Origin of the sequence: Paenisporosarcina sp. TG-14 (assembly GCF_000297555.1) — a bacterium.
GTDB classification, from domain to species: Bacteria; Bacillota; Bacilli; order Bacillales_A; family Planococcaceae; genus Paenisporosarcina; species Paenisporosarcina antarctica.
Genome location: NZ_AMGD01000002.1, coordinates 57672 through 168295, shown reverse-complemented (window position 1 = coordinate 168295; position 110624 = coordinate 57672). Strand labels below are relative to the sequence as shown.

Below are 110624 nucleotides of genomic sequence, written 5' to 3'. Positions count from 1 at the left end.
TGACATTGGGCCTCAGCCTCCTCAACGAGCAAGCTCGCCTGCGGGGTCTTCAACTCATGCTATTCCCGCTGGAAAGATATTGGACGAACTGTAATTCGTCCAATATCTTTGCGACGAGTAACCGCAGGAGCACATGTTTTCTCGCCGCCTTTCACTACAATAACCTACTAAACTAAAAAACTAATTTTCAGGTATTAGCTTTTATTATTAAAGAACTTAATTTAGGTGTTGTCTCGGTATTGTCCAATCAAGGATCTATAAACCTTAGTCTATTTATGGCTAGTTATTTGGCCATTCAATCAGCTCGGACTAATAAGAAAAATGTAGGTAAAACCAAGAGGCAAACTTATTACTTTGACGTTGATAAATGTAAAACTTGTCCGTATCGAGAAGGTTGTTACACCGAAGATGCGAAAGTAAGACCTATTTTGTGACCACAAAGTCGATAGAACATTAAAGGTCAAGAAGCCTTTCAAAATAGCGAGGAATTTAAAAGGAAAGCAAAATCTCGTTATAAAATTGAAGCGAAAAACGGTGAGCTAAAACATAGACATGGATATGATGTGGCTTTATATCCATGTCTATTTGGTATGCAAATGCAAGGAACCATAGCTATATTTGCGGTGAAGCTCAAACGAATTATGACCTTAATGAAGGAATCAAAATAAAAAAACACAAGGTAAAGGCGAGATTTCGTTTAGAATTGAACGAAATCTCGCCTTTTTTTCAAACTCACCTAAGAATGGATTTTTTAACGCGAGTTTTTCAGTGTTCTGTTTATATTAGGGAAGCTTACGGTTGCAACTGTTCTGTCATCCTGCCTTTTTCGATTCGAATACAACGTTTTGCGAGTTTTTGCGCATCGTCTATTCGGTGTGTCACGAAAATGATTGGAATGCTCCACAGTTCGTGTATCCGCAACAGTTCAGATTGACAGCGACTTCTTGTCTCATCATCAAGTGCTGAAAAGGGTTCATCCAAAAGTAGCATATCCGGTTTGGCAGCAAGTGCTCGTGCAAGTGCCACTCGTTGTTTTTCACCACCCGAAATCTGTTGAGGATATTTTGATAAGAGCAAGGAAATGTCGAGAATTTTTGTCAGTTCACTTATATGCGCTATATCATTGTTTCGTGTTGTACCATATAGAATGTTTTGTTCAACAGAAAGATGAGGAAACAGTGCATAATCTTGAAACAAATAACCGACTTTTCGCTTTTGAATTTTTAAGGGTTTTTTACTTTCTTTATAAAAATCCTTGCCATGCAGGGATATCCCTCCTGTATCTGGTTGCATAATCCCAGCGATGCAATTGAGTAAGGTTGTTTTTCCTGATCCTGATGATCCAACAACTGCTACTATTTCTTTGCCCATCTGAAACTGCATGTGCAATTCAAACTGCTCCAATTGTTTGCGGAAATCCACATTCAACATCCGCGTCACTCCCTTCCAATACGGTAAGCATTTTTTTTGCGCCAGTAATTCACCCATGTTATGGCCGTGACACCTACTGCTGAAATTACAATGACCCAAAAAACGGCTTTCTCCATCTCGCCCGCTTCATATGCAAAGTAAATGGCGAGTGGAATCGTCTCCGTTACTCCAGGAATATAACCCGCAATCATAAGAGTTGCTCCAAATTCACCAATGCCTCGCGCAAAGGAAAGGATCAAGCCCGCCAGTATACCCGACCAGGCGAGCGGAAACGTGATGGTCCGAAAAATGCGCCACTCTGAAACTCCCATTGTCCGAGCGACGTTTTCCCAACGAGGATCTACTTTTTCAAAAGCAGCCATCACACTCTGATACATAAGTGGAAGTGACACAACAAATGAAGCGATTGCAGCACCGATCCATGAAAATACGATTCGAATACCAAATAAGTCCTCAAGCAGTTTACCGAAGGGACCATTCATGCCAAATAACACAATAAGTCCGAAACCAATAACAGTCGGCGGCAACACAAGTGGCAAGAGAATTAATGCGTCGATGGCACTTTTTCCGAAAAACTCGTGTCGGCTCATGAAGCGAGCGAGAATGAGGCTTGTGAAAAATACAAGAATTGTTGAAATCGTTGCTACTTTCAGCGACAAGAAAAGGGGCGATAAATCGTACGCAATCATGGATTATCCCCCTTTAACCTTAATAAACCCGTATTGTTCAAGAATTTTCTGGCCTTCTTTTCCTGTTAAAAATGTTAAAAATGCTTCCGCCACTTCCCTGTTTTGAGATTCTTCAGTTATGCCTGCTGGATAAATAATTGGATGCTTACTTTCAGGTAGTTCGCTGATAATTTTGATGTTTTGCGATACCTTGGTATCAGAGAAATAGATAATACCAAGCGCTGCATTGCCACTCTCTATATATGTAAGCACTTGGCGTGCATCTTTGGCATAAATCATTTTCCCTTTTAATGCTTCCCATAACTCAAGACTGTCGAGTGCTTGTTTTGTATATTCACCAAGTGGAACGCTTTCCGGTTCACCGATTGCGATGGTTTCATGAGTAGACATCAACAACTGAGAAAAGTCATTACTTTCTGAGTGATTTAATGAAGCGAGCACGAGCCGATTTTCTGCAAAAGGCATGACAGTTTCTTTTATAATCAACCCTTCATCAGCCAGTATATCCATATCTTCAAGGCTCGCTGACAGAAACACATCTGCAGGTGCCCCTTGATGAATTTGGCTTCTTAATTTTCCCGAGGAACCAAAGTTGAACATCAATTTAGTGTTCGGTTGTACTTTGCCGAATTCAACTTCTATAGCTAACATGGCTTCTTTAAGACTGGACGCTGTTGAAATGACAAGTTCACTGTCATTATCAGGAGACGGTTTCCCACAGGCTCCGAGTACGACTAACATCAATAAGAGAATCATATTTTTCATACAGTATCTCCTTGTTCATCAAATGTAGGAGTCGCAATTCAGTCAATGCACTTGACTTGAAAAGCGACTCCTATTTTATATAGCCTGTTTAACACGATCGAAAAGAACGTTATTTTCAAGGTGTATGTGATGGAATGTATCTGCTTCAAGGTCCGCTAGTCTTTTTAATACTAGTCTGTGCGTGCCGCATGCCTCTTCCGGAGGTTGGAAGCTATTTGTAATTTCATTTAGTTCCTTTAATAAGTTCCCGGCATTTTCATGCTCGTCTTCAAGCTCTGTCAAATGAGGTTTTAATAAGTTTGCAGTTTCGGTAGATGGATTTAGGAAAAATTCTTTAATTAACGGAAAAACGTTATTGTCTTCATCATCTGTATGTTCAAGTAATTCTCGTTTCAAATGTTTAAAGATTTCGTTGACCCTGATGATATGGGGGTAACGTTCACCATGAACTTTTACTAGCTTCGTTACGTATGGAGTGAGTGCCGGAAGTTCTTCACGCAATTTCACATGATATTTTTCTTGAATATGGGCAATCAGTTCCACAGGCTCGAGTGAAGATGGCAGTTTTCTATCATGTTGTGCTTGTTTTTTTTCTACTTCAAGGACTTGTGCCAAAACTTCTTCCACGTCGAGTCCGCGTTCTTTTACTGCTTGATGCAAGGGGATTTTACCGCCGCAACAGAAATCAATGCGTAATTCACGAAACAAATCGCCGGTTCTTGGAACTTCCTTTACAATATTGGCTACTGTTGTATCTATAGTTAAACTCATCATATATTCCTCCTGTTAGTGATTTTTATTCTCAATTAGAATACTAAATGGTTCGACCATTTCAGCCAATCAGGGACTTCCCTCTTTCACTTACGGGAATGTCCTAAGGGGGAAATTCTGCTAATTTCCTATGATATACTAAAAAAAATTGAATGATAGATAGAAAGGGTGTTAAAAACATGTCTGGACCATCTTTGCGCCAAAAACATGCTCACCACGCGATTCATCAAGGAGGGCTGTCGGGTGCCATTACAAAAACCGATGAAATGGAAGAGTTGTTGGCAGCAAAAGAATTTGAAGTAGCACGTCAAGCTGCAGACCACTTACTTGAATATTGGGAAACACGGATCATTAGTCATGCTGACGCTGAAGAGGAAGACTTTTATAAAGAAGTGGTAGAGGAGAATCCAGATCTCTCAGAGGTTGTAGTAAAACTAACACGTGATCATGACCTATTGCGAATTATTGCAACAGATATAAAACAAATGCTCAATGATGCTGGCCTCACTCTAGAAGTAGTGCAGCAATTCCACGCTCTTCTAGTGATTAATGCTATACACAGTCGCGATGAGGAACGACTTTTACTCGGGGAACCAACGATATGACAAAACTTCATGGAGAAAAATTCGATATTATTGGACGAAATACCCCCTGCTCTTGTCAAAGTGGAAAAAAACACAAAAAATGTTGCGGTACAAACGAAGGCACTGATCGGCTGAACGATGAACTTGATCAAGCCATGCAAAAAGTGTTGCAAGATTTCTTTGAAAATAATCCTCATCCTTCCGAACAAAAGGCATTACTCGCTTGGAAAGACAAAAATGAGGATCTTCTTGTACCGCTTTACGGCAAAGAAAAATCAGGCAGTATTATCGGTGATATCTATTTCTTCCTTGAGCGAGTAGATATTTGGAATTCATTTATCCATAGAAAAATACTTAAAGAAGAACGTCACCAGATTCGAAAAATTCTTGAAGATTGGTTAAATCCCGTTTTTCTAGTGGGGAAAATTCTTTCTGTGACTAATTACCAAGCACAAGTACAAGATTTATTATCTGTAAACGTACTTCAAATAGATGTTAATGAGTCGTTTCCAGTTGAATCTGGAAATATAGCTATCGGCTTTTATTTACCGGATATACGCCACTCGGATCGATTGATGGTACTCAATAGTGTGACTGTGGCTGTAGAAGTAAAAGAAGACACCATTCAGAAATTAAGCGATATGTACGGTTCTTCAGAAATTGATTCGGTACAAGGATTTTACAGAGAAAACATCATGACGTTATATCAACTTTTTAGCAATGGTCTGAGCGCAAGTAACAATGTATCAAGTGAAGTAATCGCAACGGTGAATGCACTCGAACAATTTTTGATTGATGAAGATTTGAAGAGTGACGATTTAATTGAAGGTTTCTTTCATTATCTCGAACTCCAGCCTAACGTGCCAAAAGCGGCAATTGCAGGTGCCGTTCAGTTTGGAATCGACTATCGACTTATTAAATTCGAATGGAGTAAAGAGAAAATCGCTGATTACTTTGCGGTGGATTCAACTGAAATCAATCTGTTTGCAGAAGATCTACGTGCGTTTTATAGTGAAGCATCAACCCATGAAGATGAAAAAGAAGCGACCTATGCTTTTGAAGTGGGCACTGACCCGAAAACAAATGAATATCAGAACTGGCAGCTTCTTATGCATTTGAAAAATTTAACGATTACAAGTGATACTGTGTTGAAACGCCACATGGATTATTATCACGGTGAACCATATATTCCGAAATCTAAAATTGAAGAAGCACAGCTCCTTGCCTATGAAGCGTATGCCATTAAAACGGACATATTGCGAGCTGAAAAAGCACAAGCAGTACTCCAGCTCCATTCCCAAATTGTGGATGAGTTTTTACTAGCTGCTGATGCAGAATCGAACAACAATGAACATGAGATATTATTAAAAGAAGCAATTGCTAGTGGGAGAGTAGATTTTGAACCAGATATGGATGTAGCTTGGCTTTATGTTCCAAACCGCCCCTATTTACGTGCCCTTTTTCTGCTGGGTATTCATTATTGGCAACAAGGCCGTTTTGAAGAAGCTTTTAAAGAATTTTACAGGTTGCTACAATTGAATCCTGGTGATCATCAAGGTGTCCGTTATTTGGCGATGTCCACGTTAATAGCACTTGCAAGATTAGATGAAGCGGATAGCATTATTAATCACTATGAAGACCAACAAACAGATAACGCATTTTATGCGTGGTTTAAATGGCTGATTCAATTGAAGAAGACGAACTTGCTTTCAACAGCAACGCAGGCAACTTTTTTAGAAGCAGTTGATAAAAATCCCTATGTTAAGAAACACGTGGAAAAGCGTCCTAAAGCTAATCCATATCCAAAGTCTATCATTCTCTCTCCACGCTCACCGGAAGAGGCAAAGCTAATTTGGACATTTTTAGAACCAGGTTTTTAAACTTGGAACCTAACATAGAACCTTTCTTCTCTGTCTCATAACTGTCGAAAATATTATGATTAAAATGATAAACTTTAATTGTTGATGAATCATAAAAACAAAGGAGTGAAGTGCCATAGCTATTGAAATATATATGAACTTTAATGGGAATTGTCGAGAAGCGGTAGAATATTACACAGAGGTATTTAAAACAGAAGAACCAAAAATTATGACATTTGGTGAAATGCCGCCGAGTGAAGAGTACCCTCTACCGGAAGAAGCTAAAAATCTAATTATGCACACTCGTTTGAATATGTGTGGAAGTGTTGTTATGTTTTCTGATATATTCCCTGGTATGACTTTTGTTCAGGGTACTAATATTAGTCTAGCAATAGTTAGTGATAACCTTGATGAGATTAAGTCATTATTTAATCAATTAAAAGTAGATGGAACTGTTGGTATGGAGCTTCAAGAAACATTCTGGAGTAAATGTTACGGTAGTGTTAAAGATAAGTTTGGGATTGAATGGCAATTTAACTATGGATCTGGTGAAATGTAAGTACATGTTCAACTCATAAATTCTATCTAATGAATACACATATGAATATAGAAAAAACCCGTTGAAAAGTTAATTTTCAACGGGTTTTTCATATAATTCTTATACTCGATTGTTGTCAGCTTTCCATTTTACAATGGCTTTCTTAATCTCATTTGGCTTAAGATTTTCTTTCACCGCACGTTCACTAAGAGTTGGAAACTCCTTTTCATCAGCAAAACGCAAGGCAATGATTTGCCCATTGCTTAGATTTGGATCTAATAATTTGCCTGTTAAAACAAAATGACGTAAATTCTCTTCCGCTCGGATAGCTCGATCTTGGATTTTCATTGAATATAATCTGACAAGGATTGCAATAATAATGATGCTTGCGACCATCAGTAAAAGTAAGATAGATTGCAAAACATTGTCTCCTGAATTAAGTGAGCGAAACAAATTGATAATAGAAACGATCAATGTCCCGAGTAATAGACTTAATAAAACATAATGATAAAGCGGGTGCATCCGTACATGTGTTTTATAATCTTGTTTTTTCATAAAAGACTCCTTCTTATCCTATTTTAATTATGTCTATTCCCATTTAAATGTGTAACTTGCTATTATGAATGCTCCAACTAGCCAACAGCCTAATATTAGAGCATCTGAACCAAGGGCCATAAAAGGTGTTCCTACATTCATTGTTTCACGCAAAGCATGACTTAAATGAGAAATCGGTAAAACATTCACAATCGGTTGAAGGTAGGCTGGCATATCACGAATCGGGAAAAATACGCCCCCTAAGAACAACATGGGAAAAGATAAAAAAGCAGCGATTGGTGATGCACTTTCAGGTGTTTTGGCAATTCCAGCAATGATAAATCCAATCGCCATAAAAGCAAGTGTTCCTAAAATAACAAACGTAATTAAACTTAACCAGGATCCGTTTACACTAATTCCGAAAATTAGGTTGGCCACTGCTAATACGATAAGTGCCTGCATTCCATTTAACATTAATCTCGCAGTAATTTGTGCGGCGATAAATGTTGAAGCTTTTAACGTCGTCCCTTGCATTCTTCTTAAAATGCCGCGCTCTCTCCAAGCAGCAATCTGCCCTGCAACTCCGTTCATATTGTTACTCATGATCATCATTGCTAGAATACCTGGCACTAGGAAATCAATATATTTCAAATCCAACGCTTCAACTCCGCGTGAATCGGTTACAATGCTGGGTGTGTAATTTGCTTTTTCCTTACTAATTCCATCAACAACACTACTAACTATTGTTAAGCCCACTTGTGAAATAGCAAGGTTAGTTTCATTGTAATAGACTGGAAGCTCAAAAGACTCAGTGTTTTCTTTCTCCTTCATCAATTCTTCGTAACCTTTAGGGATGATAACAACTAGTTGAAGATCTCCTTTTTTCACTTGATCTAGCGCTTTCTCTTCGCTAATGCTTGATTCAAGACGAATGGCTTCATTGTTGGCAAGTACTTTAGAGAATTCTTTCGACTGAGTCGTTTGATCTTGATCCACTACTCCAATAGAGACAGAAATGCCATTTCCATTTCCTAAGAAAGTGCCAAGCATCAGCATTAGAAATATCGGGAATGCAAGTGTCCAAAATAGAACTTGGCGATTTCGAAGGAATATACGTAGCTGGGATAAAGTTAATTGCCAATATGCCTTCATCCTTCTCTCAGACTCCTTCCTGTCATATGAATAAAGACGTCTTCTAACGTGGATGTTCTAGTTTGAAGATCTGTCAATTTTAAGTTTTTTAAAGAAGTCAATTGTATTAAATTAATTAATGTCACCTGAAGATCGTCGGTGTACAGAACATATGTATCCTTACGATTGCCTACTTGTTTCACTCCATTAAGCGATTCAAGCTCATCCTTCAGAAACTCTCCTTCAAATTGAAATTCTACCGCACTATCAGACTCTAAACTTTTCACGAGTCCTGAAGGGGTATCTAAAGCAATGAGATTGCCTTGATCCATTATGGCAATGCGGTCACAAAGAACATGAGCTTCATCCATATAATGCGTGGTTAATACAGTGGTCTTGCCTTTTTCTTTTAATTTCAAGACAATATCCCATAGTGTTCGTCTAGCCTGAGGATCGAGACCAGTCGTAGGTTCATCTAAGAAAAGTATCCAAGGATCATGAACCAGAGCAAGCGCAATCGCCAAACGTTGTTTCTGACCACCCGAAAGAGTCTTGATTCGACTTTTGGTTTTTTCTGTTAAACTCATTTCCTCAATTAGATCAGAAATTGATACATTTTTTTGATAAAAACTTGCATATAAGCGAAGGATTTCTTCAACAGTAAGTAGTTCGAATAACGTTGTAGATTGTAGTTGAATTCCGATTACTTCTTTGACTTTCTTTAAGTCTCGTGAAATATCAAATCCACCGATGATTGCTGTTCCCCCATCAGATTTTCGCAGGCCCACCATCATTTCTAACGTTGTCGACTTCCCCGCCCCATTTGGTCCAAGTAGACCAAATATTTCCCCTTTTTTCACAGAAAAGCCAATCCCATTAACAGCTGTAAAGCTACCGTATTTCTTTACAAGATTTTTTACTTCAATCATTGTTTCTTCCTGATTTTGCATTCTTCACACTCCTGCTATGTATCTATAATAATATTCTATTCTCTAAATAAGAATATATCTATCTTGAATCTTCTTTTTCATCAACTGGAAAACTCATGGTAATTAAAAAGTATATCAGTCTTAAGTGATTGTTAGGGTTTCAAAGCTCTTTACGAGAAGAGAAGTGGAATAAATAGTGTTACTTCTTTCAGTAAACTTAGATTGTAGCGAAACTACTAACTTACTTACCTAATATACATACTTTTATAAGAAATCAGAATATTCCCCTTTATATATTATATCATTATGCTATAATATTCCAAAAGAGGAGGAATGACAGTGGAGAAGGTTGAACAGGTTGAGCAGGTGTTAAGAGCAATTCAAGATGATTATCCAGATGATTTTGCATGGTGCTATGGGTGTGGTCAATTAAATGAAAATGGTCATCATTTTCGGACAGGGTGGCAAGGTGAAAATACATTAACTATTTACAATCCATCACCAGATCATATCGCTCTTCCTGGCTTTGTTTATGGAGGCGTGGTTGCATCACTAATTGATTGTCATGGGACAGGTTCAGCGGCATTAATGTTACATCGCAAAAACGGACATGAAGTAGGCGATGATGCGGAGCCTCCTCGTTTTGTGACAGCTTCTTTAAAAGTCGAGTTTAAAAAGCCGACTCCACATGGCGTGCCGTTAAAAGCAATTGGAACTGTACATGAAATACACCCGAAAAAGTGGAAAGTAGATGTAGAGGTCTTTGCTAATGATATTCTTTGTGCTACTGGAGAAGTTATGGCTGTAGTAATGCCAAGTACTTTCGCAAAAAAAGAGTAGACTAAGTAGTTAAATATAACCAGTATAGACTCTAATACTTCTATACTGGTTAATTCTTATTTAAGTTACAAATAGAAGCTAATATTTATCCAGTATATATGAATTTTTGATTTTATCGATAGCTAATATTTAGAACTGGTCATAATTAAGCTGAATTTCTCGTTTAGTAGTTTATTTAATTTGAAAGTAATTTTCAATATGTTATAATAATACTTAGAAGAGCATAAACTAAAAAAGACCGAATGGTGTAACCAGCACCATTCAGTCATGTAATAGCAGGTTCCCTACAAGGGTGTCAGCGTAAATAGTGAGAAATAACCCATCTTGGCTGCTAACTCAAGGATGGGTTATTTTTTTTGGTTAAAGGACAATATCAAAACGACTAAAGTTGCAAAAGCTATTGCAAACATCAGACTTTCAGCTACTGACACAGGCACCACCCCCTTTCAGGAAGTGAGCCAACCACCCTTGAGTACCTATACTAATACAACTCTATCATACCATTATTAACACAAGATTACTTGGGTATAATGGTTGAAATAAATAGTTGTACTCTTACATTATGAATGTCTATTTAAAGTAGAAAAATTTAAAGTTTACAATTTTTCACCAGTTGATCATGTGGCGATAGTTCTGGATTAACTAGGGATCTATTTTGATTTAAATTCGTATAATTCAGGAATTTTAAGTGAATAATTAGTACAGTACGAATAAAAAGGAGGATTTTTGATGAATGCTCAACGAGCGCAAGAAATTGCTGCATCCCCTATCTTGGCTGAAGTGTTTTGTGATGGAATTCCAATCTATATTCAGCATGTAGATGAAAATAAAGGAAGAGCTAGAATTTATCCTCTCAATGATCCGGAAAATGAACAAGAAGTATCATTAGGGAACTTAATAGAACAATAAAAATCAAAAATATTCTTGATGATAATTAATAACAACCACCATTCTAACTCTGGAGTGGTGGTTGTTATATGTGATTACGGTTTGTATATGACAAGATGCTCTTCATTAAGTATAAAAAACACACTCAATTTTCTTCACATCACCACTTCTTGATTAACATTTGGAATTCCTAACCAATCAGTAAGGTAAGGCAGATTTGCCATGGCATCATTATAGCCTTGATTATATAACATCGTAAGTTTCTCGGGATTGCGTTCAATTCGTCCTATATTAAATGCTTTGCTTGGACGTATTATTATTGCTTTTTTCTCTTCTTCTAATTTTTCTATAAAATCTAAGGTATCATTATACAACTGATACCTGTTCTCTAATGTATTTACTAATCCTTTATAATCTCTATAGAAATAAGAAGTAAATTTTGTAAGTGAGGATTTTGCTTTACGATATCCTTTTTCTTTTGTTAATACAATGATGGGTTTATCGACGCAATCAGCCAACGCCTTATGTATAGGTATTGGATCACTTATTCCCCCATCCATTAATAAGCTCCCTTGATAGTCAATTGCACGTGCCATAAAAGGCAAAGAGCTAGATGCACGAATAATGGTTAAGATATCTTTAGAAGATGTAGATTTATTAAAATATACAGGTTCACCAGTCAAACAGTTAGTCGCTCCAATAACAAACTCCTCGGGTGATTGGGTGAAGCGAGCAAAGTCAAAAGGGACTAAAGTATTTGGAATTTCATTAAAGATAAGATTCATACCAAAAAGCTCCCTTTTAAGAATCAGGTTTTTTATTGATATGTAATCTGGATGGTTGACATAACCTATCGTCACTTGATGATTTCGTCCTAGTTGTCTTGATATATAAGAAGCCGCATTACATGCACCTGCAGAAACACCGATAACATAATCCGGAAATAACCCATTCTCTAGAAAACATTCTAATACGCCTGACGTATATACACCACGCATGCCGCCACCCTCTAAAATAAGACCACTTTTCATACTTATCCCTTCTTTCATTTTAAAAACGTTTTTTGAAAAAGAAGCCCAATACCTCCCTACATAGTAAATGCTACAGACACTATTAAAATGACAATAAATAAACAAAAATCTCATAGATAAATTGGTGATCAATAAAGGGGAAAAATCTTTTCAAACAAAAGGAATTGATGTTCTTCACTGATGCCCATAATTTAATGGCATTTATATGGAAATTGAAGAAGTAATAGCAAAAATAAGTCCTTTTGCTGAAAAAATTCTTCATTCTATTAGCAACATAGGTTTTACATTGGGGAAATTAAATATATATAACTTATTCAAGACATTTTTCGCTGTATCAAAGCTTAACTATGACTAGTGAGATATACTATTATTAGAACAGGAGTTGTTGCTCGATGTTAAAAAAACAGTTAGAAAAACATATAGCGTATGCACTAACTACAGAAGAGAAAAAGTTGAATTTATATCCAGAGGAAAAAGAGTATGTAGTAAAACATCAGTTACTTTCCAGTAATATCATAGTTGTAGATTTAGACTCGGATACTCGCTATTTTAATGCAGTTATTGAACGATGCAATAAAGAAACAGAAGAACTGATATCTAAAGAGAAACTTAGCTTTTTAAATCAACCATTAAATTACCTAAAGGTACACAGAAATGAATTTCTTTATGTTGAATCCACCTCACTTGAGAATATCGGCGTAGACTCAATTGCATTAGAATTTGATGAAGTATTTGAAGCCTATACTGCTATGATGGGATTGAAACTGCAAAAGAAATTCGGTGATGCAATTAAAACGTATTTTGACAATCATTTGCAAGGGGATAAAACTGAATACAGTGTGTTGTTTTCGACAGAAGATGGCATGTGGCATGTGAATTTCCCTATAAATTTTGTTGATCAATTTCACATGGAAATGTCGCTAAAAGAGGCTTATGAATTAATTTACCGATTTTTATTTACATTAGTAGAGGATGTTGAGGACAATCAATAAATAGTATGTAACATTACTTCTACTCAAAACAATGAAAAACGAGAAACTCATCAAATATTTGATGGGTTTCTCGTTTTTCGTTTTTATTCAGTTTTTAACATTTAAATAATTAAAGTAATTCAAAATGTAAATAAATTAAACGGATAATAACGCTTTGTCACTCGTCAACTTTTCACCACGGATACGCTGAAATTCATCCATTAATTTTGGAATGGTTAATCTCTTCTTCTCCACAGCGTCTATTTCTAAAATGATTTGTCCTTTATCCATCATAATAAGCCTGTTCCCTAAGTCTAAAGCTTGTTGCATATTATGAGTAATCATCAGTGTTGTGAGCTGATTTTTTTCAACAAGTTCTTTTGTTAAATTGGTAATCAACTCTGCACGAGAAGGATCAAGTGCAGCAGTATGTTCATCCAGTAGTAAAATATCCGGTTGTGTGAAGGTAGCCATCAACAGTGAAAGAGCTTGTCTTTCTCCTCCTGAAAGCATTCCTACTTTTGCATTCAAACGGTTTTCAAGGTTTAAATGAAGTGTTTCAAGAGATTCACGGAACAATTCCCGACGTTTCTTGTCCACACCTATTCGTAACAGACGTTTTTTGTTCCGTGAATAAGCCATTGCAAGGTTTTCTTCGATTGTCATCGTGGGCGCAGTACCTGCCATTGGATCTTGAAATACTCTTCCAATCATCTGAGAACGCTTATATTCGGGTAATTTTGTCACGTCTTTTTTGGCAATTTCAATTTCACCAAAATCAGGAGTAAGCGCGCCGGAAATCATATTCAACATCGTCGATTTCCCAGCACCATTGCTTCCAATTACCGTCATAAAATCACCTGGATTTAACTTAAGGTTTATTTGATCTAAAGCAATTTTTTCATCAGGTGTTGCTTCATTAAATAATTTATTAATCTGGATGAGGTTTAGCAACTGCAGCTCCCCCCTTCGTTCGCGAATTTTGATACTCTGCTAAGCGCTCGGCATGCCGTTTAGCTTTTCTATTTTTTTCTCGTTTCTTTTCAAAGTACTGAGGTAAAATCAACGCACCAATTACGATAACGGCAGTAATTAATTTCATGTCTCCCGTATCAAGGAAGTCTACTCTAAGTGCTAGACCAAGTACAATTCTATAAATAATTGCCCCAGCAATAACAGCAAATGTAGTTCGAACAATCGTTTTTGTACCAAATATGGCTTCACCGATAATGACAGAAGCCAATCCAATGATGATCATTCCGATTCCCATTCCAATGTCTGCAAACTTAGCATACTGAGCAATCAGTGCTCCTGAAAAGGCAACCAATGCATTTGAAAAACCAAGTCCAACAATAATGAGTGTGTCTGTATTAGCCGATAAGCTGCGAATCATTTTTTTATTATCGCCAGTAGCTCTTATGGCAAGTCCAACTTCAGTTTTCAAGAACCAATCTACAAGAAACTTAATTAGTAAAACGATGATGGTCATAATAAACAAAATACCCCATGTGGACGGTAAATATTGAACCCCCATCATACTGAACATATTGTTAATAGCCGTGTCTATTCCAAAAGAACCCCAAAATGATTGGAATTGATTAAACATTGTTTCGGCATTTAATAAGGGAATATTCGGTCGACCTATGGAATTCTCGGAAGTTAGTCCCATTATTCGTAAATTTATAGAATATAAAGCAATCATCATCAATATTCCAGCAAGTAAGGCATTGATCTTCCCTTTTGTATGTAGAAGGCCGGTTACACAACCAGCCAAAAACCCAATAATAACGGCTACTGCTGTAGCTAACATCGGATGGTATCCTAAGATAATCATCGTGGCAGCAACTCCAGCTCCTGTTACAAAACTACCATCAACCGTTAAATCTGGAAAATCCAACACTCGAAATGAGATATACACTCCGAGTGCCATAATTGCATAGATGATTCCTTGCTCTACAGAGCCAAATACAGCTGAAAACATGTAGAATCACCTCCTGTTTTATTATTAAAAAATATAAGTTTTTTCGAGTAGAAATTATAGAACTGGGAGTAGCTATCTCTAGCTCTAAGAGCCAGCTCACACCTTAAGCTTCAGACCCTCATGCGGAAACAATTTTCCGAATCGTTTCTTCCAGCGCCGCTGATGAGCTATAAGGCGCATTCCGCTTTTCTTATTCGCTAAATTCAGCTTTCCACTCGTCTTTGATATCAAGTCCGATAACTGATGCTGTGTCTTTATTCATAGTGAAAATTAATTTTTGTGGAATTTGAACAGAAAGGTCAGCTGGTTTGCTTTCATCTTTTAGAATTTTTACTGCCATTTCTCCTGCTTCGTATCCGATGTCAAAGTATTCAAATCCGTATGCTGCTAAGGCACCTCGTTTTACAGAGTCAAATTCGGCAGCCACCATCGGTAGTTTATTGTCGTTTGCTACTGAAATGACAGATTCAAGTGCAGAAACAACTGTGTTATCTGTAATGATGTAGAAAGAATCTACTTTGCCAATCAATGATTCTGCGGCTTGTTTAACATCTGCAGACGTAGCAACAGACGCTTCAACAACTTCCATATCCATATCTTTTAGCATTTCTTTAACCGCGTCTACTTGCGCACGAGAGTTTTGCTCTCCTGAGTTAAACACCATACCAACTTTTTTAGCTCCTAATTCTTCTTTAAGGAACTTCATTGTATTTGCGATCGCATCAGGATGACTATCAATCGTACCTGTTATGTTACCGCCCGGCTTTTCCATTGATTCAACTAGCTCTGCTCCAACGGCATCTGTTACTGATGTGAACACAATCGGAATATCTGAAGTGGCGCTGGCCGCAGCCTGGGCACTTGGTGTTGAATTCGCAAATATTAAATCAACATTAGAGCTGACTAGGTTAGTTGCAATTGTCGTACTGGCACTTGCATCACCTTGTGCAATTTGGACGTTATATTCTGCTTCAATTCCTGCATCTTCTAACGCTTTTTGAAAGCCATCATATGCTGCGTCTAAAGAAGGATGTTCGACTATTTGAGTAACCCCAATTTTATATGTCTTTGTGTCATCACTAGATGTATCTTTTTCGGCTTCATCGCCTCCATCTCCACATGCTGCAAGAATTAGAACAGTACTAAAAAAAACAAGCCCAATTTTCTTCCAATTATTCTTCATTAAATTGTCCCCCTATTATTATCTAAGTTCTATTTTGTGAATCTTTGAAACTAAGGAATAGATTACTCAATATACTATATTGAAATATAAATTTAGTCTAAAAATTTTAAGAGTTCTGATAATTTAAGCGTTGAACATGTAGAGTTGCTATAAACTTAAAAGGATTTCAGTGCTATCTTCAATCATACATTTATATATTTAGATAAGAAAGAAATCTTTTCATCTACATTAATAAATATACGAGATTAGTAGCACAGAGCAAAAATAGTTAAAAACTATAGAAAATCTCTAATTTATTCACTGAATTCTGCTTTCCACTCGTCTTTAACTTTTAGCTCAATTGCTTCTACTGTCTCTTTGTTCATAACAAATCTTAATTCTTTAGGAACTTGAACTGGTAAATCGGACGGTTTACTACCTTCTTTTAAAATCTTAACAGCCATTAAGCCCGCTTCATATCCAAGATCAAAGTATTCAAAGCCAAATGCAGCTAAACCGCCTCGTTTTACTGAATCTAACTCACCAACCATCATTGGTATTTTGTTAGTTTTAGCTACTAAAACTACGGATTCAAGCGCTGAAACTACTGTGTTGTCTTTAATAATATATATTGAGTCAACTTTACCTATTAATGAATCTGCCGCTTGTTTCACTTCTGCCGATGTTGCAACAGACGCTTCCACAATATTTAGACCCAGTTCATTTTTCAATTCATTTACTCTATCCACCTGTACACGGGAGTTTTGTTCTCCTGAGTTAAATATAATTCCCACATTTTTTGCATCTAATTCTTCTTTTAGGAACGTCAAAGTATTCAAAATTACATCGGGATGCAAATCTATTGTACCTGTCACATTCCCTCCTGGACTTTCCATTGAATCAACCAACTCAGCACTTACAGCATCTGTAACGGAAGTGAAAACGATTGGAATTTCTTGTGTAGCACTAGCTACAGCTTGTGCACTTGGTGTTGAATTTGCAAAAATCAAATCTACTCCAGAATTAACGAGGTTACTAGCAATTGTAGTGTTCGCACTATTATCATTTTGTGCGTTTTCCACTGTATATTCTACCTCAAGCCCTTCATCTTCTATAGCCTTTTTAAAGCCATCATAAGCAGCATTTAATGATGGGTGTTCTACTATTTGAGTGACACCAATCTTATATTTCTTTGTTTCCCCAGTAGCTTTGTTTTCTCCTCCTTCACCACACCCTGCCAGGATTAGCGCAGTACTGAAAAAAACAATCCCAAATTTACCCCAAATATTCTTCATTAATTTTCCCCCTGCTAGTTTCTAATTCTATGTTGAAAAAACTTGTTCCCATATTATAATTTATCGTAATATTACACGCGCTTAAATAGTTAGTCAAATAGAGTATGAAAATTTTGTATATTTAGTTTATAAAAAAGGGGATTTCAGGTATTTATTTAACTTTAATAGATTAGTTGACAATACACGCTAGTAACTAATCCTATCCTTAATTACGTTTCAGCGGAAACTACTTAAATCGATAACAAATCTATCTTTCTAATTTTAATAGGTACAGCATGAATTGCTTGTCCAATAAGACCTTCCACCGCTTCAAGTAGTCCTTCATTTAATCCTGGATGCGCGTATGCAGGAAATTTTATATCTTCTTCTTTTGCAGCCATTTCTAACAGCTGGACAAAGGAACCCGACATGTCAATTGCACCCTCCCCGATCATTTGAATACCTGCAATTATATCGGTAGTTGAATCGGAAACCACTTTAATAAAGCCATCCTTTTTACTTGTAATTGTCGCATAACCGTTGCCTCCAAGAGGAAATCGGCTGACACGTACTTCCATGCCACAGTCACGTGCTTTTTGTTCAGTAAGACCAACACATACAATGGGAGGAATTGTGTGCGCAACAATTGGTAAAAAGGTGAGATCAACTTCCGGCGTTCCACCTGCAATAGATTCTACAGCCGCTTTTCCTTGCTTAATTGCCTTAACTGCTAGGAGAGGACCTTCCGTTACATCACCAATTGCATATATGGAAGGAATCGATGATTGCATATTTTTGTCCACCTTAATGAATCCTTCATCCGTTTGTTCTATTTTGAAGCGACTGATTCCTAGAGGTTCTATATTCGGTTTCCTATTCCCAGAAAAAAGTAGATATGATCCAATTATTTTCTCTTCAGAATTTTTATCGTTTAAACAAGTTACAGAAATTGCGTCCTCAGTTTCATTCGTAGAAATCAATTCAACTACTTTAATCACGTTAATTTTCCGTTTCTTGAATAATCGATTCAATTCCTTATTGATTGATTCATCAAATGGATAGCCTTCTTTATTATCGAGAAGAATCGTGACTTTTGCACCGAGTGCCGCAAAACTAGACGCTATTTCAAGAGCGATGTAATCACATCCATTTACGATAAGATGTTCTGGTACTTCTTCTAATTCAAATATTTCATGGGACAATAAAATTCGTTTTTCATTCCCCATCAATCCGGAAGGCATTTCCTGTGAACTGCCTGTCGCGATGATAGCCTGTTTAAATTCGTAAATGTCAAACTGATGTCCATTTTCCACACCAATTCTATCTACACCGAGAAATGTAGCTTTACCTAGGATTACTTCGATTTTGTTCTCCTTACAAAGACTCTCTACACCCAATCTAAGCCCATCAATCACAGACTCTTTGTAAGAAAGGAGTTTCTTTAAATTAAAGACTTCATCTCCATTCCCAATCCCTAAATCACGTAAATGAGCTGTATCTGCTAGTTTGGCTGCAGCGTGAGTAAAAACTTTGGAAGGAATACAACCTTTGTTTAAACAAACACCACCCAAATCTGCTTGTTCAATTAATGTTACTGAAAGCCCGAGCTGGGCACCTCGTATGGCAGCAGAGTAGCCACCGGGTCCACCACCGATGATAATTAGATCTCTTTCCTGAATGAGTTCCCCTACAACCATATCAAATCATCTCCATCATCAGTTTGTGTGGGTGTTCAATCAGACTGGCAAAACGGTTTGTAAATGCAACAGCTGTAGCACCGTCAGCAACTCTGTGGTCAAATGCCATGGAAAGTGTCATGATATGACCGATAACGATTTCATCTTGGTCATTGACAATAGGTTGTTTTTTTGTCTTATGAAAAGCAATTATAGCTGTTTCTGGATAGTTGATAATTGGTGTTGCACCGGTACTGCCTAGAGGACCAACATTGCTCATCGTAAATGTGCTGTTTTGCATTTCGATAGGCTGTAATTTCCCAGCTATCGCTTTCTCTGTCAACGTTTTGACTTGTTCATTAATTTCTTTGATTGATTTCTTGTCCGCATCATGGATAACCGGGACAAGTAGCCCATTGTCAGTATTAGTTGCTAGACCAATATGATAATTTTTTTTAAGTAAAATGAGGTCATTTTCTTCATCAAGTTCAGCATTGAAAATCGGGAAATCTTTTAATGAAATAACAAGTGCTTTTATGAGAAATGCAGGAACACTTATTGATTCACCTGACGCTTTTAATTCTTCACGTATTTTAAATAAATTCGACATGTTTACTTCATCAAAATGCGTAACATGTGGAATTGTAAATAGTGATTTCGTCATTTTTTGAGCGATTTTCTTACGTATGCCTCTGAAAGGAATTTCATCAGTAGTTTCTTTCTTGATTGTTATTTGCTGTACTTCCGCAATTGGTTCATTCACTATTTGCTCCCCTTTTAGGAAACGATATACATCTTCTTCAGTTACTCTACCTGACAGATCTGAAGCACGAACATCTTCAATACTTATATTGTTGTCACGTGCAATTTTACGTGTGTAGGGTGTAGCGAGTACCCGGTGAAAAGTATTTAAGGAAGATTTCCCACTTTTTTCACTTGGTAGGATAGCTTTAATGTAAGGATTATGTTTCTCTTCAGTTTGAGTTGGTTGTTTTTCCTCAGAGTTGTTATCTGCCTTGATGTAAATAAGGCTTGTTCCAACTTGGACAGTTTCGCCAGGATTAATAACAATTTTTGTCACTACACCCGAACAAGGTGAAGAAAGTTCTGCAATCATTTTGTCTGTTTGAACTTCCACAAGTGGTTGATCCGTTTTTATTCGATCACCAACCTTTACCAGGTATTGAACAATTTCTCCTTCGGTCATTCCTTCACCGATATCATGCAATTTTACTTCAAGCATTGCATTTCCTCCTTAAAAATGAACAACTTTTTCAATTCCTTTTAGTACACGGGCGGGTGTAGGAAGATAATGTTCTTCTAATGAAAAGAATGGTACCGGTACATCAAACCCTGTTACTCGTTCAATCGGAGCACGTAAATATAGGAAAGATGTATCGTTTATGATTGAAATGATGTCATTGCCAAGTCCACCAGTATTATGTGCCTCGTGAACGATGACCGCTCTTGTGGTTTTCTGCACAGACTGAGAGAGTATATCTCGATCAATTGGATAAAGTGTACGAAGATCTATAATTTCACAACTAATTCCTTGTTGTCCTGCTTGTTCCGCTGCTTTCTCCGCAATTGTAACCATAGCCCCCCAAGCAATAAGTGTTACATCCGTACCTTCACGTACAATTTTTCCTTTACCAATTTCTACGGTGTATTTTCCGACCGGTACTTCTTCTCTCTTTGAACGGTAATTTCTCATCGTTTCTAAGACAAGTACCGGGTCGGGATCTTCCATTGCCGCAATTAATAATCCTTTCGCATCATAGGGACTAGAAGGACAGACTACTTTGATGCCAGGCATGTGTGTGAATAATATTTCCGTACTATCCGAATGGATTTCAGGAGCGCGAATTCCAGCTCCATATGGTGCACGAATGACCATCGGTACGGTGAAATGAGACATCGATCGTGTCCGAATTCGTGAAACATGTGTCATAATTTGTTCGTATGCAGGATAAATAAAACCTAGAAACTGTATTTCTACAACCGGTCTAAAGCCGTTTACGGCTAATCCAATCGATGTACCAATAATACCCGCTTCAGAAAGCGGTGTATCGACTACTCGATCATCACCAAACTTTTCCTGAAGTCCTTCTGTCGCACGGAATACCCCACCGTTTTTACCAATGTCTTCTCCAAGTATGATGGTTCGATCATCCTCTTCAAGCATAATTCTCATTCCATCATTAATTGCTTGAATCATCGTCATCTGTTTAGTCGTTTCGTTTTTTTGATTCGACTCTATCAAGTGGGTCGTCATTTAGCTTTCCCCCTTAAATGTGTAAGATAGGATTCTTTTTGTTCAGCAAGGTGAGCTGGCATTACTGCATATACATGATCGAAAATATCGTCCACTACGGGAGCGGGAAACTGTTCCATTCCTTCTACAGCTGCTTCGATTTCATTATTTATTTTTTTCTTCACTTCTTTTATCCACTCTTCGTCCCAGTAGCCATAATTTTTCATAAACATTTCTAACCGTGAAAGCGGGTCGACAATATTCATTCCTTGTTCATTTGGACGATACTTAGATGGATCATCTGCTGTAGTGTGTGCACCCGTTCTCCAGGTAACCGCTTCTATTAACGTTGGACCATTCCCACTTCTAGCATAATCAAATGCTTTTTTCGTTTCAAAATACACGATAAAACAATCGTTACCGTCAATTCGAATTCCAGGCATGTCATAGGCAACTGATTTTTGTGCAATAGTTGCTGAATTCATCTGTTTTTCAATGGGAAGCGAAATTGCATAGCCATTGTTCTGGTTAAAAAACACGACAGGTACTTTAAACACACTTGCAAAATTCAAGCCTTCATGAAAGTCACCTTCTGACGTGGCGCCGTCCCCAAAGTATGCAATGGTTGCATTTTTTGTTCCTTTTCTCTTTTCAGCCCATGCGGCACCAGTAGCGTGAGGTAGTTGAGTAGCGATAGGAACCGCGGGTGGGAATATATTTTTTCCTTCGGGTGGGACACAACCTTCTACACGTCCATTCCAGTACAAAAGCGCCCTTACCATATCGGCTCCGTAAGTCAACGTTGCTCCATGATCACGGTATGTTGGGAAAATCCAGTCATTTGGTCCAAGAGCAAGCGCACTGCCAACTTGTGAAGCTTCCTGTCCCTCAAAAGGAGCATAAGTTCCGAGACGACCTTGTCTTTGTAAATTAATTGCTTTCCTGTCAAATGTACGAATTCTCATCATATTGAAATAAAATTCTTTAACCAATTTCTCATCAATTTGTTTTTCATATGTCGAATCAATTAAGAATCCTTTATCATCTATAATTTTTTTAATCGGATAGTCAAGTACCATATTCATTGCCTCCTATCATGATTAATTGCGAAATGACCATTTAGGTTTAACTGACGCTGTGTAGAAACCATTCCTTTTCCCTCTGACCTCTATTTTCTTCTCACACATTTTATTTGCTGATTCCATTGTCGACAATCCACTAATTTCAGCCTGTTTGAATACTTCCAATATGGCATCATAAATATGTTTCGTTTTAGCAAGAACACGTTCATGGTTAGTGCCGTACAATTCATCGGCCACCTGGATGAGCCCTCCGGAATTAACAATATAATCTGGTGCGTAAAGTATGCCTTTTTCTTGAAGCATTTTCCCATGGCTTTCATGTAGTAACTGATTGTTAGCAGAACCTGCAATAGCTTTTACTTGAAATTGAGCAATTGTATTATCATTTATAATTCCACCAAAGGCACAAGGTACGAACATATCCGCTTGTTGTGAATAAATATCTTCTTTTGCAACTATTTTTACTGTTCCTGAAGTTTTTGTTGCTATTTCTTCAATCGCTTTCAGACTATCTTCGTTAATGTCAGATACGATTAGATGAGCGCCTTCTTCAAGCAAGCTACTTGCAATTTTAAATCCAACCTTACCAAGACCTTGTATAGCGTATACAAGGCCACCCAAATCGTCTTTTCCATAGAGTACTTGATTGGTTGCTTTTATTCCGTATAAAACACCTGCAGCTGTTGGTATTGATGAATCCCCGCCGCCTCCATATGCTTCCGGTAAACCGTTCACAAAATTTGTCTCTTTCATGGCATGTATAAAATCATCCATATTCGTTCCCATATCAGTTCCGGTAAAAAATCTACCTCCTAATGAATTTACAAATTGACCGAATGCACGGAATAATTCAGGTGTTTTGTCTGTTCTGGGATCCCCAATAATAACTGCTTTTCCTCCACCAAAATCAACATCTGCAGCAGCGCACTTATAAGTCATTCCCTTTGAAAGTCGTAAAACATCTTCCAATGCTTCATCAACACTAGTGTATGGTTGCATACGACATCCTCCGAGTGCAGGTCCAAGAGTCGTATTATGAATAGCTATAATTGCACGCAAACCTGTTGAAGGATCATTACAAAAAACTACTTGCTCATGTTCACTCATTTTGTCGAAAAGTTCAAAATCTCTTGTGATTGACAATTTTTCTGTTATTTTCATTTAAAATGCCCCCTTGAATGTAGCTTTATTAAGAAAGTAGCTTGTTTCAATTTCTCCGCAATCTTTTCTTTAGGTAATATTACTTGCTTCACTTCACCTTTTCCGATTACTCCTAACTGATTTTTCGCCAGTATTTTTGTCAAGACGATATTGTCACGAAGTTCCACTAAAGTTGCTGTTAATGAGACGGTGGAACCAAGTGGAGATGCAGCTACATGTTTAAGTTGTACTGAAGCACCCATACCTTCTTCATGACTCTCCAAAAATGGTAGAATGATTTTACGAGAAACCCACTCCATGTGATATGTCATCGCTACGGTCGAATAGACAGGATGGACAACTTTCCCTTCAAACGCAGCAAACATATCCTCTGTCACAATGATTTCGATTGATTCTTCTCTACCTACTTCCATTCCCGGTTTCATCGTTTCACCTCAATTTAATATGTAGATGCTTCATCATAGACTTTTAACCTAAATATATTTTATAAAGACCTCTTCTATACCAATTAGCAATCCTTTAAACATCAATACAAATAAAATTGAATAAAATATTTGAGATAGGAAAAAAGATTAATTTTCTTTCTAATTGATGACCTTTTTAAAATTCTAGCTTTAAAGTCCCTTGCACTTCTATTTAATTTCGTCACACACTTCATGAAAGCGCTTCCATTTAATATATGACATTACCTTTTCGCATAACACTATTCCAACGTAATATTAACAAACCGTAATATCATAGTCAACAAAATATTCGGAAGAATCATTATTTGAACAAATAGAAGAAATCTATTATGTAATTCTTAATAAAGGGTCCTCCCTTAGTTCACAAAACCTAGGTAAGACCCTTTTTTATTATTTAACTGCTTTTTTAATAAGAGTATCTAATTCATTTCCTGCTTGCTTAATTTGTTTATTTGCTTCGTCCATCATGCTATCAAGTAACTCTTTTACATTGGGAATATGATGAATCAACCCTGCTATTTGACCACTATTAATAAACCCATTATCCATATCTCCTTCGATTGCACCCTTGATGTGTTGTTTTTCAGATGTCATTTCACCAAACTGCTCTAGTGTGATTCCTGACTTTTCTAATTCAATAAGTTTTTTTGAATAAGTTGTCTTTAAAAGCCTTCTCAGCCTTCCAACGGTTCGCCCTACAATTATTGTTTCTGTATCACTAGCATCCACCAGATTTTGCTTGTAAACATCGTGAAATGGCGCTTCCTTCGTTGCAATTAAACGAGTGCCTATTTGTACACCGCTTGCTCCGAGCATAAGAGCAGCTGCGAGTCCTTTACCGTCACCAATTCCCCCTGCTGCAACTACAGGTATTTTAACGCTATTTACTATTTGTGGAATTAGCGTAAATGTCGTAAGTTCAAGGCTAGAGTTGATGCCAGCAGCTTCAAAACCTTCGGCAACGAGAATATCCGCTCCCGCCTCTTGCGCTTTTAGTGCATGTTTGACTGAAGCAACGAGTGCAATGACGGTGATACCATGTTCATGTAGTTTTGCAATATAAGGCACTGGATTCCCTGCTGAAAGGGAAATAATTGGAACGTTATGTTTGATAACCAGATCAATCAGCTCGTTAGTATAGGAAGAAACACTAATTGCTATGTTAACCGCGAAATTCTTATTCGTTTGTTTTTTTGTTTCTCTTATAATATTGTCCACTTCAATTGGAGTCATCGTTCCACATCCAATTGTTCCGAGCCCTCCAGCCTCTGATACAGCAATAGTCAACTGGGCATTACTAATATTCCCCATACCACCTTGAATAATTGGATAGTCAATTCCGAGCATTTCACAAACGTATTTCATCTATTATCCACCTCTACTTAAATATGTTATAGTAAATGCAGTAATAAAACAATTGCAATAATTAGAAAAATGGGGGTAAAACTTTTGATAATCACTTATAAAGGGAAAACACCTGTAGTGGATTCTACAGTTTTCTTAGCTCCGGGATCTAAAATTATCGGGGAAGTTCAAGTAGGGGCAGAATCAACTATTTGGTTTAATACGGTATTACGAGGAGATGAAGGACTAATCTTTATTGGAAAAAGATGTAGCATCCAGGACAATTCAACTATTCACTTATATGAAGATGCTCCTGTTGTAGTAGAAGATGAAGTTACAGTTGGACATAATGTAATTCTACATGGCTGCAAAGTCGGAAAACGCTCGATTATCGGTATGGGTTCAACTATTCTTGATCATGCGGAAATTGGTGAAGAATGCATTATCGGTGCCAACACGTTAATTCCCCCAGGCAAGAAAATTCCACCCAGGTCACTAGTTGTTGGGTCACCGGGAAAAGTTGTAAGGGAATTGAATGACAAAGATCTTGAAATGATACAACTATCCATTGATACATATGTTCAAAAAGGATACGATTATAGGGAAATATTTCCAAATAAAGTAAACGACTAATTAAAAACTGGGTTGCCAATAGGCACCCAGTTTTTAATATAAAGAAATCGATTTTTTCAAAAAAATTCACTCAAGTATAAAGGGATGATTATCTGCATCATACGACTTGTCTTTCCTTCGCATGTCATTGTCTTCTTGGAAAACCATTTCAAAAAACTGACTAGCCGATTGCGCAAGCAACTTATAATATGACTCGAACAAAAGAGCAGCATGATTACCGTTCCATATTTCCGGTAGCAATTCTTTAGGTAGCCCTGGATCAGAAAATAGGAACTTCCGGTATTCATGAACGAGGTTTGTTCTTTCTACGAAACACTCTGCATTCGTCATTTGTCCTTTATTCATCATACTATGATGGACAATGAATTGATTGCTATACGTCGATATGAATTCTTGATATCTTTCAGCAATTTCTTGAAGTGGCCAGCTCTTTTCAACGAGTGCTCTGTCCGCTTGTGGTCCTTTATATTCAGATACGAAGAAATCTACATATGATTGAATACCGTACTTCTCGATGAGAAGGTTCACTTCCTTTTCAAGATTATTAGGTGAAATCCAGCACCCATTTGAAAAGCTACCGAAACCACTCCATAAAAGTTCTTTACGAAGTTCATCGCGAATCTGCCTTTTTTCTTCGGGAATTGTATACATAAGAATACGCCATTTCCCATCCCAATCGTTTGGCATCAATTTGAAAATACGGATTGCAGCTTCTTCAATTCGAGTTTCTCCACGAGGGGTCATGAAATAATAGCTTTTATTCCCCTTTTTCTCCGAATCAAGCCATCCTTGCTTCATCATTCTAGAAACCGCTACACGAACAGATTGTTCATTATGACCAAACTCTTTCAATAAATGAATTAAACTCCCAATCCAAATCTTGTTTCCGTAATGACGAATATAGTCGCCATATATTGTAAAAATCATTGATTGTGTATTCGCCATGTATTCTCACTCTTTCTTCTTTACACTGATTAACGATGTATCATGATACATCCCTTCCCTCATTATATAGTTATATTTCTAAAATGAAAATTAATTACCTGTAAATATCGGATCTCTTTTTTCACTGAATGCATGAAGCGCTTCCATTCGATCTCCTGTTGGGATAGTTAATTCGTAAGCTTTCGATTCAATTGCAAGTCCAGTGTGCAGGTCGGTGTTCATGCCTTGCGTAATCGCATACTTTGCTTGCGTAATTGCAACTGGTCCATTTTTCATGATATTGAATGCAAGCTGTTCACAGGTAACAAGAAGATTTTCTTTCTTCACTACTTTCAAAACGACTCCAAGATCCAAACCTTCTTCTGCTGTGAACTTTCTTGCGGTGAAAATTAGCTCTTTCGCCTTCATCTCTCCAACAAGTCTTGGGAGACGCTGCGTTCCCCCAGCTCCCGGAATGATTGCCCAACTTGTTTCAGTCAGACCCATCTTCACTCCTTCTGCTGCTATTGAGAAATCACATGCAATCATCAATTCAAAGCCGCCACCTAACGCATAGCCGTTGACTGCGGCTATTGTTGGCTGAGGGAGACTTGCAATGCCGTTGAATACGTCTCTGATTTCTTTCACATTTCTTCGAACTTCAGTTTCATTCAAAGTTTTCCGCTCTTTCAAATCAGCTCCAGCACTAAATGATTTATCTCCTGCTCCAGTAAAAATGACCACTTTAACTTCTGGGTCAAGAGAAATCGAGTCCGTCACTTCCTTAAGCTCATGAAGTGTTTGGTAATTAAAGCAATTTAATGATTCTTCTCGGTTAATGGTCACATAGGCAATGTTGTTTTGCTTTCTATATAAAATAGTTGTCATATATTTAGTCTCCTTTTCGAATGGAAAAACTGTCCTACTCCTGCCACAGATCTTCTTAAAAATGTCTGGGCTTTAGGGACAGTCTTTATATAATGATTATTCGTTTACATTCTCAATAATTGCAGCAATTCCTTGACCAACTCCGATACACATCGTTGCTAGACCGTATTTAACATTTTGTTTTTTCATTTCATATAGAAGTGTTGTTAATATACGTGCGCCACTAGCACCAAGAGGATGTCCAAATGCAATTGCTCCACCGTTTACATTTACGATTTTGTCGTCTAATTCTAACTGTTGTATACATTCAAGTGATTGTGAAGCAAAGGCTTCATTCAATTCCACAAGACCAAGATCATTTGTCGTGAGTCCTGCACGTTCCAGTACTTTTCTAGAAGCGAAAATTGGACCAAGACCCATTACATCCGGTTCGAGCCCAGCTGTTGCTCCAGCGACGTATCGAGCTAGTGGTTTGAAATTCAGTTCTTTTGCTTTTTGGGCACTCATAAGGAGTAACGCAGAAGCTCCATCATTTACGCCTGAAGCGTTACCTGCTGTAACGGTGCCACCATCAAATATTGGTTTCAGCTTTGCAAGTTTCTCAAGCGTTGTATCAGGACGAGGATGCTCATCTTGATCTACAGTAATTTTGTTACCTTTCCGGTCTATATAGACCACCGGGACGATTTCTTCAGCGAATCGATTTTCATCCATCGCTTTTTTTGCTAGTTGTTGACTTTTATAAGCAAATAAATCTTGATTTTCTCTAGTTATATTATAACGCTGCGCAACCGTTTCAGCTGTTTGTGGCATAGAATCTGTGCCGTACATTTCTTTTAGCTTATTATTGGTAAATCGCCAGCCGATTGTTGTATCTTGTAGGTCCATATTGCCTCGTCCAAAGGCTTTATCAGGCTTAGCCATAACGAGCGGCGCACGCGTCATACTTTCTGTTCCTCCAGCAATGTAAATATCGCCATCGCCTACTGCGATAGCTCTTGCTGCATACATTACGGCGTCGAGTCCTGAACCGCAAAGACGATTAATAGTGGTCCCTGCCACTTTGACAGGAAGACCAGCGAGCAATGCTGACATACGCGCAACATTACGGTTATCTTCTCCTGCTTGATTTGCATTTCCAAATATAACTTCTTCAATTTCACTTGTCAGAAGGTTTGGATTCCGTTCGACAAGAGCCTTAATAACGACAGCTCCTAGGTCATCGGGACGTACATCTTTTAACGCGCCATTATATCTTCCGATTGGTGTACGAACAGCATCTACTATAACGACCTCTATCATTTCGTAACCAACTCTTCTTCTATTGTATAGTCATATACACCTTTGCCACTTTTTCGTCCTAGGCGTCCAGCTTTTACATATTGTTCTAGAAGTGGCGCAGGACGATATTTTTCTCCAAGTTTTTCATGTAAGTATTTCAAGTTACTTAAACGTGTGTCGAGTCCGACGAGATCCACGAGTTCGAATGGTCCCATTGGATAATTTAAACCTAACTTAATTGCTTTATCTATTTCTTCTGGCGTTCCTAGGCCTTCTTGGAGCATGTAAAAGGCTTCGTTACCAACAAGCGCACTTATTCGGCTTGTGACGAATCCTGGAAATTCATTAATAACGACGGTTTCTTTGCCCATTTTCTCAGCTACTTCTCTAATCCTTTGGGCTGTCTCATCGCTCGTTTCCAAGCCCCGTACAATTTCTACAAGAGGCATTTTATGTACAGGATTAAAAAAATGCATTGCAATTGTTTTATCTGGTCGTTTACCAAAAGAAGCGATTTCAGTCGGGCTCATCGTTGATGTATTTGTTGCAAAATAACATTCAGAAGATGCATGTTCTTCAATTGTTTCAATCACTTGCTTTTTTATAGCCATTTTTTCAGGGACAGCTTCAATAATTAAATCTGCGTACCCAGCTGCTTTGGATAAGTCGCTTTCATAACTTAAATTCTGGCGAGCTTGGTTGACTTGATCTACTGAAATCTTTCCACGCGCAAGACCTTTTTCGAAAATATTATCAATTTCTTGCTTTGCATTTTGCAATGCAGATTCATTAATGTCAACAACTGTCATAGTGTACCCACCAATTGCGCCGACATATGCTATTCCCCTGCCCATCACTCCTGAACCGACGACAACGATATGTTTAATCATTATTTCACTCCTCCTTATTATAATGAAAGAATACGGACAGAGGTTTTAAAAAACCCTGTCCGTAACTTCATTTATTTATTACAGTCCAAAGGGATTCAGAGGACGGCTACCGTAGTATGATAGTATGCTTTTCGTTTCAGAGTAGAGATCTAGTGTTTCAATACACAACTCGCGTCCGAATCCAGATTGCTTATAGCCACCGAATGGCGTTCCAGGAAATGCAGAAAATGGGCAGTTTATCATGACGATTCCTGCTTGTATCTGATTTGCAACACGTGTCGCACGTGCCCCGTCTTTTGACCAAACAGCGGAACCTAAGCCGAACTCTGTATCGTTTGCTAATCGAATTGCTTCTTTTTCATCTTTAAACTTCATAACAACGACTACTGGTCCGAAAATCTCTTCTTTAACAATTGACATGTCATGATTAACGTTTGAGATGATTGTCGGCTCATACCAGAATCCATTTTCGTAGCCTTCAGGTTTTGCAACATTACCGCCGGCAAGGATTTCTGCTCCTTCTTTCTTAGCGGATTGAACATAACCGTCAATTGTATCGAGTTGTCCTTGATCGATAATTGCACCCATATGTGTTGTTTTATCAAATGGGTTGCCTAACTGTAATTTTTTTGTTTTTTCTACAAATTTGCTCATGAATTCATCGTAAATATCTTCATGGACGTATAATCGTGAACGAGCTTCACATGATTGACCTGAGTTGTAGAAAATTCCAAATAAAGAGCCATCAACTGCAGCATCGATATCCGCATCTTCAAATACGAGACTCGGTGATTTACCGCCAAGTTCAAGTGTGACTCGTTTTAACGTTTGAGAAGCTTTGCCCATGATGTCTTTTCCTATAGGCGTTGAACCTGTAAATGCCACTTTATCCACTTTTGGATGCTCAACTAAAAAGTTTCCTACATCAGCGCCAGAGCCTGGAATAACGTTTACTACACCTGCAGGTACACCTGCTTCAAGGCAAATTTCTCCCAGGATAATAGCCGTTAAAGGAGTGAGAGATGCCGGTTTAACGATAACAGAACATCCTACCGCAATAGCAGGTGCCACTTTCCAAGCAGCCATCATGAGCGGATAGTTCCACGGAATGATTTGCGCACAAACGCCTACTGGCTCTTTTTCAGTGTAGTTATGAAATTGACCAGGTACGTTGTTTACTGTTCCACGATGCCCAACGATGGCGCCTGCATAAAACTCGAAATCTTCAATTGCTTGAGTGACTTGACCTTGTGCTGCATGAAGAGATTTACCAGTGTCTAGTATTTCCAATTCAACGATTTCGTTGAAGCGAGTACGCATAATAGAGGAAATTTTATTCAATACTTGTGCACGTCGGCCAATCGGGTACTTCTTCCATTTACCGTTATCAAACGCATCACGAGCCGCTGCTACTGCTTTATTTGCATCTTCTTTTGATGCTTTTGCGACTTCAGCGATTAGTTCACCAGTTGCTGGATTATATGTTTTAATTGTTTCACCTGTACTGCTTTTCACTTTTTCTCCATTAATAATTAAATGATAAAAGTCTCGTTTCGTCGATTCTTGCTCAATTTTATTTTCTCTAATTACTGTCATATTCTTACTCCCCCTATTGACCTGAATAAACAGGTTTTCTTTTTCCCATAAATGCATTGATGCCTTCACGATGATCGTTAGTTAAGCCTGCTATTCGCTGACCTTGTGCTTCTTGCTCAAGGTAATCTTCAAAAGAAAGTTCTGTAACCGCTTTCAATGAACGTTTAATTAACCCGATTGCTTTTGTTGGTAATGCAGCAAGGCGTGTTGCAAATGCAGTAACATCTTCTTCCCATGTTTCCACTGATATTAGTCGATTTGCCAGACCCATATCTACTGCATCAGACGCAGATACTTTTTCTCCCAAAATAGATAGTTCTGCAGCTTTAGCCTGACCGACTAACTGTGTTAAATAATAGAGATTACCAGAATCCGGTATGAGACCAACATGTACGAAAGCGTTTAAAAAACTAGCACGTTCCGATACAAGCCTGAAATCACATGCAAGTGCAAGACTGAATCCTGCCCCAGCTGCAACACCGTTAATTGCTCCGATAATCGGTTTTTCACATTTTCTAATTTGCATAATCATTGGACCGTAATGATCTCTTAACACTTGGCCATGATCCATATTCTCATCGACTTCTGATAAATCCTGTCCTGAACAAAATGCCCGTCCTTCACCTGAAATAACAACACAACGAACTTGGTCATCATTGGAGGCAGCTTTGATCGCTTCTTTAACTTCACGGTTCATTTGTGCAATAAATGCATTCAGTTTGGTAGGTCTATTTAAATAAAGCCATGCAATTCCGTCTTTGACATCATAGCGAATTGTCTCAAACATTCAAGAACCTCCTTACTTCCCTTGATAATCCGGTATTCTTTTTTCAATAAAAGCATTCATGCCTTCTTTTTGATCTTGAGTTGCAAACAATAGGTAGAAGTTTTTACGTTCATATTGCATTCCTTCATATAAAGAAGAGTCCACTGCTTTATTCACCGAGTCCTTTATCAGACGCATGGACAGTGGTGGCTGTTTAGAGAGTCTGCCTGCAAACTTCATCGTTTCTTCCATTAAAAGTTCTGGTGCTACGATTTTATTAATGATTCCGTGTTTTAGAGCTACTTCCACAGAAATACGTTCTCCAGTCCATAGCCATTCTAATGCTTTTGTGCGCCCGACAAGTTTAGTTAGGCGCTGCGTTCCACCTGCACCGGGCATTACGCCAAGACCGACTTCTGGAAATGCAAATTCGGTATTACTTGCTGATATTAGTACATCACAGCAAAGAGCAAGCTCGAATCCACCACCGAAAACAAACCCATGAACCGCGCCAATGATTGGCTTTTTAATAAGTGCTAAACGATCCCATTCAGCAAATTGATTCAATAATTCCAGACTGATTGGATTAGCTTCAGTCATTTCATCGATGTCTGCTCCCGCTGAAAAGGCTCGACCTTTTCCAGTCAGTACGATGACACGGACAGTTTCGTTACGATCAAATGCCTCCATTGCTACAACTATTTCACTTATCATTTTAGTATTCAAAGAATTTAACTGACGGGGACGATTCAGTTCAATTACAGCAGTGCTTCCCTTTGAGTAAGTTTCAATGAAATCAAAATTGCTCATTAAGCATCTTCACCAATCATTAATGTTACTAGATTCCCTGCAAATCCCATCAAATCCTTGCCAGAAGCTTTCCCTTCAGCTGAGCGTAAACCTTGCTGCAATGCCTCCAAGTTATCGTAAGTCATCTCACATGTAAGGTAATATTTCCCTTCTCCACCCATTGGAGATCCTGTAACTTTAGTCACTTTCATTTCACGAAGTCCAGGAATTTTAGCTGTTAGGGGTCCATGTACATTAAAATAGTGATTATCAAATTCCTCTTTGTTTTCAGGGTGTTTATATAGTGCGATTAATTTAGCCATTTTACTATTCTCCTCACTTTACATTAGTGTAGAAACAGGTTTCATTGCTTCAAATACGTTTTTACAACTCTTACAATACAAAATACTTCTGCATGCAGTAGGTCCGAAAATATTATCCATAGTCACGTATGTAGATCCACAATATGCGCAATCTACGTGCCAAGAGCCGTCTTCTTCAAAATGACGAGGTGGTGGAGCAATTCCAAACTTCCGCAAATTCACATGTCCTTTTTCTGTAATACGGTCTGACGTCCATGGAGGGTGGAAGACGAAATCTACTTCAACATTGCCAACTTCCGGCAATTTTTTGAGAGCATTCATTGTATTTAATTTAATAATCTCAAGTGCAGGGCATCCTAAGAAAGTCGGAAGTAAAACTACTTTTACGTTATTTCCTTGTGTGGTGACTTCTTCCACCATTCCAAGGTCAATAATGCTGACAGAGTCAATTTCAGGATCTTTTACATTCATTAATACTTGATATACGAGCTCGGTAGAAACTTCTACAAGTTTAGTCATTACGATACTCCTTTCCATATACTGATTACCAGACTGCAACTGGATCAAGATTGTAAACTTCGGAAAGTGTGATAAGTGCTTCATCCAAGTCTTTCGTATGTTCTCCGTTCCGCCCATTTTTAATGGGGTTATCTGGAATTAATGGAACTTCCATTTGAAGAGCAAGAAACACTGGGGCAATACTTGTTTTCCAATTTTCCTTTAATTCTTCCTCGGTACCTATTAGTCTATTAGTCTCAATCGCTTGCTTTTGGTTGCCATAGGAAAATACATCTCCAAAATCATCCATTACGAGGGTAATAGCATCATGCATTTTCTTTTTCGCTACTTCCGTTGAACTCATTAATTGTTTAAACCATGTTTCCCAGTGTAGTCTGTGATAATAAAGTTCCATTCTCACTTTTACAGCCGCTTCTGCAACTGGTCTGTATGAACTTTCACATAAAGAGTCAATCTTTATCTTTTTCGCCTGTGTGTAAAAATAACTTCTTACAACTGCATATGCCCAGTCATATTGGGGTGTTTCCATATAGTAGCCTTCACCATTAACCCGTTCAGTCAATATGCTGTTTTTTCTTTCGTGTGCCACGCGACAATGAGCAAGTTCATTAGCTTCTCCCACACCTAAATCTTCAAGAAGCTTGTAGTACATTGCTGCATGCCCCATGCTATCTTGACTAATTGAAGAAGAAGCGATATCTGCCTCAATATGGGGAGCGAGTCCTAGCCATTCAGATCCACGGTAGGAGTACATAAAGTCATCATCCGCCAGTTGCAATAACAAGTCTTTAGTCGCTTCAATATATTCGGGGCTCATTAACTTATCATGACTTTTCATTTTCTTTCCCCTCCCCATGACAGTATCTCTTTTTCATCCAACATTCCTTGTTCATACTTGCGCCACTTTTTCTTTAAGTAGCCATATCCTTTGGTCGTGCGGTAATCTTTATTTTCAAGCCTACCGAGAGTCATTTTCTCTTCGCTACTCATTTTTCTAATGTGCTTTCTATTTACAATCCAAATGTCAGCAACCGGTTCGCGACGCATGAAATTTTCCTGTGCCAAAACGAATGCCATATCTTCATTTGGAGCAAGTAAGCTAAATTGGTACTGAAATGCCGAGCTCGACGTTCGCTTGCTAAAAATTTCAAATTCTTGATAAAAATTCTCTTCAGCCATTATTCTCTGTCTCCTTTCTCTATCTGACTGTTGCGCTTAGTGCATCCCGTACCCATGAATTATATTCATAAGAATGACGGCGCAGATTCAGACGTTCTTGTGAACGTGGTCCTTGGTTTTTAATGATTTTCTTAAATTCATTCCAATCTGGCTGTTTGTACGACCACAAATTGCTTTCTGCATCATAGTTGAGAGTTGGGTCAGGAATCGTTAACCCGAGTGATAATATTCGTGGAATGTATTTGTCAAAAAATAGTTGTCTAAATTCTTCATTTGTTTTTGTACGGATCTTATATTTAATCGTCAAGTCTTGTTTAGATGAACCTGTTGTTTCTTTGCTGGCAGGTCCAAAGAACATAAGCAAAGCTTCCCACCAACGATTTAAAGATTCCTGGACCATTGCTCTTTGCTCATCTGTTCCTTCTGCTAACGCCATGATAATTGATTCACCGTGTTGAGCATGAAATACTTCTTCTGCACAAATACGCTGCAGTGCTCTAGCGTATGGTCCGTATGAAGCTTTAAGCATATTTGTTTGTGTAATGATAGCCGCTCCATCAACCAACCAGCCTATAACTCCTGCATCTGCCCATGTTTTTGTTTCCATGTGGAAAACATTATGGAATTTTAAGTCTCCGTTGAATAAGTCTTGCATTAAATCTCCACGATTTTTGCCATATGGCAAAAGTAAATCTTCTGTTACTCGAAGAAGAAGTTGACCATGTCCCATTTCATCCTGAACCTTCGCCATTATGCCTAGCTTTCTATTAAGAGTAGGTGCTTTGGGTACCCATTCCTTCTCAGGTAGTGCCCCCATTATTTCACTCATTCCATGCATGGAAATTAATTTAATCAATGTCTGCCTATACTCTTCAGGCATCCAATCATCTGCTTCAATTTTATCCCCAGCTTCAATTCGCTGCATAAAGAGTCCTAACTGTTCTACCTGTTCTTCTGCCGTATTGAGTAAACTCGTCATTTAAGATCCCCCTTTATTTAAGGTATGTAATCCTGCTGGTGTATATAACGACATTTTAACGGAGTTGTATAATATAGTTATATATAAAGTCAGTATATTACATCAATATATAAAAATCAAATGTTCTGATAAATTTAATTGTTTTCCATTCTATTATATTTAGAATACTTAAATAACTAAGTTAAACTTCCTCAAGAATAATAGGGTGTTCTGATACTTTAATTGAATCCGTTGGGCATCCTTCGAATGCATCTTCTAAATCATCGTATAAATCTTCATCCACTTTGGACTGTCCTTTATTATCATCGAGATTTACGAACGCAAAGCCTTCACTGTCGTAATCAAATATTTCTGGGGCACTCGCTCCACATGCTCCACAGGCGATACATGTTGTCTGATCAACAATAGTATATTTAGCCATACCACTCATCCCTTCACATTTTTTATCGAACTTGATGTCATTCAAAGTATCATTTTTACTTTCTCGGTTACCACTTGCTCCATAAGCGTTGTACTATGAGTTGCTTGTACTCTTGCAGTTGGATCGACGTAAACCTTAGCATTACTAACCGCCGTCGGTGCCTCGCCAAATCCACTTGCAATCAATTTCACTTTTCCTTCATACGTACATATGTCTCCTGCTGCGTAAATACCCTCTATATTTGTTTCCATTTTTGAGTTGACAACAATGCTATTCTTTTCTATTTCAAGGCCCCAATCGTTAATCGATCCAAGTGAAGAAACAAAACCGTAATTTACGATGACTTCATCAACTTCAACTATAATTTCTTGAAGGCTCTTTCCTTTTTCAAAAACAACTTTTTCTATTTTATTCTCACCAATAAATTTTATAGGCACGTAAGGGGTCATGATATTGACAGTTGAGTTCATTAAGTTTTCAACACTAGACTCATGAGCACGAAATTTATCTCTACGATGTACAAGTGTCACTTTTTTGGCAATTGGTTCAAGCATTAGTGCCCAATCAACAGCAGAGTCACCCCCACCAAATATTTGTACATTCTTATTTGCAAACTGATTTAAATCTTTTATGAAGTAATGCAAGTTTTTTCCTTCAAATTTATCCGATGTATTAAGTTTAATTTTTTTTGGTTGAAATGCACCGTTACCCGCTGTAATAATTATGGCTTTAGAATAATGAACTGCACAATTTGTCGTCAGTTTAAAAATTCCATTTTCTTGTTTCTCCACTTGTTGAACATCCTGTTCAAGTGTGATAACCGGCTCGAACTGAGACATTTGATCTGTCAAATTATCAATGAGGTCCTGTCCTCTTATTTTTGGGAATCCAGCAATGTCATAAATATATTTTTCAGGATATAAAGCAGATAACTGGCCACCAAGTTGTGGTAGGCTTTCAATAATATTGACTGACATTTTTCTCATACCTGCGTAAAATGCAGTAAATAGCCCTACAGGCCCCCCACCAATAACAATCAAATCGAAGACTTTTTTATCGTTATTCATTAATAAATTCCTCATTTCCCAGTTTTATTCTTCAATGTTTAAGTGTATATTCCAATTTAACAGTTATTATTTAAATTAAGGATACCTTCAGACTTATTCTCCTGTTCCACATGCCTTTTTAATTAGTAACAGTAATTTACATGTATTGTATTGATTTAAATAAGACACCCCCTCGGTTTAGCGAATCAACTTAGTTATATAACTTAATTTAAACGTTAACTTTAATATGTGTTATACAAATTATTTTAATGGAAAACCAAAACACTGTCAACACTAGTTTCTGAAAATTCATTAAAATCACTTAATTTAATTCACTATTCCAATTATATGTGATATTGTTTTGAGTAGTAATATATCTATTTCTCGTCTGTCGTTTAATTTATGTTTCATGATATTAAAATATTATAGTTAAGGAGGAAGAATATTTAAATGATGAAGGCTTTCCTGGGTGAAACGGAATGCTACCGGAATGCGATAGTTAGTGGCGTCAATTTCACTGCGCTTTTCAAGGTTTTTTCTATTAAGCATTAACTCAAAAAATCAATAATTATAATAATCCTTTTGCAACAATATTACGATCGGGAGTAATTTCATTAAAATATTGAATAATGAAAGGTGTGGCATAATGCAAAAGCGCATTGACGAATCTATTGTACACAAGGAACACTATGATGAAATTCGCAACATTTTAGAAAATGAGCCCTACGCACAGTTTCTCGGCATGAAGCTAACCGAATTCGGACCTGGAACGGCCACAGCAGTATTAGTTCCTACTGACAATATGTTGAACTCACATAACACAGTTCACGGAGCAGTTTTATTCTCACTAGCTGATTACGTTTTTGCGGTTGCGAGTAACTCATTCGGAAAAACTGCTGTTGGAGTTACAACGACAATGAACTTTATGTCTTCAGGTTTTCCTGGTGAAACAATCATGGCTGTTGCTCGCGAAGAAAAACGAAACCACCGTCTTGCTTGGTATAATATCGAGATAAGAAATGAAAAAGAGCTCCTTGCAACGATGCAAGGAATGGTTTATCGAAAAAACGAATACTTCATATCGATTGAGTAACAAGTAAATCTTGATCGTTCATTTAATTCAATTAAGAATTCTTCTTAAAATTAATTTCATCTGAGAATTCTAATAAAGTGGGAAATAAGAACCCTTCTGCATGGCTTAGTTATTAAACTAAACCTCGCGGGAGGGTTCTTAATGGTCGAGCTTTCATTACTTAAAAGATTGATATAAACTCTAGGTCATGAAAAATAAGTTTCCTCCAATAAAATAACCAAGATACCGAAAGTGGTATCTTGGTTATTTTATTGATTATTTAAGTAAAATCCATTCTCCATCTTTTACTACAGCCATTACTAAGCTATCAGCCGTTAAACCATTATGATCTTTATCTGTGTAGTTAAATACACCAGTTGTTCCAACCCAATCGGTAACATCATTTTCTAAATAATCACGAATTGATTCACGATCAGTTGCTCCGCTTTCCAATGCGTCGATAACTAGCATCAAGTTATCATAGCCGTATGAGCCGAAGTTAGTTGGCTCGCTGTCGTACTTATCTGTGTAATCTTTGTAAAAGGAAGAAATAACGTCATACTGGACATCGTCGGCTGAAATCTGACTCGGGAAGAGTAGCTTACCCGTTGGAATAATTACACCTTCAGCAGCATTCTCAGCCAATGTAATAAAGTTTTGATTTGCAATTCCGTGACTACCGATAATTGGTAAGTCGATACCTAATGCACGTGTGTTTTTGGCGATTACTGCTGGACCAGGGTTTGTACCCCAAACAAGAATCGCTTGTGCTTTTGCACTGTTAATTTTTGTGAGTTGCGCACTCATATCCGGATCTTTGGTGTTGTAGCTTTCTTTTGCTACGATTTCAATATTATATTCATCTGCAAGTGCTTCCATCTGTTCGAGTCCACTTGTACCAAATGCGTTAGAGTCAACAATGGTTCCAATCTTGTTGATTCCCTGCTCATTCATGTAAATATAAACACGCTCAACCGCAAGTCTGTCAGATTGAGGTGTTTTGAATACCCATTTTGAATCTTCAACAGGTTCTACGATATGTGTACTTGCTGCCGCCGAAATCATTGGAACTTCCTGTTGCATAGCAATCCCTTTAATCGCAAGGCTCTCACCACTACCAGATGAACCAAGAAGTACAAGAACCTCTTCATCATTGATCAAGCGATTTGCTTCCTGTGTCGCTTTTTCTTGAGTTGATTCATCATCAGCCATAACAATATTCAATGGTATTCCGTTTATGCCGCCATCGCTATTTATTTTCTCTTCTATTAACTTAGTAGCATTCCATTCCGGCTCACCAAGTGGACTATTTGGTCCAGTTTTTGAGTAGATAACTCCGATTTTATATTCACTCACCTCTGAGTCTTCATCACCAGTTTTCTTGTTTGCACTATCACTACATGCTCCTAGAATCATTGTGGCCATTATAGCCATAAGTAATGTTAAAAGTAATTTCTTCATTATATTTATCCCCCATTTTAGTTTACTGTGTGACCAAGGTAAGCTTCTTTTACTTCAGGATCATTTAACAACTGTTTAGAGTTCCCGCTTTTGACAATCATACCGTGGGAAATTACATAGCCACGATCAGCAATTTTTAACGATGCCGTAACATTTTGTTCAATCAACAATACTGTCGTACCGAATTCAGCACGTAAATTCCTGACAAGTTCAAGTACATCTTTCGCAATAAGAGGTGCTAATCCGAGAGTAGGTTCATCAAGTAGAAGTAACTCTGGTTCAGACATTACTCCCCTTGCGATAGCTAGCATCTGCTGTTGCCCACCAGACATCGTTCCTCCTAACTGATCCTTCCTATCTTTTAAAATTGGAAATAAATTAAAAACTTTTTCAATATTATTTTCAATATTTTTCATCTTTGTTTTTTTACGATGATGATAGGCACCTAAATATAAATTGTCTAGTACAGTCATCGTTGAAAATATTTGTCGGTGTTCAGGAACGTGCACAAGATGTTTTTCAACAACTTTTTCTGCTTCCATTCCAGTAATGTTAGTACCCTGATACAATATCTTACCTTCAGTAGGTTTTAAAAGTCCTGAAATCGTTTGCAATAATGTTGTTTTACCAGCTCCGTTTGCTCCAAGCAATGCAACGATTTCTCCTTTATTAACAGATAAAGAAATGTTATTTAACGCTTGAATAGGACCATAACTGACCGATAAACCTATAACATCTATTAATTTACTTTTACTCATACCACCCCCTCCATAACTTCACTATTATCTATATCAGCACCTAAGTAGGCGGTAATCACGGCTTCATTCTCTTGGATTTCTTTCGGTGTTCCTTCGGCTATTTTCGTGCCCTGATCTAAAACGATAATCTTCTCACAAATTCTCATGACAAGATCCATGTCATGCTCTACAACTAAAATTGTCACACCTGAATCACGCACTTTAGTAATTAATTCACTCATTTCCAACGTCTCTTTATGATTCAGTCCAGCAGCTATTTCATCAAGTAATAGCAGTTTCGGTTGTGTGGCAAACGCTCTTGCAAATTCAAGTAGACGTAACTTTCCGAGTGATAAGCTAGCTGCCTTCTGATCAAAAAGATTCTCCATACCAAAAAATTCTAAATAACTCATGGCCTTGTCATATACTAGTTTCTCCTCACTTCTTGATCCTAGAAGAAGTGACACCATTCCCAAAAAATTGGTCTTTGTTTGCATATGTTGACCAACCATTACATTCTCAATTACCGTCATACTTTTAAATACCTGTATGTTTTGGAAAGTACGAGAAATTCCTAACGGCGCAACTTGATAAGCAGGTAGTTTATCAATTCTATTTCCTAAAAATGTAATACTTCCGGTAGTAGGTTGATAAATAGATGAGATCATATTAAACATTGTGCTTTTTCCTGCACCATTTGGTCCTATTAGACCGACGATTTGTCCATCTCCAACCGTAAATGAAACTTCATTGTTTGCAACAATGCCACCAAACTTCTTTGTAATAGAGTCAATCTTTAACATCAAACCGCCTCGCTTTCATAACACTAGGTTTATCTAGTTTTATAGTCGACTTTTTTGACAATATAGAGTTAATCCAATCAGCTGCAGTAGGGAACAATCCCCGAGGTACAAAAATGACAACAAGCATTAAAATTAAGCCGTAAATGACATGTTCAAAGTCACTTGTAATGAAAGTAAACTTACCTCCAAGCATATGGACGACAATACCAATCATCTTAATTAGTAATGTACCTATTAGTGCCCCCCATACACTACCGCTTCCTCCCAGTACAACCATCGCCAAGAAAAGAATTGATGCGTTAAATGTAAACATTGACGGTGAAATACTATAGCTCATATGCGCAAGCAACCAGCCGGCCAGTCCGGCAAACATGGCACTTAGAATGAATACTTGCATTTTATATTTCCCTGTATTCACTCCCATCGAACTAGAAGCTATTTCACTGTCATGAATAGATCGAAGAGCTCTACCAACTCTCGAATGAACAATATTTAATGAAAGAATTAAAACGATGATGACAAAAAACCATACGAGGTAATAATAAGGAACTCCTTGATTAATCGTGTAACCAAATAATTCAAGTTGAGGAATTCCAAAAAATCCTGATGCCCCCTTTGTCACTCCACGAAATTCTACCAATAGTGTATGTACAATTATTCCTAATGCGAGCGTCGCCATTGCTAGATAGTACCCGCTTAATCGAGACATCGTATAGCCCATAATAAAAGCTAGCAATCCTGGAATAATTAGTGCTAATGGTAGGGTTATCCATGGACTCCAACCCATTGTTACTGTCAATATAGAAGTTGTATATGCACCAATGCCATAAAAGGCTGCCTGTCCAAGTGATATTTGTCCTGCATAACCCATCAATAATCCGAGACCAATCGCGATAATAGCATATATGCCTGCGAATGTTGCGTGCGTTAAGTAGAATGACTGTGTGATTATAAGCGGGAATATAAGGACCGCTAAAGTAAAAATAAGTACGCCCATCCACTTTGTTTGTTGAACCCCTTGCAGTTTCATCATAATCCTCCTTTTCCAACGCTTTTTTCACCCAAAATGCCACTTGGACGAATTAACAAGATTAAAAGAATTACAGAAAACGTAATCACATCCTTCATCCCAGAGCTAATATAACCAGCACCTAACGATTCCAATAACCCGATCAATAACCCACCAATTACAGCTCCTGGTGCACTTCCAAGGCCGCCCAATATTGCCGCTGAGAAACCTTTAATACCAAGCATTGTACCCATGTCGTAAGATGGAAACATAATAGGTGCTATAGCTAGTCCAGCCAATGCTCCGAGCGCTGCACTCAATGTAAATGAAAGTGATGCCATTTTTTTCGGGCTGATTCCCATCAATCGTGCTGCTAAAGGATTGATTGAGGAAGCTTGAAATGCTTTACCAACCATTGTTTTATTAATAAGAATATAAAGTAGTGAGACCACAACAAGCATTATTAAAATAACCCAAATTGCTTGCGGTGTAATTGTGGCTCCTACAATATTGACTGGTTTATTTTCCGTAAATGGGTCAACACGTAATTGATCTTTTCCCCACACCATACTTGCTATTCCGCGGATAAATATAGCCGTTCCGATTGTTAATATGATAAGACTAATGGGATTTGCTCCCTTTGCCCTTCTAATTAGAACAAACTCCATTAACCAACCTATTATTGAAACAAAGACAATTGTGACTATAAATCCTAGCCAGTAGGGCATTCCAAAAGACGATAAAGAGTACATCGTCAATCCACCCAACATCACAAATTCTCCTTGAGCTAGATTTATAACCTTTGTAACACTATAAATAGTAACGAAGCCGAGGGCGACAATTGCGTAAATACTGCCAATTGTCAGTCCTGTTAAAGTAAACTGAAAAAAGTCCCCCATTATACACACTCCTTTTCCGATTTGCTAGATTATACCCCCAATGGGCTTTGTTTCCTTTTATCGACAAGTCGGATTGCCTTTCCTTCCGAACGTGGAATAGTTTTAGGCGGGTTCACAACAATATCAATCGTAATTAAGCAAGTCGATTTCATTTGGTGTTGAATAGTTCTTTTTAACAGAGTGATTGTATCGTGTTTTAAATCTTTGCCAACTTCATCGAAAAGAATCGTTTCACACTCTACATGTAGCTCTATACCATCCATTGCCCCTTTCCGTATTAAATGGATTTGATAAACTGGTACGAGTCCCCTTACTTGGAGAAGTACTCTTTCCATTTCAGATGGAAAAACATTCACACCTCGAATAATAATCATGTCATCAGTCCTGCCTTTGATACGTGACATTCGGGTAGTCGTTCTTCCACATTTACATTGCTCCCGGTTGATAGACGCTATATCTCCAGTACGATAGCGGATAATTGGTAGCGCTTCCTTTTGAAGACTAGTAAAGACAAGTTCTCCACTTTCTCCATCCTCAACAGGCTGAAGTGTATCCTTATCAATTACTTCTACATAGAAATGATCTTCTGCTATATGAAGTCCGTTCTGTTCTTCATGACACTCAACTGCTACACCAGGTCCCATAATTTCACTTAACCCATAAATATCAACTGCTTTAATATTCAGTTTTTTTTCAAGAGTAGAACGCATTTCTTCTGACCATACTTCCGCTCCGAAAATACCGTAATCAAGATTAGTCTCCCGTGGGTCAATTCCCATATCTTCCATCTTTTCAACAATGCTTAGAATGTAAGAAGGTGTTCCACAAATACCTCGGGGCTTCAAGTCGTTAATTAATGTAATTTGTCGATCTGTATTTCCACCAGAAATTGGAACTGTAATAACACCAAGTTCTTCTGCTCCTTGATGAAGTCCTAGACCACCAGTAAATAATCCGTAACCGTATGCGTTATGAAAGACATCTGACTTTTTGCCACCCGCTGCAACAATTGCTCTTGCAACTATAATTCCCCAATTCTTTAAATCGTTTTTGGTGTAACCAACTATTGTCGGTTTTCCGCTTGTTCCTGATGAACCGTGAATTCGATTAATATTTTCCAATGGTTCTGCAAATAGTCCGTAAGGATACGTATCACGAAAATCTTTCTTTATCGTAAATGGAAGTTTAGTAATGTCGTCAATAGTTTGAATATCCTCGGGTTTAATTCCAAGCTCATCAAACTTTTTTTTATAAAAATCTACATTTTCATATACCTTTTTTACTGTTGACTTTAGTCCATTCAACTGCCATTCTTGCATTTGAGTACGTGATGCTGATTCAATTTCCGGATTATACATATCATTTCCCCCTTATTCAAAGTTATATTTTTATAATATTTTAATCACTCATTACTTTTCTTGTTTTTTATTCATGAAAACAAGAATTAATATTAGCTTTACTTGTTTATTAATCAAACCTTCTATTAATACGATGGGTTACATTCGGCATATTTAAATTCATCATTCCTAATCCCCCTTAATTAAATGTATGTAATTATCGCATAACGAAAAGTGAACGCAATTACAAATATAGTTATACGTGATTGCATTAATAAATATTAAATTAGCATTACTTTTAGAGTATAACGTTTTAGAAACGATATATTTATATTTGGTAATATGATTACAGATTAATGGTGATTAACAAAGAAGTCAATAGTAATCTCTGAAAATTCTAATAAATCATTTTATAAGAACATTCAGGATTTAATTTATTTGTGAGCAAACACTATGAAAACACAAAAAACTCGAAGTGCTAGGATTGTTATCCTAGCACTTCGAGTTCATCATATTTAACTTTGTAGATTATTATTAATAATTCATCTTATTTTTCGAAATCATCAGTATTAAATTTATCTAACATCGTGATTGTATCAACCAGATGGTTATTAAAAATTTGTCGAGCTACTTGAAGCAATTCAGCAATCATAGGATCTCTTAAAGAATAGACCACCCGATTTCCCTCTTTGGTCCCAACCACTATATTTTTAGCTCTTAAGATGGTTAATTGTTGTGAGACAGCCGATCCTTCACTACCAACAATTGTTTGAATCTCATTTACGTTCTTATCTCCTTCGGCCAATAGCTCAAGAATTTTAATTCTAAGAGGATGTGCGAGCGCTTTAAAAAAGTCGGATTTAAATTGACCAAGTTCATGATTCATGTGATTGCCTCTCTTTCTTTCCATACAATAAATTTACTTTTCTACTTTTCGTAAGTACCACTAGATAATGCCGTACACTCTCTAAAAGCAAAATGTTTACATCCTAAACATTTATCTCTATTTAAATGCTCCAATGCCGAATTAATGGCATCTCCTGTATGTTCAAAAAAATGTTCTTCACCTAATAAATCAGCTAACCCAGTATTTATTAATAGTTTTTTAGGTTGTGGTTTAATTCCTGAAATTAGTACGACACCATGTCTGGAGAAGTCTTTTACAATACTAGTGAGATAGGCTTCTCCGGTTGTATCCATAAAGGGAACTTTCCCCATTCTTAACAGCAAGACCTTAGGTTTAAAGTCAATAGCTTTCATAATCGTTTGTTCAAAAGCTTGTGCAGCTCCAAAAAATAAAGGACCATCTATTGTATAAATACTAATTTGAGGACAGTCATGAATTGATGACACCATACTCTCATCTATTTTATCATTCTTATGTTGTGGGTTAGGAAGTCCTTTTACTGTAACTACAGTGTCACTCATCCTTTTTATAAGTAAAAGACCAGCTAATAGAAGACCTATTTCCACTGCGACTGTAAGATTTACAAAAATCGTAAGTAAAAAAGTAACCGTTAGAACGACTGAATCGGTTGTTTTAGTTCTTAACAACTGATAAAAAATATGGCGTTCACTCATATTCCAAGCGACTACCATTAATATCGGTGCCATACTCGCTAATGGAATACTCGATGCAAACGGCGCAAAAAGCATTAAGATAAGTAATACAATAACACCATGGATAATACCTGAGAATGGAGAAACAGCTCCATTTTTAATATTTGTCGCTGTTCTAGCAATTGCTCCAGTGGCTGGAATCCCACCAAATAATGGAGTGACAATATTTGCGATACCTTGACCGACTAATTCACGGTTACTATTATGCTTAGTATTAGTCATACCGTCTGCGACAACCGCAGAAAGTAAAGATTCAATACTACCAAGTACAGCAATAATAAATGCTGGAACAATCATCTGTTGAATTCTCTCGAACGTAATTTCGGGAATCCGAAAGTTAGGAAGTGTATTTGGTATTTCCCCAAAGGTTGAACCAATCGTAGCTACTTGATTTGGAAAAAGTAGACTAGCAGCAATAGTCGAAAGCACTAAACCGATTAGTGGTCCAGGAATTTTAGGGAAAAATTTTGGTGTTAGTATTATTATAATAAGACATATTACAGCTGTCAGGACACTATAAAAATTAATACTTGGAAAATGTATAATTATTTCTCGAAGGTTGCTATAAAATGTTTCATGTTTTTCTACACCTGTTAGTCCTAGGAAATTGGCAATTTGACTTACAAAAATGATAACAGCTATTCCGGAAGTAAAACCAATTGTTACAGGTCTAGGAATAAATTTTATCAAAGATCCAAACTTAAAAATACCCATCAATAATAAGATGATACCAGCTAAAAACCCTGCAATTAACAGATTTTCATATCCATACACCATGACAATTCCAAATAATATGGGAACAAATGCGCCAGTAGGTCCGCCTATTTGATATTTAGATCCACCAAATATTGCAATTAGTACACCACCGATGATACTCGTGTATAATCCATACTCAGGTTTTACGCCAGAAGCAATTGCGAATGCCATTCCGAGCGGGATAGTAATAACGGCAACGATAAGACCTGCCAATAAATCTTTTTGAAAACCTTGTAGTGAATATCCACTATATCTCCCACTAAAGTTAAATTTTCTCTTCATACGCAACCTTCTCTTTTTTATATTTGTATATCTGATTATTTGAATATACTAATACTAAAATTAACATGATTTTAGTTTTTTGTCAAAGAAATTTATATAGATAAAAATTTTCGGAATACCAAAAGACCTCACCATAAAAACGGTAAGGTCTCTCAATGACTTATAGGGAAGAAAATTGCTTTCAAATGGACAATTATGCTTCTAATTAAAAATTTTCATTATTCATAATATGATTGATTCTCTTCTTGACACACACTTAAAGTGCTTTATCGTCAACCGAATTCAACCATTGTTCAATTGGGGCAATTACAGATTCAACACAGCCATCTTCAAATGGTGAAATCAAGTTTGCTTCTTGGACAAGAGCAGTAAATGACAAACTTCCACCAAGCTTACATAAGTGGACGTAATCTGCCCAAGCTTGTTCACGATTCTCAAGCGTACGTTTAAAGAACTGGAACGCACATATTTGAGCTAATGTATAATCAATGTAGTAAAAGGGCTTTGATAAATATGACCTTGTCTTTGCCAAAATCCACCTCTGTTTAAATAGTCATTACCATCATAGTCACGGTGAGGTAAATATTTTTCTTCTATCTCTTTCCATGCCAATTTACGAGCAGCAGGAGAGACTTGTGGGTTTTCATATATATAGTGTTGGAATTCATCCACTGCTACACCATAAGGTAAAAATTCTAGCGAGCTGCTCAAATGGGAGAATTTATATTTATCTGTATCTTCCTTGAAAAAGTTCTCCATCCATGGCCATGTTAAAAATTCCATACTCATTGAATGAATTTCACATGCTTCAAATGTTGGCCAGATATATTCTGGTATTTCAAAATGACGACTCGAGTAGACTTGAAATGCATGTCCAGCTTCGTGCGTCAATACATCAATATCTCCTGAAGTGCCATTAAAGTTAGAGAAAATAAAAGGTGCTTTGTATTCCTCGATATATGTGCAGTAACCACCACTTGCCTTACCTTTTTTCGCTACCAAATCCATTAAGTTATTGTCAATCATGAAATCAAAGAATTCACTAGTTTCTCGTGACAATTCATTATACATCTTTTTGCCGCCTTCAATTATCCACTCTGGTGAACCTTTAGGTGTGGCATTTCCCGTCTTATAATTAAAGGGTTCGTCATAGTATTTATAGTCGTCAAGACCAATTCGTTGTTGTTGACGATGTTTTAATTTAGAAGCCAACGGAACAATGAATTCCTTTACTTGATCCCGGAAATTTTTTACCATTTCTGAATCATAATCGGTACGAATCATTCGATAATAGCCAAGTTCTACAAAGTTTTTGTAGCCCAATGTTTGGGCAATTTCTGTACGAACTTTGACCAGGTCATCATAAATACGATCGAGTTGTTCCTCATTTTTGGCAAAGAAGTTGAAGTACGCTTCTTTTGCTTCTTTTCGCATTTTACGGTCTTTGGATTCAGTAAAGGGCTGCAATTGAGCGAGTGTAAGATCTTCATTTTCAAACTGAATGATTGCAGATGCAATCAATTGTTGATATTCAGATGTCAATTTATTTTCTTTTTGCATCAAAGGTATAACTTCTGTAGAAAAAGATTTAATCTGTGCATTTGCGATTGCAAATAACTGCGTTCCCCACTTTTCTTCTAATTCTTGTCGGAAAGCAGAATTCACTAAGGCTAAATAATATTTTGTGATTAAATCGTCTACCTTTGGACTAAGATCATCTAAATAGTCTTGTTCATCTTTATAAAACTCATCATTCGTATTAATTGAATTTCGAACATAGACGAGGTTCATCATCGTATCAACATTATTCCTGATATTATTTATCTGCTTCATTTCTATACTTTGAACTTCTACACTTTTTGCATCTTTAAATTTAGTTATTGCTTGATTAAAATTACGCTCTATCTCTTCAAATACCGGTCGTGTATACGTGAACTGTTCAAACTTTTTATCCATTTTTTCCAACCCCTACTTATCAATAATAGTTTCATTGAAAATATGTTCATCTATATTACTTCATACTAATATGTAGTTTACTGTTTACTAGTATTTCAAATAGTAATTCAAGAGAATATTATATATTTGGAATTTTAAAATTCGCTCATTCTGACCAATTGTTTTGTTGTTCTTCTTCTGCAATCATCTGCAAGTCATCTGCTGATATTGAAATGATGTGATAATCTTGCCGTTCTGCATATTTTAATGCCAGTTCTTTCATAAACTTGGGTGAACCTTCATTCTCTTCATCATAAATAATTAATAAACCATCTGAATTTCGTATGATGAACTTATTTTTTTCTATAAATTGAGAAGCCCCTTCATAAGGTTTTTTGGTTACACTTGTTTGAAAATCTGCCTTGGCACAAATCATATGATACTTCTCTTTTTTTGTGTCGTTCCAGTTCTTTTCTTGTTCTAAAAATGGGGTGATGATGGCATATTTAAGTTCGGGATATGTTTCTTTTAATTCAATAACCAATTCAGCTGCCCAAGTCTCAACCCCTAACTGCCCACTTAAAATAACCCATTCGAGCCCATCTTCAATAAGTTGAATGAGGTGATTTTCTAATGCTTTTTTTATATATCCGACACCAGGGTGTTTGTCATCAAATACGCCAATTTCATGTTGTTTGTAACCTGTAATAACTAATCTTTTTATCAAACGACTTCACCTTGCCTTTCAAGTTCACTTAAATATCATCATCATGTAAAAACTCAGTGTTCATGTGTCAATGTATTAATTACTAGTTCATATTATTAACTTTACTACAAGGATAGAATTTTTACTCCTCATAGGTTTTTAGACAAAAAAAGACTCATCACCTGTTATAGTGATGAGCCTTCCCTATATCCTTTATTACTATTTTAAGTCTTCAACCGAAGTTATATCCATATAAGTTGGAACAACTAAACCAATTCTAACTCCAGTCATGTTAACACCAAGTTCTTCGAAGTCGCCTTCAAATTTATCAGCATATGTTTTATGAGTAAGTGGCATCCATGCAGCAAGGGATGCATCAGCACTACCATCAGCAATAGCTGTCCATAGAGGACCTGCTTCAACTTGTACTAAATTTACGTCATAACCCATGTCTTCTAAAACAATTTTCATAACATTATGACTTGCGATTTCACTATCCCATGCAACATATGCAAGTTTGATCTCATCGCCGTCCACTTTCTCAACGCCTTTTATCCATTCAGCTACTTTATCTTCATTTGATTCAACCCATTTTTGAGAAGCTACATCTTCTTTTTCACCGTCTTGGATAGCGATCATCACTTCACCCATATCATCTTGAGTCCAGTTAAACTGTGAAAGAATTTGATGAGCTTCTGGTAAATCCTCTTGTAAACCTAATCTACCTATCGTACGGATCTCTTCTTCACCGCCAAAAACTTCTTTTGGATCTTCAAGGTACTTCAAGTCGAACTTAGCGAATTTCCAGTGTGGAGTCCAACCTGTAACGATAATTGGTTCTTCGTTTTCATAAGCTTTTTGTAAAGAAGCTGTCATTGCGGCACTTGAACCTGCAATAACACTCCAATCTTCCAATTCATAATCTTCAATTGCCTTTTCCGTAGCTGCCATAAGTCCAGCACCTGGATCAATTCCCGTGATTTTATAGTCAACAGATTCACCGACTGAATTAGCTTCTGGAGCTGAAGTCGTGTCGTCTTGTGTATCCTCTTCGTTCCCACATGCAGCAAGCCCTAGTGATAGTAGAGCAATTGCTCCCAATCCTGTAATTTTTTTAAATAATAATGTCATAATGTTGTTCCTCCTTTTTTATTTTTCCCAGCGTGTTGCGTAATACGATCTAACATAATAGCAATGATAACAACTGATAGACCAGCTTCAAATCCTACACCGGTTTTCAATTGCGTGACGGCTCTATAAACATCTGCACCGAGCCCAGGTGCACCTACCATTGAAGCAATAACTACCATAGACAGCGAAAGCATGATACTTTGGTTAACTCCAGCCATAATTGTTGGTTTTGCAAGTGGGATTTGTACTTTACTTAATCGTTGCCATGTAGTTGAACCAAAAGCCTGCGTGGCTTCAATTAATTCTTCTGGCACTTGTTGAATACCTAACATCGTTAAACGAATTGTCGGTGGCATGGCAAATATCACGGATGCCACAACCCCTGGTACTACACCGATATTGAAAAAGAAAATAGCCGGTAACAAGTAAACGAATGCTGGCATTGTCTGCATCAAGTCTAGGACTGGAATAACAGATTTACGAACATTTTCTTTCTGAGAGCCCCAGATTCCAATTGGAATTCCAATTGAAATTGCGAAAAAGACAGAAGTCAATACTAGAGCTAACATCTGTAGCATTGAATACCAATAACCTAAATAATCAATGAACAATAAGCCAAATAATGAAAATAAGGCAATTTTCCTTGTAGAAATAAACCATGCAAGTAAGCTGAATAGAACAGCAAGCAGTATAGATGGAACCATATCAAGAACGTCAACTGAGCCTTCAACAATTCCTTCTAATAAATCAGCAATTCCATCAAATACAGTGCCAAACGTAGTAACTAGCCAATTTACAGCAAAGTCAATCCACTCAGCAAATGGAATACGAGGTAAAAGTTCATCCATTCTTATTCACCTCCGTATCCGTTTGTTCCGCAGAATTAACTGTTCCATCACTATTAATAAACTTATTGTCCCCAGATAAAGCACCAATCAGTGGACCACGAATAAGAATTCCTTGTAGTTTTTGATCATCAGAAATCACTGCAACGGGAATGGTTGCTGTTGACACAACATCAAACAACTCCGTTAACACGGTATCTGATGAAACCTTTGGAAGATCAGTAATAATGATTTCTTCAAGCGACTTTTCTGTATTAGAAGCAGCTAGTGCATCTACAGCTGTCACAGCTCCTAGTAACCGGTTACTATTGTTCACGACGTAAATGGATGATATACCTAATTGTTTCATAAGACGAAGTGCAACACGAGGTCCTCGGTCCACTTTAACTGTATCTGCCTTCAACATGACGTGACCCGCAGTTAATACTTTTGATAAATCAACATCTTCTACGAATCGTTCAACATAATCATTAGAAGGACTCATCAAAATCTCTTCTGGAGTTCCAATTTGCACAATTTCCCCATCTTTCATTAATGCAATACGATCTCCAATTCGGAGTGCCTCATCAAGGTCATGGGTAATGAAAATAATTGTTTTCCCCATATCATGATGAAGTTGTAAAAGTTCGTTTTGCATGTCTTTACGAATGAGTGGATCTAAAGCACTGAATGCTTCATCCATGAGCAAAATATCTGGATCATTTGCAAGAGCTCTTGCTAGACCCACACGTTGTTTCATCCCACCACTTAATTGATGAGGATACTGATCTTCATAACCAGCAAGACCAACGAGCTTTAATGATTCTTTCGCCTTTGACTGTCGATCTATTTTCGCAACGCCTTGAATTTCTAAACCATATTCTGCGTTTTCAGCAATTGTTTTATGCGGCAGAAGAGCAAAATTTTGAAACACCATACTGATTTTATTACGTCTCACTTCACGAAGTTGCTCTTTATTCATTTGTACAATGTCATCTCCATCAAGAAGAATATGCCCCATCGTCGGATCAATTAATCTGTTTAATAACCGAACGAGTGTGGATTTACCACTTCCAGACAATCCCATTATGACAAAAATTTCACCTTCATAAACATCAAAAGTTGCATTGTTTACTCCAACTGTTGCACCAGTATCCTTCAATATTTCATTTTTCGACTTACCTTCTTTAAGCTGCTGAGCTGCACGCTTACTGTTTTTGCCGAAAATTTTTGTAGCTCCCCTTACTTCAATTTTATTCTTCACAATATTTTCGCTCATCTTTACACTCCTTACGTTACAGAACCTAATTTTGCTTAAATATAAATGTAATCTCTATGTAACCAGCCTTCAGTATAAATGTAATCTGTTTGTAATACAACCTTAAAAACAATATATACCGTTTAAACAGTAAAAACTGTTTATATAGCAATTAATATAAATTGCATTTTCTTGGTGGTTATAATAGGCTTAACCAAGATAGATGAATAAGCTAGATAAGAGCTAATACAGTGGAGGAAATTATTAATGGAAGGTATAGAAAAACTTGAAAAATCACGTGAGCGAATGATTGAAACTATTGCTAAAAATATACATCTTTACGGTCTTACCCCATCTGCAGGTAGACAATATGGCATGATGTTTTATCAAAATGAACCAGTAACATTGGATGATATGACAGAAAAACTTGGTATGAGCAAAACTAGCATGAGTACCTCCGTCAAAGCTTTGTCTGATTTAAAATTAGTAGAACGTGCATGGAAAAAGGGAGTCAGAAAAGACTTATACCACGCTACAGATGATTGGTATCAAAGTTTTATTGATTTATTTACAATTAAGTGGCGGAGATCTGTTTCACTTCATATGGTTTCAATAAAGAAATCATTATTAGAACTTGAGCAGCTTGCCAATGATTCCACGATAAGTATGGAACTTCAACAAGAAGTACAAATTGATATTGAAAAGTTGAATTATATTAAAAACTATTTTGAATGGCTCAATCGACTCGTCGATACATTTGAAAACCACGAAATATTTAATCTTGTCCCTATCATTAATGAATCACAAAAGGATTCTAATGTCTGATCGAAAAACAGGTTTAGATTCATGTTTAATGGACTGAAATTAGGAAGACAATAAAACACCTCATATAGATATGCTTGTTTTAAAAGCCATATCTATATGAGGTGTTATTTTAATATCCAGAATTGCATGTATTTCTACCTGCATGGGAGAGCTGTTACCTTTTGGGGTCAATAATTTGTGGAATTTAGGACAACTAGTGTGTGAGTAAGGGGGATTTAATCTTTTTACTACTAAATCAAAAACATAGCCACAATCGTCGTGACAACTAGCCCAATTGTTACTGGGGCAAGGTTTCTTCTTGCAAGTTCAAATGGATCGACGCCGCAGATTGCAGCTGCCGGAATTAAAGCCCATGGAACCAATGTTCCTCCACCAACCCAGATAGCCGCTATTTGTCCTAGTGCTGTTAGTGTAGCTGCACCTGCTCCGATAGCTGTAGCAAATATTTGTGCAACTGAGCCAACGAGAGAAATTCCTGAGAATCCAGAACCATCAAGTCCAGTTATCGCACCCACAATAGTCAATGTAACTGCACTTACTTCTTTAGTTAGCGGCACAACAGAAGCCAGTGCCACTCCAAGATCATTTACGATTCCATGTGAGTTTTTCGGTAAGAGTTCTCCAACGATTTTTGTAAAGCCTGCATCACCCAAATAGAAGAAGGCGGCAATAGGAATAACGGCACCAAAAACTTTGAACCCAAATTGAAAGCCATCAATTAAGTAACTAGTTGCTTGTTCAAATCCTTTATTACGATGACTGACCATCGTAATTAGTAAAAGTATAAAAATAGATGTACCGCCTATTAATGCAGTAGCATCACCACCTTGCAAATTAAGGGAAGACATTACCACTACATCTAGTGCAAAGACTATTGGAATAAAGATTGAGAATAAACGTTTTTGATTGGAAGAGAGCAACATTAATTGTTGTGGCGAAGGTTCAGCGGTCGGGGTCGTAGCTAATCCGGTTTCATTCGTTAGTTTACCAGATTTTAAGTCACGTTTTAAGAAGTAAAAAGCAGTGAGTGTTGTCACAAGTCCCATTATAAATACGAGTGGGATACTCGCACTAATTACTTCACTAACAGGAAGCCCGGCAGCATCTGAAGTTAATTTAGGTGCACCTTGAATAATGAAATCACCGGATAAGGCAATACCATGACCGAATAAATTCATAGCCATCGCAACTCCAAGAGCGGGTAGCCCTACTCGAATCGCTACAGGAAGTAAAACTGCACCCATTAATGCTACTGCTGGAGACGGCCAGAAAAACCAAGATATGACCATCATGAGAATGCCTATAGTCCAATATGCTAGTGCGGGGGTTCTGATGAGTTTAGAAAAAGGTGAAATCATTACATCATTAATACCGGTATCTGTTAAAACCTTACTCATAGCAACAATAATAGAAATTACCAGAATGGTTGGGAGTAACTCTGTTATCGCGAAAATAAAACTCGTAAAAATGCTGCTAATTGAGGCGCTTAAAGATCCAGTTGCTGTTATAGCAATTAAAAATATACCCATAATACTTACGAGAGTCGTATCTCGCCTCATCACCATAAAGCCGATAATTAAAAAGATAAAAATAACGTAAATCCAATGCAGCGCTGTCAAATCAACGCCCATTTTCTTTCGCACCTTTCTGTTTTTTTATCATCGGAATGGGTTATCTCACCATCCCAGATGTACTATAGAATATGTGCTAAATGAAAAATGGGGTGAGGAATAATAAGTAAGAAATTATTGGGATTTAATTTTTAATTGGTTATTAACGATTGCTATATGCCGCTCTTGGTTTCGCAAGTCTACTGATACTTTTTGTATAAGAAATTGGTCCGAATAATTGAAGTGCAAATGGAGCAAAATTCCCCCAAAATTTTTCGTCAATTTCATCCGTCATTGTTAATCGGAGCCCCATTAATAGACTAAAATAGGCAGAAGCAGCGAAAATTGGATCTGATTCGCGAATTTGCCCTTTTTTCTGCCCTTTTTCAAGTAATAATGCTAGTTTAGAGCAGAATTCATTGTGAAAAAAGTTTAATTCGTCAAACTGATCTTTAAATCTACTATGTTGGCCAATAACTTGTACAACTAGTTGCAAATAAGTACTCAATTTGGCAAAAAGATTTATATGTGAATTAACCATTATTTTAAGTTCATTTAGAGAGTCTTCAGCGTCTGGATTAAAATCCAACATAATTGAGGTGATTTCTTCAATAGGCTCAATAACTGCAGAATGAAATAATTCCTCTTTTGAAGGGAAATAGGTAAAAACACTTCCAAAACTAATCCCAGAGGCTTTGGCTACTTTTGATATGGTTGTATCGTTATAACCTTGTTCAGAAAAAAGTAAAATTGCCTTCTCCAAAATTCGATCGCGCTTCTCTTGCATCTTCAAATGCTGATCTTTTGAAATAGCCACTTTTTCACCTCCATTTAATCTATGATTGATTAATCAATCATAATAAGTATAACAAACCTAAAAAAAATGTAAATTTATATCACTTTATCAGATTTATTAGCTTCTTATATCAAATATATAGGTATTAGCGTTTGGGAAATCTGAAACAGCCTGAGTCTTGAAACTTGGTATTTAAATATAATTTCGCTCTAATATGACAAAAAAGATGGCAATCTCACGGGAGATTGCCATCTTTTTATATATCATTTTTTGGAATTGTTCAAGGAATGATTAGTGCTTCATTTCTATATTATTTACATTACTTTCGTTTAATACATAATCTGAAGTCTCTCTAGCTGTATTTTCTTGTTTTGCAGGAGATTGATTATTTGAGACTTCTAAAGATTCATTATTTTCGGGTAGAATCTTTTTTTGTGATTTAGGAAATGCATCCAATGAACCAAATTCGGATTTCTTATCTTGCATTCCTTCATTGTAATATTGAACACTTGTCATAGAACCCTCCTCCACCATTCTGTTATCATCCGGATCATTTGGATCAGAGTGACCAGCCTTGGTCATTTGAGTTCTACCTACCTTTTGTGAAGCCAAAAAAGAGGTTGTCTTAGTTCTTAAATTTTTAAAAGCTACATTAAATTTGCCTCTATTATCAGGATTTTGAAAATACGCATAAGCACCTGCTGCTAATCCGGCTAATAACAATGAACGACCACTACCTTTTGCCATAACTTATTCCTCCAAGTACTTAAATTTATTGATATCGTATTATTACCCTTATTTAGTCATTCCAAGACAAAAATTTGTTTTATTGCCTAATACCATCTGAAAGTATTAACTAAAATAACGTTCATAATTTTGAATCTATCATTTGTACACGCGCAAATTCAAGTTTTTTGCATACTATAACTGGAGATGACCTCTTAACGATCTCTTTCTGAAGTCTTACACAGAAAAGTATGCAGCCTTTTCGGCATTAATGAAATTTTAAATGAAGAAGAATGGACATTGAAGTTTCAAAAGGCTGGATTTATACGAATTGAAAAAATTAATTTCAGATGATTTTATACCATCTGAAATTAATGATATAAATCAGTCGAAAACCATAAATCTTGATGTCTTTGATTTATGGGATGAGCATAATAATTTTATAGATTAACATCGTCAATTTATTGGCTTTCGTGCTTTTAGATGTTACTTAACTTAATTTCACAAGCGGTAGCTAGAACCAGCAATTAGTTCATCAGAGGGTATATGGGATAATTCGTAATTACTATAAGGACCGTGCTTCTTTTGAAAAGAATCAATGATTTGAAAACCTATATAATATCCAATCCATTTAGGGAAAGGGTTACTGTCATTACCATATAAAAAAGGTTGATGGTTTTTTATACCAACTAGATTCAAAGAAGGCATAAAGTATTTTCTCCATATTTCAGCAGAATCTTCTAAAGAATAGAGCTTTGTCCAGGGGGCAAGCCTCTTTTCCCCGTATAAGTCTTTGACTGCATACTCTCCTAGCCCCTCAATAATTAGCGAATCCTTTAAAGGAATTTTCTCAGGAGATAACCCCAAATAGTTAAGCCGACAAACATGGTTATATTCATGAGCTAATAAGGCCTTAATCTCTTCTATGGGTACTTCAGAGGATAAAAATAAAAATAATGCTCCTTTATACGCCACCCCACTTTTAGTTGGGAACTTATCTTTTACTTCAACACTTCCTTTATTTATAGGGAATATAAATATTGGAATTTCTGGACCATTCCATAAACGTCTTAGAAGTTGATATTCATCTTCAACAATTCGCCAAATATTTTTTTTTTCCATTTCAATTAAAGTACATCCTATGCTCGCCCAGTCACCTGAATCAAATAATCCGTGGTTTAAAAGCTCGTATTGCAATTCTTCGGGATTTACATTAGAAAACGATTCTACTAGTGGGACACATAAAGTTTCACATTGTATAAAATATGAGTTTTCCCTTAACTGGTCCTCACATCGTTTCACAAAATTATAAACCCATGTTTGTGTTTGAATTACTGACAAGTATTTCACCCTTTTCTAGTTTAGTTATTGTACGTTAATAGTTTTTCTGCGTGTTATTTAATATATGCCTTTAATACACCACTATCACTTATTACTTTATGAAATGAAATTAAAACTAATTAATCCAACTTTAGACGTTTGTCTACTATTAAACATAATTTGCTACATAAATTAATAGAACATACTTGTATGTAAATTTGTTTGAAAGGGGGATAAATATGTCTCAATCTAATGTGTATGATCTATGCTGTAGATATCATGGTCAAACTGTGAGAATTACTTGTAGTGATGGTAGGGTTCATGTGGGGGAAATTACTAGAATAAATAGACACACGGTTTGGATTCGACCTACTGGAAGTCTCTGTGGTTATGGCTATGGTTTCTATGGAGGATATCGTGGACTTGGCTATGGCATTGCACTTGGTGCGATCACTGGGATTATTCTAGCTACTGCATTTTTATGGTAAGTCGTTATTTAACTGATGCTGCCACTAGTTATTCTTATTCTATGTAGTCAATTTAAAAGTACTCTCAATAGTGAGCAATTCAAGTTCTTATGGAAAATTATTAGATCTATTGATTAAAGATTCTGATTGATTTTCAAGTCCGATTCCTAATAGTTATGAACCTTTTTACTTTTTGTGGATAAATATAAACACCGCTCGGGTTATGTGAGCGGTGTTTAATCGAGAAGTCTAAAAATCGAAGTTATCAGGGTCTGGACCGATTCGTTTATTTTCATTTAAAGCTGCAATCTGCTTTAGTTCGTCTGATGATAAGGTGAAATCAAAAATAGATGAGTTTTCAACAATACGATGTTCTTGTATTGATTTGGGTATGGTAACTACTCCATTTTGTATATCCCATCTCAAAATAACTTGCGCGACCGATTTATTATGTGACTTGGCAATTTCTATCAGTTTTGGATCTTCTAGTAGTTGACCTTGCATGAGTGGTGACCATGCTTCAAGTTGTATATTATGAAGTTTACAATAAGAAAGAAGCTCTAATTGTGATAATTTTGGATGAAATTCAACTTGATTTACCATTGGAATAATCTTTGCGTCTTTCATAACATCTTCTAGATGATGTATTTGGAAATTACTTACGCCAATCGATTTCACACGATTTTCTATATAGAGTGTTTCTAATGCCTTCCATGTGTCTAAATATTTACCTTCTACTGGCCAATGAATTAAGTATAAATCTAAATAATGTAATCCTAGTTTCTTTAAACTCGTCTCATACGCTTCTATTGTAGCTTCATAACCGAAATCTGCATTCCATACTTTTGATGTAATAAATAAATCTTCTCGGGAAATACCAGCTTCTTTTATACCTTCACGTATTCCTTCGCCTACACCTTCTTCGTTGTTATAAATTGCCGCGGTATCGATGCTACGATACCCTTGTTTAATAGCTGTTTTGACAGCTACCGCAACTTCTGAACCTTCTTTTACTTTATAAACGCCCAGTCCTACCCAAGGCATTTTAACACCGTTATGTAATGTCGTAGTTGCTTGTAAATTATTTGGCATATTATGAATTCTCCTTTTTCAATTTTTTCATTATCTTTTATTCTTTTCTATTCTCTCTTTTTTCACTTGTGACTTCAATAAAAAGGACTTCTAGATGTTCATATTAGTAGAGAATATAGTTATAAAACCTATTAAATCAACATTTATAGAATAGTTGTATTATGCATATAATTAAGCTCTTTTTAACTTGCATTATACAACCAATTAATTTAACTTGCACATTGCATGTATTATACTTATTTTTTAGATGCAATGTGCAAGTTTAATGTTCTCAAAAAAAAGCCAGTTCTTATTTCTAAGAAAAGGCTTTATCTCTATTTATTATCTTTAATCTAAATCTTTAGCGTATATAAATTCATCTTCATCATGAACGTCTACCGCGTTTGTAATATGGACAGAAGTTCGAAGATAAAGTTTTATACTGTCGTCTTTACAGTCCCAGCGCTCATCAGGCATTAGTTCAAAAGGAACCATACGTGTTTCTTTTGATTTCACCGAACCAATCATTTCAATCGTATGCTTGGCAATACAATCTTCTGTCACATCGAAATCACTATCTTCTCGATATCCTTCAGTCCTCTTAAACACTTCCAGGTTAATAAACTCAATTACTTGATCACTTTGACCTCCAGCAATGTAAATTGTTCCAGATAGAGTATCCCCATGCGCAAGTCTAGGCTGGTCGACAATTGTATCTACTTTCATTGAACCTATTCCTATAGTCGATAAAAACTTTTCAAACATCTATTTATCCTCCTTGTCATCATAAAACTACTAAATCTACTTTATATTATTTAATCTTCTAATTTGGAGGATTCAAAGTGATTATTAAGTGTTGTTTCATGACGATTGTATCGTCTTTTAAATAACATGTACATATGAGTTACTAATACTTTTAGTAAAGCATATCCGGGAATTCCTAAAATTACGCCAGGTACTCCAAATAGCGAACCTGCCGTCAATAATACAAAGATTATCGTAATTGGATGTATATGTAGTGATTTACCCATGATTTGAGGAGAAATAAATTTCCCTTCAACTAATTGCACGATAGTCCATACTATTGCTAACTTAGCTAACATAAAAGGAGATGTAACAATGGCAATAACAGCCGCTGGTGCAATGGCGATTATGGGACCTAAATACGGGACAACACTTGTAATCATAGCCAATACACCCAAAAGCAACGCATAATCCATACCTATAATTAGAAAGCCTATGAAAACCATTGTACCAATACACATGGAAACTAAAATTTGACCTTGTATATAAGCACTGATTTGTTTGTCAGCTTCTTTCATTACTTGATGCGTATCTTCACGAATACGTGGAGGTAATAGATTAAGAATATATTGTGGTAACCTCTCACCATCTTTAAGTAAATAAAATAAGATAAATGGAACTGTAACGATAGCTAGAATTAGACCGGTTAATGTAGAAATAACTCTCCCGATTCCACTTGCTACGCCGCCGACTGTTTCTTGCAAAATATTCCCAATGTCTTCAGGGATTCGTTCCATTAATGTATTAACATCAAATTCTAAATTTAAATAATAGCTTGAAAAGATAGAATTCCGTAAAAACGCATCAATAGATATTACAAGCTGCTTGAAATATTCAGGGAAATCTTGAACTAAATTTGTTAATTGTGCTTTTAAAAATGGGAATACTAGCACAATTAACAATGTAATTAATCCAATTAACACTAAGAATATAATGATAATCGCCCATATTTTGGGCACTTTAAATTGAATTAACTTACGCAATAATGGTCGCAACAAGTAATATGCAATTGTGGCGAGAATAACTGGCAAGACAACATTTGCTAAAAGTACTTGTAAAGGGTAAAAAACAAATGAAACAACATCAAAAATCCAAATAATTAATCCAATAAGAAAAAGTAATATCAATAAAAAGAGTGTGTTCTTCCCACCTAGAAACTGAATGAATCTAGTAGAAAAAAAGGAAGTTTTTCCTTGTTGCATATCGTTTCCTCACTTTCAATTTCTCGAATCTTATAGTTTTGGAAGAATACATCGATTATCAGCGAATCAACGTAATCGCATTCCGAGAAATTCGCTTAAAGCTTGCTTATTTTTATCGACATTTATTTCAATTACAGATCCAACACCTGGAAAAGAACTGAAATCATAACTTTTTTCTATAGGAATAGTCAATTTGTTAATATTTATTCCCCCACTAAACCCTAGACTTAGGACATGTTTGATTTCTTCAGTTGTCGAGTAATCAGTCTGAACATACCCTTGGATTGCACCAGCAAATTTAGGGTAGTAAATAGCATTTAAAGGGCTAAGCACTTCTTCTTTAAGTGCTTCCATAACTTGTTGTTGTCTAGCCACTCTACCAAAATCACCTTCTTCATCAGCTCGAAATCTTGCATAGCCTAAAAGTTCTTGTCCATTTAACTGTTGAACGCCCTGTTCAAGCGATACACCAATTTTCTCCGACATCGCTTTCTCAACATCAATTTTAACGCCACTTGGTGCAACAATATCAACTAAAGACTCAAAACTCTCAAAATCGATTAATGCATAATGATGAATAGGGACACCGAACATACTTGAAATTGTATCTTTTAATAGTTGAACGCCACCTAAAGAATACGCTACATTTAACTTTTGTGGTTTATATCCACCTGGAATTGAGGCATAAATATCTCGCATAAAAGACACTATGTTTACTTCGTCTGTTTCTTTGTTCCACGAAACGAGCATCATTGTATCTGAACGCGATATTCCATCTTCACTAATATCTGCTCCAAGTACCAATACATTCTCAATAGAGGGATTCTTTACATCTAGCGGATCACCTGTGAATTCAATATCTTTTTGTTCTTTACTAGAAGCTAAATCTTTTCCGGCTTTATATTGAAAAATAGAGAAGACAATTATTCCAATGAGTAAAAGGAATGTAATAGTCATAAAGAAACGGCCAAAGCGCAATTTTCTTTTCTTTTTCATGGACCGACGATTTGGACCTTGCTCTTCCATAACACTTCCCCCTTTTTTACTTACGAATAATAGAACGAAACCAGACCAAATAAGTTGCGTTTTTCACTTTCTCAATCATAGTTGTTGAGCACTGATCATGCAAGTGCTACAATACGATTTATGCAGAGTTTGAAAGGGGTTTTTGAAATGAAGAAAGCTACATTTGCTGGAGGTTGTTTTTGGTGTATGGTTAAGCCTTTTGATCAATGGGAAGGCATTGAATCGGTTGTTTCCGGTTATATGGGTGGACATGTTGAAAATCCAACATATGAAGATGTTAAAAAAGGAAATTCAGGCCATTTGGAAGCAGTTCAAATCCAGTTTGATTCATCTATTTTTACATATGATCAATTGCTTGAGATTTTTTGGCAACAAATTGACCCGACTGATGACGGGGGGCAATTCCAAGATCGAGGAGATTCATATAAAACAGCTATATTCACACATTCTGATGAGCAATTGGAAAAAGCAATAAACTCGAAACGATTACTTGCTGAAAGTGGACGATTCTCAAAACCGATTATTACACCTATTCGTCCAGCCCAAACTTTCTATGTCGCACAAGATTATCACCAAGATTATTATAAAAAAGAACCGGAAAATTACGCAGAAGATCGCGCGTTATCCGGCCGTGATGAATTTATCCAAGAAAATTGGGAGAAATAGTTTGTTTATTAGCCTTGCATTTGCAAGGTTTTTTTATTTAATAAAAGAGTGACGATAAACATCCCCAGAATTAATCCGAGCATGACAAAATACGTATTTTGATGCGTCCCGCTCCAATCATATAAGATTCCAATTGCGAGTGGAACCATCCCCCCCATGATGAATCCTCCAGTTTGAACCATTGCCGTCCATGCATTTGCTTCTTTCGCATCCGTTGTTTCATCAAGTGGTAACAATAAAGCAAGTGGGAATAATCCGCCTAACGTCAAACCTAAGAGAATCGAGGCTGGCCAAATTAGCGTAACACTTCCTGTTAATAAAAGGATAAGGCCGATTGTACCAAGGAAGAGCGAAAAATAAATCCAAAAAGAACGATTTGGAAATTTTTCAAGTAGTAGTGGAATGGAGATATTGGCAAATATTTGCGCTACTGTCAAAACACTAATAACAGATCCAGCTTCAATAAGACTAAACCCTAATTCACTTGCTGCAGATGCAAGCCAAGTCATTAAGGAGAAGAATAATGAAGCTTGGAAACCAAAGAACAATAAAATGAGCCAAGCTCTTTTATTAGACCATGGTGAACGAAAAACAACTTGTTGTTTTCGTTTTATGTTTAGTGGTTCTTCTAGTTGCGGTTTCATTGCAACAAACCATACTAAATAAGCAAGTAAAGCTAAAGAAGACCAAAAGGCTAAAGCGAACTCCCATTTCTCTCCTATCCAAACATATAAAACACCAGTTAATCCAGCGCTCAGAGTTGCGCCTGCACCCATTCCTAAAGAATAGATGCCGATTGCCGAGGCAGTTCGAGTAGGGAATTTTTCTTTTATTAATGAGGATAATATGGGACCTATAATTGCAATCGCTATTCCAATAACAAAAGCTGTCACTAAAAGTGAAATGTAATCATTTAACCAAGCACGGACGAGTGTAAGAATACCAATGATACCAATTAATAAGGAAATTCCACGTCTTTGTCCAAACTTGTTTAACCAATGAACAGCTAGTGGAGCAAATAATCCCATACAAATAACTGGAACCGCAGTTAATAAGCTCACTTCACTGTTCGATAAATTCAAATCATTACGAATGGTATCTAACAATGGACCGATAGATGTAACAGCTGGTCGTAGATTTAATGCAATTAGGAAAATTGCGAGTAATAATGATGTCATTGATTTTTGAGAATTCATAATTTCACAGTCCTTTATTTAAGATAGTTCTTTATTAAGTAAATCATATCAGACGTCTGACCACAATGATATAATGAAAAATTTCGAGTTACAGAACATGTGTTCCATAATTAGGTGTGTACATTAGTTTAACCGAAATTTTCTTAAGTTGAATCTCGGCTACGTTAAAAAGGGCTTCCATTTACATAACTGGAAGTCCTTCCTTATAAAGATTAATTTGATTGCGACCAAGTGATTTGGCTAAATACATTGCTTGGTCAGCGTTTTTGATAATAACTTCTCGCGATTGATGTTCAGTGACTTCGCATATTCCTGCAGAAAACGACAATTTCACTGATTCCATACGGTATTTTAGTAACTCATCATTGCAACATGCTTGGAGAGACAGTAATTGCCGTTGTGTTTCCAGACCATTTTTATTATGAAATAGTAGCATAAATTCTTCCCCACCCCATCTTGCAACAATATTCGGGCTAGTTATTTGCCTTTTCAATAAATTAGCAAATGTTTGAAGTGCGATGTCACCAAAAGTATGCCCATATTGATCATTAATATTTTTAAAATAATCTAGATCTAATATTGCTATTGTGAAGGGCTGTCTATTTTCTTCAAGTTGATGTTGAGCCTTTTTAATTTCCTCTATCATTTTACGTCGATTATATAAGGATGTTAAAGGATCCGTAATAGATAGCTCTTTCACTTGATCTACTAAACGTTCTAATTCTTTATTTCGCTCTTGCAACTGATATTCTGTTTCTTTTCTTTCTGTAATATCAACGTGAGTTCCAATCATACGTAACGCAACCCCATATTCATCGCGTTCTATGGCTTTCCCTCTATCTAAAATCCAACGATAGGTTCCGTCTGAGTGCCGTAAACGATGTTCACTTTCAAAAAAACCAGAGTCATTTCGAATATGTTCTTCGATGACCTCATTTACTTTTTCAACATCCAATGGGTGAATTCGTTTTCTCCACTCGATTAATTGGTTAGGTAATTCATGTTCTTCATGTCCGAGCATACTTTTCCAATGTTTAGAGAAAAAGACAGCATTCTTTTCCAAATTCCAATCCCAGACGCCCTCCCTCGCACTGTCTATAGCAGTTGCCCATCGATGCTCGAGAGATATATGCAGATTAATTTCTTGTTTAATTTCAGTTTGATCAAAAAGATATGAAAAAATCGAGATTTTGCTCGTAATATTATCTTGCTTAATATATGTATAGGATTTAATAAAGCGGATATCTCCATTTTTTGCATAAATTCGGTAAGAGGATTCCCAAAAAGGGCTTTGCGAAGCAATTCGTTGAACCATAGTGTCCCGAAACTTGTCCCTATCTTCTTCAAAAATAACCGATAATATAGGTACGTTGCCTGAAATAATATCTTCAGGAGTGTACCCGAAAATTCGCTCAACATTTGGAGTTATTTGATCGACCACTTGTTTCTCTTTATCTATTTTCCAGTGCATAAATATTATAGGGCCATTCCAAGCCATTTCCTGAAATGGTTCTAAAAAATAATGTTCCATATTACCCACTAAATCCCACCTCACTCATGACATTAGTATAACTGAATACACAGATTTTGACTACTTAAATTAAAGAATACCAATTTCTAGCGTCTTTACTTCGTCATTTGATAACTGCTGTTATACCAGATATCTTTACATATGTATTTTAGAACACTGAAGAAATTAATCTTCTCCATTAAAATTAGCAGGTCATTCTTATTTTGGCCTATTCTAAGAAATAAGGATGATTTGTTCCGTTCATATAAATATTATATCTTGAATCAAGGATAGTTTCCACTTAAAAAATCGAGCACTCTTACACCTATTTATGCTATAATAGAAGCATTGTGAAAAATATAGGAGGTTCAAACATGATTGCTGTAAGTAATGTAAGTTTACGCTTCGGAGATCGTAAGCTATTCGAAGACGTTAATATAAGATTCAACCCAGGTAACTGTTACGGATTAATAGGTGCTAATGGTGCTGGAAAGTCAACTTTCATTAAAATTTTATCAGGTGATATCGAAACACAAGAAGGAAATGTCATCATGGATCCTGACGAACGTTTAGCTGTTTTAAAACAAGATCACTTTGAATATGAAGAGTTTGAAGTATTAGAAACAGTTATGATGGGTCATAAACGTTTGTACGAAGTTATGAATGAAAAAAATGCTATTTATATGAAAGAAAATTTTTCTGATGAAGATGGAATGCGTGCTGCAGAACTAGAAGGTGAGTTTGCAGATATGAATGGATGGGAAGCAGAATCTGATGCTGCCATTCTTTTACAAGGCTTAGGAATTGGCGATGAATCTTTATCAAAAAAAATGGCTAACTTAACTGGTTCAGAAAAAGTAAAAGTATTACTGGCGCAAGCTTTATTTGGTAAACCAGATGTCTTATTACTAGATGAGCCAACTAACCATTTAGACTTAAAAGCAATCCAATGGTTAGAAGAATTTTTAATTAATTTTTCCAACACGGTTATCGTTGTATCCCATGACCGACACTTTCTAAACAAAGTATGTACGCATATTGCTGACCTTGATTTCGGGAAGATTCAAGTTTATATAGGTAACTATGACTTCTGGTATGAATCAAGCCAATTAGCGCTTAAGTTGTCTCAAGACCAAAATACTAAAAAAGAAGAAAAAATTAAAGAACTTCAAGCGTTTATTGCACGATTTAGTGCTAATGCTTCGAAATCAAAGCAAGCAACTTCCCGTAAGAAAACGTTGGATAAAATAGAATTAGATGATATTCGACCTTCATCACGTAAATATCCTTACGTAAACTTTCAAATGGGCCGCGACATTGGGAACGATGTATTAACTGCTTCAGGGATTTCAATGGAACGTGAAGGTAAAAAATTATTTGATGACGTACATTTTTCTGTTAATAAAGATGATAAAATCATTTTGATTGGTGATCCAATTGCTAAATCAACATTACTTCGTGTGTTAGCTGAAGAAGTTGAACCAAGTGAAGGATCGATTCGTTGGGGGGTAACCACCACACGCTCTTACTTCCCTATCGATTACAGTGAATACTTTACTGGAAATGAATTATCTCTAGTAGATTGGTTACGTCAGTATTCTCCTGATGATGAAAGTGAAACTTTTTTACGCGGGTTCTTAGGACGTATGTTGTTCTCTGGAGAAGAAGTGAAGAAAAAACCTTCAGTTCTATCTGGTGGTGAAAAAGTACGTTGTATGTTATCAAGAATGATGCTTGCAAATGCTAATGTACTTCTTTTAGATGAACCAACTAACCATTTAGACTTAGAATCAATTCAAGCTGTTAATAACGGGTTGATTACTTTCAAAGGTGCTATGATATTTACATCTCATGACCATCAGTTTATTCACACGATTGCCAATCGTGTGATTGAAATTATGCCAGATGGTTCAATACTTGACAAAGAGTTATCATTTGATCAATTTTTAGAGTGGAAAGATTCTCAAGGAATTAAAAATTAAAAATAATTCAGAAAAATGAAAAGCTCAACTTTAACTTAATAGTGAGATGAAGAGCTCGACATAAAGAAAGTACGAAGGGTAATTGTCCCCTTCGTACTTTTTATTTTGAATTTTTCATAAATCGTCCAAGGAGAGATCTTGATGGCAATTTACTAAGAATTCTATTACTTATTTTTGAAGTTTTTCTTAATACATCAAGCAACTTTTGATCTCCTACCCAATGATCTTCTAAAATAGTTGCAGAATATTTATTTAGTAGCATATTCACAATAAATGTAGTAACAATAATATCGTCCATAAATCCTCCTAGACCAATCAACCCTTCAGAAATAAAATCGAAAGGTGCAATAAAGTACAAGATACCGCTACCAATTAAGACTTTGCTTTTTCCATCAATGCGATTGTCCAATAATGTTTTTGTGAGTAAATGGAATAAATCTGGTGCGAATAGCAAATATGGAGCAAATTTATTTGCACTCCCTGCCCGGGTATCTAAATAGGAAGTGATTCTATTTCGAAGCTTCACATAAAAGTCTTGTTGTTTTTGAACAGTTGGTAATTTTTCTGTTAATTCTATTTTAGTCATGTTATTTCCCCTCTCAACTTACAATTATTAAAAACTGAATTTTGAAACTTTTTTCCGTAAAAAACGTCTATACTTCTATACGATTAACTGGAGGGTCACCATATGAAATTATTAAAAGGTAGTGTGTTATTTATAGTGCTGTTACTCATAACTTCATGTAATACAGTTACTGATAAAGACTCTTCTGGCGCTCCTGATAAGCCGAATGTTGTAACTGAAGACACAAAAGAAGTTGTTGAAGATACTGAAAAAAAAGAAGAAGAACCAGAAAAAGAAATGGTTGACCTATCAAACTTCTTTATGGAGGACGGAGCGGTTGTTAATTACTTGGGCGACGGAAATGAATATGCAAGTTATCGAGCTCGTACACAATGGCATAATGAAAATTCTGTTTCCGTTTACGAAGACAATGGTGGAACTACAGTATTACGAACTTATCGAATAACAGAAGAATCAATTGATTTAATAAAAGAAGAAGGCGAGTTTTACGACAAATTTAATCCGTCTGATGAGGAATTAAGAACGCTACCTAAGCTCTCTACTCTTCTTCAACTTCCTTTAGAAGAAGGTAAATCATTTGATGATTGGATGATCATCAGTGTCAATGAAACAATTGACACACCTTATCAAACTTTTGAAAAAGGTATTCTTTTGGAAAAAACCGATGAAAGTGGAGCAATCCAGCGTAAGTATTTTGTTTCTGATTTTGGTGAGATAAAACGAGAATTTATTATGAATGATGATGAAATCGAATTCAGCGTGACGTCAACTCTTGAATCGGTAGAATAAAAAAACGTTTAATTCAAAGAAACTAAAATAGAAGTATTATTTTTTTGGAAAAAGAGAGGCATCCGAATCAAGGGTGCCTCTTTTACATGTTTATATTAGATTTTATACTTTAGATTATAATGCGCCTCAAAATCACATACTCAATAGACAAACAATAGTGCCATTACTACTAATTTTATTAATTGGAAAATCTAATCTAGTATTGTCGTTTTAGTATTGAATAGGTCTTCCATCTTTTAGCCACAAAACACCATGATATGTTTGTAAATCATCATCGCATGCTTCGCAAAATTCTTGCTCTTCTTCTGTCCAGAAAGCCCAATAGGATCCTTTTTGCTGAGCTTCATGTGGATAAACTTTTCTGAATTTAGTCAATAATGATTCTAAATAAGCTATCGCTTCCGCGTCAGTTGAAAATACCTGTTTTTCAATAATGGTCTCTTCCCAACCCGAGAACATCCACCATGGTTCATATCCAGCTTTCATATAAATAATCTCATTCAAAATACAATTCATCCTTTTCTAAATATACCTTATCTTCATTTTAACAAAAGAAGTTTCAACGTCTACTTATTTGCCTATTCTTGAATGAAAAGTTCTCATTGTTCCCATCACTAAAAAAATCGAAATGATTGATAAGTCCTCTAAAATAATATAAGTTAAGTATACAGGTGAAACCTTTTCTTATGCCAATCGTATGTATTAGATAAGAACTCTAAAGGAGGGTTGCAACATGATCGAAGTAAAGTACTTTTTCGTTCGACATTTGCTGAGTATTCCTATTTTTATTGGAAGTTGGATAGCATTACAATCAGGATTAGCCGTTCATTTCGCACTTGCAGGACTTTTATCAATTGGTACTTACGCCATTAGTAATCAGCTCATTAAAATGGTCCAATCACGTATCATCGTTTCAAAGTTTGGATTGACCTTCTCAGAGTATCGTCACATTAAACTTCAGTTAAAAGAAGCTAAAATAAAACTTAAACAATTAAATGGTTATTATTTGAAAGTACGTTCAATACGAGCTTTTAAACAACTTTTTGAAATGAATAACCTTTCAAAACGTATTTTTCAAATTGTTAAAACTAATCCGAGAAAATTTTATCAAGTTGAAAACTTTTTTTATGCTCACCTCGATACGGCAGTGGAACTTACGTCTAAATATACACTGCTTGTTTCTCAGCCAGTGAAAGCACTGGATGTCCAAATTGCTTTACAAGATACTCGCGACACACTGTTAGAGCTTAATCAAGTAATGGAGAAAGATTTGCGTCAAGTTCTGTCTTCAGATATTGATCATTTAAAAATGGAACTAGATTTCGCCAAAATTTCACTTAAAAAACATGACACTCCCCTACTGTTGAAAGGAGATTTACAAGATGACCGAAAATCAACCGGCTAATAGCCAAACAAGAACTTTAGATGATTTACTAAACTCACCTTTTGATTTAAAACCACAAAAGATGAATCAAGACCCTATCAATGAACAGTTGCCTGTGAAAATAGTAGATCGACTATCAAAAGAAGAAAGACAAAAAGCACAAGAAATTGCTTCTCAACTTCCTGCAGGTAATTATGAAGCAATTCTTTCTTTTGGAGCCAATGCACAAACAGAACTTTCGGGCTTCTCTCATCAAATGCTTGATCATGTTCAAAAGAATGATATTGGACCTGTAGGAGATATTCTAAAGGATTTAATGGACAAGCTTGGACAATTAAATCCTGATGAATTAACAAATAAAAAAAAATCAGGCATTAAACGGTTATTTGGAAAAGTTTCTCGCTCTGTTCAAGAAATTATGACTAAGTATCAAAAACTAAGTACACAAATCGATCGTATTGGTATCCAACTAGAACACTCTAAAAGAGGATTAATCGAAGATGTTCATATGTTAGATAAGTTGTATGATCAAAATAAAGCCTATTTCCAAGCATTAAATGTATACATTGCAGCAGCAGAAATAAAACGTGATGAAATTCTCAATGAAACAATCCCTACGATGCGTAAAAAAGCTGAAGCTTCATCTGATCAAATGGCTTATCAAGAAGTAAATGATATGGCCCAGTTTTTAGACCGTTTAGAAAAACGCTTATATGATTTACAACTCTCCCGCCAAATTACAATACAAAGCGCTCCACAAATCCGTATGATTCAACAAACCAATCAGACGTTAGCTGAGAAAATTCAATCGTCTATCATGACTGCAATTCCCTTATGGAAGAATCAAATTGCAATTGCTTTAACACTAAATCGTCAAATGAAAGCAGTGGCATCACAAAAACAAGTGACTAGAACTACGAATGATTTACTCTTGAAAAACTCGGAAATGCTGAAAATGAATAGTATTGAAACAGCTAAAGAAAACGAGCGTGGCATTGTAGAGATTGATACATTGAAACAAACGCAAGAGAATTTGCTACAAACGATTGAAGAAACATTACGCATTCAAGCAGATGGACGTGTAAAACGAAAAGCAGCTGAAGTAGAAATTTCGCGTATGGAAGAACAGTTAAAACAGCGACTCTTAATCGTTCATCAAGAACAAGAAAACCGTCCTCGTACTTGAGGATGGTTTTTTATATGTAGTAAGTTTTTTTCATGATATACCTAAAGTTATCTTCCCAATCGTATCATTTTACAACCAGATATAGCATACGACGTAGCAATCTCAACGTTTGGGTGGTAAATTCATTAACATTTTTCGCCGTAGCTGTTTTTGAACCAAACATCATTTGAAATAATTGTAATTGCTCTTCTACTGGTTCTTCAGAACTTAAAAACAAATGAAGGAGGTGAATACCCTTTTTCTCTACTTCAATAACGGCCTCAGCTGTATCGATAATACCATTCGCTGCATAACCATATGCAGACGGTTCTCCATCAGAAAAAAACAAAATGAATTTATGCTTCTCACTTCGACTGTTAAGTCGTTCTGCCATCCAGCGAATGGCTAACCCGTCTCGATTATCTTCATGTGCATCCAATGAAAAAATCGCTTCAGAGTGATCTTTTACACCATCTTCAACTTGATGACAAAATAAAAACGTGTTTGGTTGTTCGTTTTCAGATGCTTCGTAGGCATCTTCAAAATAAGAAACAATATCATGTCGAATTCCTAAATTTCTTAATACATCATGGAACAAGAGCACTGCTTTTTTCGTCTCTTCCATTTTATCAATCATCGAAGCTGAACTATCTACTAAAAGACCAAATACAGCATCCATTGGAAGCGATGGATTATTTTTTTTGTAAAAAGGTTTTGGCCGTTGATCTGTTATTAAAGAGGTCAGATTTGGTGTTAATCTTCCTTTTGATAAACGTGTTCGTTTGCTTTCCTGCTTTTGATCAATTCGTTTGCGAATTTCTTTTGTAAATGCTTTAACTAAAGGTTTTTGTTGTGAACGAATGATTCCAATATTTTCTTTCACGTTAGAATCGGTTCGTAGATCAATTTTCTTTTCTTCGAACGTTACATTTTGATGTTCATCACCGAATCGTTCTCCTGATTGTTTTGTTCGTTTCTTATCAGCCTTCCCGCTGACTTCGCCTAATTGTTTACTTTTTTTATTTGATGTAGACGTACCTGTTCCCTCGTTATCAATTTCGTTTGATTCGTCGCCCTCTTCTATACGCCCATCATTTATTTTCCCTTTATTGCCTTTTGTCAATTCAAATTCAAGATGAGGTCCTTTTTGCTTTTTATTTTCTCGATGCCATGTTCTAAACATTTCTTCAATTGAATCACTGGATGGAGGATTAACTGAATTCTCCTGCTCGATTTGACGCTTGTTTTTATCTTCATAAACCGTTTCCTGTAAGTTTTCGTGAAGTGAAATGAATGTATGAGTTAAATCTTTCGTCAGCTCTTCTTCAAGAGCATACAGAATATCTAAACAAATTTGGCAACTATCTGCTGTACTTTTCGAATCAAAAACAAACTGCCATTTTGATAGAATTCTTTTGAAATAGGTAGGATATTCCTCTACTAGAAATGTTATGTGTGAGCCTTTTCGAAGCGCTATATACAAAAAACTAAATAGACTATCACTCATGAATCCTTTATTAAAATTTACAGTCATTTGTTGTTCATGAAAGATTGAATAGACATCTTCACGTACGACAAATGCTGTTTCAGTTCCCGGACGTTGTTGCCTAATTAAATTGGAAAGTCTAAACTCTTCTGCACTCATAGCGAGCTGTAAGGCAAATTCTCTGATTGGTAGATGGTTCACTTCCTCTTTATATCGATTCCATGCTGATAAATCAAAATATCTCCAAAATCCAGCCGTAAGTAGATATAAATCAGACAATTGCCCTTTTTTCTCTATGTCAGAGTCACGATGTTTCCAAAAATGACTTATGGATATAGCTCCTTCTTTTGGTCGGAATTCCATCAGTTTTCGCACAGTCAATGTTAAGTAAGGACTACGACTTAACGCCCTAGCTAATTGTTCTAACTGAATCATATGTTTGGCGTTTATCGTTTCATTGTTGAATTGAATAAATCGATTGACAGATGACACTTTTCACACCTCACTTAAGCCAAGTATTCGCAAGTTCCATGACCAACGCTTTTTCACTTTCGTCTTCTAATTTTTCTGCAATTGCATAACGAATTGCTCGTTTTGGGTCAATATATTGAGCAAGCTCTGTTGCATCAAGCAAACTACGAATGGAAGCAGCTTCTTCACTTAGCAATCCATTCTGGACTTGAATAAATGTATCTTCCGCAAGACTAAGCATTGTATTTATAAGTGCCGGTTTAGCTTCTGGGAATTCTCTTACGAATACTGCACGAAGTGGTTCGCCTGTTAAGTAAGGAATAGAAAAAGAAATAAATCTATTTTTCAAGGCTTCATTTAATGGCGTTGTTCCAATGTAACCTTCATTAATTGCAGCGATTACTGTGAAATCTTCATGTGCTTGTAAAACTTCTCCTGTATAAGGATTTGTAAGCATTCTTCTGTGATCGAGCACACTGTGAAGAATCGGTAAAGTCTCCGGTTTCGCCATATTTATTTCATCGATATATAATATATGACCGTATCTCATAGCTTGGATAACAGGACCTTCAACAAAGTCGATAGCAGTCTGCCCATTATCTTGAATCAATGTTTTAAATCCAAGAAGTGCTTCAGCATCTAAATCAACAGAACAATTAATACTATGCATCGGTTGTTCAAAAAAAGAAGATATGGATTCGGCTAATTTCGTCTTACCAGAACCAGAGGGTCCTTTTAGTAAGATATTTTTTTGCAATACAACACTAAGTAATAGGTCATCCCATAAATGTTCTAATGGGGATACATAGCCCCCTTTTCCAATTAATACTGCGTGGTCTATCGTATGTTTTCTTTCTATTCGTTTTGTTTGTGACTTTTCAATGATGGATTGTACCCTCAAAGTTAACCCTCCAATTAAAAATAACCGACGCAAAAATCATCGGTTATTCAAAGTATTCCTTATAATAGCCACCAATGTGACCAGTGTTATCAATAACAAAAATGAATTCTTCTGTTTCATTTTTAACTTCATAGTTTTTACCAGAAGTTAAAACATTTGATACTGAGAATTTTGCTGCATTTGTATGTTTACAAGTAACCGTCTTAATCGTTATGGATTCTTTCCAATGGTTATGAATCATGATGTATATGCCCTCTTTTCTATAATCTACATCTAGTATAAACAAGCTGATTCGGTTAATCAATAGATGCGATAATTAGCTTGTTCTCTTTTTCAATTTCCACTGAATGATTAAATAACGGATAACAAATATACTAACAATTAACAGTGATAAACTAATTAAAAAAAGTTGGAGATTATCTAACATAAGTTTATAGGCATATGGAAACGTACGACCTAACTGAAAATAAATCATCATCCAAATAAAGCTTGGAAGAATCGAGTATTTTAAAAATAGTTTTAATGGAAATTGATTTGCACCGACTACATAAGGCATAGCCCATCGAAATCCTGGTAAAAAGAAACTTAAACCTATAGCAATATTTCCTCGTCTTTCTAAATATTTACTAAACGCGTCTATGGGTTTATTAAGTCTTGTTCTATTTAGCCTATTAATCAATCTTGGACCTAAAAGACGCCCGATAGTATAGGCAAAAAAAGTCGCGCTAACTAATCCAAGATATGCGGAAATAAAAGCATAGAAAGGATTGAAATCCTTAATTTCTGTTAGCACTCCTGTAAATGATGCAGCGACTTCATTTGGAATAGGTAATCCAAATAATAAGAGCCAGTTGAAGAGAAACATACTAAAATATCCAAACTTTTGTACAAGTTCAATTAAAATTGTAAGATCCACTTTCTTCAACTACTTTCTATTATTCGTTTCTTCTATTTTGCCAAAAAAAAGACAGCTTCGCAAATGCGAAGCTGTTTTTCATACCAAAGACTAGAAAGAATAAAACTATCGTTAGGTTTTTAGACATTTACTCTTTTCTGCGAGTAGATAAGAATGTACAAAGTACTTTTCGTATTAAGACTCTAATAGTAAATCTTCAGGGTTTTCGATAAGTTCTTTAATCGTTTTCAGGAATCCTACTGAATCTTTCCCATCAATTACACGATGATCATATGATAGAGCTACATACATCATAGGACGAATTTGAACTTCGTCACCGATGGCAACTGGACGCTTTTGAATAGTATGCATTCCAAGAATTCCAACTTGTGTTCCATTTAATATTGGAGTAGACATAAGAGAACCAAATACGCCACCATTTGTAATTGTAAAAGATCCACCTGTCATGTCTGCAATTTGAAGTTTTTTGTCACGCGCTTTTTTTGCTAACTCACCAATATTTGCTTCAATTTCAGCAAAGTTTTTATGATTTGTATCACGAACTATTGGCACAACTAAACCTTCTTCAGTAGAAACAGCAATTCCTATATCATAGAACTGTTTCAAAAGAACTTCGTCTCCATCAAGTTCTGCATTTACGTAAGGATATTTTTTCAATGCCGATGTAACTGCTTTCGTGAAGAATGACATAAATCCTAAACGAACATCATGAACTTCAAAGAATTTATCTTTTTTACGAGAGCGCAGAGCCATCACATTGGTCATATCTATTTCATTAAAAGTGGTTAACATTGCGGTTGATTGTTTCACTTCTAATAAACGTTTAGCAATTGTTTGACGACGACGAGACATTTTCTCGCGTTTCACTCTACTATCTTCAGCTTTTGGAACAGCAGTAGCTGAAGATGCAGCCGGAGCAGCAGGTGCTTGTTTCGGTGCATTTGAATGTGCGTCAACGTCTTGTACACGTACACGTCCCATCGGATCAACAGTCGAAACCGCTGTTAAATCAATGCCTTTTTCTCGAGCTAATTTGCGTGCTGCGGGACTTGCAATCGTGCGATCTATTGAAGATGATTCTTCTTTAGCCACTCGAGCAGAAGTTATCTGTTGAGTGGGTGCTTCTTGTACTTTTTTTACAGGTGCATCTGCTTCTGCAGGGTCTGCTTCAACTGGATTATTCGTTGTGCTACCGTTTCCAGAACCTTCGCCGACAACTGCAATCACTTGACCAACTTGAACAGTATCACCCTCAGCAGCTAGTAATTCTTGAACTACTCCTGCTTCTTCAGAAATAACTTCAACGTTTACTTTATCTGTTTCCAGTTCAACGATGAATTCACCTTTTTCAACTGTTTCACCTGGTTGCTTTAACCATTGTGCTATCGTTCCTTCTGTAATTGACTCTGCTAATTCAGGTACTTTAATTTCTGCCACTATATTTTCCTCCTCTAATCAATCGATCTTTAACGTGAAACCGCTTCTGCAATAATGCGAGATTGCTCCATTTTATGTGCTTCTCCATCGCCCTCAGCTGGACTTGAACGTTTAACACGTCCAATATAACGTACATTCTTCCCACCGGCTAAATCACGCAAATATGGATCTGCAAATGTCCATGAACCCATGTTTTGTGGTTCTTCTTGTACCCAAGCAATTTCTTTCGCATTCGGGAAACGTTCAACAACCGCTTGAATTTTTTCAGAAGGGAATGGATACAACTGTTCAACACGAATAATGTGAAGATGATCAAATTCATTTCCATCCTTTACCTTATCAGCTAAATCAATGGCCATTTTCCCACTAGCAAGCAAAATACGTTCGACTTTTTTAGGCTGTTTTCCAAGACCTGGTTGTTCTAAGATGGTTTCAAACTGCCCAGTTGTCAAATCTGATACGTTTGCCCCTACTTGTGGATGACGAAGCAATGATTTTGGCGCCATGATAATTAAAGGTCTCATCGTCTCATCACCAAGCATTTTAGCCTGTCTACGTAATATATGGAAATAGTTCGCAGCACTGGAAAGGTTCGCAACAGTCCAGTTATTCTCCCCTGCCATTTGCAAGTATCTTTCTAAACGAGCACTTGAATGTTCAGCTCCTTGACCTTCGGAACCATGTGGAAGTAACATCACTAATCCGGATTTCTGCCCCCATTTTGAGCGGGAAGAAGAAATAAATTGGTCAAACATGACTTGCGCCATGTTAGCGAAATCCCCATATTGGGCTTCCCAAATAACTAATGCTTTTTCATTTTCTAAATTATAGCCAAATTCATAACCTAAAACTGCAGATTCAGTTAATGGCGTATTATAAACGACAAATGAAGCATTTGCCCCCGATATATGGTGAAGTGGAACAAGTTCAGCTCCTGTTTTCTCATCATGTAAGACAACATGTCTATGGGCAAAAGTTCCACGTTGTGCATCTTGACCAGTCAACCGAACAGGATTTCCATCTTGTAATATCGAGCCTATCGCCAATGTTTCAGCATGAGCCCAATCGATTTTCCCTTTGCCTTTAAAAGGCTCTTCACGACGTTTAAGTATTTTCTCGAGTTTCGCAAAAGCTGCAAATTCTGCAGGCCATGATAATAACTCTGCATTCATTTTAACAAGTGTCTCTTCTTCTACCCCTGTTTGAACTTCGGGATATCCATTTAACACTACTTCAGGAATAATGATGTCTTGAAGCTTATTTTCAGGCAATTCTTTCACTTGATCGTAAGAATTTTGCATCGTTTTTTGAATATCACTTTGTATTTTTTTTACTTCTGTTTCTGTAAGGACACTATCCGACACTAATTGCTTACTATACAATTCACGGACCGTTGGATGTTTGTGAATGGCATGGTACATCGTTGGATTAGTAACCAAAGGCTCATCCATTTCATTATGTCCAAAACGACGGTAACCCATTAAGTCTATTAAGATGTCTTTACCGAATTGTTCACGATATTCGAATGCTAGTCGAGCGACTGCAATAACTGCTTCAACATCATCTGCATTTACATGAATAACGGGTACTTCAAATCCCTTTGCAGTATCTGACGAATAATGAGTAGAACGTGAATCATAATATTCTGTCGTAAAACCAATCATGTTGTTTGCAATGATATGAATTGATCCACCAGTTTGATATCCACGGACACGGCTATAGTTAAACGTCTCTGCTACAATACCTTGACCTGGGAAAGCGGCATCTCCGTGAATTAATACGGAATAGGCTGCTTTTGCATTTTGAACAGGTACACCTGTTTTAGATGTATCTTCTTGTGCGGAACGAGTTTGTCCAGTCACAATTGGACTAACAACTTCCAAGTGAGAGGGGTTATAAGCTAGTTTCACCTTCAAACCTGATTTAGCTGTGTGAGTAGCACCCATGTGATATTTCACATCACCATACCAACCTGTTGTAATCTCGAGTGAATTATCTTTTGGTAAGAACGACTCATTTGGAACATGTGCAAAATCTGCAAACATCATGTCGTATGGTTTGTTAATTACATGTGTTAAGACGTTTAAACGCCCTCGATGAGCCATACCAATTAATATTTCTTTAGTTTGTTTATTTTCAGATTGACGAACTAATTCATCAAGGAATACGACTAATGTATCTAGTCCCTCAATTGAGAATCGTTTTGCACCAACAAATGTACGGTGAATGAATTTTTCAAAACCCTCAATCTTAGATAAACGTGTAAGTAATACTTTACGTTCATCTTTAGAGAAAGCTACTTTCATAGATGAAGACTCAATTTTTGATTGAATCCATTGACGTTCTTGTGGATTAATAATATGGGCAAACTCATAAGCAATTTTATCTGTATAAAATGATTTTAATTGCTCGATTGCTTGTAACCCATTTTGAATATTGCTTGGTACATTTTTCATTAACAAAGAAGCTGGAATCTCTAATAGGTCAGCTTCTGATAATCCGTATGAAGAAGGGTCCATTCTTGTGAAATCTTTTGGACGATCATTTAACGGATAAATATCCGCAGCTAAATGACCATGAGATCGAATTGCATCTGCTAATTGAACAGCTGCTAATACTTTCTCAAAGTTGTTTGGTTCCACATGTTGAACTGGTGAGATATCAGCAACATTTTCATTCACTACTGATGGTGAGCCAAATTCTTTAAATAGTGCACCAAGATCCTCATCGACTGATTCTGGTGACTCAATAAACAAATCGTACATTTCTAATACATATCCTAAGTTTGGACCTGAAAGTTTAGTCCATGGTGAACCAATCGGTGTCCCGTTTTTCGACATTTAGAATACCCTCCAAATTTTTTCAAGCAGTATTTCCTATTTTCCCTTTATACAATCTATACTATTTTATCACGTTCCCTCCCGTTATAAAAGGAATCGAACGTGACGAAACTCAGAACATTTTTTTCATTTCAATTTTACTACTTTCCTTAGAAAATACAATGCTTTTCAAACAAACTAAGCAATTATTTGCGCTATGTCGAAATAATCCGATAGTTAGGCTAAGAATCTTCAAAAAATAAGGGGAAAACCATTGAAAAAGTTGATCCTTTACCTTCTTCACTTAATACGTGAATTGACCCACTTGCATTTTCAATTAGCATCTTTACAATGCTTAAACCTAATCCACTTCCACCTAAGTTCCGAGTTCGAACAGAGTCAACTCGATAAAATCGGTCGAATATCTTCAAAACATGTTGTGGAGCAATCCCAATCCCATGATCTTTGACGTTAACGATGATTTCAAGTGGCGTTTTTTTATAGGAAATGCAAACGTGTGCCGGACTCTTACTATAACGAATAGCATTACTTAAGATGTTACGGATAATTTGCTGGTACGCATTTGATGAAATGGGTACTTGCATTTCCTTACTTGCAGGAAGAATATGTTCAATGTTTGTGGATGGATGTATTTGACTTAATTCTTTAATTACTTCAATTGTATATTCCACAATATTTGTAGGTGGACGTTCTTTTATTTGTTCCCCACGAGCAAGTTCTAGCATTTCATCAATTAAATTTTTCATTTGATTTACTTCGCGTAATGATATTCCGAGCGACTCTTCCAATACCACAGGATCATATTTCCCCCATCTGTTTAGTAATGCAAGATGCCCTTCTACAACCTGTATGGGAGTCCTAAGTTCGTGAGATGCATCAGCAATAAATTGTTGTTGCTGTTCAAAGGAAGACTTCAACTTAGCCATCATACTTGCATATACGTCAATTAATTCACCAATTTCATCTTTAGCATCATAAGAAATCGCTAAATCTTTTTCAAAACCATGGGCAACGACGTCATCCATCGTAACCTTTAAATCTTGAAGAGGTTTTAATAAATAACTAGCCAGAATATAACCAATCCATCCCGATAAAAGTAAGGCACATAAACTAAAAAGCAACATGGCAGTTAATATATAAGTGATAATCGATTGAAAAGATGTTAGTGGATGTTCGAGTTGGACATATCCATTAAATCGTCCAAGCTTAACAATGCCGACAGCTGTTATGGAGGAAGAATCTCCAGTATTTATTAAATAACCTTTACTTGGAAAATCGATTGAATTAAAAGGTTGAAAAGTAGAAGTTTTATTAATTCGTAGCATCTCAATTCCATCAATATTTAACAATCGAATCGTTTGATTTTTATTTACAATTGACGTCATTAATCCAGTATTTGCTTGAATATCCTGAACAGTTAAAAAATGACCTTGGGATTCAAAGAATGTCATTAAATCTACCATTGTTCGATTCACTTCTTGTTCTTCTTGGTGATACAACCATCCTTTTAAGGCGACAAAGAGGATGATACTCATAGTGGCAAAACTCAAGAAAATAACTGTTGCAGAACTAAATGCCCATTTCTTTTTTAATGATTGAGATGCAATCAATCGCTTCCACCAAATTATTTGATTCATTGACGCATCACATATCCAACGCCTCTAACCGTTTCAATATAATTTGCAGATTCTCGAGGTAATTTTGAACGCAAATGGCGTATGTAGACATCTACCACATTTGTTTCGATGTCTACTAAATATCCCCAGACACTTTCCAAAATTAAGTTTCGTGTAACAACATGATTTTTATGTTGAATTAAAAAGACTAGTAAATCATACTCAGTTTTCGTTAATTCTAGAGCTTTATTATTTATTTCAACAAGATGAGCATCCGTATCGATAGTAATATCTTTAAATTCTAGTCGGGTTATCACATCATTAAGTCTGTTTGTTCTTCTCAGCACGGAACGTATTCTGGCTAATAGTTCTTCAATAGCAAACGGTTTCACTATGTAATCATCAGCACCTGCATCAAGTCCAGCGACACGATCAACGATAGCGTCCCTAGCTGTTATTAATATAATGGGTAATTGTGAAAATAAGCGAATTCTTCGACATACTTCAATTCCATTTAACTCAGGCAACATGACATCTAGTAAAACCACATCAAAGTTCTGATTCTTTGCCGCTTTTAATCCTTCTCTGCCAGATATATGATGTACCACATCAAAATCCTCGTGACGCAATTCCAATTCAATAAAACGAGCAATATTCTTTTCATCTTCTACAAGTAATACGCGGTAAGGGGTACGCATTTTCCACCTTCTTCATATTTGTCTAAAAATAGTTCCATATCGAGGTTTCTTTTTTAATGTCATTCAGAATAAACAAGTTGCTGATTTTTCCCCATTCGCTTCACTTCATACATAACCGTGTCAGCTTTTTCTAATAAATCCTCAACTGTGTTTCCGTGATCAGGGAAATAAGAAATTCCAATCGACGTAGTTGGAGTAAAGATGGTTCCACTTAATAACCAACCTGTTTTTAAAGAAGCTCTAATTCTACTAATGATGAGCGTCAATACTTCTTGTCTTTTATTAGGAATGTTTGGCAAACCTGTAAGGAGAATAACGAACTCATCTCCACCAACACGAGACACTAAGTCTTGTGTTCGCACACTCGATAATAGGGCCTCACCAAACATTCGTATAAATTCATCACCAATATCATGACCATGAGAATCGTTTACCGATTTGAAGTCGTCTCCATCTAAATATAGAACTGCTATTGATGTTTTATCTAATTCAGCTTGCTTGACCAATTGGGGAAACTCTTTCGACAGATGCCTTCGGTTAGGTAATTGCGTTAAGCTATCGTGATATGCCATAAAGCTAAGATGTTCTTCTAATTTTTTGCGTTCTGTTATTTCTCTTGAAACAATGACATGCTTTAATTTACCTTGCCGTTCACGATCTTTTACGGCAACAATCGAAGTTTCGGTCCAAAGCTTAAAATTATTTTTTTGATTATATTGAAGTTCTAGTCGTATTTCTTCATCTTCATTGACACGTTTTGACACGTCATTTTTCCATAAATTTAGATATTCATTTGTCAGCATGTCACTAAATTGTTTATTCAACATTGCTTCTTTTGATAAACCTAGTATTCTATCGTGAGAAGGTGATGTATAAAGAATATATCCTTTCTCATCTGTAATCGCGATTAAATCATTGGTATTCTCTGTAATTAAATTAAACGTTTTTTCAATTGATTGTAGGTCAGTCATCATATTCTTTTTTTCTGTTATATCAAATTGAATGATAAGAATATTTTCAATCTGCTGTTGTTCATTGTATAGCGGAATTATAGTTGTATCTCCCCAGTAAAAAGTCCCGTCTCTTGCTCTATTTCGAAGCTCTCCACGCCATATTTTTTCGTGCATAACGACTTTCCACAAGTGTCGCATTTGAATGTCATTATAGAGATCAATTTGCAATGTACTAATATGTTGACCTATTACTTCTTGTTTCATAAAGCCAGTTGTGGCAATAAACAAGTCATTGGCATATTCAATGACTCCGTTTTGCGTGGTCATTAACACCATTGCAGCCTTACTAATCGCACGTTTATAACTTTCTAAAATATGTCTAGTATTACGGAGACTTTCCTTTAACTCGACTTCATCTGTAACTTCTTGTAACAAAATATACATGGCAACGGTTTCCTCATTTTTCTTTATAGGAGAGTAACTTACAAGAAATGTCCCTTCGTCACCAGTCGATTTCATTCGTTGAACAAGTACTGATGATTTCCCAGTACCTCGTAAATTTGTTTCAAAATGATGTTCAACTTGACTATGCTCTTTCAAAGGGACGAATGGCAAGTTCAAGTAATGTTTTCCACGCCACTCTGTCATTTTATAGCCAAATATTTCTTCAAACTTAGGATTCATATCAAATATTTTACCGTCTTTAGTGACAATAATTGTTGGGTCCACAATCATATTCAGTAAAGATTGCATAAATAAATATTTTTCTTCTATTTCCTTTTGAGTTGAAACTTCTTTAGTCGTTGCAAGTATATATGTACCTTGTACTGTTTGAATTGGTTTTATGGTAGTTTCATTTACTAATTCAACATCTGAAAACAAAAAGAAATCTTGATATATAACTACTTTATTTTCTTGAATGGCTAATAAGTAATTCTCATAAATTTCCTCTAAATGTGGAGATGTTAGCATATCGTGTAAATTAGAGTTAATTGGACTATCTTTAAAAATGAGCCTTGCACTTTCGTTGACAAATAAATACTCAAAAGAGTGTTCTTTTTGAATTAAAAAAAACACTAAATCTGAGGTATCTCCATATAATAAATCAAATTGTGTTTGAGTGAAAAAATGTTCCATCTACTTTCATCTCCTACAAATACTCGTTGCTAGACCATCCATCTTTTACATTTTTCTGTGCTTGTAGCTCTAATTCTTTATACTCATTAATTTCATTTTCATGAAGAATGACTGAATTAATGATAAATTCTCCGTCTTCAGTTAATTCACCCGAATAGGTAGCAAAAAATGTTGCATTGCCGATCAGTGATAAATGAATATGATTTTCATTTTGTTCGATCTCGCACTTAACAAAACCACCTGGATTATATACCGTTATTTCACCATAAGGGACTAAATTAATTGTTGCAGACACTAATGCGGAAGCCGTCATGGCAGTACCACATGCATTTGTAAACCCTACGCCTCGTTCGAAAGTTCGTACGAAAATACTCGACTCATCAACAGGATGAACAAAACTGACATTAACGCCATCTGGAAAATGCCCATTTTCTATATTAAAAGATGTAGCAAGTTGTTCTTGGAACTGTGTATCTTCAATATAATGAATAGGGACAATACCGATTAAATGAGGGTTTGGGACCGACACTGCAGTAAAGTGAATATCCAAGGAGAATTCTGGCATTACTTCATTCACAATTTGCTTATGATTTTTATATTTCATTGGAAGTGAAGTAAGTTTAAACGACACGGGTGAAATTTCTACCTTATAAGTGTCTATGCTTTTAAATATTGGTTCTACTTGTTGCACAGATAGTACGGCTTTCATCGTCTCAATCGTTGCTACAGTTCCCCCTAATTTTGTTAAAACAAATCTTGCTACACATCTTAACCCATTTCCACACATGGATGCTTCAGACCCATCTGCATTATAAACGCGCATTTTCGCATCTGCTTTAGTTGATTGTGAAATAATTAATAACCCATCTGCTCCATTTTCATTAGAGGGGTCGCACATTTTTTGTGCAGTTAAAGGCCAATTATAAATCATGTTTGGTATTTCTTCGTGTAAGTAAAATGTATTGCCAGAACCGTGCACTTTATGAAAAATGATTGTCATGATAATCCCTCCAAGATTCTATATCTTCATATTAAATCTAATAATAAATGGTTACAACTATTCCCTAAAATTTCTATCTAAAATCTTAATAAAAATTACACAAATTTCACGATTTTTTTGTTTTCATTTTAAATAAAAATTAGTATAGTAATAAAGAAAAGTAATAAAGAAAACAATTTAATAAAACGATTTATTGATCGTAAATCGTTAGGGAAGGCAAATGGTGCGCCACCAGTTTAATGACTGGTTCTAGTGGGTTCGATTCCCACCCCGGAATTTTTTATGCACTACAAAATGAAAAATTTCGAGGGGCTAGAGCTAGACTTCTGTCTTTATCTGCCCCGATATGGAGGCGTTAATTGTGATTAAAAGACGAGAATTGCACGAATGTGGCTCTTTGTTCGAGTATTTATCTCACCCATCTGTCTTTCCTTTCGTTCGACAAAAAGCAACTTCAACTGATGAATTCTTATTTATGACGAAACAATTAATGGAAGAAGAAGAATGTGGAAAAGTTATTTCACGCACGATTACTGATGATTATGGGATGCCAATAGGGACTATAAATTTATATGATATTCAAGATCAAGCTGGGTTTCTAGGAACGTGGATTGGTCACCCTTTCCAAGGAAAAGGATTCAATCTAAAAGCGAAAAATCTTTTTTTAGAAGAGCTTTTTTATCAACATAATATCAATACAGTTTTTGTGAGGATTAAAAAGCATAATGAAAAGTCTCTTCGTGCAACAGAGAAACTAGCTTACAGTATGAACGCTAGATATACTCATCCTACTTTATTTGAAGAAATTAATGCAGGAGACCATAAATATGAGCTGTATCAAATAACTAAAGACTTATTCTACTTAGCAACTGCTGCATCTAGATTTGTTGAAGAAGAAGAACATGCAATATAATTTAATATACCGCCCACACATATAATTGTGTAGGCGGTTTTTTTATTTTGAATATGAAGTAATCAATTTTACCATTTCATCTGGTTTTTTTGTGTGATCAGAGCTTTCCATCAATTTTCGTATATCATTTGCTTGACCATTTAGATCTTTTAAGGACGTCAAAAATAATTTAGGTGTAACATCTTCTTCTTCAAGAACCGAGGCCCACCCTTGTTTTTTGAAAATTTGAGCATTTAGTACTTGATCTCCTCGACTTTTTTGTTTTGATAAAGGTATTAATAACATCGGTTTACGTAAAGCTAAAAATTCGAATATTGAATTTGAGCCAGCTCTTGAAACAATTAAATCTGCTGCGTGTATTAAGTCAGGTAATTCTTTTGTCACATATTCAAATTGTTTATATCCTGGAATTTTAAGTAAAGAGTCGTCTACTTTACCTTTTCCACAGAGGTGAATGATATCAAACATTTTTAGAAGTTGCGGTAAATTGCTACGAATAGCTTCATTAACTACCACTGAACCTTGACTACCGCCCATGATTAGAAGGACAGGCTTCCAACCAGCAAAGTCACACAATTGAAGACCCACTTGTTTTTTCCCTTCAAATAACTCTGAACGAATAATGGAGCCAGAACAACTTGATTTTTCAGGAGGTAAATGTTGTAATGTCTCTTGAAAAACAGTAAATATATGATGAGCCATGGGAATCGCAATTTTATTTGCTAAACCGGGAGTTACATCAGATTCGTGAATTACAACCGGAATTTTCGCTAATTTCCCTGCCAAAACAACAGGAACCGATACGAATCCTCCTTTTGAAAAGATAACAGATGGGTTTACTTTTCTTACAATTAATAAAGCTTCAATAAGCCCTTTTCCCACGCGAAAAGGATCTGTAAAGTTTTTTACAGAGGCGTAACGTCTCAATTTCCCACTTGAAATTGCATGATACATAACATTAGGAAAGGCATCACGAATTAATTCCAATTCAATACCATCTTTGGATCCTATGTAATGGATTTCAAAACCTTGCTCTACTAATGCTGGGATGATTGCTTGGTTAAGTGAGACGTGACCGGCAGTTCCTCCACCTGTTAATACAATTGTTTTTTTATTCATATGTATATCTCCTATCTTTATTATCATTCTTTAAGGTAAAATTTTAAAATCTATTTTTGCAATACATCTGACATTGTTCGTATCCTCTACATAATATACACCATTTAAAGACTCGACAGAAACGATATCTGCTAAAAGTAACTAAACTCAATTAAAATCCAAAACATGGATAGAGTGAAAAATCCGATAAATTACATAACCTCTTTGTCGATATAAAATGTGCTATAATAATTGGAAATTTGCAGAATTCAGGGTGATCTAGTATGTACGAAACTACACAGCTTAAAGAGAAATGGTTGCTCATGTTCAAAATCGTATTTCCTATATTAGTCACACAAGTTGCTTTATATTTAATCTCATTCTTTGATATTTTAATGTCAAGTAGATACGGGAGTGAAGACTTAGCTGGTGTAGCGATAGGTTCATCGTTATGGATACCTGTATATACCGGTTTAGCAGGTATATTAATAGCAATCACACCCATTGTGGCACAATTAGTCGGTGCGAGGAAAAAGGACGAAGTCAGACTTGTTGTTCAACAAGGATTATTATTATCCTTGGCATTATCTGTTTTTATTTCAATAGGGCTATTCTTTGTGTTAGAACCTATTCTTCAAATAATGACATTAGAAGTTCGAGTTGAAAAAATCGCCAAATCATATTTACTTGCAATGATTATAGGTATTATCCCACTATTTGCTTACACTGTTTTACGTTCTTACATGGATGCCTTAGGTAAAACGCGGGTCACGATGATCATCACCTTACTGTCAGCCCCTATAAATGTGTGCTTTAATTATGTACTTATTTTCGGTAAATTCGGTTTTCCTGAACTTGGTGGAGCTGGAGCTGGATATGCTTCAGCCATAACTTTTTGGTTAGTTTTCTTTATCACCGTTGGTATTGCTCATAAGCAAAGACCATTTGAGCAATATGAACTGTTTAAGAATTGGCAGCGTGTTCAGTTTTCAAAATGGAAGGATATTTGTACAATTGGAATTCCAATTGGTTTGTCGATTTTTGCAGAAACAAGTATTTTTTCTGCTGTTACCTTAATGATGAGTACATATAGTACAGCAGTTATTTCAGCTCACCAAATTGCTTTAAACTTCACGTCTTTACTTTACATGATTCCTTTAAGTATTTCATTTGGTGCAACAGTTTTAATAGGATATGAAGTCGGCGCGAAACGTTTTAAAGATGCACAAACTTATAGTTGGTTAAGTGTCAGTACAGCGATATTATTCAGCTTCTTCTCTGCATGTGTTTTATTTTTTTTCAGAGAACAAATTGCAGGAATATATACGACTGACGAAACGGTTATTCAATTAACGGTTCAATTCTTCGTATTTGCTGCACTTTTCCAATTGTCAGATGCCATCCAAGCGCCAGTTCAAGGGGCTTTAAGAGGTTATAAAGATGTTAATGTTACGTTTATTATGGCCATTATCTCATATTGGGTCATTGGTTTGCCAATTGGCTATCTCTTGTCGAAATTTACTGATTTCGGACCTTTTGGATACTGGATTGGGTTAATTGTTGGGTTAACTGCAGGTGCCATTACTTTGACATATCGACTCATTCGTATTCAACGCAAAAAACAAGACGCAGCCCACTAGGGGTTGCGTCTTGTTTTCATTTTCACTTCAAAATACCAGTCCGCTTTTATGCTAGGTCTGTGGAGCTTTTTCAGTGTGTCAGATTTTGTTTAGAAGCTCTTTATATATTTTGAAATATTCCTGCGAAGATTTAGCCCAACTAAAATCAAGTGTCATGGCTTTATCTACTAAAGCCGACCACTTGTCGGGCTGTTTGCGGTAAATATTTACAGCCCGCTCAATCGTATTCAGCATATCGTGTGCATTATAATTAGCAAAACTAAAACCATTTCCTTGTTCTGTAAATTCGTTATAATTTATCACGGTATCTTTAAGTCCGCCTGTTTCACGAACGAGCGGCAGGGTTCCATAACGAAGTGCAAGTAACTGTCCGATGCCACATGGTTCAAATTGAGATGGCATCAGAAAAAGATCAGAACCAGCATAGATTTTTCTAGCCATTGCTTCATCAAAGTAAAGGTTGGTTGACACTTTATCTGGATAATTATCAGCAAAGTATCTAAACGACTCTTCATATTGATGATCCCCTGTGCCTAATAAAACAAACTGTACATTCAATCCCATTATTTCATGAAAAACATGTAGAATCAGATCTATACCTTTTTGATCAACAAGTCTGGTAACCATAGAAATTATTGGTATATCAGCATTTACAGGAAGTGCTAGAATTTCTTGTAAATTCTTTTTATTTTCAATTTTCCCCTCAAAATCATTGAATGGAAGAATAATAAATTCGTCATGTTTAGGATCATAGGACACATCGTCAATGCCATTCACAATTCCATGAAGTTCGCTACCTCTTCTTCGTAAAAAACCATCAAGCCCTTCTCCGTAATATGGAGTCTGTATTTCGGATGCATAGGTAGCGCTTACTGTTGTTATGCGATCAGCAAAGGCTAGACCTGCTTTAAGATAACTGACATTCCCATAAAACTCTAAACCGTCCTGGTGAAAATAATGCTCATTTAAATCAAGTAAATCATAAAGGACTGATTTTGAATAGACACCTTGGTAGCGCAAATTATGAATCGTAAATAACGTTCTAATTCCTTGATAATACGAGTTTTTTTCATAATGAGCTTTTAAAAGAACAGGAATCAGCCCTGTTTGCCAATCATGGCAATGAATGATATCAGGTCTTTCCTCTAAGTATGGCAATACCTCAAGCACAGCTCGGGAGAAGAACGCGAACCTTTCTCCATCATCATCAAAACCGTAGCTACCATGTCTTTTAAAATAATATGCGTTATCGAGGAAGTAGACTGTTATTCCTTGATAATCAAATTTTTCAATGCCGCAGAACTGATTTCTCCAGCCTACAGGCACTTCGATACTTTTAATCCATTGCAGTTGTTCTGTATAGTGCAATGAAAGATCTTCATATTTAGGTAATATTACGCTGACATTTACCCCATCTTTATGTAAAGAGTGAGGCAAGGCACCAATAACATCTCCTAGTCCACCGGTCTTAATGAAAGGTGCGCACTCTGAGGCTGCAAATAAAATATTCATGCTAGTTTCCCTCCATTAAATAACTTCTGCTTTTTTGATTACAGTTGGCTGATGCCTGGCTTTTAATACCTGTCCCTTAGTAATGATAACTTGTTTATCGGTGATAATATTTTCTATATGTGCTCCTTCTTCTATATCACCCCTCTGCATGATGATACTATTTTTCACTACAGCCCCTTTTTTAACCTGCACCCCACGGAAAATAATACTGTTTTCAACGGTTCCTTCGATATTACAGCCATTTGCAATTAAGGAATTGGACACTTCAGATGAAATGGCATAGTTAGTAGGTGCTTCATGCTTAATTTTGGTGAAGACTTCCCAAGAATCATAAAAATAAGTATTTAAAATTTCTGGATTAAGAAATTCCATATTACTAGTATGGTATGTTTCAAGAGAATGAATGAACGGCATATGGCCATTAAATTTGTAACCTTGCACCCGGAAATCTCTTAAGTTTGCCTTAACCACATCTTTCAAAAAATCATATTCTTCATTATCCACACATTTTTTGATTAAGTCTATTAACAGTTGCTTTCCAATCACATATGTTTCCAAACATACATGATCTCCTCTATTAGGAGATGTATAAAGCTCAATATCAAGGACTTCACCATTTAAATCAAGTGAACATTGGTGATAAAGCGGTTTGCGCATCGGTTTTCCGTCATAATCCTTATACAGGACTGTTATATCAGCTTCATTGCTTTCATGTTCTTTTATCACTTCGTTAAAGTCTATTTTACAAATATGATGACCAGGAGCAATAATAACCGTGTCAGCATTTGCTCGCTGAAAGAATTCTAAATGATCAAAGAATTGCTGCAAATCCCCTTTAATCTTTTCATCAGGATGGCTTGGAGGCAATATAAATAATCCTTGCGAACGGTGATCAAGATCCCACTCTTTTCCTGAACCAAGATGATCCATGACAGATCGATATTTATCCTTAGTGAAAATTGCAACTTTGCTGACGCTAACATTCATAAAGTTTGACATGGTGAAATCAATCATCCGATAGCGACCTCCAAAGGGTACGGAAGCTAGGCAACGATGTTGAGTCAGTTCTTTCAATATTGGTTTTTCATTTACGAGATTAATTACTCCTAATACGTTATTCATTTAAGCTCCCCCTTTTATTTATATTTTAAAGTTTGGCATATGTCGGAGAAATCCGTTGATTTTCTCCGATCAGGGTAATTCCCTGTTTATTGACACCAATAACAGCTCCGTCTTCTATAATTGTTCCGCTACCAATAATCGCCTTTTCTATCGTTACATTTTTGCCGATTTTCACATTTGGCATGATAACGGAATCCTTAATTGTAGATCCTTTTCCAACTTGCACGTTGTAGGAAAGAACGGAATGCTCGACTTTGCCAAATACCAAACATCCTTCATTAATTAAGGATTGTAAGACTTCACCCTCTTGAGAGATATATTGTGGGGGATGATTAGCATTCCCTGCATATATTTGCCAGTTAGCATCTCCTAGATCAAAAGCGGGTGGTTCTCCCAATAAGTCCATATGTGCTTCCCATAGGCTTTCGACTGTTCCGACGTCCTTCCAGTAATCTTTAAATCTATAAGCTTGCACATGAGCCCCTTCATCAATCATCTTTGGAATAATATCTTTTCCAAAGTCATTGGTAGAACCGATGGTATTTTCATCTTCAGTTAAATATTTTTTAAGGTGTTTCCAGTTAAAGAGATAAACGCCCATGGAAGCCAGATTGCTTTTTGGATGTTCTGGTTTCTCGTCAAATTCTATAATTTGATCGGTATCATCAGTATTCATAATACCAAAGCGATTAGCCTCATTCCAAGGCACCTCAATGACAGCAATTGTAGCAAGGGCTCCCTTCTCAACATGGTCCTCAAGCATCTTATTGTAATCCATCTTGTATATATGATCTCCTGAGATGACAAGCACGTATTCCGGTTCATATTGGTCAATAAAATGAAAATTTTGATACACTGCATTGGCTGTTCCTTTGTACCACTCACCACCATCTTTACCCTTATAAGGTGGAAGCATTGCGACACCTCCGTAATTGCGGTCGAGATCCCATGTTCTCCCATTACCTACATATGAGTTTAAAATATGCGGTCGATATTGTGTGAGTATTCCTACCGTATCAATACCAGAATGTGTACAGTTGCTTAACGTAAAATCGATAATTCGGTATTTCCCACCAAACGGAACTGCGGGTTTAGCTAAGTCACTTGTCAATTCTCCTAGTCTTGAACCTTGACCACCCGCTAAGAGCATTGCCACCCATTTTTTAGACGCCATTTATATTGACTCCCCTTTGTCTTGTTTTTGTTTGCTTCATAAATATCACAATACCTAATGGCGGTACGGTTATTTCAATACTGCACGGCTGGTTATGACGCGATTCCTTACTCGCAATGATTGAAGCTGAATTACCCTGACCAGAACCACCATATGATACGGCATCACTATTAAATGCCTCATAATATTTCCCAAAAGATGGGACTCCAATTTGATAATTATGGTATACATTGGCTGAAAAATTACAAACAACAATGCAATAATCCCCCTTGCGTTTTCCTTTTCTCATAAAAGTAATCACGCTTTGTTCTGCATTGTCTGCATCGATCCACTGGAAGCCAGCTTCCTCATGATCGAGACGCCAAAGTGAATTTGTTTCCTGATAGAATTTATTTATTTCTTGAAAGTAATGAAAGAAATTGGAGTGAGATTCAAAACCTAAAAGCATCCAATCCATTTCTTCTGCGTATTTCCATTCGTCAAACTGTCCAAATTCACTACCCATAAATAAAAGTTTTTTACCGGGATGTGTAAATAAATACCCTAAAAGCAAACGTGAATTCGCGAATTTTTGCCAGTAATCCCCAGGCATTTTATTAAGTAATGACCGTTTTCCATGAACCATCTCATCATGAGAAAATGGAAGTACGTAATTTTCAGAAAATGCGTAAAAGAATGAAAATGTCAATAGATGATGATGCCTTGGACGTTCACTTACATCAAATTTCATATACTTAAGCACGTCATTAGACCAGCCCATATTCCATTTATAATTAAATCCAAGCCCACCTTCACTAGTCGGTTTTGTAACTAGCGGCCACTCAGTTGATTCCTCTGCCATCATCAATACACCAGGATACTTATGGAAAATAGTTTCATTTAACTTTTTCAAAAACTTGACAGCTTCTATGTTTTCTCCGCCTCCATATTGATTCTTTAATTTAATAGGAAGTGGATTATCATGATTTAAATAAACAATTGAAGAAACTGCATCAACCCGGAATCCGTCAACATGATAGACATCCATCCAAAACATAGCGTTAGAAATTAGAAAGCTGATAACTTCCGGCTTGCTGTAGTCAAAGCTATATGTTCCCCAGATAGGCCGCTCTGCACGCATGGGATCTGCTGATTCATAGAGAGGAGTTCCATCAAAACGACCAAGACCTTGAATATCCTTACAAAAATGTGCAGGAACCCAATCTAGTATTACACCAAGTCCCTTTTGATGGCACTGGTCGATGAAATACATTAATTGCTCTGGTGTACCATATCGGCTTGTCACCGAATAAAATCCAGTTATTTGGTAGCCCCATGAACCATCAAATGGGTGTTCCATAATGGGCATCAACTCAATATGTGTAAAGTTATTTTCTACTGCATAATCAACTAGTTCGTCGGCGAGTTCTTGATAAGTATAAAACTCACCATCTTTTTTTTGCTTCCAGGAAGCCAAGTGTACCTCGTAAATCATCATCGGTTTGTGGTATATATCTGTCTTTATTCGCTGAGCCATCCATTTTTGATCATGCCATTCATAGGAATTTAATTTATAGATAACAGAAGCCGTTGCGGGTCGCAGCTCCGAATAAAATGCGTAAGGGTCTGCTTTTAATTCTTTATGACCATCCGGCCCGGTAACCTCATATTTATAGATGTCTCCTTGTTTAAGCTCGGGAATAAATAAAATCCAAATTCCTGAATTGTTCAAACGTTCCATCTCACTATGAAGGCCATTCCAATTATTAAAATCACCTACGACGGATACCCGCTTTGCATGTGGCGCCCAAACTGCAAATCTCACACCTTGAAATTCGTTATGTGAAAGGAGATGTGAACCGAGTATTTTATAGCTTTCATACAGTGATCCTTCATGGAAAAGGTATACATCAAGATCACTCGGGTATAGCTGCTTTGGGATATTAATCATTTTTTCCACATTTCCATCTCCTTCACCTTATGATTGTTCTATTTTTTTTACCATCTCTAACTTAAATTATTCGCCACATATTTAAATACTCCTTTATAATGTTGGTTTTTATGTGAAAAATTTAACTTAAGGCAAAAATAAAAAATCCAACAGGAAATGAAGGATTTTTTAGACTGCACTATTTGGACGTGAACTATTGCTGAAACATTACGATTTTTAAGACTAGGACCGTCCCATAATTATAGTCTGCAGTCCCGTTACACTTTCCTATTTTTCTTTCACAGACTAACTGTATTAAATGAGTGAATCCTAATCCAACGTTTATGGGATTAATAAATATAAATACTATTGTTTTTGTTTAAGCATTATCATTACCTGTCAATTGAGAAGGGCTAATACTTCTCATTCTGTTTAAAAATAAATAAGAAAGAGAAACGGACCATGCTAAAGGAGTGTTCCCATTTGGCACATTTTTCCCCCCAATATATAATTCAGGAATTTCCCAATTATCAGGAATAATTCGTTCCGTTTTATTTATATATTCATAAGCTTTATTATACAGACCCAGTTCAAAATAACATAATCCCATCCAAGGAAGTCCGAAGCACCATTCAGCTTCGCTTCCTTCGTTATAATACTGATCATTTTGATAACGAATACATCCATTTGTACGTTCTAGGCGTTCGGATACCATCTCAATTATCTTAAGAGCCATTTTTCGTTCTACAATTCGATATGGATATATAAGTGACAGCAGCGCTAAATCGGTTTCTTTTGTTTCACTTTCCCGTGGCAATAGGAAACGTAACGTTTCTTCCCCTTTTCGAATTAGTTCGGGCTTAACGTTTACTAGCATTTTCACCGCGTGTAAGCCTGCAACGCATGCACCGACACTTGAAGCATGCAATTCTATATTTTCTTCCCACATTCCATTATCCTTTGCCTGCCAGTATTGGAGACATTCTAAGTAGTCGACAAGCTTCTGAACGATAGCGAGATCTTTGTCATCACGGATAACCTTTTGTCCGTTGCTCACACCTTCTCCCACTCCCCATAAGAAGGCTCCAATCGCATCATTTTGTGCATGACCCCACTCTTGGCTAAGTTCCTTTAACTCGGTGGAATATCTTGAGTGTATATGTTCAAAAAGATAAATCGGTTTCTTTTCCCGATGAATATCAATTTTCCATTCATACCTTTTAAATAGATCAAATAAAGCATGATAGGCTTTTTCATATCTGTCAGAGCGGCTTTGTAAAAATGGCAAAACCGTATAAACGACATCACGTATCCAAACGTAATTATAGTCATTTGAAATACTTGCCGTGTAAGCACCATTTGGAAGTCGCATCCTATCTAAAACTTCAATTGCATTGTTAATTTTCATATTGAGACACCCCTATAATTTATTTCTTTACATTTAGCGTTAACTATATACGTTGATTTTAGACAAAATTTTACTCACAATAAATGAAAACGTTTTCATTTTAAAGTCGTCTTTTAAAATCAAAATAAGCAGTATGATAGGTATTATTTATATTTTATGTAGAAATTCCAATTTTTTATAAGCAATAAGACTCAATTGAAATCGTAAAATATCATGTATACATGAATATAAATAGAAAAAGCATGGACTTTGCGTGTAGTATTCATGCTCATGAAGTTTTATTTTGTATACCCCATTACTATATAGAGTTTGTGTATAGAATTAATCACATTTTACCACTATTAAACGAATACGAATAGACACAATATGCTAAATAATCTATTTAATTAACTAACATGCGACGCAATACGACATAATCAGAGAGAAAAAGACAAATATCACAGGGTTGATCACATATGAATACATAAGTATGAGTGTGCTTAAACTCCAAATTCAAATATATTTACAATAGAAAAACGGCCATCTCTAAGAGTGAGATGGCCGTTTCTTATTTTCTACTTATTATTTTTGAATAAATTGTTGTGTCCAGTAATGACCTTGTGCATCGTATCCAATTCCAATATGAGTGAAATTAGCTTTCATGATATTCTCACGATGACCTGGTGATTCCATCCATGCTTTTACGACTTCCTCCGCTGATTTTTGACCCATTGCGATATTTTCTCCGGCTGCACGGTAGTCGATACCAAGAGCTTTCATACGATCGAATGGTGAACCAAATGTAGGACTAGTATGTGAGAAGTATTTATTTGTTCTCATGTCTGTTGATTTTTCACGTGCTGCATTCATTAATTTAGCATCTGTTGCAAGAGCTTTTAATCCTTCTTTAGCTCGTTCTTGATTGGTCAAAGTTAGTACTTGTTGTTCAATGTTTGAAATTGAACCTGCTTGTTCTGTTGCTTGAGTTGCTGGCTTTTCTGCAACTGGTTTAGCCGTTGCTGCTGGCTTTTCTGCAACTGGTTTAGCCGTTGCTGCTGTTTTTTCTGCAGCTGGTTTAGCCGTTGTTGCTGTTTTTTCTGCAGCCGGTTTAGCCGTTGCTGCTGGTTTTTCTGCAACTGGTTTAGCTGTTGCTGCTTGCTTTTCTGCTACAAATTTCTCGAAATCAAAATTTAATCCTGATGCAGCAAGTTGTGCGTAAATTTCTTCTAACATCTGTTGCTGTGAGGCTGTATATGATTCAACCTGTTTTGATTGAGTATTTTTTGTCCAATTATTAGTAGCTTGAGTCAGAAAATTTTCTGCATTTTGTGAAGATGATGCTTCTGCAGTTATAACTTGACCAAATGAGAAAACCATAACTCCCATTGTTAATCCTAGTAACCATTTTTTCAATTCATCCACTCTCCTCTTCTGCCACTTAGTCTATCTTTAAATTCTACTATAATAAAAACTAGTTGTTACCAATTTCACCAGTAGAAATAGAAAGATAGTCTCTATGCATATTCAAGGAAGTTGTAATTGTGTGGTTTTAGATTAATTCCCATATGTTTCAATTCAAAAGGTATTGACGGTTTTAAATACATCCCCATATAGCTGTTTCAATTGCATTTTTAAGAGGTTATTTAAATTGCTTTTTTCTATTCTCTCGTATGCTATTTGTAGTTTTTCAGCTGAGCTTTTCCGAACACGTGGGTGGGTTAACTCATCTAATAACTCAATTCGAATACTAACTTCTAATTGTTCTAACGATGTCATTGTTGTTGTCTCATGACGAAATGGAAATAAAGTTTGGTATGCTTGTATTATTTCAATCATAATTTATTACTCACTTCCAGGAATCTTTAAATCCGCAATTTTTTCTCCAATAATTACTATGACCGGATCCATTTTCACATACTCTGGTAACCACTGAACCATTCCATATGAATATTGGAAGAGCATGGGGTTTTTAGTACCTTTGATCGGAACAAAGCCCTTCATCCGATATATGGTAGATGGTATTGTTCGTAACCAGTCTTCAAATTCGACCTTACCGACAGATTCTTTAAATGAAATTAATCGAGTTGACAACGTAAGTTGCTCCCCTATTCTAGCTTCATTCACTTTATTCTCACTAACAGTGCCTTTTAATCTTTCTAACATCGACAATGGACATTTGCCATGGGAAGTCTGAATTAAGGTAGCAGTTGAATTGAAACTTTGTAACTCAAAAGTAATCTTTGCTTGTAGATCTTCAGATAATAAATCCATTTTGTTTGCTATAAGCAAATGTGCGTGACGAATTTGTTCTAAAAAAAGAGATCTCATCTGCGGCGAAAGCAAGTGTCGATCCAACCATCGCTTACTATCAACAACTGTCACTATTCCTTTAACATTCAATTGCTTTGCAAATAGAGGAGAGTAAACTGCATCTAAAGCTTCTACTGGATGAGCTGCACCGGTCGTTTCAATAATAAGCACGTCAAAATCTTCACCCGCTAACAGTGTTTGAAGCTGTGCTTCTGTTTTCTCTGATCCGGTACAACAAATACATCCTTCTAGCATTTCTTTTAGTGGTATATCATCTTCTACAGCCTTTGAATCAAATGGAAGTTTTCCTAATTCATTCATCAGTACAGCTGGCTTTAAGCCTCTTTCTTTTAACTGTCGTATAGTGTCAGTTAATAGAGAAGTCTTTCCACTACCTAAAAAGCCACTAAATAAATAAACATCCTTCATATTAATACATCCTTTCTCGAAACAAAAGCCGACCTCAAATTGCAGGCCAGCTTTTTGTTTATTTTGCAAGTACTTTTAATAATAAATCCTTAGCCTTTAATAACTGTGGATCTTCTTTTTCAATTTTCTCACGTAAACGATCCATTAGGGCGTAAGTAGTATCACCAGTTAAGATACCTGTTTCTTCAAGTTCTTCTTCTTTTTGCAATTGCTTAATAGCGGCCTCTGTTTGATCGTCGAATAGTCCGTCCACTTTACCAGTGTCAATGCCAACAGCTGTAAGCATTTCTTCTGCTGATTTGACTTGATCTGATAATAAGCCATTTTTTATTTCTATAGAAGCATCTAAAAAAGGTAATTTAGTATAAGATGGATATTCAACTTTTACATCAGGAGCAATACCCTTTTCATGAATCCAATTACCATCTGGGGTTAACCATTTTGCAGTTGTGAATTTCATATTTGATCCATCGGTTAATTCATTTGCGGTTTGAACTGTTCCTTTACCAAATGTATTTATGCCAACAAGTTGTGTTCCAGCAGATTCTCTCATAGCTGCTGCAAGAATTTCTGAAGCAGAAGCACTTCCCTCATCAATTAATAATGATACTGGTACTTTTACTTTAGATCCGCCCGTAGCTGTGAAGACTTCTGCATCTTTTCCTTTTTCTTTAGTTTGGAACAAAGTTTTTCCATCCTCAACAAATAAATTTGAGATATTGATGGCTGAATTTAGTAATCCACCAGGATTTCGCCTCACATCAAGGACCATCGCTTTCATTCCAGATTCTTCCATTTCAGTAATAGATGCAAGAAGTTCATCATACGTATTTTCAGAAAAACTTGTAATTTGAATGTGTGCTACATTATCTTCAAGCATTTCTGCATATACCGTTTCTATTGGTATCTCATCACGGACAATAGTAATTTCCATTGGGTCGCTCTTTTCACCACGTTGAATTGTTAAGGTTACAGATGTACCTTTTTCTCCGCGAATTAAAAGAACGGCTTCAGATGCACTCATCCCAATAATATCTTCACCATCAACTGCGGTGATACTGTCATTTGTTAAAATGCCAGCTTTTTCAGCAGGTGAGTTTTTGATTGGTGAAACAACTGAAATAACGCCATTACGTTCTTGTATTTCAGCACCGATTCCCTGGAAACTTGAAGAAATACTTTCTTTAAACTGTGACGCCTCATCCTGATTCATATAATCTGAATAAGGATCTCCGAGAGAATCAATCATTCCATTAATTGCCCCATTAACTAATAATTCTTGATCAATATCTGCATAATAATCGGCTTTTAACTGGTCATACGCTTGGTATAACTTTTCGAACTCTCGTCTTTCAGGTGCCCCTACTTCGACTACTTTTTCATCGCCAAATGTTAAAGCAAATATCGTTAATCCTGCGGAACTTAAGATTAAAGTAAAGATAAGCATGATGAAGAAGAAAGGTTTCAAACGAATATATTTACCCGCGTGCGAATCTTGGTGATTATGTTCTACTTGTTGTTCAGGAGTATTTTGCTTCTCATCCATATCATTCACCACTTTCAAATCGAAACCATTATATTTAATGCTTCAATGTTTATGTATAGTTTATCAGGTAAGACGCATATACGGGAAGAAAAAGGCTGTCAAGAAAATATTTGACAGCCTTTTCTGATTACTCTTGTATAGCAGCTTCTAATGCTACTTCAATCATTTCGTTAAATGTCAATTGACGTTCTTCTGAAGTTGTAACTTCACCAGTCAATAAGTGATCACTTACCGTTAATATAGAAAGTGCTTGGCGACCGAATTTAGCTGCTAATGTATAAAGTGCTGAAGATTCCATTTCAAGCGCTAGAATTCCATATTGAGCCCATTTTTCATGCTCTGCATGCTCATTGTAGAATACGTCTTCTGTAAATACATTACCTACCTTAAGATTTAAGCCCTTTTCAATTCCTGCATTATATGCTTTTAATAACAAGTCAAAATCCGCAGTAGGTGCAAAGTTTATGCCATTAAAAATGATTTCATTCATTTTCGAGTCAGTTGAAGCAGTTTGCGCAAGAATAACGTCGCGTACTTTAACGTCTTTGTGAATTGATCCACATGTACCTACGCGGATTAATTTTTGAACATCATATTCAGCCATTAATTCCGTAATGTAAATAGAGATAGATGGAACTCCCATTCCTGTTCCTTGAACAGAAATACGTTTCCCTTTGTAAGTACCAGTGAATCCAAACATGTTACGAACTTCATTGTATTGAACAACGTCTTCTAAAAACGTTTCTGCAATGTATTTTGCACGTAATGGATCTCCTGGTAGTAAAATCGTATCGGCGATATCGCCTTTTTTTGCATTAATATGAACACTCATTTTTTTACCCTCACTTTATAGACATTTCCGTACTATCATACTGTTTTTTAAGTCTAGATGCAAATGAAGTTACGTATACTCAGAATTGATCCACGGTATTCTTCACGCAACTAAGTATTTGTTCCGCTTTTCACAGAATTACAAATGAAGATTAATTTCTTTCTATGATTGAAAAGCTATATTTGTTTCATATAGCAACCACATTTCATCAAAAATAGTTGCTGATATATCTGAATGAGCCAATTCTTCAATATACCTAGATATTTCTTCAAAATCCTTTGATTGCTTAGGGAAAGTTAAATCATAAAACATTGCTTCTGCAAACACGGCTTTACCGTCTGATTTTTTTCCACCTCTAAAAGTTAGGGCATATTTATAAAATGATTGATTCATATTGTCCTCCATGTTTTATTTTGTCTACTATATATATACATGATTTTGATCTCCATGTACAAACACAACACAAAAAATAAAAAGCTAAACCCTAAAAAGAGTTTAGCCTTTTATCTAGAAGTGTGAAACGTATTCACTATAACCTTCTTCTTCTAATTTTTCTTTAGGAATAAATTTTAAAGCGGCAGAATTAATGCAATAGCGCAATCCTTCTGGACCAGGTCCGTCCGGAAATACATGACCTAAATGTGAGTTGGCTGTTTTACTTCTTACCTCTGTTCTTCTCATACCTAGTGAATCGTCAGAAAACTCCGTCACTTCAGGTCCATCTATTGGCTTACTAAAGCTTGGCCATCCACAGCCTGCATCGTATTTATCTTTTGAACTGAATAAAGCTTTTCCTGAAACAATATCAACGTAAATACCTTCATTAAAATTCTGATCATATTCATTACGATGAGGTGGTTCTGTTCCATTTTCTTGAGTCACATGATATTGCATAGATGTTAGATTATTTTTTAAGTCTTTTTTTGTCATATTCAGTCACCCCACATTTTTTGTTTGAATCCAGCTCTGCCTGATCCAACTTGATAATTGTCATAATGTGCTGGATTTTTTTTGTAATAATCTTGATGGTATTTTTCTGCTGGATAAAATGGTTTTGCTTCTAAAATTGGTGTAAAAATTGGTTTTGAAAATTTACCGCTAGCTTGCAATTCTTTTTTTGCTATTTCAGCAATTTCTTTTTGTGTTTCACTATGATAAAAAATGGCAGTTTCATATGAAGAACCTCTATCAAAGAATTGACCACCTGCATCAGTTGGGTCAATTTGCATCCAAAATAGTCGTACGATTTGTTCATATGGGAAAATACTAGGATCAAATGTAATTTGGACCGCTTCTTTATGACCTGTTAAATTGGTGCATACTTGTTCGTATGTAGGATTTTCCATATCTCCACCTGTGTATCCTGAAATAACAGAATGAATACCTTCATAAGAATCAAATGGTTTAACCATGCACCAAAAACATCCTCCTGCAAAAGTTGCTTTTTCTAAGTTCATATATACGACCTCCCTTAATTATATGGAATAAGTATTTCAAGTGTAATTTCATCTTGTTTCAAATTAAATTCTTTAGCCCTTACTTCCACATCTGATTTCATAGGGATGCGTGATAAATCGATATAAACATCCTCTTCATCAGGGCGCACTATCATCCATTCAGGTAAAGCAACTGAATCTTTTAGCAATTTTAACACGGTTTTGGGTGGGATATCTAATTTGCCGACTTCAACACCCGTTTGAAGCAATCTCAAGTTTCCATCCGGCTCAACAATAGGATCGAATTTCATAATTACTGGTAGATTAATCGAAAAAATAGTGAGTTCTGTTGTTAATAGGATTTGATTCTCGACGCTTATAATTACAGGTAAAGGTTGCGTTTTTAACGCATCCCTTATGTAGGTGTTTGCAATACCTTCAAAATTTTCTTTTGTGGTCTTAAGCGTAAAAACATTCCCTTCGGAAGTTGCTATTGGTTCAGACATGTCTGTTTTTGCTGGAGGAGAACTAACCCAGAGAACAAACATGACTACTACGGTAGATAATAGCGCGATTAGTAAGAAAAAGGCAACTTTCCAACGGTTCATTAATTATTCAACTCCTTAAAAATCCATTTCCTCATTTGTTAATTGTTTTAACCCACAAGTTTTTAGGGATTTTAGAATGCGATCAGTCATTTGTTCATAGCCTTTACTATTTGGGTGGAAAAAATCCGTATGATATACCATATTTGAGTTTGAATTAAATAAATCATCGACTGGAACATAACACGCATTAATGTCACTATAAGCAAAATTACTAATTGCTTGATTCCAGTTAATTAATATTTGGTCAAACTCATTGTCCTCATCCGTAACAATTGAGAACGGGTTATATAAACCTACTAAGATAATTGATGCATCTGGATTGAGTATACGAATTTCCTTTAATATATCCTCGTAGCGTTTTGTGAATTTAATTAACTCTTTCTCGAATGCATCGACGCGTAATCGAAATAAATCTTGTTTCACAATACGCATAATATCATTTCCACCGATTGTCATAACAATGATATTCGCTTTTTTAATAGTATCATCTATCTTGCCAGATTTAAGTTGAGTTAAAAGTTGATCACTTCGTCTCCCTCGCTTGGCTTCGTTCTCCACCTCAATGTCAAGAACACCTTCGAAATCCGCCAATTCAATTGCTAATCTACTTAAGTAACCACCCATTTTACGTTCATCTCCAACACCTTGTGTTAATGAATCTCCTATTCCAACAAGCGTTTTATTTTCAGGTATGAACATTTCATTTAGTTCGAAATTTTCCATTTCAAGAAACTGTCGAGTTGTAAAATCTGCTGTTGCTCCTGGTTGATCAAATTGACATCCTGTCAAGATGAATAGACTCACCAAGAAGACAAGTATCAATTTTTTTTTCATTATTTTCTCTCCTTCTCTTTAGTTAAGCAAGAATCTTGTTTGTTTACAAGTAGTCAAGGATTACAGCATCTGGTGAAATGATGCTTGCTGTAACTTAAATTAATTAATCATTGATTTAAAACGCGATTCATTCAGTTCAACAACCGAATTCTTAATATCCACTTTTGCAGACTCTAAAATTCCATTCATAGTTAATTTGAAATTTATTTTATCCTAATTCACAAAAAATTCTGCCATTAAATTACTTATAAAAAATAATTTTTTTCATATAAATTAATCCGCTTTAAGGTCTACTTTATTAACATATGTTATGCCATCAACTTGTATCGTTAATGGCATAGCAAGAATAGAATATTTCATTTTTTAGTTATAAAATCAGCTTAGGTAAATTTCATTATTGGTACGAGCCACTAGTCTGTACTTTTATAATAAGAACTGCTCAAGGTTTTGAAAACTAAAAGTAGGATTATAGGTAATCAATCTAAAACCCAAATGCTATACTTTTAGCATTTGGGTTTTAGTTAGTGTAATAGTTCGACTTCAGTCGCTACCTAATTCTTTGTATAATAATACACTTGTACATCTTAACTTTTTGTAAGAAGTTTTTCTCTTCTTTTATAGATCAGATATGTGTAGTGAATTCCGATGTCAGTGATCATGGTGTCTGAAGTAGAAGTGATTTCCCAATTATCATACGGTGGAAAATACGTGTCTCCCTCATAATCCTGTTGAATGAGCGTAACGTAAATAAGATCAGCATAGGGTAAGACTTCTTTAAAAATTTGTTCCCCACCAATAATCATGACTTCTTCATGGTGTTTTTTTCCAATTTTGATTGCTTCTTTAATAGAATGAACAACTGTAACCCCTTGATGCTCATACTCAGGGTTTCGTGTAATGACAATGTTTAAACGGCCAGGAAGTGGCCGACCAATTGATTCAAATGTGTTACGTCCCATAACGATGGCTTTACCCATTGTTTTCTCTTTAAAATAAGCAAGTTCATTTGGAATATGCCACGGCATTTTATTATCCTTACCAATAACACGATTAAGATCATGGGCTACTATTAGTGAAATCATGATACACCTACTTTCTATACTGCAATTGGCGCTTTAATTCGAGGATGTGGATCGTAACCTTCTATTGTAATATCTTTTGTTTCCAAATCAAATATGGACTCTTTGTCATTTGAAATCGTAAGTGTTGGTAGTTCTCGAGGTTGTCGTGAAAGTTGCTCATTTACTTGATCCATATGGTTTGAATAAATATGCGCGTCTCCTAGAGTATGTACAAAGTCACCAACTTCTAGATTACATTCTTTCGCTATTAAATGAGTTAATAAAGCGTAAGAAGCAATATTAAATGGAACACCGAGAAATACATCTGCACTACGTTGGTATAACTGACAAGATAATTTTCCATCTGCTACATAAAACTGGAAAAATGTATGACAAGGAGGAAGCGCCATTTGATCTACTTCAGAGGGGTTCCAGGCGGTGACAATATGTCTTCTTGAATCAGGGTTATTTTTAATCGATTTAATAACATTTTTCAACTGATCAATAGTCTGCCCATTAATTGAAGGCCAAGAACGCCACTGACGACCGTAAACTGGTCCTAAATCTCCATATTTATTCGCAAAATCGTCATCTGATAAGATTTTTTTTCTAAAAATATTCATTTGTTCATCCAGAATTTGTTTGAATTCCTCTTCTTGTGCAGCACGCAAGCCAAAATCAGTCATATCTGGTCCAGAATAATCTTCACTTTTCACCCATTTTTCAAATGCCCATTCATCCCATATATGATTACGCTCGGTAATTAAAGTTTTAACATTTGTGTCACCTTTAATAAACCATAGCAATTCAGATGTAATAAGGCGCATCGCCGTCTTTTTTGTCGTCACTAAAGGAAATCCTTTGGTTAAATCAAATCGTAATTGATATCCGAAAATACTTTTCGTTCCAGTTCCTGTGCGGTCATCTTTCACCGCTCCATCCGCTAATATTGTTTTACATAGTTGTAAGTATTGATCCATATGTATGCCCTCCTATGAAAAAAAATGTGAAAAAGCCTTTTTCAATTGTAACTTGAAAAAGGCTTTAGGTGTTAAGATAACCACTTTGGTGGCATATTTTTTGACCAATAAATATCACCTAACTTATAGTGTTTGGCAAATTGATCTGAAGCCGTGTGGTAATGAAAATTAAAGAAATAACCATCTTGAGGCTTGAGGTCCGTTCTTACATGGAAACGAATAACATCTGAGCCGGTAGCCGTTTCAATAATATGAAAAATTTTTTCACTACGATCACCCGATGGATTTTCACTTATAGCTAATGATTTAAGAGAATCCTTGTCCATATCAAGTAATGTAAATTCAATTGCTTCTTGAATTTTCGGGAAAATATATGTGTCAAACTCATTTGTAATAACTGGACCAATGCGTGATCCGAATTTTTGTAATGACAGTTCTTTTGCTTGGCTAATGGCATCTTCAATAAAATTAGAAGGTTGTTCATCGGACCATTCTACCTCGTATGTATAATCTGGATTGTGTGAAGAAATCGATTTTTGGTCAGCTTTATCATCTAGTAAGTTTTCCCATATAATATGGTTTGGAGAAATTACACCAAATGTTAAGAGAGCCACTGCGATGACTAACGTTTTCTGAATCCAACTTTTCATAAACTATCACCTACTAGTTTCACATTTTTTTACAAGCTTTCATATAGTAGTACGATTTTATTAGCTAAAGGTTTCATCTTTAATGTATTCATTGTACAATAATATGTAGAAACATACATCTTCGTTTTATAAGTAGGAGGAATTATATAGTGGATATGCATTTAGTTATTGGAATTGGGTTCTTACTATTACTTGGTTATTTGACTTCTTTAAACTTTACACACTGAATATGAAAAGCTGCCCATCAATTATTGAGGGCAGCTTTTTCTATGAATCCATAATGGAATTTAGTATTGGGTCGAATAATTTGATTGAATCCAAACTCTTTAAACCAAGAAGACCGAAAATGAGCTTTTAATACGACACGCTTTTTTGCAACTCGCAAGGCTTCATGTACCCATTCAGAGCTTAATGATTCTCGTACCCCTAAAGATCGCAGTGGTCCAATAGAGTCTGACTCTTCAATTAAAGTTTCGAACATTGGATCCATATAGATAACATCAACAGAATTTTCGTCTAATTGCTTCAAATATGAAAGAGCGTCAGAAGAAATAACTTGAATTTGATTCATTAATGATTCAAATTCAACATAATCTGTTCTTCCTTTATGAAAAGCTTCCTGTAAAATAAAGGCAAGCACTGGATTTGCTTCGCATCCTTTTATATACCCCGTATCACCAATTGCAAAGGCTGCAACTAAACTATCCGATCCAAAACCAAGCGTACAGTCTAGGAATGAATCACCTGCTTGTAATTGGCAAACTTCAAGTAGAGGATCTCTTTCCCCCCTCGCTAACCGCTTTAAACGAAACTTCGCTGAACTTGGATGAAAAAAGAAAGGTTCTAATGAATTTAATCCATAGCACTCCCATCGACTCTTCGTTGCAACTAAAACATCACTTTGAAAGTGTTGTTGTAATTGTATTATGTTCCTTTTGTGACGATCAACATAAGGAAAGCCTAAGTGAGTTGCTGCATTTTGAGCAAGTTGTTTTGTATATTCAGTTGTTCGTCCAGCAGTTGTGACAATGGTTTTCACGAAGCGGTAACTTGATTAAGTACCGTAACTAAATGTTCTTTTATATGTTCCATTGAAAACCCTTCAATTTGTTCACGAGGTATGAAATATGCTAGCTTGCCATCTTTCACAATCGCAATTGAAGGAGAGCTTGGTGGTACTTCTTCGAAGAATGCACGCATTTGATAAGTTGCTTCTTGATCTTGACCTGCAAAGACAGTCACTATATGTTCAGGTTTGTTCGTCACTTCTGTCAGTGCTTGAGCAACAGCCGGACGTGCTAAACCAGCTGCACAACCACAAACGGAATTAATCATAATTAAGGAAGTACCTGTAGCTTGTGTCATATGTTCGTTAACCATTTCAGCATTAGTTAATTCTTTAAAACCAACACTTACAAGCTCTGCTCTCATTGGTTTTACTATTTCTTTCATGTACTCATCGTAAGCATTCATTTATTATCCCTCTTTCTTTTTCTACTCGCGCTTGATAATATGCCTTTTCATTATCCATCATAACTTGTATTTCTTATCTTTTCACGTAATTATTTCTGTTCGTTTTATGAAATTAAATAATTCGTTACAATCTTTTCACTTATGCTCTGCTTTATTTTAACATAAATATTGAGCCCAATATAGGACTCCGATTTGTATAAACAGTCAAGATTTAAGGCTTTTATATGGATAGTTCTATTCAGGCAGACCTATTTATTAAGGACTCGATTAAAAATCCTTATTCTCATAATCTTTACATGTCCGGTGCAGAATAGCAAAACTTCGGATTCTTCCAACGTTTCTTTGTAGCTTGTTCAACCTTCATACGGACAATCTTAGATGACGTTTAACCTCCAACAATCGCCGTTGAATAGGTTCAGTCAAAAGCTTCTGTTACGACTTTGTAACTTTAAGACATAATGAAGTAAATATATAAAAGGCTATTTTTTTCGGTTAAATCATCCGATTTTACAAAGACTTCGTTTTTTGGTTTTGACTTCGATTTCTTTTTTTAAAGGATTTCATTCTCATAGTTATTCCTTTTCTTTTTTTTATGTCGTTCATAAAGCTAGCATGGATCAGTGAACATTCATGCCCATCGGCTAGCCCGTTTTTCTATTTCAGTACTTTAGTCAACGTATGTATTAACTTTTGCTCTGATTTCGCTTCATTCTTCACCACGTTTTATGGTATCGAGCTGCTCACTACCTAATAAAATGGAAGCACAGTTTTGCTCATTCCTATGGTATAATTACCCAAAATGAGAAAGGGGATTTATAAATGAACGGGGATGCATTTTTTGCTATTATACCAATCTTAAGTATTTTCTTTTACTTAGCGCCAGTTTTATTTGTTATTTGGTTTCTGATTAAATTCCTTAATATACAGAAGGAAAAAAACAAAATTCTAAGTACTATTTCTGACAAGCTAGATAAGCTAAATAATTAGACGGGGAATGCCGTCTCTTTTTATATCACAGTATTCTTCAACTATCAATTTAAGCATGTATAAATCACTCAAGTTCACCACCCAATTCTAATACTCATCGTATGTTCCGTTCTTTTTCATATCTTATAACCTTGAATGAAATCGTGCCTTCTGTTTTCTTAAAGAGAATGAAAGAATTTGACCTTAATAGACTTCCCAGTAATTACTAAGGTATATGAGTTTCTTTAGATTGAAGTTTATCAATCATGCCGTTTAATAAACATGAGATAATAAAGCATCCGACGTTGAATTTTCACATTCGAAAATCATACTCATAATCCGTTTCATTAGCCAAGTAGAATAGCATGAAACAACCCCTCATAACTTTATGAACTTCTGTATCAGAAAAAGGTAGTGAAAAGTGAGTACCTCACTTTTCACTACCTTTTCACATTGTATATTTTACAATTATTTTCTAGATTCGGTCATTTGTTTCCAAACGGAACCTTTAGCTTCTTCGCCTTGCTCGATTCTAGCAATTGCCATATTTACTTGTAATTTTACTTCAAATTCAGTATCTTCTTTAGCTTCATGAAGAGCAGGAAGTGATTTTTCCGTTCCAGTTTCATATAAAAACATGGCCGCTCTCCAGCGTACAAGCTTATTTCTATCATTCAAAGCTTGTTGCATAGCATCTTCAAATTGTGGGAACCCAAGATCGCTCATACAATCTCCAGCAGT

106 protein-coding genes and 2 pseudogenes (1 of these 108 only partly in view) are annotated in these 110624 nt (G+C 36.1%); 18 read left to right on the top strand and 90 right to left on the bottom strand.

Annotated features, from left to right (window positions below; translation table 11 throughout):
- Nucleotides 1-296 precede the first annotated feature (296 nt).
- A pseudogene (locus tag C406_RS20915) lies at nucleotides 297-668 on the top strand (transposase); the annotation flags it as partial.
- A gap of 124 nt (nucleotides 669-792) precedes the next feature.
- On the opposite strand, the gene C406_RS0101165 reads toward C406_RS20915, so the two are convergent.
- The 4 genes from C406_RS0101165 to ric all read right to left on the bottom strand — a co-directional run bounded on the left by C406_RS0101165 (nucleotide 793) and on the right by ric (nucleotide 3659).
- Complete coding sequence (locus tag C406_RS0101165) at nucleotides 793-1431, bottom strand: ATP-binding cassette domain-containing protein (RefSeq protein ID WP_017378750.1); 639 nt, start codon at nucleotides 1429-1431, stop codon at nucleotides 793-795.
- A 5-nt stretch (nucleotides 1432-1436) separates the two neighbouring features.
- Nucleotides 1437-2120 (bottom strand): molybdate ABC transporter permease subunit, encoded by a 684-nt coding sequence (gene modB, locus C406_RS0101160; RefSeq protein WP_017378749.1) that lies wholly within the window; start codon nucleotides 2118-2120, stop codon nucleotides 1437-1439.
- Between the two features lie 3 nt (nucleotides 2121-2123).
- Nucleotides 2124-2885, bottom strand: a complete 762-nt coding sequence (modA, locus tag C406_RS0101155; RefSeq protein ID WP_017378748.1) for a molybdate ABC transporter substrate-binding protein — start codon at nucleotides 2883-2885, stop codon at nucleotides 2124-2126.
- 75 nt (nucleotides 2886-2960) lie between these two features.
- Nucleotides 2961-3659 carry an iron-sulfur cluster repair di-iron protein gene (gene ric / locus C406_RS0101150; protein ID WP_026045566.1) on the bottom strand — a complete coding sequence of 233 codons (699 nt, stop codon included), beginning with the start codon at nucleotides 3657-3659 and terminating at the stop codon, nucleotides 2961-2963.
- A gap of 176 nt (nucleotides 3660-3835) precedes the next feature.
- Here ric and C406_RS0101145 point away from each other — a divergent pair, with 176 nt between their 5' ends.
- From C406_RS0101145 to C406_RS0101135, 3 genes are all read left to right on the top strand, one after another.
- Nucleotides 3836-4261, top strand: a complete 426-nt coding sequence (locus C406_RS0101145) for a hemerythrin domain-containing protein (protein ID WP_017378746.1) — start codon at nucleotides 3836-3838, stop codon at nucleotides 4259-4261.
- Nucleotides 4258-6120, top strand: coding sequence for a tetratricopeptide repeat protein (locus tag C406_RS0101140; RefSeq protein WP_017378745.1), 1863 nt, complete (start codon nucleotides 4258-4260; stop codon nucleotides 6118-6120). Before C406_RS0101145 ends, C406_RS0101140 begins: the two co-directional genes overlap by 4 nt.
- Nucleotides 6121-6253: 133 nt before the next feature.
- On the top strand, nucleotides 6254-6658 hold the full coding sequence (locus C406_RS0101135; protein WP_017378744.1) for a VOC family protein: 405 nt from the start codon (nucleotides 6254-6256) through the stop codon (nucleotides 6656-6658).
- A gap of 99 nt (nucleotides 6659-6757) precedes the next feature.
- Here C406_RS0101135 and C406_RS0101130 read toward each other — a convergent pair whose 3' ends face one another.
- The 3 genes from C406_RS0101130 to C406_RS0101120 form a co-directional block, all read right to left on the bottom strand.
- On the bottom strand, nucleotides 6758-7192 hold the full coding sequence (locus C406_RS0101130) for a DUF6526 family protein (protein WP_017378743.1): 435 nt from the start codon (nucleotides 7190-7192) through the stop codon (nucleotides 6758-6760).
- Between the two features lie 33 nt (nucleotides 7193-7225).
- Nucleotides 7226-8221, bottom strand: a complete 996-nt coding sequence (locus C406_RS0101125) for an ABC transporter permease (protein WP_443146794.1) — start codon at nucleotides 8219-8221, stop codon at nucleotides 7226-7228.
- A 98-nt stretch (nucleotides 8222-8319) separates the two neighbouring features.
- Nucleotides 8320-9252, bottom strand: a complete 933-nt coding sequence (locus C406_RS0101120) for an ABC transporter ATP-binding protein (protein ID WP_017378741.1) — start codon at nucleotides 9250-9252, stop codon at nucleotides 8320-8322.
- Between the two features lie 318 nt (nucleotides 9253-9570).
- Here C406_RS0101120 and C406_RS0101115 point away from each other — a divergent pair, with 318 nt between their 5' ends.
- Entirely contained in the window at nucleotides 9571-10071 is a 501-nt protein-coding gene (locus C406_RS0101115) for a PaaI family thioesterase (protein ID WP_017378740.1), read from the top strand.
- A 729-nt stretch (nucleotides 10072-10800) separates the two neighbouring features.
- Nucleotides 10801-10980, top strand: a complete 180-nt coding sequence (locus tag C406_RS0101105; protein WP_017378739.1) for an H-type small acid-soluble spore protein — start codon at nucleotides 10801-10803, stop codon at nucleotides 10978-10980.
- 134 nt (nucleotides 10981-11114) lie between these two features.
- Here C406_RS0101105 and C406_RS0101100 read toward each other — a convergent pair whose 3' ends face one another.
- Nucleotides 11115-12008, bottom strand: a complete 894-nt coding sequence (locus C406_RS0101100; protein ID WP_017378738.1) for a patatin-like phospholipase family protein — start codon at nucleotides 12006-12008, stop codon at nucleotides 11115-11117.
- Between the two features lie 374 nt (nucleotides 12009-12382).
- Between C406_RS0101100 and C406_RS0101095 the strand changes: the two genes are divergently transcribed.
- The gene (locus C406_RS0101095; RefSeq protein ID WP_017378737.1) at nucleotides 12383-12982 is read left to right on the top strand and encodes a hypothetical protein; all 600 of its coding nucleotides are present in this window, start codon (nucleotides 12383-12385) and stop codon (nucleotides 12980-12982) included.
- A gap of 135 nt (nucleotides 12983-13117) precedes the next feature.
- Here C406_RS0101095 and C406_RS0101090 read toward each other — a convergent pair whose 3' ends face one another.
- The 11 genes from C406_RS0101090 to C406_RS0101040 form a co-directional block, all read right to left on the bottom strand.
- Nucleotides 13118-13915 carry an ABC transporter ATP-binding protein gene (locus C406_RS0101090; protein WP_017378736.1) on the bottom strand — a complete coding sequence of 266 codons (798 nt, stop codon included), beginning with the start codon at nucleotides 13913-13915 and terminating at the stop codon, nucleotides 13118-13120.
- Nucleotides 13893-14942, bottom strand: a complete 1050-nt coding sequence (locus C406_RS0101085; RefSeq protein ID WP_017378735.1) for an ABC transporter permease — start codon at nucleotides 14940-14942, stop codon at nucleotides 13893-13895. Before C406_RS0101085 ends, C406_RS0101090 begins: the two co-directional genes overlap by 23 nt.
- 190 nt (nucleotides 14943-15132) lie before the next feature.
- On the bottom strand, nucleotides 15133-16125 hold the full coding sequence (locus tag C406_RS0101080) for an ABC transporter substrate-binding protein (protein WP_017378734.1): 993 nt from the start codon (nucleotides 16123-16125) through the stop codon (nucleotides 15133-15135).
- 293 nt (nucleotides 16126-16418) lie between these two features.
- A complete protein-coding gene (locus tag C406_RS0101075) occupies nucleotides 16419-17399 on the bottom strand; it encodes an ABC transporter substrate-binding protein (protein ID WP_017378733.1) in 981 nt (326 codons plus the stop codon).
- 230 nt (nucleotides 17400-17629) lie between these two features.
- Nucleotides 17630-19075: a dihydrolipoyl dehydrogenase family protein gene (locus tag C406_RS0101070; protein ID WP_017378732.1), complete on the bottom strand. Its 1446-nt coding sequence runs from the start codon at nucleotides 19073-19075 to the stop codon at nucleotides 17630-17632.
- A 1-nt stretch (nucleotide 19076) separates the two neighbouring features.
- Nucleotides 19077-20297, bottom strand: coding sequence for a dihydrolipoamide acetyltransferase family protein (locus C406_RS0101065; protein ID WP_017378731.1), 1221 nt, complete (start codon nucleotides 20295-20297; stop codon nucleotides 19077-19079).
- Nucleotides 20298-20309: 12 nt separating this feature from the next.
- Nucleotides 20310-21329, bottom strand: a complete 1020-nt coding sequence (locus C406_RS0101060) for an alpha-ketoacid dehydrogenase subunit beta (RefSeq protein WP_017378730.1) — start codon at nucleotides 21327-21329, stop codon at nucleotides 20310-20312.
- Nucleotides 21326-22387: a pyruvate dehydrogenase (acetyl-transferring) E1 component subunit alpha gene (pdhA, locus tag C406_RS0101055; RefSeq protein WP_017378729.1), complete on the bottom strand. Its 1062-nt coding sequence runs from the start codon at nucleotides 22385-22387 to the stop codon at nucleotides 21326-21328. Before pdhA ends, C406_RS0101060 begins: the two co-directional genes overlap by 4 nt.
- Before the next feature lie 21 nt (nucleotides 22388-22408).
- Nucleotides 22409-23551, bottom strand: a complete 1143-nt coding sequence (locus tag C406_RS0101050; protein WP_017378728.1) for a Leu/Phe/Val dehydrogenase — start codon at nucleotides 23549-23551, stop codon at nucleotides 22409-22411.
- A complete protein-coding gene (locus tag C406_RS0101045; protein WP_017378727.1) occupies nucleotides 23548-23976 on the bottom strand; it encodes a thioesterase family protein in 429 nt (142 codons plus the stop codon). The genes C406_RS0101050 and C406_RS0101045 overlap by 4 nt, the downstream gene beginning before the upstream one ends.
- A 429-nt stretch (nucleotides 23977-24405) precedes the next feature.
- Nucleotides 24406-25380 carry an NAD(P)H-dependent flavin oxidoreductase gene (locus C406_RS0101040; RefSeq protein ID WP_017378726.1) on the bottom strand — a complete coding sequence of 325 codons (975 nt, stop codon included), beginning with the start codon at nucleotides 25378-25380 and terminating at the stop codon, nucleotides 24406-24408.
- An 84-nt stretch (nucleotides 25381-25464) separates the two neighbouring features.
- Between C406_RS0101040 and C406_RS0101035 the strand changes: the two genes are divergently transcribed.
- Nucleotides 25465-25992, top strand: a complete 528-nt coding sequence (locus tag C406_RS0101035) for a gamma carbonic anhydrase family protein (RefSeq protein WP_017378725.1) — start codon at nucleotides 25465-25467, stop codon at nucleotides 25990-25992.
- 66 nt (nucleotides 25993-26058) lie between these two features.
- Here the strand turns inward: C406_RS0101035 and paaX are convergent, their stop codons facing one another.
- From paaX to C406_RS0100965, 14 genes are all read right to left on the bottom strand, one after another.
- On the bottom strand, nucleotides 26059-26937 hold the full coding sequence (gene paaX, locus C406_RS0101030; protein ID WP_017378724.1) for a phenylacetic acid degradation operon negative regulatory protein PaaX: 879 nt from the start codon (nucleotides 26935-26937) through the stop codon (nucleotides 26059-26061).
- Between the two features lie 90 nt (nucleotides 26938-27027).
- The gene (locus tag C406_RS0101025) at nucleotides 27028-27804 is read right to left on the bottom strand and encodes an enoyl-CoA hydratase-related protein (protein WP_017378723.1); all 777 of its coding nucleotides are present in this window, start codon (nucleotides 27802-27804) and stop codon (nucleotides 27028-27030) included.
- Nucleotides 27805-27900: 96 nt separating this feature from the next.
- Complete coding sequence (locus C406_RS0101020; RefSeq protein WP_017378722.1) at nucleotides 27901-29106, bottom strand: acetyl-CoA C-acyltransferase; 1206 nt, start codon at nucleotides 29104-29106, stop codon at nucleotides 27901-27903.
- Nucleotides 29103-29975 carry a 3-hydroxyacyl-CoA dehydrogenase gene (locus C406_RS0101015; RefSeq protein ID WP_017378721.1) on the bottom strand — a complete coding sequence of 291 codons (873 nt, stop codon included), beginning with the start codon at nucleotides 29973-29975 and terminating at the stop codon, nucleotides 29103-29105. The genes C406_RS0101020 and C406_RS0101015 overlap by 4 nt, the downstream gene beginning before the upstream one ends.
- A gap of 78 nt (nucleotides 29976-30053) precedes the next feature.
- Nucleotides 30054-31571, bottom strand: a complete 1518-nt coding sequence (locus tag C406_RS0101010) for an aldehyde dehydrogenase family protein (RefSeq protein ID WP_017378720.1) — start codon at nucleotides 31569-31571, stop codon at nucleotides 30054-30056.
- Nucleotides 31572-31584: 13 nt separating this feature from the next.
- On the bottom strand, nucleotides 31585-32358 hold the full coding sequence (locus C406_RS0101005) for an enoyl-CoA hydratase-related protein (protein WP_017378719.1): 774 nt from the start codon (nucleotides 32356-32358) through the stop codon (nucleotides 31585-31587).
- A gap of 12 nt (nucleotides 32359-32370) precedes the next feature.
- On the bottom strand, nucleotides 32371-33147 hold the full coding sequence (locus C406_RS0101000) for an enoyl-CoA hydratase (protein WP_017378718.1): 777 nt from the start codon (nucleotides 33145-33147) through the stop codon (nucleotides 32371-32373).
- Nucleotides 33147-33449 (bottom strand): EthD family reductase, encoded by a 303-nt coding sequence (locus C406_RS0100995; protein ID WP_017378717.1) that lies wholly within the window; start codon nucleotides 33447-33449, stop codon nucleotides 33147-33149. The genes C406_RS0101000 and C406_RS0100995 overlap by 1 nt, the downstream gene beginning before the upstream one ends.
- A gap of 18 nt (nucleotides 33450-33467) precedes the next feature.
- Nucleotides 33468-33968, bottom strand: coding sequence for a 1,2-phenylacetyl-CoA epoxidase subunit PaaD (gene paaD, locus C406_RS0100990; protein WP_017378716.1), 501 nt, complete (start codon nucleotides 33966-33968; stop codon nucleotides 33468-33470).
- Nucleotides 33969-33993: 25 nt separating this feature from the next.
- The gene (gene paaC / locus C406_RS0100985) at nucleotides 33994-34806 is read right to left on the bottom strand and encodes a 1,2-phenylacetyl-CoA epoxidase subunit PaaC (RefSeq protein WP_017378715.1); all 813 of its coding nucleotides are present in this window, start codon (nucleotides 34804-34806) and stop codon (nucleotides 33994-33996) included.
- Complete coding sequence (paaB, locus tag C406_RS0100980; protein WP_017378714.1) at nucleotides 34803-35147, bottom strand: 1,2-phenylacetyl-CoA epoxidase subunit PaaB; 345 nt, start codon at nucleotides 35145-35147, stop codon at nucleotides 34803-34805. The genes paaC and paaB overlap by 4 nt, the downstream gene beginning before the upstream one ends.
- A 19-nt stretch (nucleotides 35148-35166) precedes the next feature.
- Nucleotides 35167-36126 (bottom strand): 1,2-phenylacetyl-CoA epoxidase subunit PaaA, encoded by a 960-nt coding sequence (paaA, locus tag C406_RS0100975; RefSeq protein WP_017378713.1) that lies wholly within the window; start codon nucleotides 36124-36126, stop codon nucleotides 35167-35169.
- Between the two features lie 181 nt (nucleotides 36127-36307).
- Nucleotides 36308-36547: a ferredoxin gene (locus tag C406_RS0100970; protein WP_026045564.1), complete on the bottom strand. Its 240-nt coding sequence runs from the start codon at nucleotides 36545-36547 to the stop codon at nucleotides 36308-36310.
- A gap of 41 nt (nucleotides 36548-36588) precedes the next feature.
- Nucleotides 36589-37614, bottom strand: coding sequence for an NAD(P)/FAD-dependent oxidoreductase (locus C406_RS0100965; protein ID WP_017378711.1), 1026 nt, complete (start codon nucleotides 37612-37614; stop codon nucleotides 36589-36591).
- Between the two features lie 625 nt (nucleotides 37615-38239).
- On the opposite strand from C406_RS0100965, the gene C406_RS0100955 reads away from it, so the two are divergent.
- Entirely contained in the window at nucleotides 38240-38686 is a 447-nt protein-coding gene (locus tag C406_RS0100955) for a hotdog fold thioesterase (RefSeq protein ID WP_017378709.1), read from the top strand.
- A gap of 255 nt (nucleotides 38687-38941) precedes the next feature.
- On the opposite strand, the gene C406_RS0100950 is transcribed toward C406_RS0100955, so the two are convergent.
- From C406_RS0100950 to C406_RS0100890, 13 genes and pseudogenes are all read right to left on the bottom strand, one after another.
- Entirely contained in the window at nucleotides 38942-40126 is a 1185-nt protein-coding gene (locus C406_RS0100950; protein WP_017378708.1) for an ABC transporter substrate-binding protein, read from the bottom strand.
- 17 nt (nucleotides 40127-40143) lie between these two features.
- Nucleotides 40144-40884: an ABC transporter ATP-binding protein gene (locus C406_RS0100945; RefSeq protein ID WP_017378707.1), complete on the bottom strand. Its 741-nt coding sequence runs from the start codon at nucleotides 40882-40884 to the stop codon at nucleotides 40144-40146.
- The gene (locus C406_RS0100940; RefSeq protein WP_017378706.1) at nucleotides 40881-41666 is read right to left on the bottom strand and encodes an ABC transporter ATP-binding protein; all 786 of its coding nucleotides are present in this window, start codon (nucleotides 41664-41666) and stop codon (nucleotides 40881-40883) included. The genes C406_RS0100945 and C406_RS0100940 overlap by 4 nt, the downstream gene beginning before the upstream one ends.
- The gene (locus C406_RS19150) at nucleotides 41653-42696 is read right to left on the bottom strand and encodes a branched-chain amino acid ABC transporter permease (RefSeq protein ID WP_017378705.1); all 1044 of its coding nucleotides are present in this window, start codon (nucleotides 42694-42696) and stop codon (nucleotides 41653-41655) included. The genes C406_RS0100940 and C406_RS19150 overlap by 14 nt, the downstream gene beginning before the upstream one ends.
- The gene (locus C406_RS0100930) at nucleotides 42696-43574 is read right to left on the bottom strand and encodes a branched-chain amino acid ABC transporter permease (protein WP_017378704.1); all 879 of its coding nucleotides are present in this window, start codon (nucleotides 43572-43574) and stop codon (nucleotides 42696-42698) included. Before C406_RS0100930 ends, C406_RS19150 begins: the two co-directional genes overlap by 1 nt.
- Nucleotides 43575-43603: 29 nt before the next feature.
- On the bottom strand, nucleotides 43604-44932 hold the full coding sequence (locus C406_RS0100925; RefSeq protein WP_017378703.1) for a phenylacetate--CoA ligase family protein: 1329 nt from the start codon (nucleotides 44930-44932) through the stop codon (nucleotides 43604-43606).
- Between the two features lie 526 nt (nucleotides 44933-45458).
- Nucleotides 45459-45797: an ArsR/SmtB family transcription factor gene (locus C406_RS0100920; RefSeq protein ID WP_017378702.1), complete on the bottom strand. Its 339-nt coding sequence runs from the start codon at nucleotides 45795-45797 to the stop codon at nucleotides 45459-45461.
- 41 nt (nucleotides 45798-45838) lie between these two features.
- The gene (locus tag C406_RS0100915) at nucleotides 45839-47569 is read right to left on the bottom strand and encodes a SulP family inorganic anion transporter (RefSeq protein ID WP_017378701.1); all 1731 of its coding nucleotides are present in this window, start codon (nucleotides 47567-47569) and stop codon (nucleotides 45839-45841) included.
- Nucleotides 47570-47825: 256 nt separating this feature from the next.
- A pseudogene (locus C406_RS19145) lies at nucleotides 47826-49525 on the bottom strand (M3 family oligoendopeptidase).
- Nucleotides 49526-49670: 145 nt separating this feature from the next.
- Nucleotides 49671-50231 carry an SLOG family protein gene (locus C406_RS0100905; protein WP_017378700.1) on the bottom strand — a complete coding sequence of 187 codons (561 nt, stop codon included), beginning with the start codon at nucleotides 50229-50231 and terminating at the stop codon, nucleotides 49671-49673.
- Between the two features lie 198 nt (nucleotides 50232-50429).
- Nucleotides 50430-51341 (bottom strand): glycine betaine ABC transporter substrate-binding protein, encoded by a 912-nt coding sequence (locus C406_RS0100900; RefSeq protein ID WP_017378699.1) that lies wholly within the window; start codon nucleotides 51339-51341, stop codon nucleotides 50430-50432.
- The gene (locus C406_RS0100895; RefSeq protein ID WP_017378698.1) at nucleotides 51338-52189 is read right to left on the bottom strand and encodes an ABC transporter permease; all 852 of its coding nucleotides are present in this window, start codon (nucleotides 52187-52189) and stop codon (nucleotides 51338-51340) included. Before C406_RS0100895 ends, C406_RS0100900 begins: the two co-directional genes overlap by 4 nt.
- Nucleotides 52182-53444 carry a quaternary amine ABC transporter ATP-binding protein gene (locus C406_RS0100890; RefSeq protein ID WP_017378697.1) on the bottom strand — a complete coding sequence of 421 codons (1263 nt, stop codon included), beginning with the start codon at nucleotides 53442-53444 and terminating at the stop codon, nucleotides 52182-52184. Before C406_RS0100890 ends, C406_RS0100895 begins: the two co-directional genes overlap by 8 nt.
- A gap of 246 nt (nucleotides 53445-53690) precedes the next feature.
- On the opposite strand from C406_RS0100890, the gene C406_RS0100885 reads away from it, so the two are divergent.
- Complete coding sequence (locus tag C406_RS0100885) at nucleotides 53691-54248, top strand: GbsR/MarR family transcriptional regulator (protein WP_017378696.1); 558 nt, start codon at nucleotides 53691-53693, stop codon at nucleotides 54246-54248.
- Nucleotides 54249-54478: 230 nt separating this feature from the next.
- On the opposite strand, the gene C406_RS0100880 is transcribed toward C406_RS0100885, so the two are convergent.
- The 4 genes from C406_RS0100880 to C406_RS0100865 all read right to left on the bottom strand — a co-directional run bounded on the left by C406_RS0100880 (nucleotide 54479) and on the right by C406_RS0100865 (nucleotide 58730).
- Nucleotides 54479-55879 carry a hypothetical protein gene (locus C406_RS0100880; RefSeq protein WP_017378695.1) on the bottom strand — a complete coding sequence of 467 codons (1401 nt, stop codon included), beginning with the start codon at nucleotides 55877-55879 and terminating at the stop codon, nucleotides 54479-54481.
- Between the two features lie 142 nt (nucleotides 55880-56021).
- Nucleotides 56022-56675, bottom strand: coding sequence for a TetR/AcrR family transcriptional regulator (locus C406_RS0100875; protein WP_017378694.1), 654 nt, complete (start codon nucleotides 56673-56675; stop codon nucleotides 56022-56024).
- Between the two features lie 270 nt (nucleotides 56676-56945).
- Nucleotides 56946-57401: a hypothetical protein gene (locus tag C406_RS20600; RefSeq protein WP_017378693.1), complete on the bottom strand. Its 456-nt coding sequence runs from the start codon at nucleotides 57399-57401 to the stop codon at nucleotides 56946-56948.
- Nucleotides 57402-57881: 480 nt separating this feature from the next.
- Nucleotides 57882-58730: a DUF2268 domain-containing protein gene (locus C406_RS0100865; protein ID WP_237740487.1), complete on the bottom strand. Its 849-nt coding sequence runs from the start codon at nucleotides 58728-58730 to the stop codon at nucleotides 57882-57884.
- Between the two features lie 209 nt (nucleotides 58731-58939).
- Here C406_RS0100865 and C406_RS0100860 point away from each other — a divergent pair, with 209 nt between their 5' ends.
- Entirely contained in the window at nucleotides 58940-59188 is a 249-nt protein-coding gene (locus C406_RS0100860; protein ID WP_017378691.1) for a hypothetical protein, read from the top strand.
- A gap of 228 nt (nucleotides 59189-59416) precedes the next feature.
- On the opposite strand, the gene C406_RS0100855 is transcribed toward C406_RS0100860, so the two are convergent.
- The 4 genes from C406_RS0100855 to C406_RS0100840 form a co-directional block, all read right to left on the bottom strand.
- Entirely contained in the window at nucleotides 59417-60259 is an 843-nt protein-coding gene (locus C406_RS0100855) for an aldo/keto reductase (protein WP_017378690.1), read from the bottom strand.
- Nucleotides 60260-60586: 327 nt separating this feature from the next.
- Entirely contained in the window at nucleotides 60587-61003 is a 417-nt protein-coding gene (locus tag C406_RS0100850; protein WP_017378689.1) for a sporulation protein, read from the bottom strand.
- Between the two features lie 50 nt (nucleotides 61004-61053).
- Nucleotides 61054-62244 (bottom strand): AI-2E family transporter, encoded by a 1191-nt coding sequence (locus tag C406_RS0100845; RefSeq protein ID WP_017378688.1) that lies wholly within the window; start codon nucleotides 62242-62244, stop codon nucleotides 61054-61056.
- 66 nt (nucleotides 62245-62310) lie between these two features.
- Nucleotides 62311-63270 carry an LCP family protein gene (locus C406_RS0100840; protein WP_017378687.1) on the bottom strand — a complete coding sequence of 320 codons (960 nt, stop codon included), beginning with the start codon at nucleotides 63268-63270 and terminating at the stop codon, nucleotides 62311-62313.
- A gap of 147 nt (nucleotides 63271-63417) precedes the next feature.
- On the opposite strand from C406_RS0100840, the gene msrA (C406_RS0100835) reads away from it, so the two are divergent.
- Complete coding sequence (msrA, locus tag C406_RS0100835) at nucleotides 63418-63936, top strand: peptide-methionine (S)-S-oxide reductase MsrA (protein ID WP_017378686.1); 519 nt, start codon at nucleotides 63418-63420, stop codon at nucleotides 63934-63936.
- Between the two features lie 8 nt (nucleotides 63937-63944).
- Here msrA (C406_RS0100835) and C406_RS0100830 read toward each other — a convergent pair whose 3' ends face one another.
- Together C406_RS0100830 and C406_RS0100825 are read right to left on the bottom strand one after the other, a co-directional pair.
- Nucleotides 63945-65132: an MFS transporter gene (locus tag C406_RS0100830; RefSeq protein WP_017378685.1), complete on the bottom strand. Its 1188-nt coding sequence runs from the start codon at nucleotides 65130-65132 to the stop codon at nucleotides 63945-63947.
- Nucleotides 65133-65313: 181 nt separating this feature from the next.
- Nucleotides 65314-66663, bottom strand: coding sequence for a sensor domain-containing diguanylate cyclase (locus C406_RS0100825; protein WP_155966670.1), 1350 nt, complete (start codon nucleotides 66661-66663; stop codon nucleotides 65314-65316).
- A 353-nt stretch (nucleotides 66664-67016) separates the two neighbouring features.
- Here C406_RS0100825 and C406_RS0100820 point away from each other — a divergent pair, with 353 nt between their 5' ends.
- Nucleotides 67017-68624 carry an ABC-F family ATP-binding cassette domain-containing protein gene (locus tag C406_RS0100820; protein WP_017378683.1) on the top strand — a complete coding sequence of 536 codons (1608 nt, stop codon included), beginning with the start codon at nucleotides 67017-67019 and terminating at the stop codon, nucleotides 68622-68624.
- Nucleotides 68625-68724: 100 nt separating this feature from the next.
- On the opposite strand, the gene C406_RS0100815 is transcribed toward C406_RS0100820, so the two are convergent.
- Complete coding sequence (locus tag C406_RS0100815; protein ID WP_017378682.1) at nucleotides 68725-69210, bottom strand: YkvA family protein; 486 nt, start codon at nucleotides 69208-69210, stop codon at nucleotides 68725-68727.
- Nucleotides 69211-69312: 102 nt separating this feature from the next.
- Between C406_RS0100815 and C406_RS0100810 the strand changes: the two genes are divergently transcribed.
- Entirely contained in the window at nucleotides 69313-69999 is a 687-nt protein-coding gene (locus C406_RS0100810) for a hypothetical protein (protein ID WP_017378681.1), read from the top strand.
- Nucleotides 70000-70209: 210 nt separating this feature from the next.
- Here the strand turns inward: C406_RS0100810 and C406_RS0100805 are convergent, their stop codons facing one another.
- Nucleotides 70210-70503, bottom strand: a complete 294-nt coding sequence (locus tag C406_RS0100805; protein ID WP_017378680.1) for a DUF1033 family protein — start codon at nucleotides 70501-70503, stop codon at nucleotides 70210-70212.
- A 229-nt stretch (nucleotides 70504-70732) separates the two neighbouring features.
- Here C406_RS0100805 and C406_RS0100800 point away from each other — a divergent pair, with 229 nt between their 5' ends.
- Together C406_RS0100800 and C406_RS0100795 are read left to right on the top strand one after the other, a co-directional pair.
- Nucleotides 70733-71404, top strand: a complete 672-nt coding sequence (locus C406_RS0100800) for a 5-bromo-4-chloroindolyl phosphate hydrolysis family protein (RefSeq protein ID WP_017378679.1) — start codon at nucleotides 70733-70735, stop codon at nucleotides 71402-71404.
- Nucleotides 71382-72569, top strand: a complete 1188-nt coding sequence (locus C406_RS0100795) for a toxic anion resistance protein (protein WP_017378678.1) — start codon at nucleotides 71382-71384, stop codon at nucleotides 72567-72569. The genes C406_RS0100800 and C406_RS0100795 overlap by 23 nt, the downstream gene beginning before the upstream one ends.
- Before the next feature lie 64 nt (nucleotides 72570-72633).
- On the opposite strand, the gene C406_RS0100790 is transcribed toward C406_RS0100795, so the two are convergent.
- The 10 genes from C406_RS0100790 to dapF all read right to left on the bottom strand — a co-directional run bounded on the left by C406_RS0100790 (nucleotide 72634) and on the right by dapF (nucleotide 86003).
- The gene (locus C406_RS0100790) at nucleotides 72634-74526 is read right to left on the bottom strand and encodes a vWA domain-containing protein (RefSeq protein ID WP_017378677.1); all 1893 of its coding nucleotides are present in this window, start codon (nucleotides 74524-74526) and stop codon (nucleotides 72634-72636) included.
- A gap of 10 nt (nucleotides 74527-74536) precedes the next feature.
- Entirely contained in the window at nucleotides 74537-75406 is an 870-nt protein-coding gene (locus C406_RS0100785; protein WP_017378676.1) for an ATP-binding protein, read from the bottom strand.
- Between the two features lie 43 nt (nucleotides 75407-75449).
- The gene (locus tag C406_RS0100780; protein ID WP_017378675.1) at nucleotides 75450-75647 is read right to left on the bottom strand and encodes a DUF6501 family protein; all 198 of its coding nucleotides are present in this window, start codon (nucleotides 75645-75647) and stop codon (nucleotides 75450-75452) included.
- Nucleotides 75648-75722: 75 nt separating this feature from the next.
- Nucleotides 75723-76322: a DedA family protein gene (locus C406_RS0100775; protein WP_017378674.1), complete on the bottom strand. Its 600-nt coding sequence runs from the start codon at nucleotides 76320-76322 to the stop codon at nucleotides 75723-75725.
- A gap of 174 nt (nucleotides 76323-76496) precedes the next feature.
- Complete coding sequence (gene odhB, locus C406_RS0100770) at nucleotides 76497-77759, bottom strand: 2-oxoglutarate dehydrogenase complex dihydrolipoyllysine-residue succinyltransferase (protein ID WP_017378673.1); 1263 nt, start codon at nucleotides 77757-77759, stop codon at nucleotides 76497-76499.
- Between the two features lie 29 nt (nucleotides 77760-77788).
- Nucleotides 77789-80599, bottom strand: a complete 2811-nt coding sequence (locus tag C406_RS0100765) for a 2-oxoglutarate dehydrogenase E1 component (protein ID WP_017378672.1) — start codon at nucleotides 80597-80599, stop codon at nucleotides 77789-77791.
- Between the two features lie 221 nt (nucleotides 80600-80820).
- Nucleotides 80821-82236, bottom strand: a complete 1416-nt coding sequence (locus tag C406_RS0100760; RefSeq protein ID WP_017378671.1) for a HAMP domain-containing sensor histidine kinase — start codon at nucleotides 82234-82236, stop codon at nucleotides 80821-80823.
- Complete coding sequence (locus C406_RS0100755; protein WP_017378670.1) at nucleotides 82233-82913, bottom strand: response regulator transcription factor; 681 nt, start codon at nucleotides 82911-82913, stop codon at nucleotides 82233-82235. Before C406_RS0100755 ends, C406_RS0100760 begins: the two co-directional genes overlap by 4 nt.
- A 59-nt stretch (nucleotides 82914-82972) precedes the next feature.
- A complete protein-coding gene (locus C406_RS0100750; protein ID WP_017378669.1) occupies nucleotides 82973-85003 on the bottom strand; it encodes a diguanylate cyclase domain-containing protein in 2031 nt (676 codons plus the stop codon).
- Nucleotides 85004-85016: 13 nt separating this feature from the next.
- A complete protein-coding gene (gene dapF / locus C406_RS0100745) occupies nucleotides 85017-86003 on the bottom strand; it encodes a diaminopimelate epimerase (RefSeq protein WP_017378668.1) in 987 nt (328 codons plus the stop codon).
- Nucleotides 86004-86364: 361 nt separating this feature from the next.
- Between dapF and C406_RS0100740 the strand changes: the two genes are divergently transcribed.
- Nucleotides 86365-86916 (top strand): GNAT family N-acetyltransferase, encoded by a 552-nt coding sequence (locus tag C406_RS0100740; RefSeq protein WP_017378667.1) that lies wholly within the window; start codon nucleotides 86365-86367, stop codon nucleotides 86914-86916.
- Between the two features lie 42 nt (nucleotides 86917-86958).
- Here the strand turns inward: C406_RS0100740 and C406_RS0100735 are convergent, their stop codons facing one another.
- A complete protein-coding gene (locus C406_RS0100735; protein WP_017378666.1) occupies nucleotides 86959-88035 on the bottom strand; it encodes an undecaprenyldiphospho-muramoylpentapeptide beta-N-acetylglucosaminyltransferase in 1077 nt (358 codons plus the stop codon).
- A gap of 263 nt (nucleotides 88036-88298) precedes the next feature.
- Here C406_RS0100735 and C406_RS0100730 point away from each other — a divergent pair, with 263 nt between their 5' ends.
- Complete coding sequence (locus tag C406_RS0100730; RefSeq protein ID WP_017378665.1) at nucleotides 88299-89654, top strand: MATE family efflux transporter; 1356 nt, start codon at nucleotides 88299-88301, stop codon at nucleotides 89652-89654.
- A gap of 78 nt (nucleotides 89655-89732) precedes the next feature.
- On the opposite strand, the gene glgA is transcribed toward C406_RS0100730, so the two are convergent.
- The 21 genes from glgA to C406_RS0100620 all read right to left on the bottom strand — a co-directional run.
- A complete protein-coding gene (gene glgA / locus C406_RS0100725) occupies nucleotides 89733-91166 on the bottom strand; it encodes a glycogen synthase GlgA (RefSeq protein ID WP_017378664.1) in 1434 nt (477 codons plus the stop codon).
- A 15-nt stretch (nucleotides 91167-91181) separates the two neighbouring features.
- Nucleotides 91182-92288 (bottom strand): glucose-1-phosphate adenylyltransferase subunit GlgD, encoded by a 1107-nt coding sequence (gene glgD, locus C406_RS0100720; protein ID WP_017378663.1) that lies wholly within the window; start codon nucleotides 92286-92288, stop codon nucleotides 91182-91184.
- Nucleotides 92289-92313: 25 nt separating this feature from the next.
- Nucleotides 92314-93462 (bottom strand): glucose-1-phosphate adenylyltransferase, encoded by a 1149-nt coding sequence (locus tag C406_RS0100715; RefSeq protein WP_017378662.1) that lies wholly within the window; start codon nucleotides 93460-93462, stop codon nucleotides 92314-92316.
- Nucleotides 93452-95392, bottom strand: a complete 1941-nt coding sequence (glgB, locus tag C406_RS0100710) for a 1,4-alpha-glucan branching protein GlgB (protein WP_036653948.1) — start codon at nucleotides 95390-95392, stop codon at nucleotides 93452-93454. The genes C406_RS0100715 and glgB overlap by 11 nt, the downstream gene beginning before the upstream one ends.
- Nucleotides 95393-95750: 358 nt before the next feature.
- Nucleotides 95751-96779: a glycoside hydrolase family 15 protein gene (locus tag C406_RS0100705; RefSeq protein ID WP_017378660.1), complete on the bottom strand. Its 1029-nt coding sequence runs from the start codon at nucleotides 96777-96779 to the stop codon at nucleotides 95751-95753.
- 561 nt (nucleotides 96780-97340) lie between these two features.
- A complete protein-coding gene (locus C406_RS0100700) occupies nucleotides 97341-98144 on the bottom strand; it encodes a CAP domain-containing protein (RefSeq protein ID WP_443146793.1) in 804 nt (267 codons plus the stop codon).
- Between the two features lie 189 nt (nucleotides 98145-98333).
- Nucleotides 98334-98534 (bottom strand): hypothetical protein, encoded by a 201-nt coding sequence (locus C406_RS0100695; RefSeq protein ID WP_237740486.1) that lies wholly within the window; start codon nucleotides 98532-98534, stop codon nucleotides 98334-98336.
- 66 nt (nucleotides 98535-98600) lie between these two features.
- Nucleotides 98601-99497: a CobW family GTP-binding protein gene (locus C406_RS0100690; protein WP_017378657.1), complete on the bottom strand. Its 897-nt coding sequence runs from the start codon at nucleotides 99495-99497 to the stop codon at nucleotides 98601-98603.
- A gap of 58 nt (nucleotides 99498-99555) precedes the next feature.
- A complete protein-coding gene (locus tag C406_RS0100685; protein WP_017378656.1) occupies nucleotides 99556-101043 on the bottom strand; it encodes a S41 family peptidase in 1488 nt (495 codons plus the stop codon).
- Between the two features lie 127 nt (nucleotides 101044-101170).
- On the bottom strand, nucleotides 101171-101875 hold the full coding sequence (gene deoD / locus C406_RS0100680) for a purine-nucleoside phosphorylase (RefSeq protein WP_017378655.1): 705 nt from the start codon (nucleotides 101873-101875) through the stop codon (nucleotides 101171-101173).
- 162 nt (nucleotides 101876-102037) lie between these two features.
- On the bottom strand, nucleotides 102038-102268 hold the full coding sequence (locus tag C406_RS0100675) for a YozE family protein (RefSeq protein ID WP_017378654.1): 231 nt from the start codon (nucleotides 102266-102268) through the stop codon (nucleotides 102038-102040).
- A gap of 114 nt (nucleotides 102269-102382) precedes the next feature.
- The gene (gene msrB / locus C406_RS0100670) at nucleotides 102383-102805 is read right to left on the bottom strand and encodes a peptide-methionine (R)-S-oxide reductase MsrB (RefSeq protein WP_017378653.1); all 423 of its coding nucleotides are present in this window, start codon (nucleotides 102803-102805) and stop codon (nucleotides 102383-102385) included.
- Nucleotides 102806-102807: 2 nt separating this feature from the next.
- On the bottom strand, nucleotides 102808-103332 hold the full coding sequence (msrA, locus tag C406_RS0100665) for a peptide-methionine (S)-S-oxide reductase MsrA (RefSeq protein ID WP_017378652.1): 525 nt from the start codon (nucleotides 103330-103332) through the stop codon (nucleotides 102808-102810).
- Nucleotides 103333-103346: 14 nt separating this feature from the next.
- Nucleotides 103347-103919 carry a YpmS family protein gene (locus C406_RS0100660; RefSeq protein ID WP_017378651.1) on the bottom strand — a complete coding sequence of 191 codons (573 nt, stop codon included), beginning with the start codon at nucleotides 103917-103919 and terminating at the stop codon, nucleotides 103347-103349.
- Nucleotides 103920-103934: 15 nt separating this feature from the next.
- Entirely contained in the window at nucleotides 103935-104753 is an 819-nt protein-coding gene (locus C406_RS0100655; protein ID WP_017378650.1) for a GDSL-type esterase/lipase family protein, read from the bottom strand.
- 584 nt (nucleotides 104754-105337) lie between these two features.
- Nucleotides 105338-105835 carry a dihydrofolate reductase gene (locus C406_RS0100650; protein ID WP_017378649.1) on the bottom strand — a complete coding sequence of 166 codons (498 nt, stop codon included), beginning with the start codon at nucleotides 105833-105835 and terminating at the stop codon, nucleotides 105338-105340.
- 14 nt (nucleotides 105836-105849) lie between these two features.
- Complete coding sequence (locus tag C406_RS0100645) at nucleotides 105850-106794, bottom strand: thymidylate synthase (protein WP_017378648.1); 945 nt, start codon at nucleotides 106792-106794, stop codon at nucleotides 105850-105852.
- 71 nt (nucleotides 106795-106865) lie between these two features.
- A complete protein-coding gene (locus C406_RS0100640; RefSeq protein WP_017378647.1) occupies nucleotides 106866-107444 on the bottom strand; it encodes a YpjP family protein in 579 nt (192 codons plus the stop codon).
- A 244-nt stretch (nucleotides 107445-107688) separates the two neighbouring features.
- The gene (locus tag C406_RS0100635; protein ID WP_017378646.1) at nucleotides 107689-108483 is read right to left on the bottom strand and encodes a class I SAM-dependent methyltransferase; all 795 of its coding nucleotides are present in this window, start codon (nucleotides 108481-108483) and stop codon (nucleotides 107689-107691) included.
- The gene (locus C406_RS0100630) at nucleotides 108480-108917 is read right to left on the bottom strand and encodes a BrxA/BrxB family bacilliredoxin (protein ID WP_017378645.1); all 438 of its coding nucleotides are present in this window, start codon (nucleotides 108915-108917) and stop codon (nucleotides 108480-108482) included. Before C406_RS0100630 ends, C406_RS0100635 begins: the two co-directional genes overlap by 4 nt.
- A gap of 1434 nt (nucleotides 108918-110351) precedes the next feature.
- Nucleotides 110352-110624, bottom strand: the 3' portion of a protein-coding gene (locus C406_RS0100620) for a conserved virulence factor C family protein (protein ID WP_017378643.1). The gene runs 843 nt beyond the window's last position; 273 of the gene's 1116 nt are visible here — the last part of the coding sequence; the start codon falls outside the window, past its right edge; it ends in the stop codon at nucleotides 110352-110354.

Coding starts and splice junctions, on each gene's coding strand:
- C406_RS0101165 (WP_017378750.1), bottom strand. CDS start 1,431: ATGTTGAATGTGGATTTCCGCAAACAATTGGAGCAGTTTGAATTGCAC.
- modB (WP_017378749.1), bottom strand. CDS start 2,120: ATGATTGCGTACGATTTATCGCCCCTTTTCTTGTCGCTGAAAGTAGCA.
- modA (WP_017378748.1), bottom strand. CDS start 2,885: ATGAAAAATATGATTCTCTTATTGATGTTAGTCGTACTCGGAGCCTGT.
- ric (WP_026045566.1), bottom strand. CDS start 3,659: ATGATGAGTTTAACTATAGATACAACAGTAGCCAATATTGTAAAGGAA.
- C406_RS0101145 (WP_017378746.1), top strand. CDS start 3,836: ATGTCTGGACCATCTTTGCGCCAAAAACATGCTCACCACGCGATTCAT.
- C406_RS0101140 (WP_017378745.1), top strand. CDS start 4,258: ATGACAAAACTTCATGGAGAAAAATTCGATATTATTGGACGAAATACC.
- C406_RS0101135 (WP_017378744.1), top strand. CDS start 6,254: ATGAACTTTAATGGGAATTGTCGAGAAGCGGTAGAATATTACACAGAG.
- C406_RS0101130 (WP_017378743.1), bottom strand. CDS start 7,192: ATGAAAAAACAAGATTATAAAACACATGTACGGATGCACCCGCTTTAT.
- C406_RS0101125 (WP_443146794.1), bottom strand. CDS start 8,221: ATGCTTGGCACTTTCTTAGGAAATGGAAATGGCATTTCTGTCTCTATT.
- C406_RS0101120 (WP_017378741.1), bottom strand. CDS start 9,252: ATGCAAAATCAGGAAGAAACAATGATTGAAGTAAAAAATCTTGTAAAG.
- C406_RS0101105 (WP_017378739.1), top strand. CDS start 10,801: ATGAATGCTCAACGAGCGCAAGAAATTGCTGCATCCCCTATCTTGGCT.
- C406_RS0101100 (WP_017378738.1), bottom strand. CDS start 12,008: ATGAAAGAAGGGATAAGTATGAAAAGTGGTCTTATTTTAGAGGGTGGC.
- C406_RS0101095 (WP_017378737.1), top strand. CDS start 12,383: ATGTTAAAAAAACAGTTAGAAAAACATATAGCGTATGCACTAACTACA.
- C406_RS0101085 (WP_017378735.1), bottom strand. CDS start 14,942: ATGTTTTCAGCTGTATTTGGCTCTGTAGAGCAAGGAATCATCTATGCA.
- C406_RS0101080 (WP_017378734.1), bottom strand. CDS start 16,125: ATGAAGAATAATTGGAAGAAAATTGGGCTTGTTTTTTTTAGTACTGTT.
- C406_RS0101075 (WP_017378733.1), bottom strand. CDS start 17,399: ATGAAGAATATTTGGGGTAAATTTGGGATTGTTTTTTTCAGTACTGCG.
- C406_RS0101070 (WP_017378732.1), bottom strand. CDS start 19,075: ATGGTTGTAGGGGAACTCATTCAGGAAAGAGATCTAATTATCATCGGT.
- C406_RS0101065 (WP_017378731.1), bottom strand. CDS start 20,297: ATGCTTGAAGTAAAATTGCATGATATCGGTGAAGGAATGACCGAAGGA.
- C406_RS0101060 (WP_017378730.1), bottom strand. CDS start 21,329: ATGACGACCCACTTGATAGAGTCGAATCAAAAAAACGAAACGACTAAA.
- pdhA (WP_017378729.1), bottom strand. CDS start 22,387: ATGGTACTTGACTATCCGATTAAAAAAATTATAGATGATAAAGGATTC.
- C406_RS0101050 (WP_017378728.1), bottom strand. CDS start 23,551: ATGAAAATAACAGAAAAATTGTCAATCACAAGAGATTTTGAACTTTTC.
- C406_RS0101045 (WP_017378727.1), bottom strand. CDS start 23,976: ATGAAACCGGGAATGGAAGTAGGTAGAGAAGAATCAATCGAAATCATT.
- C406_RS0101040 (WP_017378726.1), bottom strand. CDS start 25,380: ATGAAATACGTTTGTGAAATGCTCGGAATTGACTATCCAATTATTCAA.
- paaX (WP_017378724.1), bottom strand. CDS start 26,937: ATGGCGAATACACAATCAATGATTTTTACAATATATGGCGACTATATT.
- C406_RS0101025 (WP_017378723.1), bottom strand. CDS start 27,804: ATGACAACTATTTTATATAGAAAGCAAAACAACATTGCCTATGTGACC.
- C406_RS0101020 (WP_017378722.1), bottom strand. CDS start 29,106: ATGATAGAGGTCGTTATAGTAGATGCTGTTCGTACACCAATCGGAAGA.
- C406_RS0101015 (WP_017378721.1), bottom strand. CDS start 29,975: ATGATTAAACATATCGTTGTCGTCGGTTCAGGAGTGATGGGCAGGGGA.
- C406_RS0101010 (WP_017378720.1), bottom strand. CDS start 31,571: ATGACAGTAATTAGAGAAAATAAAATTGAGCAAGAATCGACGAAACGA.
- C406_RS0101005 (WP_017378719.1), bottom strand. CDS start 32,358: ATGTTTGAGACAATTCGCTATGATGTCAAAGACGGAATTGCATGGCTT.
- C406_RS0101000 (WP_017378718.1), bottom strand. CDS start 33,147: ATGAGCAATTTTGATTTCATTGAAACTTACTCAAAGGGAAGCACTGCT.
- C406_RS0100995 (WP_017378717.1), bottom strand. CDS start 33,449: ATGGCTAAATTAATCGCACTATATAAACACCCTGAAAACAAAGAGGAA.
- paaD (WP_017378716.1), bottom strand. CDS start 33,968: ATGACTAAACTTGTAGAAGTTTCTACCGAGCTCGTATATCAAGTATTA.
- paaC (WP_017378715.1), bottom strand. CDS start 34,806: ATGAAAAGTCATGATAAGTTAATGAGCCCCGAATATATTGAAGCGACT.
- paaB (WP_017378714.1), bottom strand. CDS start 35,147: ATGGCTGAAGAGAATTTTTATCAAGAATTTGAAATTTTTAGCAAGCGA.
- paaA (WP_017378713.1), bottom strand. CDS start 36,126: ATGACGAGTTTACTCAATACGGCAGAAGAACAGGTAGAACAGTTAGGA.
- C406_RS0100970 (WP_026045564.1), bottom strand. CDS start 36,547: ATGGCTAAATATACTATTGTTGATCAGACAACATGTATCGCCTGTGGA.
- C406_RS0100965 (WP_017378711.1), bottom strand. CDS start 37,614: ATGAATAACGATAAAAAAGTCTTCGATTTGATTGTTATTGGTGGGGGG.
- C406_RS0100955 (WP_017378709.1), top strand. CDS start 38,240: ATGCAAAAGCGCATTGACGAATCTATTGTACACAAGGAACACTATGAT.
- C406_RS0100950 (WP_017378708.1), bottom strand. CDS start 40,126: ATGAAGAAATTACTTTTAACATTACTTATGGCTATAATGGCCACAATG.
- C406_RS0100945 (WP_017378707.1), bottom strand. CDS start 40,884: ATGAGTAAAAGTAAATTAATAGATGTTATAGGTTTATCGGTCAGTTAT.
- C406_RS0100940 (WP_017378706.1), bottom strand. CDS start 41,666: ATGTTAAAGATTGACTCTATTACAAAGAAGTTTGGTGGCATTGTTGCA.
- C406_RS19150 (WP_017378705.1), bottom strand. CDS start 42,696: ATGAAACTGCAAGGGGTTCAACAAACAAAGTGGATGGGCGTACTTATT.
- C406_RS0100930 (WP_017378704.1), bottom strand. CDS start 43,574: ATGGGGGACTTTTTTCAGTTTACTTTAACAGGACTGACAATTGGCAGT.
- C406_RS0100925 (WP_017378703.1), bottom strand. CDS start 44,932: ATGTATAATCCGGAAATTGAATCAGCATCACGTACTCAAATGCAAGAA.
- C406_RS0100920 (WP_017378702.1), bottom strand. CDS start 45,797: ATGAATCATGAACTTGGTCAATTTAAATCCGACTTTTTTAAAGCGCTC.
- C406_RS0100915 (WP_017378701.1), bottom strand. CDS start 47,569: ATGAAGAGAAAATTTAACTTTAGTGGGAGATATAGTGGATATTCACTA.
- C406_RS0100900 (WP_017378699.1), bottom strand. CDS start 51,341: ATGACATTATTATTTAAAAAAATTACAGGATTGGGAGCAATTGCTCTA.
- C406_RS0100895 (WP_017378698.1), bottom strand. CDS start 52,189: ATGGATGAACTTTTACCTCGTATTCCATTTGCTGAGTGGATTGACTTT.
- C406_RS0100890 (WP_017378697.1), bottom strand. CDS start 53,444: ATGAGCGAAAATATTGTGAAGAATAAAATTGAAGTAAGGGGAGCTACA.
- C406_RS0100885 (WP_017378696.1), top strand. CDS start 53,691: ATGGAAGGTATAGAAAAACTTGAAAAATCACGTGAGCGAATGATTGAA.
- C406_RS0100880 (WP_017378695.1), bottom strand. CDS start 55,879: ATGGGCGTTGATTTGACAGCGCTGCATTGGATTTACGTTATTTTTATC.
- C406_RS20600 (WP_017378693.1), bottom strand. CDS start 57,401: ATGGCAAAAGGTAGTGGTCGTTCATTGTTATTAGCCGGATTAGCAGCA.
- C406_RS0100860 (WP_017378691.1), top strand. CDS start 58,940: ATGTCTCAATCTAATGTGTATGATCTATGCTGTAGATATCATGGTCAA.
- C406_RS0100855 (WP_017378690.1), bottom strand. CDS start 60,259: ATGCCAAATAATTTACAAGCAACTACGACATTACATAACGGTGTTAAA.
- C406_RS0100850 (WP_017378689.1), bottom strand. CDS start 61,003: ATGTTTGAAAAGTTTTTATCGACTATAGGAATAGGTTCAATGAAAGTA.
- C406_RS0100845 (WP_017378688.1), bottom strand. CDS start 62,244: ATGCAACAAGGAAAAACTTCCTTTTTTTCTACTAGATTCATTCAGTTT.
- C406_RS0100840 (WP_017378687.1), bottom strand. CDS start 63,270: ATGGAAGAGCAAGGTCCAAATCGTCGGTCCATGAAAAAGAAAAGAAAA.
- msrA (WP_017378686.1), top strand. CDS start 63,418: ATGAAGAAAGCTACATTTGCTGGAGGTTGTTTTTGGTGTATGGTTAAG.
- C406_RS0100830 (WP_017378685.1), bottom strand. CDS start 65,132: ATGAATTCTCAAAAATCAATGACATCATTATTACTCGCAATTTTCCTA.
- C406_RS0100825 (WP_155966670.1), bottom strand. CDS start 66,663: ATGGAACATTATTTTTTAGAACCATTTCAGGAAATGGCTTGGAATGGC.
- C406_RS0100820 (WP_017378683.1), top strand. CDS start 67,017: ATGATTGCTGTAAGTAATGTAAGTTTACGCTTCGGAGATCGTAAGCTA.
- C406_RS0100815 (WP_017378682.1), bottom strand. CDS start 69,210: ATGACTAAAATAGAATTAACAGAAAAATTACCAACTGTTCAAAAACAA.
- C406_RS0100810 (WP_017378681.1), top strand. CDS start 69,313: ATGAAATTATTAAAAGGTAGTGTGTTATTTATAGTGCTGTTACTCATA.
- C406_RS0100800 (WP_017378679.1), top strand. CDS start 70,733: ATGATCGAAGTAAAGTACTTTTTCGTTCGACATTTGCTGAGTATTCCT.
- C406_RS0100795 (WP_017378678.1), top strand. CDS start 71,382: ATGACCGAAAATCAACCGGCTAATAGCCAAACAAGAACTTTAGATGAT.
- C406_RS0100780 (WP_017378675.1), bottom strand. CDS start 75,647: ATGATTCATAACCATTGGAAAGAATCCATAACGATTAAGACGGTTACT.
- C406_RS0100765 (WP_017378672.1), bottom strand. CDS start 80,599: ATGTCGAAAAACGGGACACCGATTGGTTCACCATGGACTAAACTTTCA.
- C406_RS0100760 (WP_017378671.1), bottom strand. CDS start 82,236: ATGAATCAAATAATTTGGTGGAAGCGATTGATTGCATCTCAATCATTA.
- C406_RS0100755 (WP_017378670.1), bottom strand. CDS start 82,913: ATGCGTACCCCTTACCGCGTATTACTTGTAGAAGATGAAAAGAATATT.
- C406_RS0100750 (WP_017378669.1), bottom strand. CDS start 85,003: ATGGAACATTTTTTCACTCAAACACAATTTGATTTATTATATGGAGAT.
- dapF (WP_017378668.1), bottom strand. CDS start 86,003: ATGACAATCATTTTTCATAAAGTGCACGGTTCTGGCAATACATTTTAC.
- C406_RS0100735 (WP_017378666.1), bottom strand. CDS start 88,035: ATGAATAAAAAAACAATTGTATTAACAGGTGGAGGAACTGCCGGTCAC.
- C406_RS0100730 (WP_017378665.1), top strand. CDS start 88,299: ATGTACGAAACTACACAGCTTAAAGAGAAATGGTTGCTCATGTTCAAA.
- glgA (WP_017378664.1), bottom strand. CDS start 91,166: ATGAATATTTTATTTGCAGCCTCAGAGTGCGCACCTTTCATTAAGACC.
- glgD (WP_017378663.1), bottom strand. CDS start 92,288: ATGAATAACGTATTAGGAGTAATTAATCTCGTAAATGAAAAACCAATA.
- C406_RS0100715 (WP_017378662.1), bottom strand. CDS start 93,462: ATGGCGTCTAAAAAATGGGTGGCAATGCTCTTAGCGGGTGGTCAAGGT.
- glgB (WP_036653948.1), bottom strand. CDS start 95,392: ATGATTAATATCCCAAAGCAGCTATACCCGAGTGATCTTGATGTATAC.
- C406_RS0100705 (WP_017378660.1), bottom strand. CDS start 96,779: ATGAAAATTAACAATGCAATTGAAGTTTTAGATAGGATGCGACTTCCA.
- C406_RS0100700 (WP_443146793.1), bottom strand. CDS start 98,144: ATGGGAGTTATGGTTTTCTCATTTGGTCAAGTTATAACTGCAGAAGCA.
- C406_RS0100695 (WP_237740486.1), bottom strand. CDS start 98,534: ATGACATCGTTAGAACAATTAGAAGTTAGTATTCGAATTGAGTTATTA.
- C406_RS0100690 (WP_017378657.1), bottom strand. CDS start 99,497: ATGAAGGATGTTTATTTATTTAGTGGCTTTTTAGGTAGTGGAAAGACT.
- C406_RS0100685 (WP_017378656.1), bottom strand. CDS start 101,043: ATGGATGAGAAGCAAAATACTCCTGAACAACAAGTAGAACATAATCAC.
- deoD (WP_017378655.1), bottom strand. CDS start 101,875: ATGAGTGTTCATATTAATGCAAAAAAAGGCGATATCGCCGATACGATT.
- C406_RS0100675 (WP_017378654.1), bottom strand. CDS start 102,268: ATGAATCAATCATTTTATAAATATGCCCTAACTTTTAGAGGTGGAAAA.
- msrB (WP_017378653.1), bottom strand. CDS start 102,805: ATGACAAAAAAAGACTTAAAAAATAATCTAACATCTATGCAATATCAT.
- msrA (WP_017378652.1), bottom strand. CDS start 103,332: ATGAACTTAGAAAAAGCAACTTTTGCAGGAGGATGTTTTTGGTGCATG.
- C406_RS0100660 (WP_017378651.1), bottom strand. CDS start 103,919: ATGAACCGTTGGAAAGTTGCCTTTTTCTTACTAATCGCGCTATTATCT.
- C406_RS0100655 (WP_017378650.1), bottom strand. CDS start 104,753: ATGAAAAAAAAATTGATACTTGTCTTCTTGGTGAGTCTATTCATCTTG.
- C406_RS0100650 (WP_017378649.1), bottom strand. CDS start 105,835: ATGATTTCACTAATAGTAGCCCATGATCTTAATCGTGTTATTGGTAAG.
- C406_RS0100645 (WP_017378648.1), bottom strand. CDS start 106,794: ATGGATCAATACTTACAACTATGTAAAACAATATTAGCGGATGGAGCG.
- C406_RS0100640 (WP_017378647.1), bottom strand. CDS start 107,444: ATGAAAAGTTGGATTCAGAAAACGTTAGTCATCGCAGTGGCTCTCTTA.
- C406_RS0100630 (WP_017378645.1), bottom strand. CDS start 108,917: ATGAATGCTTACGATGAGTACATGAAAGAAATAGTAAAACCAATGAGA.